The organism is Rheinheimera nanhaiensis E407-8, from assembly GCF_000296695.1.
GTDB classification, from domain to species: Bacteria; Pseudomonadota; Gammaproteobacteria; order Enterobacterales; family Alteromonadaceae; genus Alishewanella; species Alishewanella nanhaiensis.
The window spans coordinates 1-115,343 of the sequence record NZ_BAFK01000006.1 but is presented as its reverse complement, the minus strand read 5'-3'; the positions used below and the strand labels follow the sequence as shown (position 1 = coordinate 115,343).

Sequence of the window (115,343 nt, the reverse complement as noted above, 5' to 3'; positions counted from 1 at the left end):
GCCTGGCTTAGTAAGGGCGCCGTACAACTTTATGGTGCAGGAGAGCTGGCGCTTAAGCTTATGGATAACAGTGCATTCAGGCAGCACTTCAATGTGGTTAACTGGGTTGATCAAAACATCGCTTTGCACGGCAGGCAGGTACACAATATTCGTATCAATGCCGTCGCGTCGTTAAAACAAAACCCGGCACCAATACTGATATGCTCGGTTGCTTTTGCCGAAGAAATAGTCTGGCAGTTAAAGCAACAGTTGCAGTTACAGCATGAGATTTTTTTTCTTGAGTAAGTAGTACCGCAGCGTCTGGCATGATATATGCTTTTTTGTCAGATAGTTAAATATAAAGCCAATTTTTTGGCGGCATGATTTTGCTTGCAGGGCACAGTGCAGGGAAGGGGGGGCAATGACAAAAGCAGTTATTCTGGCCGGTGGCTTTGGTACTCGTATTAGTGAGGAGTCTCACCTGCGCCCCAAGCCTATGATTGAAATCGGTGGCAAGCCTATTCTTTGGCACATTATGAAAATATATTCGGCTCATGGTATCAATGACTTTGTCATTTGCCTAGGCTACAAGGGATACATCATTAAAGAATACTTTGCTAACTATTTTCTGCATATGTCAGATGTCACCTTTGATATGCGCTCGAATCAGATGGAAGTGCACGAAAAGCACGTTGAACCCTGGCGTGTCACTCTGGTCGATACCGGCGAAAATAGTATGACCGGAGGACGGTTACGGCGGGTAAAAGAATATGTTGGTAATGAAAGCTTTTGTTTTACTTACGGCGATGGTGTTGCGGACATTGATATCAGCGCAGCGATGAAGCGGCATAAGGCATCTGGTAAGACGGCGACAGTAACCGCTATTCAACCGCCCGGACGCTACGGTGCACTGGATATCAGTGGCGGTCTGGTGCAGCGTTTTCAGGAAAAGCCTGCCGGTGACGGTGCCTGGATTAACGGTGGGTTTTTTGTGCTTGAGCCAAGTGTGTTTGATTATCTGCAGCATGACAGTGACAGCTTTGAGGGGCAGCCGTTAATGAATCTGGCAAAACAGGGACAGTTAAACGCATACCAGCACATGGGGTTTTGGCAGGCCATGGATACATTGCGCGATAAAAACCAGTTGGAAGCGTTGTGGCAGTCAGGCGAGGCACCATGGAAGATCTGGTAAAACAGTGTTTCGGTGGCATTTTCGCTGGGAAAAAAGTTTTGCTTACCGGCCATACTGGCTTTAAAGGCGGCTGGTTAACGCTGTGGCTACAACAATTAGGTGCCAATGTCACCGGGGTAAGTTTGCCGCCTGACACTGAACCGTCGCATTGGCCATTGCTCAATCTGGCTGGTGAACATTATGAGCTTGATATTAATAAAGCTGCCGAGTTGGCGCAGGTTATTGCAAAAATAAAGCCTGATTTGGTGCTGCATTTGGCTGCGCAGGCGTTAGTGCGGGAGTCGTATCACTCGCCGGTTAGTAACTGGCAGACCAATGTGATGGGTACCGTAAATGTGCTGGAGGCGTGCAGGAAGACGCCGTCCGTAAAGGCAATTATTGCGGTAACCACGGACAAAGTATACGAAAATAATGAAACCGGAGCGGCATTCACTGAACAGGATGCGTTGGGTGGTCATGATCCATATAGTGCCTCTAAAGCAGCCTGCGAGCTTGCTATACAGAGTTACCGAAGCAGTTTCTTTACGACATCGGGGCCTTTGTTGGCAAGTGCCCGGGCGGGTAACGTGATCGGCGGCGGGGACTGGGCGACTGATCGCCTGGTGCCCGATCTGGTGCGCGCATGTGAAGCGGGGCAGGTGATGCGAATCCGTTCGCCTCAGGCAATCAGGCCCTGGCAGCATGTGCTGGACTCGTTGTCCGGCTACCTGCACCTTGGAGCTCAGTTGTTACAGGGGCACAGACACTTTGCGACCGCATGGAACTTTGGCCCGGTTGCAACAGATAGCAGAACAGTGGCAGACGTATTAGACATGATGCGACAGTTTTGGCCGCAGTTGCACTGGCAGGTAGAAAAAAGCGCCGCAGAATTTCATGAAGCTAAAGTACTCAGACTGAATATCGACAAAGCGCAGCTGCTGCTGCAATGGCAGCCGGTGTGGGACGTAACAAAGGCCGCGACCGTAACGGCCCAGTGGTATCATGCATTTTATCAGCAGCAACAGCTTATTAGTCTGACACAACTGCAGCAATACGTTGCTGATGCCAGAAGCAGTGGGGCGGTATGGGCAAACTAAGCTTGTACAGTACCCGGATATCTGGTGTTAGTTACGTCATATCCTGCCGTCACGCTGATAATCGTGGCAGTTTCAGTCGCTGGTTCTGTATGCAGGAACTGGCCGCTTTGCTACCAGATCAGAATATTGTTCAAATAAATCATTCATTTAGTGATAAGTCTGGCACGGTTCGCGGCCTTCATTTTCAACATCCCCCGTATGCGGAATATAAACTGGTTCGTTGCATCGCTGGCAGCGTGTTTGATGTTATTGTTGATCTTCGCTGTGACTCTCCGACCTTTTTACAACATGTGAGCTACGAACTAAGTGCTGAAAACAATGCGATGCTTATTATTCCGCCAGGGTGTGCACATGGCTTTCAAACATTAACGGATAACACGGCATTATTGTATTTACATACGGCGTACTATCAACCTGAAGCAGAGGACGGCATCCGCGCTGATGATGCCAGACTTAAGATCCGTTGGCCGCTGCCGATAAGTTGTATGTCTGAGCGTGATCAGAACTTTATGCCACTGGCGCTAAATTATCCGGGACTAAAATTATGAAATGCCGGCATTGCCAACATGAATTGCGTTTGCCTCTGATAGATCTTGGTGTCATGCCACCGTCAAATGCCTATTTGACCGCGGTATCTTTAGAGCATCCAGAGCCGGCATATCCGCTTAAAGTGTGGGTATGTCAGCACTGCTGGCTGGTTCAAACGGAAGATTTTACCAGGCCAGAGCAGCTGTTTACTGAGGATTATGCTTATTTTTCCTCTACCTCAGCCAGTTGGCTCGAACATGCCCGCCAGTTTGCGCTGAGTAGTATTCAAACGCTTGGTTTAACTCCGCACAGTTTTGTCGTTGAATTAGCCTCCAACGATGGTTATTTGTTGAAAAATTATCTGCAGGCAGGTATCCCCTGTCTTGGCGTTGAGCCTACCGCTGCTGCTGCAGCAGCCGCCCGTTTGCAGGGACTTGAGGTTGTAGAAGTATTTTTTGGAGCTAAGCAGGCAAAGCAGCTTAAACGATCACACGGTCAGGCCGATCTGATAGTTGCCAATAATGTATTGGCGCATGTGCCCGATATTAATGATTTTATCGCCGGGATAGCGATTATTTTGGCACCCGATGGTGTGGTGAGTATCGAGTTTCCGCATGTGCTGAATCTGCTTAATTTGTGTCAGTTCGATACCATTTATCATGAGCATTACTCCTATCTGTCATTGTTTACGGTGCAGCTTATGTTTGGTCAGGCGGGGTTAAGGGTGTTTAATGTCGAGTCATTACCCACACACGGGGGTAGTTTGCGGGTTTGGATATGTCATCAGCAAAGCGCTCGTCCAATCTTGGCATCGGTAAGTCGAGTTTTAACAGCAGAACAGGGGGCAGGTTTGCAACAAGATCGTGCTTACCTTGGCTTTCAGCAACGTGTTGATGACATCGTGACGCAACTGCAGGGCTTTCTCAATCAAGCTATGGCACAGGGTAAACGTATAATGGCGTATGGTGCGGCAGCGAAGGGTAATACGTTGTTAAATTATGCCGGTATTAAGGATACCGACATCACTGTGGTTGCCGATGCAGCAAAGTCAAAACAGGGAAAATTTCTGCCGGGCAGTCATATTCCGATCGTGTCGCCGGCAGACTTGATTGCATTACGACCCGATTATGTCCTGATACTGCCTTGGAATATCAAAACCGAGGTGATATCGCAGTTGCGGCCTCTGCTGCCCGATACGACAGTGTTTGTTACTGCAATTCCGGAGTTAGTGCTGCAATGAAAACGAAAATTGCTTATACCAAACCCTCCATCACTCAGCTGGAAATTGATTACGTGCTGGATGCGGTGACGCATGGGTGGGGCGAGCAGTGTTATAAGTATATCGAGCGCTTTGAAGCGGAGTTTTGCCGATACCTTGGTACTGAGTTTGCTATTGCAACATCCAGCTGTACCGGGGCTTTACATATGGGGTTAGCTGCGCTGGGTATCGGATCGGGTGATGAAGTGATCCTGGCAGACACTAACTGGATTGCAAGTGTTGCACCTGTGACCTATTTGGGCGCCACACCGGTGTTTGTCGATATATTACCGGATAGTTGGTGCATCAACCCGCAAGCGGTTGAACAGGCTGTTACGGCAAAAACCAAAGCGATTATAGCTGTGCATCTGTATGGCAACTTATGTGATATGCCAGCGCTGAAGGCTATCGCTGATAAACACGGCATTGCTTTGGTTGAAGATGCGGCAGAGGCGCTGGGTTCCGAATATCATGGTGAAAAAGCAGGCAGTATGGCCACCTTTGGCGTATTTTCATTTCATGGCACTAAAACCATGACAACGGGTGAGGGCGGTATTTTTGTTACCCGAGATGCAGATTTGTATGAAAAGGTCTTAACACTGAGTAACCACGGTCGCATGCGTGGGCAGACAAAGCAATTCTGGCCTGATGAGCTGGGTTTTAAATATAAAATGTCGAATGTACAGGCTGCCCTGGGGTGTGCCCAGCTAGAACGGATAGAAGAATTGGTGTCAGCGAAACGAGATGTGTTTGCCCGCTATTGTCATCTTCTGACGCAGTTTAGTGACATACAGCTCAATCCGGAACCTGCAGGTGTGATTAATTCAGCCTGGATGCCTACTGCCGTATTTAGCAAAGATACGGGTATTGGGCAGCAGCAGTTACTGGACGCTTTTCGTGAGCAGGACATTGATGCCAGAGTATTTTTCTGGCCACTGAGCAGCCTTAATATGTTTGCTGTCAGCCATAAGGGCAAACAACACACCCCAATTTCTTATGATATCTGCACCAGAGCAATCAATTTGCCGAGCTATGTTGGCATGACTGACGAAGAGATACAGCGAGTGTCAGATGTTGTCGTCAATCTGCTGCAGTGCCGGAGAGTTAGCCGTGGCTGAGCCAATATCTGATTTGATAAGACAGATGTGGTTAATACGCCATACCGAGGTGGCGTTGTTGGATTTATTTTCCCAAGGCAGAGTGCGCGGAACAGTGCATACCTGTCAGGGCCAGGAAGCTTGTGCTGTTGGCGTATTATCGGCCCTGAATAAAGATACGGATATTCTGTTTTCAAATCATCGTGGTCATGGTCATTATTTGGCATACAGTGCAGATGTTAAAGGTTTGGTTGCTGAGGTTTTGGGATTGCCATCTGGCGTTTGTCAGGGAATTGGTGGTAGCCAGCACCTGCAATATAAAAATTTTTATACCAACGGTATTCAGGGCGCAGGCGTTGCAATAACTGTTGGCATGGCGTTGGCAGAACAATACAAAGGCAATAACGTAGTGGCGGTGCCTTTTATTGGCGACGGCACCTTTGGCGAAGGTGCGATCTATGAAGCCTTTAATTTGGCTGCATTGTGGCGAGCACCGGTAATGTTTGTCGTGGAGTTCAACCACTACGCCCAATCGACGTCAAGTTATATGCAACATGCGGGTGACTTGCGTACCAGAGCAAGCAGTTTTGGCATTCCGGTGACGGTAATTGATGGTATGGATGTGTTACAGGTGCGGGCTGCAGCAACGGAGATCGCAGCATCCGTGCGTGCGGGGAAGGGCCCGGCCATGTTGTTTCTGGAAACTTACCGGTTAGGCCCACACAGCAAAGGTGATGATTTCCGTGATAAAGATGAGATTGAACATCATCGCAAGCGTGATCCATTGATTCTGAGCCAGCATCTTATTTCAGCGCAGGATTACGCTGACATCAAACAGCAAACGGCCAGTGAAGTGCAACAGATTATTACGGAATTGCTGGCATGAAAACGACTTACCTGGAATCGTTACAGCAAGCGTTGCATCAGGTCATGGCAGATGATCCCCGTGTGCTTGTGCTGGGCGAGGATATTCTCGACCCCTATGGCGGCGCCTTCAAAGTAACAAAAGGCCTGTCGACGCATTATCCTCAGCGGGTATTAGCGACGCCGATTAGCGAGAGCGCTATTGTCGGCCTGGCAACCGGAATGGCCTTGCGCGGCTTCAGACCAGTTGCCGAAATTATGTTTGGTGACTTTATGGCTTTAGTGGCAGATCAGTTGCTAAACAGTGCCAGTAAATTCGCATTAATGTACCAGGATAAGGTCTCAGTGCCGCTGGTTGTCAGGACACCGATGGGCGGCGGCCGTGGCTATGGCCCGACCCACAGTCAGTGTCTGGAAAAAATGTTTCTGGGCATTCCAGGGTTAAAAGTGGTTTGCCCATCGATATTGCATAACCCAGGGCAATTGTTACGGCAAAGCATTATTAATGACGACGGGCCCGTACTGTTTATCGAATATAAAAATTTGTATTCTCAACCTTTAAGCGTGCCAAAAACCGTAAGGGTCACGACCATAGGCGAACAATTCCCGCTGGTCGTTGCGCAAAACAGTGACGAAAAGCCGGACGTGATCATCCTGTCTTATGGTGGGCTATCTGAATCGCTGTTGCAGTTAATGCCGTATCTGGCAGATGAAGAAATATATGTGCGAGTGATCTTGCCATCTTTGCTAAGTACGACTTTAGACAGCGCAATAGTCACGGATTATATCGCCGGATGCCACAATATACTGGTAACAGATAACAATACACCGGGTTATGGTTGGGTTAGCGAAACGGTGTGCTCTCTTCGCCAGTACGCGTCGCTGCGTAATGCCAATATCTGTACGCTAACCGCGGCGGATACCGTCGTCCCTGCAGCGCAACGTTTGGAAGATGAAGCGTTGGTGACTGCAGCAAAACTAGAACAAACAATCTACAGGATGCTGTCGTGATTAAGCTGATTAAAGCGCCATTTCTGGGCGTTAATGATAAGTCTGCCCGATTGTTGCGTTGGCACATAGAAGCCGGGGCACGCGTCGAATCTGCTGAAGTGCTGTGTCAGCTGGAAACCACTAAGACCTTATTTGAGGTTGAAGCAGATAGCGCCGGTTATTTTTATACGGAAATCGCAGCTGATACCGATGTTGCGGTTGATCAGGTGTTGGCCATCGTTAGTGATACAGAATTAACTGATTATCATACGGCATGGCTGCAAGCTATTACTGAGCCGCAGACCGGGCTCAGCGCCGGTAACACAGCTCGTTATACAAAAAAGGCTGCAATGCTGGCTCAGCGGCATAATGTTGACATCGATGCGTTAGCTAACCGTTTAGGAAAAAAAGTACAGGAGCAGGATGTGTTATCTGTACTGGCCCACCAGACCAGCGAGCCACGCCGTATGGGCTTTTTACCACAGGAGCGCATAGGTATTATCGGTGGGGTGTCCGGTGGCGGGGCCATGATTATTATTGACGCCATTTTACGTCAGCCGCAACAGCAGGCGGTTGCTGTATTTGACCAGAACCCGGCTTTCATCGGGCAGAGCATTTTAGGCGTGCCGGTTGTTGGTGCTGCAGATGATTTACTGGAGCAGTATTTGCATGACGGGATTATAGATAAGGTTGTAATAGGGTTTAACCGCGATTTGGCGCAACGCGCAGAATTGTTTAACCAGTTGCAGGCAAAAGGCATACCTTTTGCCAACGTGATCGACCCCAGTGCCGAACTTCGAAATCACGTTATTTTAGGTGTAGGCAATATCATACTGGCTAATGTCTATATTGGTCCATGCACGGAAATTGGTAATAACAATTTTCTCACTGCAGGCATACACATAGAGCATGGTAATAAAGTTGGCAGTCATTGTGCTTTTGGCCCGGCAGTTGCTACATCTGGCAATGTAGTTGTTGGCAATGGCGTTCGTTTTGCCGCTGGTATTGTGGTTGAACCTGACGTATGTATAGGTGATAACTGTGTTATTTCCTCTGGTGCCGTCATCGTTGGAAATGTAGCCGCTGATAGCGTGGTGAAGATAAATTATTCACAGCAGATTAAAGCAAGATAATAAAAAAGCAGGATAGTGTATGACTGAGCAATTTTCGCTGGTAAACCAAAGTACACAAACGTCGAATGACACGTTGTATAAACAGCAAATGGAACAATTTTTTGCTCAGGCCAGTGGCACTGTTGTTGACAAATTGCAGAATTTTTCCCGTTTTACCTCCAGACAAAGTCTAAGTTTGTTTTTGGCAAAAAACGAGATTTTTCAGCATATATTGCCTATACATGGCAACATCGTTGAGTGTGGTGTTTTTATGGGGGGCGGTTTATTTACCTGGGCACAATTAAGCGCAATTTATGAACCGATAAACCATGGCCGTAAAGTGATTGGCTTCGATTCGTTTGATGGTTTTCCGGCGCTAGGGGAGCAAGATCAGAACACGGGTGCTGAAACAGAACATAAGGTACAGGGGTCTTACCGCTTTGAGCATATGGCTGAGCTGGAAAAAAACATCGGTCTGTTTGATTTAAACCGGCCGCTGGGCCATATCAGCAAGATGGAGTTGGTTAAGGGAGATGCGCTGCAGACCATTCCTCAATATATGGCAGACAATAAACATCTGGTAGTAGCCCTGCTATATCTGGATTTCGATTTGTACGAGCCTACTAAGGCAGCGTTAAAGCACTTTTTACCACGGATGCCCAAAGGGGCTGTTATAGCATTTGATGAATTAAATCAAAAGCAATGGCCCGGAGAGACGCTTGCTGTACTTGAAGAAGTTGGAATTAATAATATTCGTATCCAGCGCGTACCTTATACGCCATCTTTGTCGTATGCCATTTTGTGAGGTGAAGAATGAAAAATGATGCAAACCTGGCGTTCCAGCAAGAGGTTGCGGACAATATTAGTAAGCTGGGTGAAAACGCTCATCTTAAGCAATTGGCAAATCAATTTATCGTTGATTCCGCGCCCTGTAAATACAGCTACAACTTCAATTGGTTAGGCAGACCAATTATTCAGGTGCCGCAGGATATGATTGCACTGCAAGAGCTGGTTTGGCGGGTAAAACCGGATCTGATAATTGAAACCGGCATAGCGCATGGTGGTTCGCTTATCCTTAGTGCTTCTTTACTGGCGTTACTGGATTATGCTGATGCTGTGAGCAATGGCGAAGCCTTGGATCCGCTGCAGTCAAAACGAAAAGTTATCGGTATCGATATCGACATTCGCGTACACAATCGCCAGGCTATTGAAGCCCACCCGATGTCACACATGATTCAGATGTTTCAAGGCTCCAGTATTGATCCGGCTTTAGTAGATCAGGTTAAACAGGCGGCAGCCGGTTATCAGCGCGTGCTGGTGTGCCTTGACTCTAATCATACACATGAACATGTGCTTGCCGAACTGGCTGCATATAGTCCATTAGTCAGTAGTGGCAGCTACTGTATTGTGTACGATACCGTGGTGGAAGATATGCCGGCTGACATGTTTCCTGACCGTCCATGGGGGCCGGGTTATAATCCGAAAACGGCGGTGCATGCGTTTTTGAAACAGCATCCGGAATTTGTTATCGATAAAACTATTGAGTCGAAGCTGCTAATCACTGTTGCTCCCGATGGTTTTTTACGCCGGGTCTAGAAGGTACGTGCTGACAGGCAAATACTAGCTGTTACACCGTCAGCACGTTAACCAGGTTTTTATTCATCCGTCGCTTAAAGTGTCAGAAAGAAAACGCCATAACGTTGCCTGCCGCACTCGCTATAGTAAATTTTGTATTCAGGCACCCAAGCGTTGATTAACCGTACGGAATCACTATCCGGATAATCCAGCAAAATCAATTTTGGCTTGTACTCGATAATAGTTTGTCTTGCCCCTTTTATCACTTCGGTCGCAATGCCAATCCTGCCACTTTCAATTAAGGTTGGTATAAAACCCGTTTCTGCTACATAGTCATCAACAGCATAGGTGAAAATAGCCATATCGATATCGCCAGGTTTAACGGTTTTATCCGCCGTCAGCTCAAGCACATTACCTCCGCCGGTATGCCCCTCGCTGGCAAAGGCCACCATTCCGGTACTTGACCAGGCTCCGGCACAAACGGGGCGAACCTGCTTGTGCAGCCCCCAACTTACCAGGTTGCTGCACAATTCAGCGTAAGTGTAGGGGTTAGCCTCTAACGTATGTGCGGTAAAGTCGCCTGCGCTGGTTTTGGCAAAAAATTTAAACGGGTTTCCGAGATAAGGCCCGATACAAAGAATTTTTTCTCCAGGCATTGCATGAACTACCGGGTGGGTGTATTGCTCACCAGCTTCTACAGAAAAGCCGTCAAAATAAAAATTTTGTTGAAGCATATCAAACTGTTGCTGCATAACTCGTTTAGAGATATCGTCAGCAAGCAATGCGATGTTAGCGTGATCGGATCTGGCATCTTTTGCCTGGTACAAGGCAAGTTTTGCTCTAAAACGCGCTAAGGCTTCAATAAGTAACAGATTATGTGAACTTGCAAGTACCAATATATCAAGGTCGTGTATTGATATTCCGGCCAGCGTCGCTTCCAGTGCTAAAGTATCACTACTATTGTTATGCACTAGTGTCATTAACACATTTGCTTGCTGTTGCTCCAGCTCGCTAGTGCAGGCTACCACCAGTTCCGGCGTGCCAACAATGACAATGTTTAGTTTGTTACATTGCTCAAGGTTTACATAAGGAATGGGACTAATAGGGAGTTGCTGCAGCTTTGCGATAAATTGTTGTGATTCCATCAATGCCTCTGCACTTGCGCATGTTAAAGGGTCAGCAAAAATGCTGCGGCTTTTCGTCTGCCAGCCTCGTGGTAATAAACCTGGTATTCAGGTACCCATTGTTTCACCAGACCTAACCAATCGGCCCAGGGCGAGTCTACTAGCAATAGTTTTGGTTTAGTTGACTTTATCGTGTGCTCGGCACCACGAATAATGTGGCTGGCTATACCAGGCCGACCACATTCGATTAACGTTGGGTGGAATCGTTGCGTGGCAAGATAGTCATCTAACCGGTATGCTTGATGGACCGCACCAATCTCGTCGGCAGGACACTGCTGAACAGAAACTATCTGAGGTACATATACGATGCCACTATGGCCATCGTGTTTAGTAGTGTGAAGACCAGAGGCTGACCATGCAGCGGCACAAACCGGGGTGATGCCATCCTGGATACGCCATAAAGCAATGTTCCTGCAAAGGTTAGCAAATTGATGGTTGCGCTCTTCAAAAACATGAATTTGGCATGCACTGTTTGCCTGTTGTTTAAAGAATTTCAATGGACCACCCAGATGAGGGTTGATTGAGATAATCTGTTCGTCAGGGGCAATGTGCAGTTTAGGATGGCGATAGATGCTCTGTGTACCGCTTGCAAGCGAAAAGTAGTTTACATAACTTTTTGTCTGCAGCAGTTGGCAATGCATATCGTATTGGGATTGTGAATCACCGTCGGCAAATAATACCCGGTTGATGCGTTGCAGCGCGTCGTTATTATTGTTCTCCAACCCTGTTCTCCTTCGATGCGTGTACTGGTAGCTGCGCTTAATTCCGCTCTGCTCAAGCTCGTCTTTGCCGGTTATGGCTGCCTGAGGATCTGCCTAGCGTGCGAGCTATAGATAGTTAAGTCTGTAGTGGTATCGACCTCCAGCCAGCCGCCATTATGCAAAGCAGCGTTGACTTCTATGTCGCAGTTAATAAGATGCTGAATAAAATCAGTCATATACATTTTCCGCTGTTGTGATTCAGGTAATTGATCATACAAACTAAGGACCTGCTGATGGCTGGCGGCCCGGAATTTAATCAGGCCGATATACTGGGCCTGTACCTGGTTCAAATCGGTAATTTTTTGCCCCAGGTTAACGACTTTATGGCTTCCAGGTGCCATTTTAAAGGTTTCTGCGTCAGCCAGTACATCTTCCATTCTGAGTTGCCACAGCGATTGCCATTGCCTGTCGGCAGCGATGACCACCGGGCCGGTTTGTTGTAACACTGCTGACAATACCGCATCGTTGTAGGCAATATCGCCATAACAAACCAGCAAGTCTGTTTTACTATCAAACAGTTGTCTGGCTTTAAACAGGGACCACACCATATTGGTGTTAGCATAATCCGGGTTGTGTATGGTCGATAGACGGTAAGGTGCAAAACATGCTGCCAGATAGCCGGTTAACAGGCTGATATCGCGGATCCCTGCATGACGTAAAACCGATAATTGATAATCCAGCAGCGGCTTATTGTTTAGCGGTACCAGCGCTTTAGGCTTGTCGTTAGTGTGCGGGCGCAACCGGGTGCCCATACCGGCGGCGAGAATAAGCGCTCTCATTTTTGACTGAATCCTTTAATTAACTGTAGATCGCGCGGATCAAAAGCGGACATTCGCTCTGGATGCCACATAATACCAAATAGCGGAAGCGTGTCATGGCGACAGGCTTTAACCACGCCATCGGCAGCTTTTGCAGTGACGATAAGCGGAGCAGGACAGTTATAGCTGCCCCATTGATGATAACTGTTAACCTGGCGAATCTCAGAGCCGGCAGAGATGGTAATCTGTTGGCTGACATGGCCTGTCACCGGAATGAGTGTCTGGCCAAAATAGTGTTGTATAAACTGCATACCACGGCACACGCCAAGTACAGGCATGTGTTGTTTCATTGCCAACGTAAGTAAAGCTTGTTCTGTCTCGTCGCGTTCAGGAGCATCGCCGCCCAGACTGGTAAGTGTATTGCCACCACTGAATATCAGCCCCTGAACCGGTATCGCTTTTAACAATGACAGGGCGGCAGCGGCATTATTTGGCAAACGTAGCAGCTCAACATTTGCCGCATCCGCCAGCAACTGCCATCTTTGGTCCAGTGCATCGCGCCGTTCGTGATACACAGGATGAATATCGACTCGTTGCGTTATTCCAAGCCTGATCATTGGCCGGGCTCTACTTTTTTACTTGCGCAATCAATGGTTAACCACTTGGCCGTACGCCATTTATTATAAAGTAGTTCGCCTGCTCCTATGATTGCCGGAATGCCAAGCTCCTGCGCTCTGATCGCCATATGCGAATTGCAGCCGCCGTACTGCGTTACCAGGCCGGCAATGCCATGCGAAAACAACCAGTCGTAGCCGGGATCAGCGGCTTCAATAAAGACGATTTTGCCTGCCAGATTGCCGCTTTGGTTGGCGCTGGTGCAGGCTGCAGACACCCGTTTTGTGGTAATAAAATTGGGCTCATCAGCCAGCAAAGCAAAATACCGGGCTTGATGGGTGCTGCTGATCAGGGCCGGTAGCTTGATACTTTGACACAAGCGGTAGTAGTTTTGCCCAAGCGCAATTGAGCTTTGCAACGTTGCTGCGGCGCTATGTGTCGTCGAGTGCAGGCGCAAGATATCTTTGATATCGGCAAATGCCAGTTGCTCACGGCTAAAGCCAACTTGCTGGCCTAATTGCTCGATCAGAACCAGGGCATCACTTAAACTACGAGTAAATACAAACTTGCTATACTCACGCGCTTCGATGGCTTGCTTAATGAAGTTAAACAAGGCAACAGCATCGAGATCCATCTTAGCATCGGCCAGCACCTGATTAATCGCGTTCAGTTGTTGCAGCGACAAGCTAAAGCCCGCTGACGCTCCGCTATCAGCTTTACTATCGTCAGCGATGGCAAAATATTTCTCAGGTTGCTCATCATAGCGATATGACGTGATTTCGTAAGTGCCGGGTCGTAAATGGCCATATTGCGCGAAAAACTCCGACGCCGGCAGGTGCTGTTTGTCATGTACCAGCGACGAGCTAACGGTACGCACATCCCGTAAGAATGCCTGATAGTTATCGTCCGTTAACAGCCGCTTGTATTTCAGCGATGCTAAAAGTTGCATAGCAATAAAGCCTGCCCGGGCTAAGCCGGCAAATGGAAGGGTACCGTAGCGTTTGCAATCCTGAATTAGCCAGTAAATTTTATCCAGTTTATTCAAATCTGAGGCTATTAATTGCTTTTGCCGATGCTCAAGTTGGGTAATGCTGGCAATGTCCTTAGCAAAAACGCCTTGGTTGTCGGCAATGATATTTTTTGTCAGGTCGATTAGGGCTGAACGGATTTGTTGGCATTCCTTGTTACTGAAATTATGTGCGGCAAGTTCCGTAAGTTTGTCATCTAAGTCAAATGCGAAGCACGACGCAACGATAGCGAACTCAACCTTGTCGTGCAATTGTGGTGCTTGCTTTAATTTATTCAGATAGAAGTTAACCAGTTTTTCCGCTAAAGCGGTGTCAAGGCTGGCCGGAATAAACGAATTAAAACTTACCCGAATATCAATATAGGGTGTACCACCAAGCACAATTAATAAAGCATGGTCGCGAACATCCCGGTAGCCATAATTACAGCGTTGTGTGGCCCATATAGCATCAGTAATAAGCTCTTTATACAAGGACAGTGCTAAAGGCCTTGGCTTCATGCCAATGATTTCTGCAGGATTCCAATCCGGCATCACGCCAAAACAGGTTTGCTCGCCCAGCAGATAGGGATGGCGCTGAGTTAAACGATGCAACTTTTTGTCAATACAATGCAATTCTGTTTGGTACTGTGTCGCTTCAAAATCAAGTGTATTGTTGATAATCAGTGGGCGTAATTGCAGTAATATCAGCTGGTTGCTGCGAAAGACAAATTCCAGATCTAATGCTTGCGCCGGGTATAGCAATGCCAGTTCCTGCAGTAAGTCAACCAGCTGAGCCAGCCATAGTTGTTCAGGTTTGCTATCGTGGCGAATATACCAGGTTTGTGTTTGGGCATCGACGCCAGCGGTCACGGTTTGCGTATCGCCTGTTAAATCGGTGCTGATAACATAATAAGGTGCGCCGGTGCTGGCATCATGGCTAAAGGCAACGCCGGCATAGTCGGCGTCAGATATCATGGGCTGAATAAAAACCTGATCATCAGCTTGTGCGCCATCATAGGAGTTAAATACCTGTGCAATAGCTTGCTGTAACGCTATGGCTTCTGTTGCAACGTTTAGTACAGAGCTGTACTTACCGGCGTTACTTTGCGTGGTTGTATCTTCATTTTTCGCACTGGAACGTACCGCTACCGGCTGTTGGAACTGAGTTAAAATATCAGTAATCAGCTGTTCAGAATCATGCTGCCATTGTGTGAATGTAAACGTAATCTGCGGCAATATACTGGCATGCTTTAGCCGGCCGGCCAGGCTGGCCAGAGTGTCGGCTTTAGTTAAACTGACATAATTTGCCACGGTCATTCGGGGCGCTCCTGGTTTGCGGTGCCTGTAAAGCGTTGATGAAACTGTGTGTATATGGTCTGCGCAATCTGTGCTATGTCGCTCTTATCGCCATTGTTGTCGATAATTAAATCAGGGTTGTCAGGCTCTTCATATGTTAAATCCAGCCCGGCCATATTGTGGTTACTACCTGACTGATGTTGACGATATAACGCTTTCGGATCACGCTGCTGCCTTACATGCTGCGACACGCGTAAATACACTTCAAAATAGCCCGCAATATGCTGGCGGTTCCAGTGGCGGACTTCATGAAACATACTGATAGTAGGAACAATAACTAAATGGCCCTGGCCTGATAACATTGCAGCCAGCCTGGCATAAATGTATGAACCACGGCGTCGGCTGTCGGTATCAAATCCCCAGTTGGGGTCATTGATTGCTGCGCGCACGGCATCCCCATCCAGTAAGATTGGATTAATTGACGCCGCACGATAAAGCTTTACCAACTGCTGCGCTATAGTACTTTTACCGGCACCTGACAGACCTGTCAGCCAAATGACATGACCCGTTGGCGTGTTAGGCATAATGAAATACTCCTGTTTCATTACTGGCGTTATAGCTGGCAGCAACACGTTGTATCGCCATTGCTCTGAGAACCGGGTGCATTACATAGCAAGGCCGGTCCGACGGCGGTGTACTTAGCTTTGCTACCTTACTAACATCTGATATATCCGGCCAATGTTGCCACAATGGCTTGAGGGTTTCGGCACGAATATAGGGGTCGACGATATAATCAATAAAATCGGAAGACAGTAACGCAGGTGGTATATTGATGTGAAAATGCCGGCACAGTATGCTTGGGCCAGCATCGAGTTCTGCTTCGAGAAAAAATGCGCTTGCAGCAAGCGTTAAATCATGAAGCAAAGAGTAGTAAAAACAAGTACTTCCCCTTACTTCAGGCATTTGCCCAGGATGCACATGCAAAAACTTCAAACCCGTCGCTAATACTTTGGGCTGCACTATACCACCACCGCTGAATAACCAGTGGCGGCAGCCTTGCCTGAGCAGTAATTTGGTTAATTCTGCATCATTGATACTCTGCGCGCTGCTAACATATAGCGGAACATTATATTGCTGACAAAACGCTTCGATATCTGCATCAGGCTGATAAAACCGCTGCACTAGAGGATGTGAGGATGCTGCCTGAATGCCACGCTCTGCCAGCGGGTTTTGCATTAAGACAATACAGGCTGGCGGCATGGTTAGCTGTTGCATAATATCCAGATAAGCGCTGGCACGGCAGCCAGGAAAAAAGATAAAGCCCGGGCGTTCAAGCATGGTGTAAGTTACTCAGCAGCTGCAATTGCTGCTTTATTAGTCGATGAATACGTTGTGCTAATATTGCCGTTGGTGATACTGACGGTAATAAATAGCAAATCTTGTCAGTCATTTTGATCGTACTGTTAAGGGAGTTGAGGTCGCGCTGCTGCTCATATTCTTGTTGTAGTGCTATGGCAGCAATTGTCATAACGTTTAGTTGTTGTTCTAGTGCAAGGTTATGCAATTCTGGTAATGTTTTGGCGGCAATATCACCGGTAATAGCAAAGCGCTTTTCTATTTTTCTCAGTACGCTGGAAAAAGGCCTAATGTTTTGCAACACGGTTAACTGTTCCTGTTCCTGCTCCGCAACACCTAATTCTGCCGCAATGTCAGCTTGCAAGCCTGATAATGACATTTGTCGCTTGGTGATAAAATGTTGCCAGGTCGTTTCGGGATCAACCTGCGGGATCTGATGTTCATGTTTATTGCCACTACCATTTAATGCCGCGGATGTCATGTTTTTACCTCTATGCTTGCGGTTTAAGCAGTGCTACCGGCATCGACAGTTATCGTCGTTCCGGTAACTGCACTTGCTTGCTCGCTCAGTAAATACAGCACAGCGCCGGCGGCATCATCCGGCGTTGCCAGCCGGCCCAGCGGGCTGCGCCTTTTAATACTTTCCAGTTTTTCGCCTTGTAAACTATTGGTCATGTCAGTCTGCATATAACCCGGCGCCACGCAGTTTACCGTGATGCCGGCTTTACCCACTTCGCGCGCCAGGGATTTACTAAACCCCTCCAGCGCGGCTTTGCTGGCGGCGTATACGCTTAAGCCGTTAAAACCGGTGCGGGCGATAATCGACGAAATATTGACGATACGGCCACTTTGGTTCAGTAACATGGGCCTGAGCAAATATTTACAAAGCAAAATCGGTGCCTGAATGTTCAGGTTAAGCAGGGTATTAATTTCACTGTTGTGCATGGTGGCCAGCACACCATCATAACCGACGGCAGCATTGTTAATCAGCGCATAAGGTCGGCCGTGCTGTTTAACCAGCTCAGTGCAAAGCGGCGCGATAGCCTCAAGATCTGACAGATCCGCCGCGACAAAGCTAAGCGCGGTAGCATGCCGGGCCGCTAGCGCGCTAAGTTCCGGGCTCTGGGTTCTGGCCAGTGCCACTACTTGATATCCTGCGCTAAGTAGCTGCCGGCAAATGGCTAAGCCCAAACCGCGGCTGGCGCCGGTGACGACGACTAATTTAGTCATGCTGTATTTTATCCTTTAGCTGTCGGCTAAGTTTGCCACTGGCATTAGTCGCCATGTTGTCGACAAAGTTTAGCTGTGTTGGCACCTGATAGCGTGCTAAAGATGCCATACAATGCTGAATAAGCTGCAGTTTTAGTGTTTTATTATCGCAGCCTTGTGTTAATTGCACATCGGCTACCACCAGTTGGCCTAACAGGCTGCTGCTTTTGCCATAGACCCGCGCCTGCACAACACAAGGGTGTTGCAGCAATACCTGCTCAACCTGTTCCGGCACCACCTTATTGCCACCGACATTAATCAGCCCGCTGGCCCGGCCAAGAAAATACACCCGCTCTGCCGTGACGCCAACTAAGTCTTCGGTGTCGAGAAAGCCATTATTATCCAGCCTGGCGGCCAGTTTGCTGTCGGGCTGTTGCGGTGGTTTTAGCCACAAATGCTGTTGGCTATCTATTTTAAATGCCAGCTCACTATGACCTTGTGTTAACCAGCTGGCGGGAAAGCCGGCCTTTTTATCGGCGACCGCAAAGCCAACGCCTGCCTCAGTAGAGGCGTAAATATGTAGTAGCCTGGCATGTGGAAACAGCTTTGATAAGGTATCGAGAATTGACTGGTCCGCAATTTCACCGCCCAGGGTAATTTGCTTCAGCGCCAGACTTTGGATGTCCCCGGCCATTAATAACTGGCGCCACAATGACGGGGTGGCTGACACCGCATTAACCTTGGCCTGCTGTATTTTAGCCAGGCGCTCAGCCGCATCGCCATTGCTACAGTCTGCCAGTGCGGCACCGGACAGCAGGCTTTGCAGCACAACCTGTAGCCCGGCAAAGCGAGTGGGCTGGTAGCATAGCGCCCAGCGCAGGGTTTTGCTGTCAGCGTTGATTTTCACTGCCCGAGTTAAGCTATTAACACTATGGCTTATCCATTTGGGTGTGCCGGTGGTGCCAGATGTGGCCATAAACCACTGGGTATCGCTGTCTGCCGGGGTTGACGGGTGGTTTTCTGGCCGCGATGGTGGGGTAACAGCGGGGCCAGAAAACACCCAGGTATTGTCAGGCAGCAGTGCCGGGTCTGGTAATAAATACAGCTTCGCACACCAGCCATCAAATGCCAGGAGCTGAGCGCAAAAGCTTGATAAATCAGTATAAACCAGGGCGATTGCCTGATGTTGCAGTGCCGGATTCTTAAGACGAAGTTGCCGGGCATTGGCAACTAACTGGCTGAAGCTGCTTCCTGAGCCAGCTATTATCGCTGTGGTTTGATAATTAGCCTGCTCCAGGCGTTGCAGCAATGTCATACCGTCAGTTACCCCTTCAGGGCTTGCTGATAAATGCCGACAAACTCACCAAAGGTGCGTGGATACACGGCAATTTGCATCTGACTGAACGGATCTATGCCCAGATCTTCCTCCAGTTGGGCAACCAGCATGGCAAAACCCAAAGAGTCCAGCCCGCTTTGTAACAACACGGTATCGTTATTGATATCGGCAATCAGCTGACAATTGGCGAGCAAAGCGACTTGGCTAAGGCTGTCTTTAATCTGTTGTTCTATGTTCATGGTTAAACCCGGTGTTAGTAAAAATGGATCTGTTGCGCCGCGGCGGCAATTTGCTTGGGTAACTGAGCCAAAATGGCTGTGCGGTTGTGCCGCCACTGCTCAAGCGCATAAGAAAATACTTTAACATTATAATGTTGACCATCACGCAGGCTGCCGGTCTTATCTGGTAGTGGCTGATAACCAAACAACTGATGCATTTTAACCACGCTGTGGTTAAAGGATAACACTTCGGCGTGCAGGGCAGGGCAGTCAGTGTGACTGGCGGCGTAATCCAGGGCAGCAATTTCCAGTAATAAGCCAGAGCCGGGCCAAACGTTGGTTTCACCCAAATAACAGCCCCATTCCAGCTTGCCGTCGGTATGCCAGGTGAAGTTCAGTACGCCGATAGGGCGTTGATCCTGCAAAAACACAAAAACTTTGCGTTGTTTATCGTTCTGTAGCGCTGCAAACCAGGCCTGGTGTTGCTGCCAGCTAATCGGGCTATCATTGTGCATATTACGCCGAATGTCTGGCAGGTTGCGCCACTGCCACACCAGCGCCAGCCAGTCGGCTGTGAGCGGCTTAAATTCAGACAGTGGATAGCGTTTCGCTGCTGACATAGGGTTAAATAAAGTCCCAGCTCATTGGCGTGCCTTTGTTAGCCGCCTTTTTAATCGGTTTACCGAGCAACATTGGCAGATATTTAGGCTCCAGGCCAAAACCGGGGCGCACCGAGCGCAGATTGTCCACAGTAAACACCTCTCCGGCGTGCATGTCTTGCGCAATATACAGTGAGCGGCGGTACTTACGTGATGCCTGTTCTTTTTCGGTGCCGCCATAGGTCACTTTGCCAAGCGCAACCGCTGCGCGCTTGCACTCGGTAATCAGGGCTGAAAACTCAGCCGGCTCTAGTGAAAACTCGGCGTCAACACCGCCTTCGCTTCTGTCCAGCACAAAGTGCTTTTCAATCACTGTAGCGCCCAGCACAACACTGGCCACCGCGACACCTATGCCGGCAGTATGGTCAGATAACCCCACCTGACAGCCAAACAGTGCCGCAAGGTGGGGTATGGTCGCCAGGTTGGCGTCTATCGGATCGGCAGGATAATGCGAAGTGCATTTGAGTAAAATAAGCTTGGTGCAGCCATGTTGTCGCAGCACTTCAACCGACTCTGCCAGTTCGCTCTGTGTTGCCATGCCGGTTGACATGATGACCGGCTTGCCGGTTTTAGCCACCGCAGCCAGTAAGCCATGGTCGCTATTTTCAAATGAGGCAATTTTATAGCAGGGCACCTGTAAGCTTTCCAGAAAATCGACCGCCGCCTGATCAAAGGGCGTGCTAAACGCCAGCATGCCATGTGCTGCAGCGCGGTCGAATATTGCCTGGTGCCAACCCCAGGGCGTCATGGCTTTTTGATATAACTGATACAGCGACTGGCCTTGCCAGAGATTACCGGCGTCCTGAATAACAAAATCGCCGCTATTGATATCCAGCGTCATGCTATCTGCAGTGTAGGTTTGTATTTTGATGGCATCAGCGCCACAAGCGGCAGCAGCATCGACCATCGCCAAGGCTTTCTCCAGCGATTGGTCATGGTTGCCTGATAGCTCAGCGATGATAAAAGGCTGTTCGCCTGGGCCTACTGCCCGTTTGCCCAATTTCATGGTTAGCATGTACCCTCTGCAAGTGCCATTATTTGCTCTATCACTAAAGGCGTACCGGCATTAGCCGGTACCAGGTTTTTCGCCAGCTGGCCAATTTCGTCCAGCAGTGCTGGCTGGGACAGGTAATAGCATAGTTGCTCTGCAAAGAACTCTGCTGACATTTCAGCAGCCTGACCCAACCAGACACAGGCACCAAGCTCGTCCAGATACGCCGTTGTCGCCTGCTGATTTTCGGCAACGGTCACTACTAAGCCCGGCAGACCACAAATACACCTCTCCCAATGGGTGGCACCGCCTGCACCAAGCATGAGTCTGGCTTGGTACATCAGGCTGGCCATGTAATTACATTGCACATGTAATTGCACATTAGGCAGGCGCGCCACTTGCTGCTGTAGCATAGCGCGCCACGGGTTATTTGCGCCTATCACTATATCGGCCGTAACCTGCTCTGGCTTTAGCTGTGCAATGGCATTAACGGCCAGTGTGGTTAAATTTTGCTCATCACTACCGCCAAAGCTAACCAAAATATGCTTTGGCTGGCCATTGCTATTGCTTGGGCGCTGGTAAAATTCATCGCGCAGCAGCGCATAACGCGGGCCTAATAGTTGTATGCAGTGCGCCGGCACTAAGTGCTGATAGCGTTCGTTACCATTTGGCAGCAGGTTTTGATCCAGTAAGATGTCACAGTCATGCTGTCGGTTGGCTAAATCGTCTATCACCAATATGTTATCGCAGCGTTCGCGCATCCGTTGGCAATAGGCTTGCCCCAACTGATAATGATCCAGCACTAACAACTGATAAGACGTGGTGAGATTGTTCAGGCACTGGCGGGCGTCATCAACTTCGTTGTCGATAGGAGCGGGCAGCACAATCACATTAACGCCTTGGCTACTGAGCCAGGCGATTAAATGGCCTTGATGTGGCCGGCAGATAAAATCACAAACTGCCCCCTGCTGCTTAAGTGCTTTGGCCAGTGTCAGACAGCGCATTATATGGCCGCTACCCACAGACACCGAGGCATCGGCACGTAGCAGCACCTTCATGTCAGGCATTTTCCTGTTGCAGCATGTTGTATAGCAGTTCTGCCCGCTGCCAGTCTCCGGGGGTGTCAATATCCTGTACCAGGTGATCAGGCAGTACCAGCATGCGCGAGTTGGCGCCAAAAATGCTTTTGCTGTTATCCAGCCAACTGTTGGCTTTAGCCCAATACAGTTGACCGGCATCATGATAGGCTGGCGTTAAATCCTGCGAGCGTTTACCTATGCTGGCCGGATCAAACGGCGCCACGCCGCCGCTGTCTGTCATTACCAGGGCGCGCTGAATCGGAAAGGAAAAGCGCGCCGCGGTAAACACATAATCTGCACCACTTTGCTCAAGTTGCTGCAGGCTGTCGCGGATCACGTTGGCGGTTAATAAGGGCGTGGTGGCGTACAGACAGGCGCAGTAATTAAGCGGCCAGCCAAGCGCTTGCAGCTGTGTAATGGCATCGCGAACAACGGCGCTGGTGCCGGTGTAATCATCGGCCAGTGTGCTGCTGCGGATAAAAGGCACTTCCGCACCGTATTGACGGGCGATAGCGGCAATTTCATCATCGTCCGTCGACACCACCACTTTGTCTATCACGCCGCTGTTAAGGGCTGCATCTATCGGGTAGGCCAGCATGGGCTTGCCGCAAAAATCTTTGATGTTTTTACGTGGAATACGTTTACTGCCGCCGCGGGCCGGGATAATAGCAATGTTCATTGCAGCAGCTCTGCCAGGGTATCGGCAACATATTGCTGCTGCTCGCCGGTCAGCTCAGGGTACATCGGCAGGCTGATAATGCGCTCGTAAAAATCTTCTGCCACCGGCAAGTCGCCCCAGTCAAAGCCCAGCTGCTGGTAATACGGCTGGGTATGAATAGGAATATAATGCACATTCACGCCGATACCAGCGTCGCGCAGGCCGTTAAATACGGCCTGGCGTTTACTTTTGTCATCAAGCCGGACAATAAACAAATGCCAGGCGCTGATATTAATGTCATCCAGTTGTGGCAGGCTTAGCGGTAAGTCGGCCAGCAGGCGGTGATAATTGGCCGCCAGCAGCTGGCGTTTTTGGATAATGGGCAGTAAACGCCGGCTTTGGCTTAGGCCGAGCGCCGCCTGCAGGTCGGTCATCCGGTAATTAAAGCCCAGCAGTAACTGCTGATAATACCAGGCACCGTGGCTGGGCTCGGTCATCTGGCTCTCATCCCGGCTGATGCCGTGGCTGCGCAGCAGACGCATTTTATCGGCCAACCCGGCGTTATTGGTCAGTGCCATACCGCCTTCGGCGGTGGTGATAATTTTTACCGGGTGAAAGCTAAAAACGGTGATATCGCTATAACGGCAGCTGCCGACCGGCTCATCCTGATAACTGGCGCCCACCGCATGTGAGGCATCTTCAATAATGGCAAAACCAAACTCTTTCGCCAAATAATGAATTTGCTGCATATCGCAGCTGCTACCGGCCAAATGTACCGGTATCACCAGTTGCGGCAGGCTGTCGCTGCTGCGCGCCGCTTCCAGCTTTTGCCTAAGCTTATCCACCGCCATATTGCCGCTGTCTGGCTCAACGTCGACAAAGTCGACATCGGCACCACAATAACGGGCACAGTTGGCCGAGGCGACAAAGCTGATAGGCGAGGTCCAGACCCGGCTGCCGGGGCCAATGCCCAGCGCTAAACAGGCAATATGCAGCGCTGAAGTGGCACTATTTACCGCCACAGCATGTTTGGCTGAGGTAAGCTCGGCCAGGCGCTGTTCAAAGGCCGGCACTGCCGGGCCCTGGGTTAAAAAGTCGCTTTGCAGCACTTCGGTTACTGCATCTATATCGGCTTGGGTAATATGTTGGCGGCCGTAGGGGATCACAGCATGGCTTCCTGATTAAACTGTTGCATTTGTGCCACGGTTAAAAAATCCGGGTTAGTGTCAGACACATATTCAAAACCCGGCGCCACCAGCTTACCGCGCTCGTTCAGTGCATTGGTCGAAAAGTCGTTGCTGCGGTTAAAAAACTTAATTGCCGGCGCGATAACAAAATGGTCATTGAACTCGTAGGTGTGATAAGACATATCGCCCGGGCACATCATCTCATGCAGCTTTTCGCCGGGGCGGATGCCGATAATTTTTTGCGGTAAATGTGGCGCCATCGCGGTCGCTAAATCAACGATGCGGATAGACGGGATTTTCGGCACAAAAATTTCACCGCCCAACATCCGCTCAAAGTTCTTCAAGACAAAATCGACGCCTTGCTGCAAGCTAATCCAAAACCGGGTCATATCGGCGTGGGTAATAGGAATATGGTCGCTGCCGCTGTCGATTAATTGCTGAAAGAATGGCACCACTGAGCCGCGTGAACCCACCACATTACCATAGCGCACCACGGAAAAACGCGGCCGGCTGCCGCCTACCATATTGTTGGCGGCAATAAACAACTTGTCTGATGCCAGCTTAGTGGCGCCGTACAGGTTTACCGGGTTAGCGGCTTTATCAGTCGATAAGGCAATCACCTTTTCGACACCGGTTTCAATGGCAGCAGTGATCACATTTTCAGCGCCATTAATGTTGGTGCGGATACATTCGGTAGGGTTATATTCCGCCGCCGGCACCTGTTTCAGAGCAGCGGCATGGATCACATAATCGACACCATGCATGGCGCGAATTAAGCGGTGCTCGTCACGCACATCGCCAATAAAGTAGCGCATGCAGCTTTGATGGTATTTCTGCTGCATTTCGTACTGTTTTAGCTCATCGCGCGAATAAATAATAATTTTCTTCGGCTTATAACGCGCCAGTAATGTTTGGGTGTATTTATGGCCAAAAGAGCCGGTGCCGCCGGTAATTAAAATCGTTTTGCCATCAAACATAAGTTGCCCTCAACAAGCACTTAATCTGCGAAATAAGGTTTGCCTGACCTTAGCATAAAGCATGCCGAAACAGCTAACACATTCAGTTTAAACACTTTAATACTAAACCAGTTTAGCTGTAATGGCGCAATTTTATTTGCTGGCTGCCAGCGGCGTTATTGGCTAAACTATAACCAGTTTTTGCAGCGAAGTGGTGGTGTTATGAAACTAAATGCTCCGGGTAGTCTGAACGGTTTAAATCAGGCGCAGTTACAGCAAGAGAATTTACTGAAAAAGCTGGCAACCGCCCGCCGGATCAATAACGCCGCTGACGATGCCGCCGGTTTGCAAATTGCCAATCAGCTGTCTAGCAGTATCAACGGCAAAGCGCAGGGTGAGCGTAACGTTTATGACGGTATATCACTGGCGCGGGTGTACGAGCAAAGCTTGCAGGGCATTAACGATAATTTAGGCGAGTTAAGCCGTTTAGCCGTGGCGGCCGGTAATGGCATTTACGGTACACAAGAACGTGCTGCGTTGCAGGCAGAAGCCGATTCATACCTGGCGAATACTCAGCAAATTATTGATAACTCAGAGTTTGCCGGTAAAAAACTGTTTGGTGCCGATGCCTCCGTGGCTTTTGGCACCGGCTCAGGCAGTGTGAACCTGACCACAACCGACGTTGCTGCTGGCTTACAAAGCACTAATGCACTGAATATTGATTTAACCAGCAGCGCCGGTGCCGCGGCCGCGCTGGATAGCCTGGCACAGGCGCGGGATTATATCGGTGAATTACAAACTCAGGCCGGCGCTGAAGCCAACCGCTTTGCCAGTACTGCCAGCAATTTAAACAACCAGCAAATTGCCGAATCGGCGGCACGCAGCCGGATTGAAGATCTGGATTTTGCCCGTGCGACCAGCGATAAAGCTGCCGCTGATGTGCTGGCGAACAGTTCGGTTAGTGTGGCGCTGCAGGCCAGATTGTCGCAGCAACAGGCACTGAACCTGCTAAGTTAATGCCTGGCTGAGTTACTCCGCTAATTCGTATGTCAGATTAAAACGCTATTTTTTTGACACAGTGTCAAAAAAATAGCGTATCAGCTTGCAAGCTGACCGATGCGCAGTACAATGCAGCTAAAGCCTGATAAAAGCAAAAGCAGCGGCATGTCAAATACCCCTTCAATCTATATTGTGGATGAACAAAGCGGACGTAGTAGCCGGTTAAGTACGGTGCTCAGCTTTCTTAACGAGCCTCATCAACAACTTAGCCTGCAAGAGCTACAGCAGCGTTTAACGGCAGAGCCCTCTGCTGTGGTGTTGTTAGGGGCCTTATCTGAGCCGGTACAGGCCGGTTTACTGAAGCGTTACCCGGCTACGGCCTTTCTGTTGTTAGGCGAAACTCAGCAGCCGTTACTGCAATATGCCAATGCAGTGGGTTTACTGACCGAACCTTTTGCCTACGCCAGCCTGACCCAGCTGCTGCGCGATGCCCAGCAATATCATCGTTTATTACCACTGCAGCGCGAGCAAAACAGCACGCTAAAGTTCGATGGCATGGTGGGCAACTCTGCGCCAATGCAACAGGTCAGGTTTTTAATCTCCCAAGTGGCCAAAACCGATGCCAACGTGTTAGTACTGGGCCCCTCTGGTACCGGTAAAGAAGTGGTGGCGCGCAACATTCATTTATTGTCTAACCGCTCTGCTGGCCCCTTTGTGCCGATTAACTGCGGCGCTATCCCGGCCGAGCTTTTGGAAAGCGAGCTGTTTGGTCATGAAAAGGGCGCCTTTACCGGTGCCATATCAACCCGCAAAGGCCGCTTTGAGCTGGCGCAGGGTGGCACGCTGTTTTTAGATGAAATTGGCGATATGCCGCTGAATATGCAGGTGAAGTTACTGCGGGTACTGCAGGAGCGTACTTATGAGCGGGTTGGCGGTACCACGGCCATTAAAGCCGATGTGCGTATTGTCGCGGCAACACACCGTGATTTAGAGCAGATGATCAGCGACAACAGTTTTCGCGAAGATTTGTATTACCGCTTAAATGTGTTTCCGATTGAAACGCCGGCGCTGAGTGAGCGTAGCGAAGATCTGCCGCTATTGATAAGCGAGCTGTTAAAACGCCAGGCCAAACAAAGCCAGGCTATGGTCAAATTTACCGAGCATGCGATGCAAAGCTTACAGCTACACAGCTGGCCGGGTAACGTGCGCGAGTTGGCTAATCTGCTGGAGCGGATGGTGATTATGTACCCGGATCAGGTGGTCGATGTGGCAGAGCTGCCGCAAAAGTACCGCCATCTGGACATCGACAGCTATGTGCCGCAATATCCGGAGAGCCTGCAAGAGCGTGATTTGCTAAATGAGTTGTTTCAGGCTACTGATAACGACAGTAGTGATGACGACAGCAGCCTGGACGACAACGCTGACAATCTGTTTAGCAGCAATGCCGCTGGGGCGATACAGGACTTGCCAGAGCATGGCCTGGATTTAAAAGAATACCTGGCTGAGCTTGAGATCCGCTTTATTTCGCAGGCCCTGGAGCGCCACGAATTTGTTGTGGCCCGAGCGGCTGAGGTGCTGGGGCTGCGCCGCACCACACTGGTGGAAAAAATGCGCAAATACAACCTGGGTAAAGAAGAGTAAATACCGCCTAATTAGCATGGCGTCAGTGCTTTGACGCTATGCTATCTAATATAAAGCGCTGATTTTACGTATAAAATCTGCTGGCATAATGCCTGCATAGTCACCTGCTGATAACTGATGTGCAGGGGGAATGATGTCAGCAGAGCGTGCAACAAGCCTGGTAAACCAGCCAGCGCCAGCAGAAACGACACCACTAAGCTATAACCTGGCGGCGATGCGCCCGTCGTTACAGCTATTGCCTGCCACTGCGCCAGATCCACTATTGCAAGCTCTGCCGGCCGCGGTGATCCTGCTTGATCAGCGCGGCCTGGTGTATCAGGCCAACCCGGCTGCTATCGCACTGTTAGGTGAGCCCTTACTCGGCCAAGCCTGGTTTAACGTAATAAGCCGTTGTTTTCGCCCGCGCAGTGATGATGGCCTGGAAGTGTCGTTAAAAGATGGCCGCCGGGTGAAGCTGCAAATCAGTACCTTGCCCGGCGAGGCGGGGCATCGTGCCGGCCAGCTGATCATGCTAACCGATTTAACCGAAACCCGGCAGCTGCAAAGCCGGCTGGCGCATCTGCAGCGGCTGTCGTCACTGGGTAAAATGATGGCCAGTCTGGCACATCAAATCCGCACGCCATTATCAGCGGCACTGTTATATGCACAAAACCTGGCCAACCCGCGCGCCACCTTACAGATGCAGCAACAATTTCAGCAAAAGCTGTTGTCGCGGTTAAATGATTTAGCTCAGCAAGTAGAAGACATGCTGCTATTTGCCCGCAGTGGCAGTGCCGAGCAAGTTGCGCCTGTTAGCCTGAACGCCCTGTTAAGCCAACTGCATAGCAGTGTTGAGCTGCTGTTACAGCAACAGCAGGCGACACTGCAGGTAAGTTGCGCAGATGACAGGGTAAATGTGCTGGGTAACCAGCACGCGCTGTGCGGTGCACTGCAAAACCTGATACAGAACAGTGTGCAGGCCAAAGGCTGTGGCGCCCGTATTGCGCTTAAGCTTGGGCCCGATCCGGCCAACAGCAACATGCTGCTAATACAGCTGACGGACAATGGCCCCGGGGTAGCCCCCGCACTACAGCACAGCTTGTTTGAACCCTTTGTTACCGGTCGTGCTAATGGCACTGGCCTTGGCCTGGCGGTAGTCAAAGCGGTCGTTAGCTCCCATCAGGGCTCAGTGTGTTATGTACCAGGGTACAGCGGTGCTTGTTTTCAGCTCAGGCTGCCAGTTCACCCGCTAACGTCAGAGGAGTAACCGATGAGCCAACGCATTTTACTGGTAGAGGATGACAGTGGCCTGCGCGAAGCGCTGCAGGATACGCTGCAACTGGCTGATTATCAGGTGATAGCGGCAGACAGCGCCGAGCAGGCGCTGTTACTGTTAAAACAGCACCGTGTTGAGCTGGTAATAAGCGACGTGCAAATGCAGGGGGTGTCCGGCTTAACGCTGCTAAAAACCCTGCGTGAACAGTACCCGCAAACCCCGGTGCTGATGATGACCGCCTACGCCACGGTGCAGGCTGCCGTAGAGGCAATTCAGCTGGGCGCAGTGGATTATCTGGCCAAACCTTTTGCACCGCAGGTGCTGGTGAATACGGTAAGCCGCTATGTCAGCCCGGCACCGGTGAGCCTGAGTGAGCCAGTGGTGGCGGCACAGAGCTCGAAACAACTGCTGCTGCTATGTGCCAAAGTGGCACGCACGGACGCCAGTGTGATGATCACCGGCCCCAGCGGCTCGGGTAAGGAAGTGCTGGCACGCTATATTCATCAGTTGTCTGAGCGCAGCCAGGGGCCTTTTGTGGCGATAAATTGCGCGGCCATTCCAGAAAATATGCTGGAGTCGACCTTATTTGGCTATGAGAAAGGCGCCTTTACCGGCGCGATTAACGCGTGTCCGGGCAAGTTTGAACAGGCGCAGCAGGGCACCATTTTACTGGATGAAATTACCGAGATGGATTTAAATCTGCAGGCGAAGTTACTGCGGGTATTGCAAGAGCGTGAGGTTGAACGCTTAGGTGGCCGTAAAACCATTAAGCTGGATGTGCGGGTGCTGGCCACCAGCAACCGCGACTTAAAACAGGCCGTGGCCGAGGGGCGTTTTCGCGAAGACTTGTATTACCGCTTAAATGTGTTTCCGCTTTGTTGGCCGGCGCTGTGCCAGCGTCCGGACGACATAGTCCCTTTGGCGGAGCATTTATTGCAGCGCCACTGCCGCCTGGCCGGCCGCCCGTTGGCCACATTAAGCCCACAGGCGGCAGCGTATTTGAAAAGTTACCACTGGCCGGGCAATGTGCGCGAGCTGGATAACGTGATACAGCGGGCACTGATCATTAGCAGTGATGCACTGATAAAGGTAGAGGATATTTTGCTGGAGCAGGTGAACAGTAATCCCGTAACGGTGATAAATCAGATGTCGCCGGTGACAGACAGCAGCAGTAGTCGCGATGATCACGCAGCCGGTGATTTTAAAAGCAGTGTGCACGAGCAGGAGCACCGTATTATTCTGGCGACGATGAAAGCCTGTGCCAACCGGCGCAAGGAAGTCGCCGAGCGTCTGGGCATTAGTGATCGCACCTTGCGGTATAAATTGGCCAGAATGAAGCAACAAGGTATTGCCGGTCCCGCCTGAAATCGCTGCGCAGGCTACAGCGGTAAAACAACAAAACCCTCAAAAGTGAGGGTTTTTTTGCTATAAATCAATAGTTTAAAACTGGCACAACTCCTGCTTTAGTTAGCCTAACTACCCAGGCAGCAATTATTTGACAGGTGATGCCATGAATATTAAAGGTCAGGCCCTTTACGCCGAAATGCAATCGCTGGCCAGCCAGGCCAGAGGCGTTGGCACTGAGCTACGACTGCCCAAAGTCGAGCAGGTTAACGCCAGCCAAAGCGATTTTAGCAGCATGCTGACAAATGCCTTAAATCATGTAAATAACCTGGCACAAGAAACCAGCAAGCTGCGCACTGCTGTGGAGCTGGGCGATCCTAATGTGTCACTGGCCCAGGTGATGATTGCCAGCCAAAAGTCGTCGCTGGCGTTTGAAGCGACAGTACAGGTACGCAATAAACTGGTTGAAGCCTACAAAGACATTATGTCGATGCCGGTGTAACGGAGGAATAAGTTGTGGCTGAAAATCAATCCACCGAGCTGGCGCTGACAGGTAACGATTACAACAGCGGTGAGCAGCAAGAGCAAAAAGCCGGCTTTATCGGTTCGCTGGGCGGCATGGATCTGGTGCGCCAGATCACCCTAATTGTGGCCTTAACCATTTGTCTGGCGATTGCCATTCTGATTATCCTCTGGGCCCGCCAGCCGGAAATGCGGCCGCTGGGCAACTTCCCTACCCAGGAGCTGATTCAAACCCTGGATCATTTGGATGCACAGAAGCTTGATTACAAGCTCGAGGGTAATGTGATCTATGTGCCGGAAGATAAGTTCCAGAGCATTAAGCTGTCGCTATCCCGCGCCGGGCTGGCCAAAGAGCCTGACACCGGCACCGAGTTTTTACTGCAAGACAGTGGCTTTGGCGTCAGCCAGCGTTTAGAAATGGAGCGGTTAAAACACAGCCGCGAGCAGCAGCTGGCCCGCACTATTGAAGAGCTGCAAAGCGTCGCCCGCGCCCGTGTGCTGTTGGCTATTCCAAAAGAAAACGTCTTTGCCCGGGTAGAAAAACTGCCCTCAGCGACTGTGCTGGTTACCGCCCGTGGCGGCACCGTGATCCGCGACAGCGAAGTAGATGCCATAGTTGATATCGTCGCCTCTGCCGTACAGGGCTTATCGCCTTCGCGCGTAACAGTAACCGATCAGAACGGTCGCCTGCTAAACAGTGGCTCGCAGGATGCCAGCTCCAGCCGCACGCGCAAAGAGTACGAGCTACAGCGTACCCGTGAGGAAGAATACCGTCAGAAAGTTGACTCAATCCTAATGCCGGTACTGGGCTTTGGTAACTACACCGCGCAAGTGGATTTGTTGATGGACTTTACCGCCACCGAGCAAACGCAAAAGCGCTTTAACCCCGACCTGCCGGCCATTCGCAGCGAAATGACCATTGAGGAAAACAGTGTGGGCGGCGTTAGCGGCGGTATACCGGGCGCTTTGTCAAACCAGCCGCCACTGAACTCGAATATTCCCGAACAAGCTACCGGTGGGGATGCCAAACCCATAGTACCTGGCCGTAACAGTAAAGAAGCCACCCGTAACTATGAGCTGGATACCACCATCAGCCATATATCGCAGCAAAGTGGTGTTATTCGCCGGCTCAGTGTGTCGGTGGCCATTGACTATAAGGCCGGCGAGAACGGCGAGCCACAGCCACGTACCCAGGCGGAGCTGAGCAATATTCGCCGTTTATTACAAGGTGGCATCGGCTTTGATGCCCAGCGCGGCGACATGATAGAAGTGATCTCCGTCCCCTTTATGAAAGATGAAATTGTTGAAGCGCCGGCGCCGCAATTCTATGAAGAAGAGTGGTTCTTGCGGGTGGTACGTCTGATCATGGGCGGCCTGATTATTATCGTGCTGATAGTGGCGATAGTGCGGCCAATGCTGAAAAAACTGATTTACCCTGAAGATACCAAAGATGCCTATGATGAGAATGCGCTGTCATCTGGCCTGGACTTAGGGGACGACACCATCGACATGCTAAACTCAACCTTTGATGAGAATGCAGTCGGCTTTGCACCGGATGGCACCTTAATGCTGCCAGACTTGCATGGTGATGATGACTTATTACGCGCGGTTCGGGCCCTGGTGGCCAACGAGCCGGAACTATCCTCGTTAGTTGTGAAGAACTGGTTGGCCGAAGATGAGTAGCATAGAAGCGACAAAGCCTGCGTTTGATGTAGGCAAACTGGACGGTGTTGAAAAAGCCGCCATCTTACTGCTGAGCTTGTCAGAGGAGGATGCTGCGCAAATTCTAAAACACTTAGAGCCCAAGCAGGTACAGAAAGTCGGTCTGGCGATGGCGCAGATGACGGATCTGAATCAGGCGAAAATTTCCGCCGTGCACCGCTTGTTTATCGAGCAAATTCAGAATTTCAGTACCATCGGTTTCCAAAGCGAAGAGTTTATTAAGCGCGCGTTAACCGCGGCGCTGGGTGAAGAAAAAGCCGCCAACCTGATTGACCAGATTGTACTGGGCGGCGGTGCTAAGGGCCTGGACTCACTGAAGTGGATGGACTCGAAGCAGGTCGCCAATATTATTCGCAACGAACACCCGCAAATTCAGACCATTGTATTGTCGTACCTGGAGCCGGAGCAGTCGGCAGAGATTTTATCGCAGTTCCCGGAAAAAGTGCGGCTGGATTTAACCATGCGGATCGCCAACTTAGAAGAAGTGCAGCCGGCCGCTCTGCAAGAGCTGAACGAAATTATGGAGAAACAGTTCGCTGGTCAGGCAGGCACGCAAACCGCGAAAATGGGCGGCTTAAAAGCAGCCGCCGATATCCTCAACTATATGGATACCAACATTGAAGGTCAGCTGATGGATTCAATCCGCGAGCATGACGAAGAGATGGCGCAGCAAATTCAGGACTTAATGTTCGTGTTTGAAAACCTGATTGACGTAGATGACCGTGGTATCCAGACGCTGCTGCGTGAAGTGCAGCAAGACGTGCTGATGAAGGCATTAAAAGGCACCGACGAGAACTTAAAAGAGAAAATCTTTAAAAATATGTCTAAACGCGCAGCCGAGCTGCTGCAGGATGACTTGGAAGCCATGGGGCCGGTGCGGGTTAGCGATGTCGAAGCGGCACAAAAAGAAATTCTGTCCACCGCAAGGCGTCTGTCAGATGCCGGTGAAATTATGCTGGGCAGTGGTGGTGGTGATGACTTCCTGTAAGCCTGACTTGTTAAAGCCAAGCGGAAACCTGCTATGAATACCGATGCGTTTAAGTACAAAAGGCCGTTCTCGCCGGATGCCGAAACCGATGAGCTGTTACAGCAATGGCAGGTGCCGGATTTAACCGCCGAGCAGCGGGTACATAGCCGCACCAATGCGCTGAATAAAACCCAGCCGGTAGCCAAAGCAGCGCCAGCAGTGGCAGATGAAGATCTACTGGTAAAACCGCTGACGGCAGAGGATATCGAGCAAATTCGTCAGGCTGCTTATGACGAGGGCTTTGCTGAAGGTAAAGACGACGGTTTTAGTAAAGGTTATGCCGAGGGGCGCGAACAAGGCCAGAGTGATGGCCTGGCGCAAGGGCTGGCAGAGGGCAAAAAGCAGGGCTTAGCCGCCGGAGAAGAAGAACTACAGCAGCGGTTAAGTGAGCTAAGCGCTTTGCTTAACCAACTGCAGCAACCGCTGGCCGCGGTGGATGAGCAGGTAAAACAACAACTCTTGCAACTAAGCCTGGCGATGGCGCAAGCCGTAATTGGTGTTGAGGTTAGTACCAATGCCAATGTTATTTTAAAGGCGCTGAACGAAGCCGTATCGGCATTGCCGCTTAATGCCGGCGCCTTGATGATTAAATTACACCCGGCCGATATGGCCATTATCGAGCAACACTACAGTGCCGAGCAATTGGCGCAGCGGCAATGGCAATTGCAGGCCGAGCCAGCCGTGGCACGAGGCGGCTGTCTGGTCGAAACCGCCAAATCCAGTGTTGATCGCTCGCTGGCGCAGCGCTTACAGGGCAGCCTGGAGCACTTTTTACAGCTACAGCAGTTAGCTGATAGCAGCAGCGCCACCGATGCGGACAACACAGCTGCTCACATAGCAGACAGCACAGCAGATACAAACAGCAGCGCTGATAATACCGCTGCGGAGCCCGGGCATGACGGCCAGTAAACCGCTAGTACAGTTTTTACATCAGCAACAGGGCTTTATTCACAGCTCTCGCCCGGCGGTGGCGGGCCATTTGGTGCGTGTGGTGGGGCTAACACTGGAAGCGACCGGCTGCAGCGCAGCGATTGGCCAACCCTGCAGCGTGGAAACGGCACGTGGCAATATTATGGCCGAAGTGGTTGGCTTTGCTAATGAGCGTATTTTTTTAATGCCCAAAGACGATGTGTCCGGCGTAGTGCCCGGTGCCAAAGTCACACCGCTGCTGAACTACAAAGGTGTGCCGCTTAGCATGAATTTGCTGGGCCGGGTTATTGATGGCGTGGGCACACCACTGGACGGTAAAGGCCCTATTGCCGCCAGCCAATTTGGCGGCACTAAAGCGCGGCCAATTAACCCTTTGCACCGTCGGCCCATTAAGCAGCCGCTCGATGTTGGCGTGCGCGCCATTAATAGTATTCTTACGGTCGGTAAAGGCCAGCGTATGGGGTTGTTTGCCGGCTCGGGCGTGGGTAAAAGTGTGTTGCTGGGCATGATGACCCGCGGCACCGCTGCTGATGTCGTGGTGGTGGGGCTGGTGGGCGAGCGTGGCCGCGAGGTAAAAGAGTTTATTGATGAAATTTTAGGGGAAGAGGGTAAAGCGCGCTCGGTGGTAATCGCAGCGCCGGCCGATGTGTCACCGCTGATGCGGTTAAAAGGCTGTGAAACCGCAGTACAGGTCGCCGAGTATTTTCGCGACCAGGGCCTGGATGTGCTGCTGCTGATTGATTCTATAACCCGTTATGCCCAGGCGCAGCGCGAAATTGCGCTGGCAGTGGGGGAACCGCCGGCGACCAAAGGCTATCCGCCCTCGGTATTCGCCAAATTACCGGCACTGGTCGAACGTGCCGGCAATGGCAGCGGCAATCAGGGCTCTATTACCGCGTTTTATACCGTGTTGTCTGAAGGTGACGACTTGCAAGACCCTATTGCTGATGCCTCTCGCGCCATTCTCGATGGCCACATCGTCTTGTCGCGGGCGCTGTCCGACGCCGGCCATTTTCCGGCGGTCGATGTGGAAAAATCCATTAGCCGGGTTATGCCGGCGGTTACCAGCATCGAGCATCAGCAAATGGCCCGCAGTGTCAAACAGCTGTATGCCAGCTACCAGCAAAGCAAAGACTTAATCGCCATCGGTGCCTACGTGCGCGGCAGCGACCCGCAATTGGATAAAGCCATCGGTATGATGCCTAATATCAACCGCTTTTTGCAGCAGGGCATGCACGATGTCATCACCTACGATGACAGCCTGCAGGCCCTGAGTAACTTGGTGCCACCAGCCAGGAGTAACGGCGCATGATGTCACAGCGTTTTAGCATGCTGATTAAAATTCAGCAGGAGCGGGAAGAAAAGCTGCAGGCACTGTTTATCAAAGCCCAGCAGTTTTATGCCCAGGCCGAGCAAAAATATCAGGGCCTGGCCAACTACCGTACCGACTATATTCAGCAAAGCCAGCAGCAAGGCAGCGCCGGTTTACAAAGCCGTCAGTATAATCAGTTCGTTAACTTTATTGCCAAGCTGGATCAGGCGATATCGCTGCAGGCCAAGGCTGTACAGCAAGCCAAGGCCGCCGCCGAGCAGCGCAAGCAAAGCTGGCTGACGATGCAGAAAAAACGTAAAGCCCTGGAACTGCTGGTGCAGCGTAACGATATGGCAGAGCTGCAAAAACAACTGAAACAAGAGCAGAAAAATGCCGATGAATACGCCAGCCAACAGCTTATGCGGCAGCGGGCTTTGGCTGAGTTGTGACGGCTGAGCGGTAAATATTGGGCTTTAACAAACTGGCCTGAAATTTGAATAACAAGAATAACAGCCATAGCTAAGCATCGCGTTTGGATGGCCGCGCGGTACAGGAGAACAGCATGACACAAGGCTTACAGCTTTCGATCCTTATGACAGGCGCAGACACTGCGCTGTTATCTGATGCCGCAGCGTCAGAGGCAGCTGGCCCGTCGGCCGAAGGCGGCCTGGCATTTGGCGATATGTTGGGGCAGCTGGTGGCACCGGCAAAAACCGGCCAGGATAGCAAAGGGCGGCAATTGCCTGCCGATATCAGCTTGTTATCTGCCGTCAGTCAGGCCGTTGCTGCAGCCACCGATGCCAGTGCCACCGAGGTTATGGCTACTGACGACGCTGTCGGGGCAGACAGTGCCCTTACCGCCAGTATCCTGGCACAACTTGGTTTTACGGCGGTTAACGCAGATGACAAAGTGGATGGCAAAGCGGATGGCAAACAAGCTGCGGCGAACAGCGATGGCGAATTAACCAGCAGTACTGCGGAACTGGCTAAATCTGTTGCTAAAGCTGCAGTAGCTGCCGAAGCCGCAGAAGCCCAAAATGCTGCTGAGGCTAAAACAAAACCTGCTATGCCGGATCTGACGCTGTCAAACGGTAAACCAGAGGCTGGTATGCTGTTGTCGGCGGCGCAAGGCAAGGCAGAAGCGGATGCCGATGCCGAATTATCCGCAGCGGCCAGTGCCAAAAAGCAGGCAGCAGAGGCTGACCAGCAGCTATCCGGCCAGCAGAGCAAGCTTACACAAGCCAAAGGAGCAACTCAGGCAGCTGCGTCAGTTGGCGATAGCACAGCAATGACACAAACAGAGCAGGCGCTAACAGACGCGGCGGAGCAGGCCGTCAATAAACAGACGACAGCAGAGCAGGCCTCACTGCCTGGCGCCGGGCAGGATGGCGATGGCAAGCCGAATACGCCAGCCATCCCCTTACACGGCAAAACAGCACAGCAGACAGCCAAAGCAGTGAGTAGCGAGCCGCCAGGTAATAGTGCGCAGCAAAGCCTGCAGGCAGCGGATGTTACCAACCCGCAACTGCGTGCTGCTGCACCATCTGAGGTGGCCGTTACTACTGATAGCCAAAGCAGCAAAGCGACGGTTCTGGCCAATCAGGCCGCTGGACATGCAGCTGGACAGGCCGGTGACAAAGTTGCCAGCAGCACAACAAAAACGGGCACAGAAGATAACCCGCAATCATCACAGCAGCAGCGGCAACAGAGCGCAGCAGCTTTGCAGGATATGTTGCAACAACACGGCGCAGCCAACAGCAAAGCTGCTGAGCCAGCTGCTTTGGTGCGCAGCGAAAACGCCTTTAGCGCGGCTATTGCACAGGCTGAGCAGCGCCAGAGTGGTGCGCCACGGCCAGTGGCAAAGCCGGCCGCATCGGTTGCTGAGCAGTTAAAGCAAAGCCTGAATCTGCTGCAACAGGACGCGGCAGGGCAGCTGCGCGAGCGGGTAAACCTGATGGTGCGGCAGAATATTCAGGTGGCTGAAATCCGGCTGGACCCGGCCGGCCTGGGCCAGATGCAAATTAAAATAGATATGCAGCAGGATCAGGCCTCAGTGCAGTTTGTCGTGCAACAACCGCAGGCCAAAGAGCTGTTAGAGCAGCAGCTACCGCGTCTGCGTGAGCTGTTACAGCAGCAGGGTATTTTACTAAGTGACGGCCAGGTGCAGCAGCAATCGCAGCAGCAGCGCCACAGTGCGCAGCATAGTAGCAACGGTAATAATGCCGGCCAGGGCAGTGGCGAAGCCGGTGATGAACTGCCTGCTACGCAGGTGCAGGTTAGTGCCAGTGTGAGTGAGCGTTTGGTCGATTATTACGCCTAGACACAACGGCACCGCATAACAGCACTGGCGGCATTGCGCTTTGGCAGCCAAACGGGCGAATTTAGCGGCCAATGATTTACATTAACGCCGGCAGATGAGCATAATACTGCCAGCTTAACCAAGAGATAAAACGCAGATGGCAGCAGAGAAAGATTTGGTAATTGCAGAAGGCGGTGGCAAAAAGAAGCTGTTTATTATTGCTGGCGCCGCTGCGGCCGTGGTGCTGCTGGCACTGGTGGGCTTTTTGATGTTCAGTGGTGGTGACAGTTCGACGGCGAGAAGTGCTGCTGATCCTGCCGGTGCTCAGGGTGGCGCAGGCAGCGGTACCGAGCAAAAAGGCACGGCGCTGTATGTCGCTCTGCCACGGCCTTTTGTGTTTAATGTACCCGGCGCCTCACGCGATCGTATGGTGCAAATTAAAGTGCAACTGTTGGTGCGGGGCAGTAACAATGAAACCCTGGCCATGCGGCACATTCCCCTCATTGAGGGCAGTTTGTTAGAAACCTTCAGCTCGGCCAATGCTGACGAGCTGGTAACGGTAGCAGGGCGCGATGCGCTGAAAAACAAAGCGCTAAGCGATTTACAACAGGCAATGATTGAAGTGGTGGGCTCGGTAGTGGTAGACGAAGTCCTGTTCACCGGTTTTGTCATGCAATAAGAGTGAGCAGCCGTGACCGACTTATTGTCACAAGACGAAATTGATGCGCTGTTACATGGCGTTGATGACGTTGAAGAAGAAGAAATAGACGAATCCGGCGATGGCCGGGGCCGCTCTGCTATGGAATACGATTTCTCGTCGCAGGATCGTATTGTCCGTGGCCGTATGCCTACGCTGGAGATGGTGAACGAGCGCTTTGCCCGTCATATGCGTATCAGTTTATTCAATATGATGCGCCGCACGGCTGAAGTGTCGATTAACGGCGTGCAGATGATTAAGTTTGGTGAGTATGTGCACACCTTGTTTGTGCCCACCAGTTTAAATATGGTGCGCTTCAGGCCGTTAAAAGGCACCGGCCTGATTACCATGGAAGCCCGGCTGGTGTTTATTCTGGTAGATAACTTTTTTGGTGGTGACGGCCGTTACCACGCCAAAATCGAAGGCCGGGAATTTACCCCCACCGAGCGGCGTATTATTCAGATGCTGCTGAAGCTGATTTTTGAAGATTACAAAGAAGCCTGGGCACCGGTAATGGATGTGTCGTTTGAATACCTCGACTCAGAAGTGAACCCGGCGATGGCCAATATCGTCAGCCCAACCGAAGTGGTGGTAATCAGCTCGTTTCATATTGAGCTGGACGGCGGTGGTGGCGATTTTCACGTGGCACTGCCTTATTCGATGTTGGAGCCTATTCGTGAGCTGTTGGATGCCGGCGTACAAAGTGACAAAGAAGATACCGATTTGCGCTGGAGTAAGGCGCTGCGTGATGAAATTATGGATGTGAAGGTAGATTTAAGCACCAAGATGCTCGATGTCGATTTGACGTTGCGCGAGATTATGGAGCTGAAAGCCGGCGATATCATCCCGGTCGAAATACCAGAGCATATTACGGTGCTGATTGAAGATTTACCGACTTACCGCGCTAAACTTGGCCGCTCTCGCGAGAATGTGGCGCTGAAAATTACCGAGAAAATTAAGCGGCCAGAGTTGGTTAAATCTGAAATGCATGTCTTTACCAAGGGTGGGCGTCGGCTTGACAGCGATGCCGATATTTCCGAGTTAGAAGCCGATCTGAACCTGTCAGATCGCGAAAGAAGGTAAGCATAATGGCTGATGATAAAGACACCATGGACGAATGGGCTGCCGCCATGGCAGAGGCTGAAGGCGCAGGTGACGGTGCCGAGCCGGTTGAACTGGAAGAGCTGCGTGATGAAAAAGCCGATATCACGGTCGATGAAAAGCGCAAGCTCGACACTATTTTAGATATACCGGTGACCATTTCGATGGAGGTAGGCCGGGCCAAGATCAGTATCCGCAACCTGCTGCAGTTAAACCAGGGCTCGGTGGTCGAGTTAGAGCGGGTGGCCGGTGAGCCGCTTGACGTACTGGTAAACGGCACTTTGATTGCACATGGTGAAGTGGTGGTAGTAAACGACAAATTTGGTATCCGCTTAACCGACGTGATAAGCCAGATTGAACGGATTAAGAAGCTACGTTAATGCGTTTACTAAGCTTAAGTGTGCTATTGCTGCTTTGTGCCCCGCTGTATGGCTGGGCACAGCAGGATACCGCTGTGCCTGAAGCCGCAGAGCAGGCACAGCCACCGGCCCATAGCCAGACACCGCCGCCGGCCGCAGCTCTGCAGCCAGAAGCTCAGCAGTCAGATGCAGAAGCAAACCCCGCAGTTGCGAAGACGCCAGAGACTGAGCAACAGCCTGCCGTAAAAACGGCTGCCAGCGAGATGGCAAAGCCCGGCGCACTGCAAAGCACTGAGCGGCCCACGGCCGGTATCGGCCTGGGGAAAATGGCGCTGTCGTTGCTGCTGGTGGTGGCGATAGTGATTGCCCTTGGCTGGACATTCAAAAAATTGACACTACGGCTGCCAGGCAGTAAGCATATAAAAATAATTTCCAGCATGCCGCTTGGGCCCAAAGAGCGCTTGTTAGTTATTGAAATGCAAGGAAAACAGCGGGTGTTGGGCGTAACCGCCCACAGTATTAATTTGCTGTTTGAACTGGAAAACTCCCTACCTGAAGAAAAGTTGGCATCAGACTTTCATACACAGTTGCAATCGTTCCTGAAAAAATAGCGTGAACTATGCTGCGACTGTTGTGTCTGGTGCTGGCCATACTGCTAAGCCCCGCTGTATTTGCCGATAACGGCGCTTTATCTGCTGTGACAGTAACCACGGCTGCCGATGGCAGCCAGCAATACAGTGTGACGCTGCAAGTGCTGGCGCTGATGACGGCGCTAAGTTTTATTCCCGCCATGGTCATTATGATGACCAGCTTTACCCGCATTATTGTGGTGCTGGCAATCCTGCGCCAGGCCATAGGGTTGCAGCAATCGCCGTCGAATCAGGTACTGATTGGCATTACCTTGTTTTTAACCTTTTTTATAATGGCACCGGTGTTTAAAAACATTAATGACACTGCCATTCAGCCCTATCTGGCGGAAGAAATTTCGCCGGTGCAGGCGTTAGATGCCGCCATAGTGCCGATTAAAGCCTTTATGCTGCACCAAACCCGCACCAAAGATTTAGACACCTTTGCCCAAATTGCCGGCTTAGAGGTGGCAGCGCAGCCACAGGATTATCCGATCACAGTGGTAATACCGGCTTTTATTACCAGCGAGCTGAAAACCGCTTTTCAGATTGGCTTTATGCTGTTTATTCCGTTTTTGATTATCGATTTAGTGGTGGCCAGTGTACTGATGGCGATGGGTATGATGATGTTATCGCCAATGATTATCTCACTGCCATTTAAGCTGATGATGTTTGTACTGGTTGACGGCTGGATTTTAGTGATGGGCACGCTGGCCACCAGTTATGGAGTTGGCACATGAGCCCGGAGATTTTTGTTGATGTACTGCGTGATGCGCTGTTTCTGGTGATTTTACTGGTCAGTGCCATTATTTTGCCGTCGCTGTTTGTTGGCCTTATTGTGGCGGTGTTTCAGGCGGCCACTTCTATTAACGAGCAAACCTTGAGCTTTCTGCCGCGTTTGATTGTCACCTTGCTGGCGCTTATTTTTGGTGGCCATTGGTTTACCCGGGTTATTATGGAATACACCAATGAGCTGTTTTTAAGCATTCCGACGGTGGTGGGGTAGTACAGGTGGAATTTCCACTGAGTGTACTGATGCAGGCGCTGGCTGATTATCTGCTGCCGCTGTGCCGCGTTACCGGGATGTTTTTAATTATGGCCGGTATAGGGGTGCGCAATATTCCGATGCGCATTAAAACCGGCCTGGTGGTGTTTATTTCGCTTATCATTATGCCCACCTTGCCGCCGGTAACAAATCCGGACTTAATGTCCGGTCAGATGTTTCTTCAGGTGCTGCTGCAGCTGCTGATAGGCTTTGCGCTGGGCTTTATTTCGCTGATGTTTATTACCACCTTTGTGCTGGCCGGCCAGCTATTAGCCACCCAGACTGGCCTTGGCTTTGCGTCTATGGTTGACCCGGCCAGCGGCGTTAACGTGGCCGCTATCGGTCAGTTTTATCTTATTTTGGCTACCTTGCTGTTTTGGGTGTTTGACGGTCATCTGATCATGATCCAGATGCTGGTGTTCAGTTTTGATACCCTGCCGATTAAGGGCCAGTGGTGGGAAGTAACCAGTTACTGGACAGTAATAGAGTTTGGCGGCTGGATGTTTGCCACTGCCCTGGCCATCGCGCTGGCGCCTATAGTCTCTATGCTGGTGGTCAATTTATCCTTTGGCATTATGACGCGCGCAGCGCCACAGCTGAATATCTTCTCAATTGGTTTTCCTATTACCATGCTCGCCGGCTTACTCATTTTATGGCTAACGCTGGATACCTTTTTATTTCACTACGACAAACAGTGGCAGCACGCGATTGATTACAGCTGCCGGCTGATTGGTTGTTAAGCACAGGGCACTGCAATGGCAGATGAAAGCGCCGAAAAGACCGAACAGCCCACGCCCAAGAAGCTGCAAGACGCAGCCGAAAAGGGCCAGATAGCCCGCTCAAAAGATATGGGCACCGCCTTTGTGCTGATTGGCAGCGCAGCGGCGCTCCTGGTGTTTGGTAAAATGCTGGCAATGGCGATGCTGGATATTTGCCAGCGTATGTTGCGGTTGGATCATAAAGATATTTTCGAAACCAATTCGATGTTTACCGCCTGGGGCACCGCCGGTGAGCGCTTGGTCGCGCCGCTCTCTGGTATTTTTCTGATAATTCTGATTGCTGCCTTTGTCGGTAACTGCCTGCTGGGGGGCTTTAATTTTAGCTGGCAGGCAGCCGGCCCTAAAGCCAGCAAAATGAACCCGCTGAACGGCTTTAAACGCATGTTTGGCTTGCAGGCACTGGTCGAGCTGTTAAAAAGTATCCTTAAAGTCATCGTAGTAGTGGGTATTGCTTATCTGCTGTTAAAGCTGTTTTTCTTTGACATTATGGCGCTGTCGCTGATGAGTGAACCGAACAATATCGAGTCGGCCATGTACTTTCTGGCCTGGCTGTTTTTGGGCCTGTGCGCCAGTGTGTCGGTGATTGCCATTGTCGATGCGCCTTATCAGAAGTGGCACCACATCAAGCAGCTGAAAATGTCGCTGCAGGAAATTAAAGACGAATACAAAAACGCTGAGGGCGACCCGCAGATTAAAGCGCGCATTCGCCGCACCCAAATGCAGATGTCAATGAAACGCATGATGCAGGAAGTGCCCAAAGCCGATGTGATAGTGACCAACCCGACGCACTACGCGGTGGCGCTGAAGTACGATCAGGGTAAATTCCGCGCGCCGGTGGTAGTGGCCAAAGGCGTTGATGAAGTGGCGCTGCATATCCGTAAAATTGCCAAAGAGCATAAGGTGCCGGTTATCGAATCGCCAGCGCTGGCGCGTTCCATTTTCCACACCACTGAGCTTGACCACCCGATCCCGGAACAGCTGTTTGCCGCCGTAGCCCAGGTGCTGGCTTATGTGTATCAGCTGAATATGTACAAAAAAGGTAAAGGCAGCCGGCCGAAAACCCTGGCCAAAGAGCTGCCGATACCGGAAGATTTACGGCATTAGTTGTAATGTTTTTGTCAAGAAAAATATTTATCATTAATATGATTTGGTTCTATATTACAATTTATTTTTTTATGTATACTTTCTACCGCTTTTCAAGGAGGAAATGTGATAGAAAAAATAAAAAAACTTTTTCTGATAGATCCCAAGTACACAGGCGCTGTACTTTTTGGCTCGCAACTGAATAGCCCCAAACCGGACAGTGATACCGATATAGTATTGTTTACTACAGAATCGGTATTTACTCATAAGATTCACAAGATTGAAGATGCCGTGTTTGATATTTTTGAAATGTCGCTGGAACAGGCGTTTGAGATGTTGCGAGCGCGGGAGCCTTTATGGCTTAGCGCCTTTTCAACAGGTCAAAATGTTACTGACGCTGAACCGATAACATTGTTACTGAAAACGGCAAAACAAATCAAACAAATTTATAGACCTATGTTAGCTCCTGATCAGTTAACAAGGTTAACTTACACTTTGGAAAGTTGCTACCAAAAACTTAGCTGTAATCAGCAAGATCGCTATTTTTACCTAATTTACAGTAATGATTTCATTAATATCGTTAAAAAATGTCTATTTTATATTGCTGGGGTTCCGCCCTGCGCAATTAAACAACAGATGAATATTCTTACGACAGATTTTGGCGAAACCTCAATAGCAATAAAAGCGTTCTTACTCCAAACAGATATCGGCAAAAAGCAGCAGTTGATCAACAGTATTTATAAGAATGTCCGGACGTTGTTACCAGACATAACATACCCAATTATTATCCAATCTTAATTTAAGAGAATATCAATGCAAAAGAAATATTATGCACTTGCGGCTTTGGCGTTAGCAGGGCTATCACCTGCTGAAGCAGAAGCACATTGCAAAACCGTTTACACTAATAGTGGTAATGGCAGTGTTCCGCAGGAAGCGTGTTGGGCTAGTGGTGGTGGCTGGGGATGGTCCGGAGGCTGGAGTTGGGCGTACGATCATAGTGGTTCTTATGAACAGCCATCAGAATTCACTTCCTCTGATGTCAGTCAAAATGAGTCTCCAGCAGAAGACGAAAAGTGTGGCAACCCTGTCGTTGTATCGAGTGGGAAAAAGGTCGAGTACGACATCGACTTTATTGGTAAAGAGCAGTATCCGTTAGCTATAGTAAGAAGTTACTCCAGTAAGAATGATTTTGACGGGGCTATGGGCAAAGGCTGGGGCACTTTAGTTGATAAGAGGCTGGATTTAACCAGCGTAGCTTCCTCTGGCCCGAAAGTCATCGATGAAAATGGCTTGGAAGTTAGTTTTCAAGCAGAATACTTTAATGTGCCTTACGTTGGCTGGTTAAATGCTTATAAAACGGCATCTGGTAAAAATTATATTTATAAGGATACAGTTGGTAACTGGATTTTCAGGAAAGAAAATAATACCTACGAAACATACAATGCCCAAGGTAAGCTAATCAAAATAACCTACTCAAAACAACCAAATGGACCGGGCGTCACCCATACATACACTTATACCAATGGGAAAGTAACCAGTATCAGTCACTCTAACGGGCGAAAGCTAACAGTTGCTTGGTCCGGTAACAGGATCAGCAATATTAAAGATAACGCCGGTAATCAGTATAGTTATAGCTATACCAACGGTGTTCTGGCAAAAGTGAGTTTTCCGGATGCTAGCAGCAAGACTTATCACTACGAAGATAGTCGCTTTCCTTTTGCTTTAACCGGAGTGACGTTAGGCTCCTCCCGTTATTCCTGGTTTACTTATGATAGTTCAGGGCGTGCAATAGAAACCAGACACAGCCAGAATATTGATAAATATAGTTTCGTCTACAATGGCATTACTACAGTGGTAACCAACCCTTTAGGACATAAAACAACCTATGTATATACAAGCACATCAAAGAGCCGGCTAAGTCGTGTTGATAAAGACGGTAGCGCATACTGTGAGGCTGCCAGCCAGCAAACCATTTATGATAGTGCTGGTAATAAGACCTTCGAAATGGACTGGAAAGGTAACCGCACCGCCTATACATATGCAGATGGAAAGCTAGCTACGAAAAAAGTAGCAGATGGAACTACAGCTAGCATTACTTATGGCTACAGTTGGGATACGGTACTTAATTTGCCCACTGAAGTTACAGAAACCGGTGGTATGACACGCCGTTATAGCTACGATGATCGTATGAATATAACGAGCCAACAGGCAATAGCTGATAGTCGTGACTTAACGACATCTTATAATTATCAATACTACAGCAATAACGGCATTCAGAAATTAACTATTACTGCCCCTGATGGCGCAACTTCAACAATAGATTACGATACATCAGGAAATCTCATTCGGTATACCGACCCGATGCTGCATACAACTACTTATAGTAATTACGATACTTTGGGTAATGTTGGAAGGATAACCTACCCTGATGGAACTCAGGAAGCTTTTACCTACGATAAGCGTAGTAAGGTAATAAAGCATGACAAAGTTGCAGCAGACGGAAATGTTTCAAGCATCCAGTATACCTATAATCAGTTCGATAAAGTTTCGTCAGAAGTTCATAGTTCTGGTTTCTCTATGGCATACAAGTATGATCCTGCTGGCAGATTATTGTCTAAAGAGCAGGTTCGCGCAGGTAAGGTCTATTCACATAATTTTTCTTATAATCTTCTTGGAAATGTGTCCTTTGAAAGTATCATAGATCCTGACAATGTATACTCTCAGTGCTATTACGACCCTCCTTATGTAGATGAATGCTATGATTATGTTAGCCCAATTTACTCCAAAACTTATGTTTATGATGTTCAAGGGTTGCTAGGTAGAGAAAATCAAAGGAATTTCTTATATGACAAAAACGGAAATGTCATTTCTGAAAAAAATACCAAAGGATATACGATAAGCTATATTTATGATGCGTTGGATAGAATTACCGGACAAACTGATGCGAACGGTAAAACAACCCGCTTTGCTCATGATGTAAGAGGGTTAAAAAGCGTTACTGATGCACGCAGTAAAGTGACAAGTTATAGCAGGAATGCCCTTACCGATATAGAGCAGCAAATCAGCCCGGATACCGGCACAAGTGTGTTGAACTATGACAATGCAGGAAGGTTGGAGACTAAACGCGATGCCCGCAACAGAACTTCAAGCTATATCTATGACGATTTAGGACGTGTCACGCGTAAAACAACCAATACTACGCATAATTGGTATTATGACAATGGTATCTATGCTCAAGGTAAGTTAACTGGGTTTAGCGATGATAGCGGTTCTACTTCATACGAGTATGGTAGTTGGGGCTCTTTAACCAGACAAACCAGCGTTATCCAAGGAACCAGTTATCAAACTAACTGGAGTTACGATACTCTAGGGCGCGTTAGCACTTTGACATATCCCGGCGGCAATAAGGTAACCTATGGTTATGATGTATATGGCGTTCCGGCGACGATCACTGTTAGTATTAACGGTGTAAACCGTAGTTTGATTTCCGGAATTAAAAAGCTACCTTTTGCACCCATAAAAGAATGGACCTTTGGTAATGGTTTAAAACGTAATATTTATTACAACACCGATTTCAGAGTTAGTGGTGTCATAACCGATACTATACAAAGGTTAAACTTTGCCTATGATGGTGATGGCAATATAACCAAAATTACCAATGGCATTAATACTGCATATACGCAGACCTTTACTTATGACAAGCTAAACCGGTTAACAAACATTAGTAGCACCGGTCTTGGTAATCACAACTTTAGCTATGACGACTTGGGTAACCGTACTGCGCGCAGCGGGGCTATTTCGGAGAGCTATGCCATTAACACCGCCTCCAACCGGCTTAATCAGGTAACCCGTGGTAGCCAAACCAGGGTATTTACCTACGATGCCAACGGGAATGTGACTAATGAAAAGCGTTTTGACGGCAGTAACTTCGCTTACACTTATAACAATGATAATCGCATGGTAAAAGCCGGTTCTACTGATTACGCATACAACGCAATAGGTCAGCGGGTGTATAAAAAGGTAGGCAGCAACATTACCCGCTTTATCTACAGCCCAGAAGGCCAGCTGTTGGCTGAAGGCACGGCAAAGCAATATATTTACTTTCAAGGCCAACTGGTAGGGTATATCAACAACAACCAGTTGTATTATGTGCATAACGACCACTTAGGCCGGCCGGAGGTGATTACCAACGCCAGCAAAGCCATTGTCTGGCGGGCGAAGCTGGAAGCGTTTGACCGTTCAGTGTTAACCAGTAGCATAGGCGAGTTTAATATCGGCTTCCCTGGCCAATACTGGGATGCTGAAAAGCAAAGCTGGTATAACTACTTCCGCGACTATGATGCGACTTTAGGGCGGTATTTGCAGAGTGATCCTATTGGTCTGGCGGGTGGGTTAAATACTTATGGGTATGTTGGTGCCAATCCCATTGTATTAATTGATCCCTCAGGTTTAAGTGAAGTCAATCTTGGTAGTGGTTTCACTGGACGGGTTGACTCTTTTAACTATGGAGGGAGAGCCTTATTTGAATTGCATGTTTATGATGCAAAGGGAGTTGAACGAGGTGTAATGGGGCCAGACGGTAATTGGATTAACAAGCACGGGCATTCAGGTACTCCGGCAGGTGTACCTGAAAATGTCTGTAATTCGGCTAGAGGCCAGGTCGCCGAGCAAGCCAGAGCTCGTGGGCTAATTCCTCCAAAAGGAACTGCAAATATAAAAGGACCAAACTTTGGCGGGCATTATCCCCGTACAATAATGGTGAGAGGAATGGGACCACTAATGATCTTAGATATTGCCGTACAAAGCTATATTGCAGCGAACGAGTGTGAGTTGTGTATTTAAAAATTCAAATTGTAGGGTAATTCAAATGACTTTTAAACTAAGCCAACAGCTTGATAACGTTAAAAATCCTGGCTTGTTTTTTGATATATATAATGTTTACGTGAAAGACAATTGCTCTAGGTTTCCCCGCAGTGTTCTTGAACTGCTTGAAAATGAAAACTGGTACGGTGGAAGCGCTTCAAATGCACCATACTATGCAGATCTTGAGTCGTTTATCATGAGCGAGCCCGGAACAGAGAATGCGAGTGTGAAGCTAAAGTTAGTTAAGCGTGCATATGTGGCGCAACCGTTTGAAATTGAGATCGTATATAAAGGCGTTTTTAAGTTAGATATTCCTAATGAAGATTTTATTTCGGTACGTTCTTTAACTTGGCGCTATGAGCAATTTCTATTTTATGATGCTTACAAGTCGCATAAAATTGACTGCCAGATGTTTATGCATCAGATTGAGTGGGTTGCCGGAAAGGTTTGGTCTATTTGTGCCAGAGATATCGAAGTGTCATGGAAGGCTTTAGGTAGCTGAGATTAATTTTGTTCAAGCTGTAATAATTCTGACTGTTCATAAAGGCTGCGTTTGCAGCCTTTTTTGGAACACTTCTTGCTGAACAGCTGCATAGCGCCAATTTACTGTCAGGGTTGTCATGCAGTTAGCCAGTTACTTTACCAAGTTCGACCGCTCAAAGTTCGCCTTTGCTAAGGGCCTGGGCACACCGTTGTTTATTCTGGCGGCGCTGGCCATGGTGGTGCTGCCACTGCCACCTATGCTGCTCGATATCCTGTTCTCGTTTAATATCGCCCTGGCGCTGGTGGTGTTGCTGGTCACCATTTACACCCTGCGGCCACTGGATTTTGCGATTTTCCCCGCCATTTTGCTGGTGGCCACCATAATGCGGCTGGCGCTGAATGTCGCCAGTACCCGGGTGGTATTACTGGAGGGCCATAACGGCCCCGATGCTGCCGGTAAAGTGATAGAAGCCTTCGGCTCAGTAGTGATCGGCGGCAACTATGCCGTCGGTATCGTCGTGTTCTTAATTCTGATCATTATTAACTTTGTGGTGGTCACCAAAGGTGCCGGCCGTATTGCCGAGGTAACTGCCCGTTTTACCTTAGATGCGATGCCGGGCAAGCAAATGGCAATAGATGCCGATTTAAACTCGGGGTTAATTACGCAGGAAGATGCACGTAAAAGACGCGAAGAAGTGACCAGTGAAGCCGACTTTTATGGCTCGATGGACGGTGCCAGTAAATTTGTTAAAGGTGACGCGATCGCCGGTATTGTCATTTTGGTGATTAACCTGGTCGGTGGCTTGTTTATCGGCATGATGCAGCACGACCTGTCGTTTGGCGAGGCGATGGAAATTTATACCCTGCTGACCATCGGTGATGGCCTGGTTGCACAAATTCCCGGCCTGCTGTTGTCCATTGGTACTGCCATTATCGTTACCCGGCAGAACAAGTCGGAAAACATGGGCGAGCAAATGAGTGCCCAGCTGGGCAATGTGCAGGTGTTGTATGTCGCGACCGGTGTGTTAACCCTGATGGGCATAGTGCCTGGCATGCCGCACTTTGCCTTTTTATCGCTGGCCGCTGTGGTGGGCGCCAGTGCCTACTTTATTCATAAACGGCAAAAAGAAGTGAGCGCTGAGCTACTTAGCCGCAATAATAACCCGGTGGCACCGGTAGAATCCAATGTGGTAAAAGAAATCGGCTGGGACGACGTGCAGGGCGTAGACACTATCGGCCTGGAGGTGGGGTACCGCTTAATTCCGCTGGTTGACAAATCCCAGGGTGGTGAGCTGTTAAGCCGCATTAAAGGGGTGCGCAAAAAACTGTCACAAGAGCTGGGCTTTCTTATTCCCGCCGTGCATATCCGCGACAACCTGGATTTAGAGCCCAACAGCTATCGCATGACATTAATGGGTGTGACCAGCGGCGAGGGCGAGCTGCGCCATGATAACGAGCTGGCCATTAACCCCGGCCAGGTGTTTGGCACAGTAAAAGGCATTGCCACTAAAGATCCGGCTTTTGGCCTGGATGCAGTATGGATAGCCAAAGATCAGCGCGAGCATGCACAAACCCTGGGCTACACCGTGGTGGACGCAGCCACGGTGGTGGCAACCCATTTAAGCCAGATTTTAACTAACCATGCCGCCAGTTTACTCGGCCATGAAGAAGTACAAAACCTGCTGGATATGCTGGCTAAACACTCGCCGAAGTTGGTTGAAGGGCTGGTGCCGGATACGCTGCCGCTGACAGCGGTAGTAAAAGTGCTACAAAACCTGCTCAATGAAGGCGTGCCGATCCGTGATATGCGCACCATAGTGCAAACGCTGGTGGAATACGGTGCCAAGAGTCAGGACGTAGAAGTATTAACTGCGGCTTGTCGTATCGCGCTGCGCCGCTTAATCGTGCAGGAAGTGGGTGGTAGCCGCAAAGAAATTCCGGTGATTACCTTTGCGCCCGAATTAGAGCAGATGCTGCATCAGTCGATGCAGGCCGCCGGTAACGATGGCGCCGGCATAGAGCCTGGCCTTGCCGATCGCATACAGCAATCATTGCAGCAAGCGCATCAGGAGCAGGAGTTAAACGGCGACAGCGCAGTGTTACTGACGTCAGGAATTTTACGCTCGGTAATGGCACGATTCGTGAAATACACCATTCCAGGGCTTCGGGTATTGTCCTATCAGGAAATACCGGACGATAAACAAATTCGCATTGTCAGCGTTATTGGCCAGGCAAGCTAGGAGTTAACAGATGAAAATTAAACGCTTTGTAGCAAAAGATATGCGCACCGCCTTGCAGGAAGTAAAAGACTTTCTCGGGCCGGACGCCATTATTCTGTCCAATAAAAAAGTCGCTGAAGGTGTTGAAATTGTTGCCGCTATTGACCAGGAAGCGCAGGCCAGTGTAAAGGCACCGGTAGCAGCGGCCAAGCCCGCGCAGCCGCGTTTTGTTGCCACTGTAGCTGATGATACCGATATGGCCGAGCCGGCCGGCGCGCCTGCCGACTCGTTAAAAGCGTTGCTGGCACGGCAAATGATTAAACAGCAGGTTAGTCAGGGCGCGGCAGTTAAGCCTGCAGCGGCGCAGCCTGCCCGGGCCGCTGCCTTTGAGCGTCAAACTTCTGGCACTGCATCAGTGCAGGCCATTAACCCGCTGCAACTGACCGAGCTGACCAAACAGCAGGAGCAGCAAGCGAAGCTGGTGCAACAGCAAATGGACGCGATGCGCAATGAAATGCTGTCAATGCGCCAGCTGCTGCAACATCAGGTCTCCGGTTTAATGTGGCAGGATTTGGCACGGCGGGAGCCGGTGCGTGCGCTGGTAATTGAACATCTGCAGCAGCTGGGCTTATCTGAACAAGTGGCTGATCAACTGGCGTGCTTTATGCCTGAAGATCTTAACACTACCGATGCCTGGCAAGCGGCACTGGAGCTGTTAAGCGGCCAGTTAAGTACCACTAACGATGACATTTTGCGCCGTGGTGGCGTAGTGGCGCTGGTTGGCCCGACCGGTGTAGGCAAAACCACCACTGTAGCGAAACTGGCGGCCGAATTTGCCAAGCGGCACGGCGCTGATCAGGTGGCGCTTATCACCACCGACAGTTACCGGATCGGCGCTTTTGAGCAACTGGCCACCTTTGGCCGTATTATCGGCTGTCCGGTAAAGCAGGCGAAAGACAGCGATGAGCTGGCACTGTTAATTAATCAGTTACAACAGCGTAAACTTATTCTTATCGACACCGCCGGCATGAGCCAGCGCGATGTCCGTTTGGCGGAGAAACTTGCCACGCTGGTGCATAATAGTCGTGTCAAAATAAAAAGTTATCTGGTATTGTCTGCCACAGCGCAATCAAGGGTAATGCAGGAAAGCGTCATGCATTTTAAACGCATTCCCCTCTCTGGTTGTATTTTCACCAAACTTGATGAATGCTTAAGTTTGGGTGAAGTGATCAATGTCGCTATAGCCAATGCACTGCCGGTCAGTTACTTGACCAACGGGCAACGTGTACCGGAAGATATAGCGGTTGCCGATGCCCATACCCTGGTGCAGCAGGCAGAGAAATTACGAATCGCACATAGCAGTACGGCACATCAGTGGTACAACGACGGGATGAGCCGCGCGGACGGAACCTATGCATAGTCATGTAAATATTGATGATCAAGCCAGTGGCCTGAGAAAAATGAATAAGCAGATGGTAAAGGTAATATCAGTAACCGGTGGTAAAGGCGGCGTGGGTAAAACCAACGTTACGCTAAATCTTGCCATGTCGCTGGCGCAACTGGGCAAACGGGTACTGGTACTGGATGCCGATCTGGGCCTGGCCAACTGTGATGTAATGCTGGGCCTTAGGGTAGAAAAAAACCTCTCGCACGTGTTAGCCGGTGAAGCTGAGCTGGATGACATCATTATTGACGGCCCCTTTGGTATTAAAATTATCCCGGCCACTTCCGGCTCGCAAAATATGACCGAGCTGGCGCCGGCCGAACATGCCGGCCTTATTCGCGCCTTCAGTGAACTTAAAACACCGGTTGACGTGCTGTTGGTTGATACTGCCGCCGGCATTTCTGATATGGTACTGAGTTTCTCCCGCGCCTCGCAGGATGTGATGGTCGTGGTATGTGATGAACCTTCATCCATAACCGACGCTTATGCCTTGATGAAAATTTTAAGCCGCGATCATGGGGTAGAAAAATTTAAAATTGTCGCCAATATGGTGCGCAGTTTAAAAGAAGGGCAGGAGCTGTTTGCTAAGCTCACCCGGGTCACAGATCGCTTTTTAGACGTGAATCTGGAGCTGGTGGCCACCATTCCCTATGATGAAAATGTGCGTAAAGCCGCGCGTAAACAAAAAGCCTTTGTTGATGCTTTTCCAAAAACGGCAGCCAGTATGGCAATTAAAAGCCTGGCATTAAAAGCCGCCAAATGGCCGTTGCCGGCTACAGCTTCCGGTCATCTGGAATTTTTTCTTGAACAACTGGTTCAACCACAGGCAGACAGGGGGCTGGCGTGAACAGCAAAATTGCAGCCTATGGCGGAGTCGACCATATGCAGCAACTGGTCGAGCGCCACGCACCTTTAGTCAAACGTATTGCTTACCATTTAATGGCGCGTTTACCGGCCAGCGTGCTGGTAGATGATTTAATTCAGTCTGGCATGATTGGCCTGATTGAAGCGGCAAAAAATTTCGATGGCAGCAAAGGTGCCAGTTTTGAAACCTTTGCCGGTATCCGTATTCGGGGCGCTATGCTGGATGAAATGCGCCGCGGCGACTGGACGCCCCGCTCAGTGCATCGCAACGCCCGCCTGATCGCCGAAACCATTGCCGAGCTGGAAGCGTTACACGGCCGTGATGTAAAAGACATTGAAGTTGCTGAAAAACTTGATATATCTTTGGATGAATACCATCATATGTTAAGTGATATCAGCAGTGGTCGTATTATCGGGATTGAAGATCTGGGGGTGTCAGAGGATGTGCTGGTCACCTCAGGCGACTCAGATTGCGACCACTTATATGAAACACAGGCAAATGATAGCTTCCATCAGGATTTAGCAAAAACAATCAGCAGTTTACCTGAGCGTGAAGCATTAGTGCTTTCGCTGTATTATAATGACGAGCTAAACTTAAAAGAGATTGGGGCTGTGCTGAATGTCAGTGAGTCCCGGATCAGTCAAATACATAGTCAGGCATTGGTCAGATTAAAAGCCAGAATGCAGGATTGGTTGTAACCTATTCTGAGATAACAGTAATATCTCGCCGGAGGGGATTTTGGATAAAAACATGAAAATTCTGGTGGTAGACGATTTCTCTACCATGAGACGCATAATAAAAAACCTGTTGCGTGACCTTGGCTTTACTAATGTATCTGAAGCGGACGATGGCAGCACTGCCTTGCCCATGCTGCAAAACGGCGACTTCGACTTTGTGGTAACCGACTGGAATATGCCGGGTATGCAAGGCATCGACTTGCTGCGCGCCATCCGGGCCGACGCTAAGTTAAAACATATCCCGGTGCTGATGGTAACGGCCGAGGCGAAGAAAGAGCAGATCATTGCTGCGGCGCAGGCCGGGGTAAATGGCTATATTGTAAAACCTTTTACCGCAGCCACGCTGCAAGAGAAGTTAGCTAAAGTGTTTGAACGGATAGGCTAACCGTAACTGACAAAGGAGCGTTGCCATGTCCGCAAGTACGGCGCCTATAATTTCACTAGAGCAGGCCAGGGAGCTGGTACAGCTACTGGAAATGGGGGAGCACGACAGCGCTAATCAGCTGGTACAGCAGCTTGCTGTACCAGGTTCATCGGAGCTCTTTGCTGAAGTAGGTAAGTTAACCCGCCAGCTGCATGACTCACTGAAAAACTTCCAGATAGATCCCTCGCTTAACAACCTGTTGGAAGAAGATATCCCTGATGCGAAAAAGCGGCTTAACCATGTTATTGACATGACCGAGCAGGCAGCCAACCGCACCATGGATGCAGTGGAGTCCTGTTTACCTATTGCCGATCAAATTTCACAGCAGCTGGCTAAAATTCAACCCCAGTGGCAAAAGCTGATGCAGCGACAGTTGCAGCTGGGTGAGTTTAAAGCGCTGTGTCATCAGCTGGATGGTTTTTTTCAGCAAGCCAATGGCGACTCTAACACCCTCAATGCGCTGTTAACCGATGTATTGATGGCGCAGGATTATCAGGATCTCACCGGCCAAATTCTGCGTCGGGTCATAGAATTAGTGCGTGAAGTTGAAGAGAGCCTGATTGGTTTGTTAACCGCTTTTGGCCAGTCGAGCATGATGGTGAGCGCTGAGGCTAAACCTGCCAAAGCCAAGCCGAAAGCCCATGAAGCTGAAGGCCCGATTATTGATGCGGCTGAGCGTGACGATGTGGTAAGCGGTCAGGATGATGTTGACGATTTATTGTCCAGTTTAGGTTTTTAACAGAGGTGTCGTTGCATGAGCTTTGATATGGATGAAGATATACTGCAGGACTTCCTGGTTGAAGCCGGCGAAATCCTCGAGTTATTGCAGGAGCAGCTGGTAGAACTGGAGAATAATCCTGACGATGCCAATCTGCTTAATGCAATTTTCCGTGGTTTTCATACGGTAAAAGGCGGAGCCGGCTTTTTGTCACTGACTGAACTGGTAGATGCCTGTCACGGCGCCGAAAACGTGTTTGATATACTGCGCACCGGCAAACGGCGCGTAACGCCTGAGCTGATGGACGTAATTTTGCAATCGCTTGACAGCATCAATGCCATGTTCGTTGAAGTGCAAAACCGTCAGCCGCTGACACCGGCTTCGCAGGCCATTCTGGATGCGCTGCATTATTACAGTGAGCCAGAGTCCAGCTCAGCTGCGCCGGCACCGGCTGTTACTAAAGCAGCCGTCGAACCTGCACCCGCTGCCGTGGCTAAACCTGCTGCAGAGCAAGCCGCTGCAGGCGATATTGATGAGATAACCGAAGAAGAATTTGACCGCCTGATGGATGAGCTGCACGGCAAAAAAGCAGCTCCTGGCCCGGCCCCTGCTGCAGTGGCCGCCCCCGTCAGCGCCACCACTGGTGACAAGAGCGCCGCAGGGGACGACATTACCGACGACGAGTTTGAAGCCATCCTCGATCAACTGCACGGTAAAGGCTCTTTTATTCCAGACTCGGTCGCTAAAGCTGAAGACAAAGCAGCGCCGGCAGAAAAAGCAAGCAGCCCGGCCAGCAGTGGCAAAGCCGATGATGAAATTGACGATGCCGAGTTTGAGGCCTTACTTGATCAGTTACACGGCAAAGGCAAAGCGCCTGTCGCTGTAGCGTCTAATGCTGCAACGCCGCCTAAGCCCGAGCCTGCTGCTGTGCCAAAAGCTGCTGCGGCGGCGCCCACAGCCAGTACTGCACCGGCAGCGCCCGTGGCAGCTGATAAAGCCGCTGCTGCGCAGCAAGCAGCGCAGGCTGAAACGACAGTGCGGGTAGATACCAAGCGGCTGGACCAAATTATGAATATGGTCGGAGAGCTGGTGTTAGTACGTAACCGTCTGGTCAGTTTGTCCGGCACTGTGCAAAACGAAGAGATGAGCAAGGCCATCTCAAACCTGGATGTGGTTACTGCTGATATTCAGGGCGCGGTGATGAAAACCCGCATGCAGCCGATTAAGAAGGTATTTGGCCGCTTCCCCCGTGTGGTACGTGATTTAGCCCGCTCACTGCAAAAAGACATTGAACTGGTGCTGGAAGGCGAAGAAACCGATTTAGACAAAAACCTGGTCGAGGCGCTGGCCGACCCGCTGGTGCACCTGGTACGCAACTCTGTCGACCACGGTATCGAAATGCCGGAAGTGCGGCAAAAAGCCGGTAAAAAGCGCACCGGTACGGTCAAGCTTGCCGCCGCGCAGGCCGGAGATCATATACTGCTGACCATTCACGATGATGGTGCCGGTATGGATCCGGAAAAGCTAAAAGGTATTGCTATTAAGCGGGGCATTTTAGATACCGATGCCGCAGCGCGCATGTCGGACACTGAAGCCTTTAACCTGATTTTTGCGCCAGGTTTTTCCACCAAAGAGCAAATCTCCGATATCTCCGGCCGCGGTGTCGGCATGGATGTGGTAAAAACCAAAATTACCCAGCTTAACGGTACTGTGCATATTCACTCGAAAATGGGTGAGGGCACTTTGCTGGAGATTAAGGTGCCGCTGACGCTGGCGATCCTGCCAACCTTAATGGTGATAGTGGGTAAACAAACCTTTGCGCTGCCGCTGGCGGGTGTCAGTGAAATATTCCATCTGGATCTGAATAAAACCAATGTGGTGGATGGCCAGTTAACGGTCGTGGTGCGCAACAAAGCCATACCGCTATTTTTCCTCGAGCACTGGCTGGTCAAAGGCTCAGATAAAAAACGCCGTCGTGAGCAGGGCCATGTGGTGATTGTGCAGATTGGCACCCAGCAAGTTGGCTTTGTCGTCGACTCGCTGATTGGCCAGGAAGAGGTGGTAATTAAACCGTTGGACGCCCTGCTGCAAGGCACGCCGGGTATGGCGGGCGCCACTATTACCTCCGATGGTGGTATAGCGCTTATTCTGGACGTGCCTAACTTGCTGAAGCATTATGCGAAGAAATCAAAAATTAAGTTTGATCGCTTCAATAAAATGCACGCCTAAAGAGAGAGCATTATGGCGATTAGGGTGTTAGTGGTTGATGATTCGAGTTTTTTTCGCCGCCGGTTAACGGAAATACTGGCCAAAGACGGCGATATCAGCATTATCGACACAGCGGTAAATGGCCGTGAGGCGGTTGATAAAGCGCTGGCGTTAAAACCCGACGTCATCACCATGGACGTAGAGATGCCAGTGTTAGATGGTATCTCTGCGGTGCGCGAGATCATGGCGCAGCAGCGTATTCCTATTCTGATGTTTTCCTCGCTGACGCATGAAGGTGCCAAGGCGACGCTGGACGCCTTGGAAGCCGGCGCGGTCGATTTTCTGCCGAAAAAATTTGAAGACATCGCCCGCGACAAAGACGAAGCCGGCACGCTATTACGCGAACGGGTGCGGGCGGTTGCACGTAAACGGCAACTGGGCCGGCCTACCTTTAGTAGCACCTACAGCAACAGTACCTTACCCCGCACTGACAGCAGCCCGGGCAGCAAAGCTGCCGAGCGCCCGGCGCTTAGTCGCAGCAGCCTGGAGCGGCCACGTCTGACTGAGCGCGTGGCACCGGTCAGCAGTGGGCGCTACACCGCCAGCGGCAAAAGTTACAAACTGGTGGCTATCGGTACCTCAACCGGTGGCCCGGTGGCGCTGCAGCGCATTATTACCAGCTTACCGGCTGATTTTCCGCTGCCGATAGTGCTTATTCAGCACATGCCGGCGGCCTTTACCGGCGCCTTTGCCCAGCGGCTCAATGCGCTGGCCAAAATTGAAGTGCGTGAAGCACAGGATAACGATGTGCTGCGCCCGGGGGTGGCCTATCTGGCGCCTGGTGGCAAACAAATGCTGATTGAAGGCAATGAGCGCGATGCCCGTCTGCGTATTAAAGAAGATGACTCGCCACGCATTACCTTTAAACCCAGCGTCGATATTACCTTTGCTACTGCCGCTAAAGCCTTTGCTGACAAAGTGCTGGCAATAGTGCTCACCGGTATGGGAGCGGATGGCCGTGAAGGTGCACGTTTATTAAAACAGGCCGGTGCAAGAATTTGGGCACAGGATGAAGCCAGTTGTGTGGTGTATGGCATGCCGCAAGCCATAGCGGCCGCCGGCTTAATGGATATGGAAGTGGCGCTGAATGATGTGGCGACCCGGCTGATAACGGAAGTGACCCATGGATAAATTGGCGATAAGTGGCTTTGTGTTGGCGCTGCTGGCAGTTGCAGGTGGCTTTGTCATCGAAGGGGGCAGCTTAAGCACCTTAATCCACTTTCCGGCCTTTTTAATAGTGTTTGGCGGCACCTTAGGGGCGGTGATGCTGCAAACGCCACTGAATCAGTTTGTGCTGGGGCTGAAAATGCTGCCCTGGGTGTTTCGCCCATCGGTTTTACCGCTACACCATACCGCCGAGCGTATAGTGCACTGGGGCAGTGCTGCCCGCGGCAGTGGTTTTCTGGCGCTGGAAAATGATGCACTGGCCGAGCAGGACCCGTTTTTACACCGGGGGCTGAATTTACTGGTCGATGGTATAGAGCCACGGGTGTTGCAAGATACCCTGGATGCAGAGCTGACGCTGGAGCGCGAGCGTCTGCTGCGCGGGGCGCGTATTTTTGATGCGATGGGCGGCTATAGCCCCACCATCGGCATCGTAGGCGCAGTGTTGGGTTTAATACAAGCCATGGCCAATATTTCTGAGCCGCAGCTGTTGGGCATGGGCATTGCTACCGCCTTTGTCGCCACCATTTACGGTGTCGGCTTTGCTAACCTGATTTTTATTCCGGTGGGCAACAAGCTAAAAAGCCTGGTGCAGCAACGAACCTTATACCATGAGCTGATTGTCGAAGGCCTGGTGTCTATTGCTCATGGCGAAAATCCACGCAATATAGAGCGTAAGCTGGCCGCTTACCATCCGGGTTAAACTATGTACCGGCACAAAAAGCAGCATCAACAGATAGAACAAGAGCAGCTGGATCGCTGGCTGGTGTCCTACGCTGATTATATGACCCTGATGTTTGCACTGTTTGTTGTGTTGTACGCCATGTCGATTATCAAAGAAGAAGAATACAGCGTGCTGGCCGACAGCCTGACCAAGCTGTTTGAAAAACCCGCACAGTCAGGTACCGGCGTGCCGGGTAAGTCGGTACTTACGGTGCCGGCGCCACAAAGCGAGTTAGAGCTGCATGGCAGTTCACTGGACAGTGCCAAAGGCCCGACCTTGCTGGCCGACGCCACCCGCTTGTCTGAGGTATCTGAGCGGCAGCTGGGTAGCCCGCTGCAGTCGGTTGAACAACAGCTTACCCGTGCTTTGGCGAATTTACTGGAGCAGGGGCTGGCCAAGCTGCAGCAAGATGATAACTGGCTTAGTATTGAACTGAGCAGCGGTTTGCTGTTTGCCAGTGGCAGTGCCAGTACCACGTCGTCGGCGCAAACACTGCTGGCAGAAATTACCCGCATTATAAATCCGATTAATAACTATATCCGCATTCGTGGTTACACCGATGACCAACCGATAAACAACGAGTTGTTTGCCTCGAACTGGGAGCTGTCGGTAAGCCGTGCCACCTCGGTCTTGCGTTTACTGGAACGGCTGGGCACCGCGCCCGAGCGCATGGCCATTGAAGGTTATGGCCAGTATTATCCGTTTACGTCCAACGACAGTGCTCAGGGCCGGGCGGCTAACCGTAAGGTAGTGATTGCTATTTCGCGTTACGGCTACCTGGCGCCAGATACAGCGTCGGTAAGCCAGGACGATGCCGCCGCCAGTGCTGCCTTGCAACAGCAATTAGAGCAAGTGTCGCAGCAAGATGGTAGTATCCGGGTTATTGCGCTGCCAGGCGGGGGTATTCGTATTACCACCCGTGAAGACAACCCGGACGCTCAGCCAGAAAAACAACAGGAACCCTGACGTGGTTATTTGGACCGTTGCTAATCAAAAAGGTGGAGTAGGTAAAACGACTACCACAGTAACTCTTGGTGGCCTGCTGGCGCAGCGGGGCTATAAAGTGCTGCTGGTAGACACCGATCCGCATGCCTCACTGACCTATTATTTCGGCATAGACGCTGAAGAGCTTGAAGTGAGCGTGTACGATATTTTTATTCGTGGTAAAGATATTCGCAGCGAAGAAATTTTACAGGCGTTGTGTCCAAGCGGTATGGCAAACTTAGATATATTGCCATCCTCGATGTCACTGGCAACCTTAGACCGCACCCTGGGCAATAAAGGTGGTATGGGGCTGATGCTGAAAAAAGCGCTGCAAAAAATCAGCAAAGAATATGACTATGTCCTGATCGACTGCCCGCCGGTAATGGGCGTACTGATGGTCAATGCCATAGCCGCCTGCGACCGTATTCTGATCCCGGTACAAACGGAATTTCTGGCACTAAAAGGCCTGGAGCGCATGATAGCCACCATGGCACTGATGCGAACCTCGCAGCAAAAAGATTATGCCTACACTATTATTCCAACCATGTACGACAAACGCACTAAAGCCTCATTAGAGGCCTACAAAGAATTAAAAGCCAAGTATCAGGACAAGGTGTGGTCGGCCGTGATCCCGGTTGATACCAAGTTTCGTGATGCCAGCCTGGCGCAAACACCACCGAGTGAGTTTGCCAATTCATCGCGCGGGGTCTTTGCTTACAATACCTTGTTAACCTATTTACTGCAGTTGTCGGCGGAGTAGGCATGAGTAATTTAATCGCCAGTCAAAAAGTGATGCAGCATTATTTGTCGGCGTTGTTAACCGAAGAAGATACCCTGGACGCTGCGCCGCTGGCTGACGAGAAAAAGCAGCAACTAAACCAGTTACTGGCACAGGCGGTGGTGGCAGCGCCGCCGGCTGACACTGACGTAACTAAGGTTGTACTGCCGGTGAAACAGGCGGTAACAGATAACACGGCGGCAGCGCTTGACACGCTAAAAGCAAAATTTGCCGCCGCAGAGCAGTCGCAGCAACTACAACAGCGTCAGGTACCGGTCGCCCAGCGGCTGGCTACTGCCGCGCCGGTTACCCCCGTTGCACCAAAGCCCGCAGAAAAAGCGTACCGTCAGGGCCGCTTTCAGGCGTTGTTTTTTGATGTAGCCGGTTTAAAAGTGGCAGTGCCACTGAAAGAGTTAGGCGGTATCCATCAGTTATCCACCATTAACAGTCTGATCGGTAAACCACAGTGGTTTAAAGGCGTTATGCTGTACCGTGAGCAAAAAATTAATGTGGTTGATACCGCGCGCTGGGTTATGCCAGAAAAATATGACCAAACTATGCAGCAAACGCTAAACTATCAATATGTTATTATGCTGGGCAACAGTAATTGGGGTCTGTGCTGCGAAAATCTGGTTAATACCTATATGCTGGAGCAAGATGATGTGAAATGGCGTGAAGCCGAGGGTAAAAGGCCCTGGATGGCTGGCGTAATTAAAAAGCATATGTGTGTGTTGATCGACATAGACGCGATGATCGAATTGTTAAACCGGGGCCAGGATATCAGTGCCTAAACGGTCAGGAATTAAGACAGGAGCTGTGCATGAGTGAATTAACCAAGCAATCGGTAAAAAAAACCGAGGCCACCGATGTAGTGTTACAGTGGGTCACCTTTAAGCTACAGGAAGAAACCTACGGCATTAACGTAATGCAGGTACAGGAAGTGCTGCGCTATACCGAGATTGCGCCGGTGCCGGGCTCACCCGATTATGTGCTGGGCATTATCAACTTACGTGGCAATGTGGTGACCGTTATTGATACCCGCTCCCGTTTCGGGCTGGAGCCGGCCGATGTCACCGACAACAGCCGCATCGTCATCATTGAAGCGGACAAGCAGGTGATCGGTATACTGGTGGATAGCGTGGCCGAAGTGGTTTACCTCAAAGCGTCAGAAATTGACACTGCACCCAATGTTGGTACCGAAGAAAGCGCCCGCTTTATCCAGGGCGTATCAAACCGCGAAGGCGAATTGCTGATCCTTGTCGATTTAAACAAACTGCTCAGCGAAGAAGAGTGGGATGAAATCAGCTCAATTTAAGGCAAGTTATGTGGCTTAGTCTGGCAATCCAAACCGCGCTGCTGCTGTTAATTGCTGTGGCCATTATCTGGTGGCTTAAAGCGCAGCAGCGGCAGTGGCTGCAGCAACAGGCACAACTGGAGCAGCGGCTGGAGTACAGTGCACAACAATTAGCGCAAAGCCAGTTGGAGGTGCAGGAGCTGCGCTCCGGTCTGATTGGCGTCGGGCAGCGGGTACTGCAGCTGGATGCCTCGCTGGGCCAGCTTGGTGACAACCTGAGCCAGAGCCTTAAACAACTGGAAGAAAAACAGCAGGCGATGGAGCTGACTGACCCCGAGTCAAAAATATACAGCCGGGCGATGAAAATGGTGCAGCTGGGCGCTGATCTTGACGAGATCATGCGTGAATGTGAGCTGCCACGGGCTGAAGCGGAACTGCTGTTTAATTTGCATCAGGCTAAAAGCTAACTGTTGCTGCTCAAAACTGCTGATTAGCCAGGCTGTTGCTGATCACGGCAGCTGGTATCAGGTTTTAAAATCGATACGCTGGTGTATATTGTGCCAGTTTTCCGGAAACTTCCCCTGCAACACGTACGAAAACGCAATTAGCTCAGCAATCACCACATAAAGCGCTTGCGGGATCTGCTCGCCCAGTTCCAGTTGGCTGAGTAATTTGTTCAGCTCTTCGTCCTGGTGCACCAAAATGCCATGTTGCTGCGCCAGAGCAATCATCTCTTCTGCCAACTGGCCATGGCCGCGCGCCGTGACGGTGGGCGCCGCTTTGCCCTGATATTGCAGCGCGGTAGCGCTTTTCTCTTTATTGTCGTCGGTCATGTTGTCAGGCTCATACTTTTATTGTCAGTAAACTGTTGGCACGCGGTAGCAGCGACTCGGGAATTTTACCCAGCACACACTCGGCCTGTTTTACTTCCAGCCCCTGCATGGTGCAGCGATCTTTTAAGATAGGTAAAAACTGCTCGGTCAGCGCCAGGGCTTGTGGTTGCTCGGTGTAAAATTGCAGCTGTAATTGCTGCTGTTGCAAGCGGGCAATTACCAGCATCGCGCCCAGTTGCTGCATATCAAAGCGCATGGTCAGCTGCCACAACGTCTGTTTGCTGCCGTCCTGCTTGCAGTCGGCTTCGCGCTGCTCTATCTGGAGCTGGCTAAACACGCTGTGGTTGCCCTGTTGCAGCGGCAGTTGCAGGATCAGCTGCTGCTGCGCCTGAGTGCTGCTATCCAGGGTGGCTAACTGGCTTTGCTGCAGCGTACTGCTGTGGCTGGCCAGTTGACGCAATAAATTACTGGCTTGCTGTGGTTCCAGCGCGCTAACAAGCTGCGACAGGCGCTGATTAGCGGCGGTCTGTGCGGCGGGTACCGGCTTTTGCAGCAGGTGGCCAAGCAATAGCTGAATTGCAACCGCCAGCGTACCGCCGCTGGTTTGCAGACTGGCCTGGCTTTGTAGTGGCTGAAACTGCAGCAGGCTAAGCAGCTGCGGTAGCAGTTGCTGTGCCGGTACAACTTTCGCGCCATCAAGTTGGCTGTGGCGCACTGTCTGTAACAGTTGTTGTACCGGCTCGGGTAGCTCAGGCACACTGGCCAGCGGATCGGCGCTTAGCGGTAATACCGGCAACAAGTGGCGCCAGGCCTGGGTAATAGTACTGCTGGTTAGCTGAGCCGGTGCTACCTCTTTATTGTTGGCTGCGGGGGCAGGCCCAACCAATTGCAGTGGCCGGTTAAACTGGCTGGCATCTACCGTTAAGCCGGTTTTGACACTGGCGGGCTGCAGCACTAACTGCCAGTTTGTGCCCTGCTGCTGCAGTTGCAACTGCTGAGCCGCGCCGGGGGGCAGTTTTAATGTACTAAGCAAGGGCAGTGGGCTTAGCGTGCTTGGCCGCTGTTGGTTAAACAGCTGTACCAACTGCTGTAATAACTGTTGTTGCTGCGGTTTGTCCAGTAAGGTTTGCTGCGCGCCGCTGGCGTTGCCGGGCAGCAGTAAGCGGGCGCTTAACTCGCCGTTGCTGCTGCTCAGTTGCAGCAGCACCGTCAACTGGTTGGAGTGGCTGGGTTGTAACAGGCTGCTCAGCTGCTGCTGCGCTGCTTTGGCGATGGTAAGTGGCGCCATCATGGGTAGCTGAATACTGCCGGCTTTAACCGGAGCCACTGCTGAGGTAGCCGCGGATGATGAGGCAGCAACAAGCAGCCGGGCACTGACCAAGGCTGCACTTTGCTGCGGCGTTTCAGCCTGGTTATTGTCAGTGCTGGGCGTTTGTACCGGCGTGGCGCCGCTGGCGCCTAAGAAAAACTGCAGCAGCAGTTGGCGCACCTGCGCGGTCGGCAATGCCAGTGTCTGCGTAACCGGGCTGTTTTGCAGGTTAAGCTGGATCTGGTTATCGGCGCTTAAGGCAAATTGCACCTGTACCGGCACCTGCAGCCCAGTTGCACTGGCGTGCTGTCGTGGTTGGCCCGGCACCGCACCGGGCTGTAACAGCCCCTGTAAGCGGGCGGCTTCCGCAGCGCTGAGAGTCAGTTGCAGCGGCATCTGGCCTGCGCCCAGTTGTAACCGGGCGCCGCCATCGGGCAGCTGCTGCAGCTGCGCCTGATACACCTGCGCCAGCACCAGCTTTACGGCGCCACTGTCGGCTTTACCACCGGCAGACAGCCTGAGCAGTTTGTCCAGATTGATCTGGTTCATAGTTTTACCCGTTTTCGCCTGGTCTGACGCCCTGTTACATTCGTATTATGCCGGCATTATGGTAATATGCGCGCAATTTTTACCGTCGTCGATAGCTCGTGCAGTGAATATACCACAACCATTTTCCGTATCGTCCGGCCAGATCCTGCTTGAAGCGAAAGGCTTAAGCTGTATCCGCCAGGACCGAGTGTTGTTTGAGCAGCTAAGCCTTACGGTGCATGGCGGTGAGCTGTTGCAAATTGCCGGTAAAAACGGTGCCGGTAAAAGCTCGTTACTGCGCTTATTAGCTGGCCTGGCACATCCCGACGAGGGCGACATTTATTACCGTCAGCAACCATTGGCCCAACAAGCTGCCGACTACGCCGCCGACTTATGTTATATCGGCCACCAAAGCGGTATTCATGAACAATTAACCGCGCTGGAGAACCTGCGTTTCTGGCGCGCCGCTGTACAGGCGCCGGCGGGTGACGATTATGCTTTGCTTGGCCGGCTGGGGCTGGCCGGGCTGGAAGATATCCCTTGTCGTATGTTGTCGGCGGGTCAGCAGCGGCGGGTGTCACTGGCGCGTTTATGGTTTAGCCAAGGCCAGCTTTGGATTTTAGATGAACCTTTTACCGCACTGGATCAAACTGCTATCGCCTTATTGCAGCAACATTTTTTGCAGCATTTGCAGCGCGGAGGCAGTATTGTGCTGACCACACATCAGAGCCTGAGTCTGCAGTATGCTCAGCTGTGTAAACTGGAGCTGGCTTACCGATGGTAAAACTGGGTGTGTTTATTCAGCGCGAGCTGCGCTTGCTGGCCAGACAAAAGGCCGACTGGTTAAATCCGGTACTGTTTTTCATTATCGTGCTGTGTTTATTTCCGTTGGGTGTGGGGCCAGAGCCAAACTTGCTACGGCTAATGGCGCCGGGTATCGTTTGGATAGCGGCACTGTTAAGTGTCTTGCTCGCTGCTGAGCGGCTGTTTAAAGATGATTACCGCAACGGCGTAATTGAACAGCTGGTGGCCGCGCGCCAGCCACTGCTGAGCTTTGTGCTGGCGAAGCTGGTCACTAACTGGCTTAGCACTGGCTTACCGCTGGTGCTGTTATCGCCGCTGGTGGCGTTGCTGTTAAATTTAGAAACGCCAGCCTTTGTCGCACTGCTGCTTACCCTGTTGTTGGGCACGCCGCTGTTAAGCCTGCTTAGCGTGCTGGGCGCAGCGCTGACGGTGTCGGCCGATAAAGGCGGTATTTTGCTGGCACTGCTGATTTTGCCGCTGTATATTCCGCTGCTGATTTTTGCCAGCGCAGCAATGGAAGCGGCCACGATGGCGCTGCCTTATCACGGTCAGCTGGCCATTATGCTGGCCATGTTGTTATTTGCATTGGCACTGGTGCCGCTGGCGGTGCTCAGTGCCCTTAAATTAAATGTGAGCTGATATGTTTAAATGGTTACATCCTTTAGCGAAGCCTGAAACCGTTTATCACCTGTGTGGCCGCCTGTACCCCTGGTTAATGCTGCTGGCTGTTACGCTGTTGCTGCTTGGCAATATCTGGGGCCTGGCCTTTACCCCGCCCGATTATCAGCAGGGCGACAGCTACCGCATTATTCATATTCATGTGCCATCGGCCATTATGTCGATGGGCACCTATTCCGCTATGGCCATCGCGGCGTTTATTGCCCTGGTGTGGCAGGTAAAAGTGGCGCAGTGGTCGGTACTGGCCATAGCACCCATAGGTGCGGTATATACCGCTATTGCGCTGATCACCGGTATGGCCTGGGGCAAGCCGATGTGGGGCACCTGGTGGGTATGGGACGCGCGCTTAACGTCAGAGCTTATCCTGTTATTTTTATATTTAGGTGTTATTGCCCTCAGTGGCGCTTTTTCCGACCGGCAAACCGGAGCTAAAGCGTCATCACTGCTGGCGGTAGTGGGGGTGATTAACCTGCCGATTATTCATTTTTCGGTCGAGTGGTGGAACACTTTGCATCAGGGCGCGTCTATAACCAAGTTTGCCAAACCGTCGATAGATCCCAGCATGTTATGGCCGCTGCTGATCAGCATACTGGCGTTCAAGGTGTTAATGTTGGCACTGTTATGCCTGCGCCTGCGTACTGCCATATTGCAGCATGAGCAGCACAGGCCCTGGGTTAAAGCACTGGCCGGAGCAGTATAATGATGCATTTTCAATCTTTCAGCGAGTTTTTGGCCATGGGCGGCTATGGTTTTTTTGTCTGGTTGTCCTTTGGCGCTACCTATACGCTGTTACTGGCACTGGTGGTGTACAGCCATTTTCAGCAGCGCCAGTGTTTAAAGCAGCTGGCAGACAAGCTGGCCCGCGAGCAACGTATTAAGCAGTATCAGGAGTCCTCATCATAATGCAAACCCGACGTCAGAAACGCCTGTGGGCGGTGCTATTGGTCATCGGCCTGCTGGCGGGTGCAGTAGGCGCCATGCTGTATGCGTTGCAGCAAAATATCGACTTGTTTTATACCCCCTCGCAGCTGGTAGAAGGGCTGGGTAAAGATAAGGTAAAACCGGTAGTGGGCCAGCGTCTGCGCATTGGGGGCATGGTGGTGGAAGGCTCGGTAAAACGTGATCCAGAGTCGCTGAAAGTCAGCTTCGACTTAGTAGACACCGGCCCCATCGTCACCGTGACTTATGAAGGCATACTGCCGGATTTGTTCCGCGAAGGGCAGGGCATAGTGGCGCAGGGGGTTTTAGTGGATGCAACCACGATCGCCGCCACTGAAGTACTGGCCAAGCACGATGAAGAGTACATGCCACCGGAAGTGGCAGAGGCGTTAAAAGGCATCCGCCATGTGCCACCGTCAAAACAAAACCTGCCGGCTGCTTCAGACCGCGAAGCGAATAGCAGCAGTTCAGAAGGGCGCTACTGATGATTGCTGAAGCCGGTCAGCTGGCGCTGACATTTGCTTTTGCGCTGGCGTTGTTGCTGGCGCTGGTGCCTTTGTACGGCAGTTTTGTCGCCAATCAGCGTATGCTGCTGCTGGCTAAACCGCTGGCATTTGGCCAGTTTATCTTTTGTTTGCTGGCGATGGCAGCGCTGATTTACGCCTTTCGCACCAACGATTTTACCGTCATTAACGTGGCGCAAAACTCCAGCTCTACCTTGCCCTGGTATTATCAAATTACGGCCAGCTTTGGCTCGCATGAAGGCTCTATGCTGCTGTGGGTGCTGATGCTGGCCGGCTGGACGGCACTGGTGGCGCAATACTCCAAAGCCTTACCGCTGCTGCTGCAGGGCCGTATTCTGGGTATTTTGGGCATTATTTGCGTTGGCTTTGTCGCCTTTTCGCTGTTTATGTCTAATCCCTTTGAGCGCAGCCTGCCGTTTTTCCCGGTTGAAGGGCGCGACTTAAACCCCTTGCTGCAAGACTTTGGCATGATTATGCACCCGCCCACGCTGTATATGGGCTATGTGGGTTTTGCCGTGGCCTTTGCCTTTGCACTGGCGGCGCTGATCAGCGGCCGCTTTGACAGTGTCTGGGCGCGCTGGGTCAGGCCCTGGGCGCTGTCAGCCTGGTTGTTTTTAACCCTGGGTATCATGCTTGGCAGCTGGTGGGCTTATAAAGAATTAGGCTGGGGTGGCTGGTGGTTCTGGGACCCGGTTGAAAACGCTTCTTTTATGCCCTGGCTGGCCGGTACCGCGCTGATTCACAGCCTGGCGGTGACGGAAAAACGCGGCACCTTTAAAAGCTGGACAGTACTTCTGGCGCTGGCGGCGTTTGCACTGAGTTTAGTCGGTGCCTTTTTAGTGCGCTCCGGCGTGCTGGTGTCGGTACACTCTTTTGCAACCGATCCGGGCCGCGGTATGTATTTGCTGGTGTTTTTACTGCTGGTGGTAGGCGGCTCCTTGCTGTTGTACGGCAGCCGGATGAACTCAGTGCGCTCGCAGGCACGTTATCAGCTGTTCTCGCGTGAAATGATGCTGTGGGGCAACAATGTATTTTTGCTGACGGCCTGTTTAATCGTATTTTTAGGCACCTTGTTTCCGTTGTTCCACAAAGAGCTGGGCCTGGGTTCTATCTCGATTGGCGAGCCGTTTTTTAACCAGATGTTTTACTACCTGACCATACCGTTTGCGCTGATGCTGGGCTTAGGCCCCTGGGTGCGCTGGAAGCAGCAACAGCTGGTGCCGCTGATTAAGCCATTTGGTCTGGTGTTAATTGCGACACTGATGCTGGCGCTGGGTACCCTGGCGCTGATGCAAAGCGTGCAAGCCAATTTAGCCCTGCTGGGCTTGTTGCTGGGTGCCTGGGTGGGCGTATCGGCCCTTGCTGAAGTCATGCTGCGCTTAAAGCAGTTTGGCTCGGTAACGGCCGGTGTTAGTAAACTTAACGCCAGCCATTATGGTATGACACTGGCGCATATTGGCTTTGCTGTGCTGGTGATAGGCGTTGCCATGACCAAAACCTACACCGTCGAGCGTGATGTGCGGATGCAGGAGGGCGATACGGTAACGGTGTCAGGCTATGATTTCACCCTGCAGGAAGTGTATGCACTGAATGGCCCCAACTATGGCGGCGAGGCAGCAGAGCTGGATGTACACAAAAATGGCCGCTTTGTTACCCATTTACACGCCGAAAAGCGTTTCTATCGTATTCAAAGCACTATTATGACCGAAGCGGCTATTCATGCCCGTTTAAGCCGTGATCTTTTTGTCTCGCTGGGCGAGGCATTACCGGGCAATGCCTGGGCGCTGCGTATTCATGTAAAACCCTTTGTACGCTGGATTTGGCTCGGTGGCCTGTTAATGTCACTGGGCGCGCTGGTGGCATTATGTGATAAAAAGTACCGCCGTAAACTGACCGGTAACGGAGAAGCCCATGCGTAAGGTGTTATTTTATGCGCCGTTGGCCGCTTTTTTAGCGCTGGCGCTGTTTTTACTCAGCGGCTTGTTTTCCGACCCGCGTGAGCGCGCCTCCGCTATTGTCGATAAACCGCTGCCAGAATTTGCGCTGGCCGACTTAATGCAGCCAGACAAAATCTGGACCGCTGAAGCCTTAAAAGGCGAAACCTATTTATTGAACGTTTGGGGCGTCTGGTGCCCCACCTGTAATGCTGAGCTGGGCTATTTAACTGAGCTGCGCGAACAGGGCGTGAAAATTGTTGGTCTGTATTACGAGCTGCCACGCGATCCGGCGTTTGATGCGCCTTTTGATTTGAGCGTGTTGCAGCGCGACGTCAGCGAAAAGCTAACGCAAAACGGTAACCCTTATCAGTTTAATATCCTCGATTTAGATCGCAGCCTGTCGCTGGATTTAGGCGTCAGCGGGGCACCGGAAACCTTTATTATTGATGCCAGCGGCATAGTGCGGGCCCATCACATTGGTGATATTAACCCGCAGGTGTGGCGCGCTAAGCTGGCACCTTTATACCAGCAGTGGAGCCAGCCATGAGACTTGTCCTTGTTGCGCTGTTTGCCAGTTTTAGCCTGCTGGCGCAGGATATACGCCCCTTTGACAACGAGCAGCAGCGGCAATTATTTAACCAGCTAACCGCTGAGCTGCGCTGCCCACAGTGTCAAAACCAGAATATCGCCGACTCTAATGCCATAGTCGCCGTAGATATGCGTGAGAAAACGTACCAATTGGTGCGCGAAGGCAAAGACCGCGCTCAGGTATTGGACTATATGATTGGCCGCTATGGCGACTTTGTGCACTATCAGCCGCCGGTTAACCGTTTCACGCTGTGGTTGTGGCTGGCGCCACTGTTAATGCTGGTGCTGTTGTTGGCGGTAGGAGCTTATCGCCGTGCCAGCAAAAACAACGACGACGAACTGGCAGCCAATACACCGTCAGCCTCAGAGTTAGATACCTTGATTGATCGTTACCGGAGTAAAAAACCATGATGGCGCCGTTGTTGTTCACTGCATTGGCTATGTTGTTTGTCACGGCGCTGTGTTTATTCTGGCCAAGGCGTGCTTACCAGCAGTACACCCAAACGCCGGCGCAATTATTTGAAGAGCGCCTGCAACTGCTGGCGCTGGCGCGCGATAGCGGCGAGCTTGCCGAGCAGGATTTTGATGCCGCAGCACAAGAGCTGAAAACCCAGTTTTTATCGCAGCAGCAACAGGCCCAGCTGAGCCAACCAGGCAGCGGCTGGCGTTTACCCCTGGTATTACTGCTGTTGGTAACGTTGTTAGTTGGCGGTATCTATGCCGTTACCGGTCATTACCGGCAACTGGACGACTGGCAGCAGGCGCAGCAGCAGTTACAGCAGTTTGGCGAGCGCGCCTTACTGGGGCAGGGCGAGCCCCTGTCCGAGCAGGAAATGGAGCTGTTTGCGCTTGGGCTGCGTACCCGATTGGCCAATGAAGGCGATGACGCTGTCGCCTGGATGCTGCTGGGCCGTATTCGTTTGTCGCAAGGCGCGGCCGAGCAAGCGGTGGCGGCCTTTGAGCGCGCGCTGAAACTGTCACCCGAGCGGGTGCCGCTGTTGCTGAGTTATGCCCAGGCACTGATTTTACTGGGTGATGATAATAGCCTGGCCCGCGCTGGTCGCGCCGTAGCTAAGGTATTAACGCGCGAGGCCAGCAATACTGATGCGCTGTCTTTAATGGCACTGATTGCCTACGAGAAAGGCGATATGGCTGAGGCGACCAGTGCCTGGCAGTTGTTGTTAGAACAGCTACCGAAAGAGGACCCACGTTACGCGGCGGTGCAACAGCGGTTAACCGAGCTTGGCGTTGATATTAAAGTGCCGGGAAGGCAGATCACGGTAAACCTGTTTGTCGACCCCAGATTAAAACAGGCCAACCCGGACGCCAGCCTGTTTTTATTTGCCCGTGCCGCAGAAGGCCCGGGCCTGCCGCTGGCAGTGCAACGTGTTCCGCTACCAGAAGGGCAGCTGCAGTTAGTATTAACCGAACAAATGGCGATGCAGAGCGAGTGGACCCTGGCCAGTGCCGACAAAGTGCAGGTGGTGGCGCGGTTGTCACAAAGCGGCACCGTTGAGCTGCGCCCCGGTGATATTCAGGCAGAATCCGGTGTGCTGGACCTGACTGCTAACACCCTGACTATTTCTTTAACTCTGGAGCCCTGATATGGCTGACTCTGCATTGTTTCGTTGTCTGCTGCTAAGCGCCGCCTTGTTGCTGTCAGCCTGCGCCTCACAGCAGGCAGTGGATAACCAAGCAAAAAACCAGACACAGGGCCAAACCGGCGCTGTGTACACCGATAGCCGCGATCCGCTGGAAACCATTAACCGGCCTTTGTGGGACTTTAACTACGATATTCTGGATAAATACCTGCTACGCCCGGCCACCGTGGGTTATATGACCGTAGTGCCTAAACCGGCCCGCAAAGGTTTGGTGAATGTCGCCAATAACCTCAACGAACCGGCCAGCTTTGTCAACGGCGCTTTGCAAGCCAAGCCAGACCGGGCTGCCATTAGCGCCGGCCGTTTTCTGGTTAACAGCACGCTAGGGCTATTTGGCTTGTTTGATGTGGCAACAGCGATAGGCCTGCAAGAACAAAACGAAGACTTTAACCAGACGATGGCAGTATGGGGCGTCGGCGATGGTGCTTACCTGATGTTACCGGCGCTTGGGCCTACTACAGTGCGTGGTACAGCGGGGGGCGTGGTCGATAACCTGTATTTTCCGCTTGGCCTGCTAAATACACCGTTGTCGATTACCCGCGCTATGATAGGGGCGCTGGATAGCCGCGAACAGTTAATGTCAATGGAAAACCTGCTGGAAGAGTCGCTAGACCCTTATGCCTTTATCAAAGAGTCTTATTTTCAGCGACAGGACTTCAGAATATACGATGGCAACCCACCCCAACCAGAAGAGCCAGAGGTGGATGAAAGCGTATTTGACGATCTGCTGGACGATCTGGAATAACGCCTAGCGTTTAAAACCAATGCGAAAGCCACCCCAGTGCCGACCGTCAACATAGATCGGCACTGACAAGTCATGCAAAATTTCGCCGGTATCACGTTTATAGGTTTGCAGCAGCATACTCTGGGTATGGCTGCCGCAGCGGCTACCGGTGCGGTCACTGAAAATACGTTTACTGCGGTTTTGCAGTAAATCCTTATCATAATTGCCGGTTAATGGCTGGCTGAATTTGCTGTTGTGTGTGGGGGCATAGCCTTTGCGATCAACGGTAATGGCGTACTGCACCTGTTTGTGCCGCGCCAGAATAGGCTCCTGAATGGCCGGTAAATGCTGATCGGTAAAGCGGTCATAGGCGGTGTGGTATTTCACCGGGTTAGTGCCGCTAATTTGCTCGTAACGCTCAGCGAACAGCGCGTCTTTATTCAGCTTGCCCTGCGCAATAGCATCGCTGAAAAGCTGGCCTATTGTAGCTGCGGCTTGTTCGGCTTCGGCCAAAATGGCACTGTAAAAACTGTGCCCGCTCAGGCTATTCAGCTCGCGGTAAATACTTTCCGTTTCTTCTGATAAGGCAATAGCCTGGCCAGCCACCGAGCTGCCTTTTTGGCTAATGTTGGCCAGTGTCTGGCTAATGCTGTCGACCGACTGCGCCAGCGCTATACTGGTCTGGTTAAGCTCACTGCTGGCTTGCTCTATCTGGGCAAAGGTGCCGGACGCTTCGGCAATTTGCTGGTTTATGGCGGCAAAACCGGCAGCAACCTGGCTTAACTCTTGTTGCACCAGGCTGCCACTTTGCTCCAGCTGTTGCATCTGCTCTGCGGTGCGCTGGCTTTGCTGGCGAATATCGCCCAGCATGCTGGCGATGTCTTTTGTCGCGCCGGCAGTTTTACCGGCCAGTGCGCGCACTTCTTCTGCTACCACGGCAAAGCCACGGCCTTGTTCACCGGCGCGCGCTGCCTCAATGGCTGCGTTCAGAGCCAGCAGGTTGGTTTGCTCAGCTACGGTGTTAATCACCTCGGTAATACGCTGAATATTATCGCTGCTGGCGCGCAGGTGTTGTAAGTCCGCCGTCGCCTGGCTTACCGCCTGCACCAGGCTGTTAATATTCTCCACCGCCGCCTGCAACCGCACATCGGCGTCATCCGATGCACCGGCTGTCTGTTGCAAGGTCGCGCCGATAGACTGCAAAGAATGGCTCAGCTCAGTGCTGGTACTGGCCAGCGCGTTACTGACATCGGCTATTTTGCCGCTGTCTTCACTGCTGTGGCTGATATCCTTCATCAGGCTGTCGATATAAAACGACACTTCTGCTGCCCCTATGGCCATCTTTGATGTCGCACCGGTAATGTTATCGGCGGTGTCAGCCAACTGCTGCTCCAGAGCGGTATCGCTGGCAACCGGCTCTGGTTTGGGCCAGTACAGATAACCGAGTAATAACAGGGCGCCTGCCAGCAGTGGCCAGATCATGCCGCCAACAGCGAACAGCACCGCCTGCAGCGCAATGAATACAGCAACCAGCGCCGCTGGCCGGATAGCGTGGTTTAGCATAAATCCCTCTTATAGCAACGACATACAAAACTGATAACACTATAGCTAAGTTTGCAGTCTTTGCAGTTGGCTGCGTTAAGTCAATCAGTTCATGCTGAAATAAGACCAAAGTCTCAGCTGAGTAATAGAGCGGCAAAAAAGCATTGCACCTTTTGCCTTTGGCTGGCGTACTATTAACCAAAGCAAATAGCAGCTGTGGAGCTTTGTTATGCTAAAACCGGTAATAGTATCCTTATGTGCGCTTGTGGCAACAGCTGCAACAGCAGCAGAGCGCGACTTAGCAGGCGCACCCAACCGGCTTATTTTAACGCTGGAGCAGGGCGTATCCGCACAGGCAATACAGCCCGACTTGCACAAGCTATCCGCAGTGAGTGCCGCTGGTCATAGCGCTGCGGCCAATACTACGGCCTTACGCGACGTGCAGCAGTTTAGCCATTTGCCGCAACTGGCATTAGTAAAGCTGGCAGCCGGCACCGATATTGCTGCAATTATTGCCCAATATAAAACGCTGCCCGGGGTAAAAGCAGCCGAGCCAGATTACCGCCTGCGCACTACCCAAAGCAGTAATGATCCCTTGTTTAACCAGCAGTGGCATTTGCAAACCAGCCCGGGTATTAATGCGCAAGCGGCCTGGGATAGCAGCACCGGCGATGCCCAGGTGATCGTGGCGGTAATAGATACCGGTGTCGATTATAGCCACCCGGATCTGCAGGCCAATATCTGGCAGAACCCGGAGGAAATTGCCGGCGACGGTATTGATAACGACGGCAATGGCTACGTTGATGATATTTACGGTATTAACCCGGCAGATGATAACGTTGATCCGATGGACGAAGACGGCCACGGCACCCAGGTGGCCGGCATTATTGGCGCCGTGGGCAACAATAGCACCGGTGTTGCCGGGGTAAACTGGTCAGTTACCCTGCTGCCTTGCCGCTTTATGGACGTTAACGGCGAAGGCTTTGTCAGTGATGCCATCGCTTGTCTTAATTATGTGCTGGCGCTGAAACAGCGCGGCGAAAATATCGTTGCCACCAACAACTCCTGGGGTGGGCCAGTGTTTTCGCAGGCACTTTACAATGCGGTACAAGCGCATTATGACGCCGGCATTTTATTTGTTGCCAGTGCCGGCAATGACAACACCCAGGCGCCGTTTTATCCGGCCGCATTCGATTTACCTAACGTCATCAGTGTCAGTGCGCATGGTCAAAGCGGCAGTAAAGCAGATTTTGCTAACTACGGCCGCAATTGGGTCGACTTATCCGCGCCGGGCGTGGCCATTTACACCACAGATCTGGATAATCAGTACAGTCTGGCATCAGGTACCTCAATGGCCGCTCCCGTGGTAACCGGGGTTGCTGCCTTGCTAAGTGCCGCCGAGCCCGGCCTTAATGCTAACCAGCTAAGGGCGCGGCTATTGATCTCAGGCGTGACAGCGACAGACTCTGTATTAAGTAGCCAAACTGCCACCGGGCATTTGCTGCTGGCCAGCGGTGACGGCCAGGACGGGGCGTTAGAGTGCATGAATAAACAGCTTACCCGCCGGCTGTTGCCGCTTACTGACACGGTTTTTCTAAGTGCCGGTGCTACCTTACCGATCGAAGTGTTAAGCCTGGACTGCGCCGGCAATAGCATCAACACCACAGTCAGCATAGCTCAGGGTGGTGCAGTCGCACTGAATGATGACGCTCAGCAGCAGGACAAGTTTGCCGGCGATGGCATTTACAGTGGCAGCTGGACCTTTGATGGCAATGACGCTGAACTGCAATTTGCCGATGGCCCGGTGCAGGTGCTGCTGCGTAATGACAACTTTTGTGCAGCGAACAATGTCAGCGAAATTCCATTGGCCGAATGCGAAACATTGGTCCAGCTGTATTACGACACCGGTGGCCAAAGCTGGCTTAATAGCACTAACTGGCTGCAAAACAACACGCCGTGCAGCTGGTTTGGCGTGGCGTGCAGCAGTGGCCGGGTTGCCAGTTTAAACCTGTCAGATAACGGCCTGGTGGGCCAGCTGCCAGCTAATTTTAATCAGTTATCTGCGCTGACCGAGCTGGACCTCAGTTTTAACGCGCTGCAGGGCAACTTCCCTGCGGCCCTCTTGCAGCTGACCCAACTTAGCCGGTTACAATTGTGGAATAATGCGTTTGAAGGCAGTATTCCTGCTGGCCTTGCCAACTTAACCGCGCTGACCGAGCTGGATCTGTCGTTTAACCGTTTTAGTGGCAGTTTACCTGCTGGCCTTGGCAATTTGCCGCTGTTGCGTGAACTGTTTGTTGAAAATAATTACTTAAGCGGCACTGTGCCCTCGGCGTTGGGCCAGCTTAGTCAGCTACAAATTCTATGGCTGGAAAACAACGATTTTAGCGGTACCTTGCCCTCTACGCTGACTAACTTAAACCAGCTGCGCGCCTTTAGCTTTGCCGGTACTGAGCTGTGTGCCCCGGCAACGGCTGACTTTGGCAACTGGCTGGCACAAATAGAGCAGCTGTTTATTAACACCGACTGTGCCAACAGCGCGCCACAGGTGTCGGCCGGCAGTGCGCAAACGGTTAGCAGTGGCAGTGTGGTAACGCTGACGGGCACTGCCAGCGACAGCGATTTTAATGTGCTTAGCTATCAATGGCAGCAGCTAGCCGGGCCGTCGGTTAGCCTAAGCCAGGCCGATACACTCACTGCCAGCTTTACTGCCCCGGTGGTAAGCAGCACTACCAGCTTACGCTTTCGGCTCACAGTGGATGATGGCATTGCGCAAAGCAGTGCTGAAGTGACCATCACGGTGCAACCAACTGGCGGCAGTGGCGGTAATGCCGGTGGCGGGTCTGGTGGTGGCAGCTTAGGCATTATCAGTCTGCTGCTACTGGGGTTATTGCTGTTAACAAGGCTTGGCAAGAGCGGCCTAACTGCCTACAATGCCAGGCCGGTTGCAGCTGTAGCAACGTCAGAACACGGATAACATCACAGCGTGAAACAGTTTCTTTATGCCGTAGCAGGCTGTTTATTTCTAAGTAAAACCGTGCTGGCCAGCAGCGAGCTAACCCCGCAATTGTTGGCGCCACTGGTGGCTGATTTTGACCAGTATTACGCTGCTAAACTGGCCGAACATGATATTCCCGGCGCTGCCTATGCCATAGTGCACGGCAATAAAATTATTGCCACTGCCGGTTTTGGTGTGCGTCAACGCGGCGGCACTGAGCCGGTCGATCCTTATACCGTGTTTCGTATTGCCTCAGTTTCAAAAACCTTTGCCGGTGGCTTAAGCAGTATGCTGGAAGCCGAAGGCCACTTCAGCTGGGATGATAAGCTGGTGCAGTATCTGCCGGGCTTTTCGTTTAAAAGCAAAAAATACAACCAACAGCTAAAGCTTAAGCATTTGTTATCACAAAGCACCGGCGTAATGGCCAATGCTTACGATAACCTGATTGAAGCCAATGTGCCGCTGGAGCGGATACTGGCACAATTTGATAAAATTGACCCGCTGTGTCCGCCTGGCCAGTGCTACGGTTATCAAAATGTGCTGTTTAGTTTAATTGAACCGGTGATGCAGCAGGCCACCGGCAAAAGTTATGCCCAGCTGTTGCAAGAGCGTATTTTTACGCCGTTGCAGTTACCCACCGCCTCCGTAGGGCTGGATGGCTTTTTCGCTACCGCCAACCGCGCTATGCCGCATGTACGGGCCCGTGGTAAATGGCATGAGACCAAAGTGGCTGAAAGCTATTACCGTTTTGCCCCGGCGGCCGGTGTTAATGCCAGCGCGATAGATTTAGGCTATTGGCTGATTGCACATCTGGGACACAACCCGCAAGTGCTGCCGGATAACCTGCTGGCAACCATCAGCAGCAAGCAGATAAAAACACGGCGTGACTTGCGCCGGCGCGAGTGGCGGCGCTATCTGACCGATGCGCACTATGCGCTGGGCTGGCGCGTATATCAGTTTGGCCAGGACAGCCTGATGTACCACGGTGGCTGGGTGCAGGGCTACCGCGCCGAAATTGCCTACTCGCGCGAGCATCAGTTAGGGCTGGTTATGCTGATGAATGCCGAGTCGAACATCATCAATGAAATGGGCACCTACTTTTGGTCCGGCATGCTCACTGCCATCCATCAACAGCGGCAGGACAACAAAACGCAGGCAGATTGAATACGTATTCAACTTGTCTGATCCCCTTTTAGCCGCTATTACTCTTAATCGATAAAGATTAAAAGTACAACAACGGCAAAGGGGATAACAATGAATATGACGTCAACTAAAAAACAATATTTACGACAGCTGGCTCTGCTGGCAGTGGGGTTAAGTTTACTGGCCGCTTGTGGCCAGGCCACAAATAATAACGTCACCACGCAAACCACAGCGGGCAGCGCAGTAGCAGACCCATACCAGCCGCAGCCTTACGTCAAAGTGAAGCACCCCGAGTGGAGCAAAAACGCGGTTATCTACCAGATTAATACCCGCCAGTTCACCCCTGAAGGCACCTTTGCCGCGGCCCAGCAACAGCTACCACGGCTAAAAGCCCTGGGCGTTGATGTTCTCTGGCTAATGCCCATTCAGCCTATTGGTGAGTTAAACCGCAAGGGTAGCCTGGGCAGCCCTTATTCAGTGAAAGACTACTACGGCGTCAACCCTGAGTTTGGCACACTGGAAGATATTAAAGCCTTTATCCGCGCGGCGCATGCGCAGGGCATGTACGTTATTCTGGATTGGGTGGCAAACCACAGCGCCTGGGATAACAATCTGGTGACAGAGCAGCCAGACTGGTATATCCGTGACTGGAAAGGCGATTTTCGCCCCACTCCCTGGTGGGACTGGAGCGATATTATCGAGCTGGATTATGACCAACCCGGCCTGCGCAAATACATGACAGAGGCGATGAAATACTGGGTGAAAGAAGTGGGGTTTGACGGTTTTCGCGCCGACGTCGCCGGCTTTGTACCGCTGGACTTCTGGCAACAGGTACGCAAAGAGCTCGATGAAATAAAGCCGGTGTTTATGCTGGCTGAATTCGAGGGGCGTGATTTTCATGCCCAGGCCTTTGACATGACTTATGCCTGGACCTGGCATCAGGCGGTGCATGCCATTGCCAGTGGCCATGCCGATGTCAATAAACTGTATGTGTATTACTCCTGGAACGAAAAATACTACCCGCAAAACATTATGCGCATGCTGGGTGTGAGTAACCATGATCAAAACGCCTGGGAAGGCACTGAGTTTGAAATGTTTGGCGATGCTTTGCCGGCGGTGATCGCACTGTCAGTGGTCAGTGAGGGCATGCCGATGATCTATAACGGCCAGGAGGTGGGTAACCCGCGCCGGTTAGCGTTTTTTGAGCGAGACCCCATCAGCTGGCATGATGAAAATGGCGACTTTATTCAGCACGATAATGGCAAACTGTATCAGCAACTGTTCGCGCTGAAAAAAGCCAATACAGCACTGTGGAATGCCGATTGGGGCGCCCGGATGATCCCGGTGCATAACAGCCAGGCGGCACAGGTGCTGAGTTTTGTCCGGCAAAACGACAAGGATAAAGTCTTTGCCGTATTTAACTTTAGCGACAGCGAGCAAACAGTTAACTTTAAAGCGCATTTACATCATGGCCGGTATGTCGAGTACTTAAGCGGTGACACGGCCGAATTTAGCGCCGACAGCAGCCTGACATTAGCTGCCTGGGGCTACCGGATCTACGTGAAACAGTAAACACTTTGCATGCAGGGCGCAATAATGCGCCCCTACTATCACAACTCAACACTAATTCAGCGGCGCTGATACAGATCCAGCAGAAAATCCACGCTGATGGCCGGCAGGCTGTCAGCGAACTGTTGCTTTTGTTCGGCGGTAAACTTCCACGCCAGTGGTACCATTTGCACTAACGCCAGCACATCTTCACTGCGGCTAAAGTTAAGCTCAAACTTAAGTTGCTGCCGCTTTAAATGCACAAAGCCATCCAGGCTTACCATGGCATCGTCATGCAGCCGTACCTGTTCATACACCGCCTGCTTAATTTGCACTAAATGCTGCGGGCCCGGCGTGACGGTAAGCAAATGGCCACCGGTGCTTAACACCCGTTTTAGCTCTTGTGCTTTAGACGGGGCATAAATACGCACTATGGCATCAAAGCTGTTAGCGGCAAACGGCAGCTGATAAGCGCTGGCCACGTTAAAGGCAATATTGGGTTGCGCTTTAGCGGCAAATTTTATCGCGCTTTTGGAAATATCCAGGCCCCATACGGCGGTGTCAGCAAGTTGCTGCTTAATAATGCCGGTGTAATACCCCTCGCCACAGCCTAAATCCAGTAAGCGTTGCGGTGCAACTTCGCTTAGCGTTGTCGCCACAGCCTGCGCCAGTGGCGCATACCAGCCAGCGTGTAAGAATTGCCGGCGGGCCTGCATCATCTCTTTGTTGTCGCCCGGATCTTTGGAGTTTTTTTGCTGCACCGGTAGCAGGTTAACATAGCCCTCGCGCGCAATATCGAAGCTGTGGCGGTTGGAGCATTGGTACTGTTTAGCATTTTGGCTGAGCGGTTGCTGGCAAAGCGGGCACAGGTACATAGCGGTTTCTATCTGAAAAATTGGCGCTTAGTGTAGCAGCACAGCAGTGTTTTGGCCAAAGCCTTGCTATACTGGCGGGCAAAAGTAAACCGGAGCAGCAATGCAAGATTTAGAATTATGGACGCTGGACGAGTTATGCGACCACGCCTTTGACATTTTTGAAGAGCTGGCCAGCGAAAACCTGTCAGCAGAAGACTATGCACAGTACCAACAGCATTATGAAAGCCGTGGCTATGTTGATCTGGCTATTCCCGGCGAAGACTGGGTAGAGATTATGATGCAGGACCTGGAGCCCGAGCTGCACTATGAAGCGCAAATTGGCCTGACCGGCGAAAACGGCGAGCCGGATAAAGTGCTGGCGCGTATTTTACTCAGCCGCGAAAAACATGAATCACTGTGTCATGCCCAGTGGCGCAGCCACTAAGTGACGTAAAAAGTGGCGCAGCCACTGAGTGAAGTAATAAGAGGCGCAGCCACTAAGTGACGTAAAAAGAGGCGCAGCCACTAGATGAAATAAAAAAAGGGTCTGCAAGCAGACCCTTTTTCGTTAGTGCACGCCGTGCATCCGCTTTCTTAGCCAGGGGCTAATCAGCAGCATAAACACGCCAATGCCCACGCCCACATACAGTAAGAAGCTGAATAACTCAGTGTAGCCAGCCAGGGCTGTCGCTACTTCAACCGTTTCACCCGCCGGGGTGTCTATTGCCGCCAGCTTCGCTAACTGCGTGGCCAGCAGTTCTGAGTATGCAGTGGCCAAAAACCAGGCACCCATCATCACGCCGACTACTTTATGTACCGCTAACTTGGTTACCGCCGATAAGCCAACTGGTGACAAACACAGCTCGCCCATAGTGTGCAGCATATAAGCCAGTACCATCCAGCCCGCACCAACCAGGCCGGCTTCGTTTGGAAACTGCGCGCCTAATACCAATGCGCCAAAGCCTAAACCTGCCTGCATAATACCCAGGGCAAATTTTACCGGTGTGCTCGGCTCTAAGCCTTTTCTGGCCAGATAAATCCATAACCAGGCAAAAAACGGTGCCAGGGTAATAATAAATAACGGGTTTAATGCACCGTACTGACCAGCGGTGGTCTCAAAACCAAATACTGTACGGTCCATTACCCGGTCCGCATATAAAGTCATCGATGAAGCCGACTGTTCAAACAGCGCCCAAAACACCACGGTAGACACCGTCAGTACAATAAGTACCAGCATACGGTCGCGTTCTTCTTTCGTGCACTGGGTTACCATAAACCAGATCACACCAGCCAGTACCAGTAACGACAAGCCTAACAAGGTGTCATGTACCACCGGGTTGTATTGCACCAGCTGCCATACCATACAGAGTGCTGGTATGGTTAACAGGTAAATCAGCCATTCGCGGTTAATGCCAGCAAATACGCTCTCCCGCAGCAGGGCAGGGTTGGCAGGCTCGGCGTAGCCATACAGATATTTTTGCCCGGCTAAGAATACAATTAAACCCAGCACCATACCAATACCGGCCAGGCCAAAGCCGTAACCCCAGCCATAGGTTTCACCTATGTAAGTCACCAGCAAAGTGGCAATAAACGAGCCCAGGTTAATACCCATATAAAAGATGGTAAAGCCAGAGTCACGCCGCGCGTCTTCTTTACCGTATAACTGACCCACTATGGTAGAGATATTCGGCTTTAAAAAGCCCACACCCATAATGATCAGCGCCAGTGAAAAGTAAAACACCTGAATGGCGCCGGTATCCTGTATCACCACACCGTTCTCTACATAGGCCTGAAAGCCCTCATAGGCCAAACCTAAGTGGCCTAAACAGAGCAAAATAGCACCAAAGGTAACAGCCTTGCGCATACCCAGGTAACGGTCGGCCAGCATGCCGCCAATGACCGGCATGGCATACACTAAACCGGCATAACTGCCCAGCACGTCTAAACCACCGGCATCGCTGAATAAGTGATACTTGGTTAAGTACAACAACAGCAGGTATTTCATGCCGTAAAAAGAAAAGCGCTCCCACATCTCGGTAAGAAAGCAGACATAAAGCCCGACCGGATGGCCGAGAAATTGCGGCTGATTGGCCAGCGCCTGCTCAGCAGTAGTAGAATCTGTCATCGTAACCCCAGAGTTAATAGACTTCGTTATTAGAATTATTTGCTTCATGACAACGCTGAAGCTGTCACGGATTATGCAGATGTCGGCCGGTGTTGTCATCACCGGCGCTGGTGGGATCAGATAAAAAGCGCCAATTTACCGGTGCAATCCCCGCTGCTGGCGGCAAACAACACTAAGATGGGAACAGTTGCGCCCTAAGCCTGGCCATATCTTTACGGCACAGTGCAAAGGTAATAGGCCGGGTAACCAGCGGGTAAGCCACCACCAGCAGCAGGGCATAACCGGCAATGGCCCAGCCGTCGGCGCGTGCAATCAGCATAAACAGCGGAAACAGCACCAATAATTTAATGATATTAAGCGTAATTTTTGTCGGTACCGGTAAGCTGTCAGACGCTTTGCGGATCACCGCCATGCGCTGGGCAAAATTCAGCCCGCTAAGTTCAGGGATACTTTGGCTATTAAAATACAGCATGGTCAATTCCTCTTGGTCAGGCGCTAGTTTAGCGGCTTGAGCTATCGCTTTAAAAGGGCTTTTGGTAAGCTTTACGCCATCAGCTGAATAAGGATCTGTGATGATTAAAGTTCTTAGCGTGTTTGGTACCCGGCCAGAGGCGATAAAAATGGCGCCACTGGTAAATTTGCTCAAGCAGCAAAGCGATATCGACAGCCGGGTCTGTGTTACCGGGCAGCACAGAGAAATGCTCGATCAGGTACTGCAGCTATTTGCTATTAAGCCCGAGTACGACCTGGCTATTATGAAAGCCGGGCAGGACTTGTATGATGTGACCACCAGTATTTTGTTAAATATTAAGCCGGTACTGCGCGACTTTAAACCCGACGTGGTGCTGGTACACGGTGATACCAGTACTACCTTTGCCGCGGCGCTGGCTTGCTATTATGAAAAAATTGCTGTCGGCCATGTAGAGGCTGGCCTTAGAACAGGTAACATTTACAGCCCCTGGCCAGAAGAAGCCAACCGCAAACTGACCGGTGCCTTAACCCGTTACCACTTTGCCCCGACTGAAACGTCCCGGCAAAACCTGTTAAACGAGCAGGTAAACCCGGCCCACATCGTGGTAACCGGCAATACGGTGATCGATGCGCTGCTGCAGGTGGTGGCGAAAATTGACAACGACCCGGCACTTAATCAGACGTTTGCGGAAAAATTCCCCTATGGCCAACATGGCCGTAAGCTTATTTTGGTTACCGGCCATCGGCGCGAAAGCTTTGGTGCCGGTTTTGACAACATTTGCGCGGCGCTTAAGCAGCTGGCTACCGACTTCCCCAAGTGCGACATTGTCTATCCGGTGCATTTAAACCCCAATGTGCGTGAGCCGGTATACCGCTTGTTGTCTGATGCGGCCAATGTGCATTTAATTGAACCGCAGGATTATTTACCCTTTGTCTATTTAATGAGCCGCGCCACGTTAGTGTTGACCGACTCGGGCGGTATTCAGGAAGAGGCGCCATCTTTGGGTAAACCGGTACTGGTAATGCGCGACACCACCGAGCGGCCAGAAGCGGTTGCCGCCGGTACCGTAAAGCTGGTCGGCACCGATAAAGCGAAAATTGTTGCCGAGGCCAGTCGTCTGCTGACCGACAAGGCGTATTACGACAGCATGAGCTTTGCCCACAACCCCTATGGCGACGGCAAGGCCTGTCAGCGTATAATCGATGCCATTAAAGCAGGTGGTTAATGCAGCGCTTTGCACGCGCGAAAACGGCTTACACAAGGTTTACACAAGGAGACTATAAATATGGATATTAACGCCGCGCTGGCGAAGGCCTCGCACACCTGGCTGGTCACTGGCTGCGCCGGTTTTATCGGCTCTAATCTGGTCGAGGTGCTGCTAAAAGCTAACCAAAAAGTAGTGGGGCTGGACAATTTTGCTACCGGCCATCAGCGCAATCTGGATGAAGTAAAAAGCCTGGTAAGCGCAGCGCAGTGGGCCAATTTTCGTTTTATCAAGGCCGACATCCGTCAGCTTACCGATTGCCAGCAAGCCTGTCAGGGCGTCGATTATGTGCTACATCAGGCCGCGCTTGGCTCAGTGCCGCGCTCGATTAACGACCCCATTACCACTAACGATACCAATATCAGCGGTTTTTTAAACATGCTGGTTGCATCGCGTGACGCCAGCGTAAAACGCTTTGTGTATGCTGCGTCAAGCTCGACCTATGGTGACCATCCGGCGCTGCCCAAGGTAGAAGAGGTTATCGGCAAGCCGTTATCGCCTTATGCCATTACCAAGTATGTCAACGAGTTATATGCTGACGTGTTCTCCCGTACTTATGGCTTTCACAGTGTCGGCCTGCGCTATTTTAATGTGTTTGGCCCCCGGCAAGACCCTAACGGCGCCTATGCGGCGGTGATCCCCAAATGGACAGCGGCGATGATCGCAGGCGATGATGTGGTCATTAACGGCGACGGTGAAACCAGCCGCGATTTTTGCTTTGTTGCCAACGCCGTGCAGGCCAATATCCGCGCGGCGCTGGCCACTATCAGCCAAAGCGAAGTGGTTAACGTGGCACTGGGGGACAGAACCACACTCAATGAGCTGTTCGCCGCCATCCGCCAAAGTCTGGCCGACAATGGTATTGTTTATCGCAAAGCGGCGAAATACGGCGAGTTTCGCCCCGGCGATGTGCGTCACTCGCAGGCTGATATCAGCAAAGCCAAAGCGCTGCTGGGTTATGCGCCAGAGTATCGCATTCTGGATGGCATAAAACGGGCGATGCCATGGTATATTCAGCAACAATAAGCAACAAAATACATTACAGCTAAATGGACTTACACAGGAACACAGCATGAGAACACTTGCAGACAGCCAGATTGCTATTATTGGCCTGGGCTATGTCGGCCTGCCGTTAGCGGTCGAGTTTGGTAAACACTACCATACCCTGGGGTTTGATATTAACCAGGCACGTATCAGCGAGTTACAGCGTGGCGAAGACCACACATTAGAAGTCAGCCCGGATGAACTGTCACAAGCCACTAAGCTTAGCTACAGCGCTGATTTAGCCGATTTACGCCGTGCCAACGTGTTTATTGTGACTGTGCCCACACCCATAGACGAGCACCGCCAGCCGGATTTAACGCCACTGGTTAAAGCCTCAGAAACCTTAGGCAAAGTAATTAAAGCCGGTGATGTGGTAATTTACGAGTCTACCGTGTACCCAGGCGCCACCGAAGAAGACTGCATCCCGGTGATTGAGCGAGTGTCGGGGCTAAAATACAACGTCGATTTTTTTGCCGGCTACAGCCCGGAGCGGATAAACCCGGGCGACAAAGAGCACCGGGTTACCACCATCAAAAAGGTCACCTCTGGCTCCACCCCAGAAGTAGCGGAATTCGTCGACAGTTTATATCGCAGCATTATTACCGCCGGCACTTATAAAGCCAGCTCCATCCGGGTGGCCGAGGCGGCTAAAGTGATTGAAAACACCCAGCGCGATTTAAATATCGCCTTAATTAACGAGCTGGCGGTCATTTTCAATAAACTCGGCATCGATACCGAAGAAGTGCTGTTAGCCGCTGGCACCAAGTGGAACTTTTTACCATTTCGCCCAGGCTTAGTCGGTGGCCACTGTATAGGGGTAGACCCATACTACTTAACCCACAAAGCGCAGGCGATAGGTTACCACCCTGAGGTGATATTGGCCGGGCGGCGCATTAACGACAGTATGGGCCGCTATGTGGTGGGGCAGCTGGTCAAAGCTATGATTGTGCGTCATATGCATGTACAAGGTGCAAAAGTACTAATAATGGGCCTGACATTTAAAGAAAACTGCCCGGATATCCGCAACACCAAAGTAGTGGATATTTTAGCCGAGTTAAAAGAATACGGTGTACAGGCCGACGTGTTCGACCCCTGGGTAGACATAGAACAGGCGCAGCACGAATACGGTATTACGCCGCTTACCAAGCCAGAGCAGGGCGCTTACGATGCGGTGATACTGGCGGTGGGGCATAAAGAGTTTCGTACCCTGGGCGCGGCGGGCATTCGCACACTGATGAAAGCCGACAGCATTTTGTACGACTTAAAATATGTGCTCGATAGCCGTGATAGTGATTTACGGCTGTAACCTTGTAATTGATAGCCAGACTCGCGGGTTAGTGCTTACTTACCCGTTATTGTCACAACGGCATGACAGATGAACATTATCAATACGCCTCTGGCCGGTTGTGTGCTGCTTGAGCCTAAGCGCTTTAGCGACAAGCGCGGTTTTTTTCAGGAAATGTTCCGCGCCGCTGATTACAGCGCTGCCGGTATTAACACGCCTTTGGTGCAGGATAACTGGTCGCGTTCGGTTAAAGGCGTGCTGCGTGGCATGCACTTTCAGCGCAATCATGCGCAGGGTAAGTTAATTAGTGTGCTGCGCGGTGAAATTTTTGATGTCGCAGTGGATATCCGCCCCGGCTCAGCTACTTTTGGCCAGTGGCATGGCGAATATTTATCTGAACATCAACCAAGACAGCTGTGGTTGCCACCGGGTTTTGCGCATGGCTTTTTAGTGCTGTCAGATGTGGCTGACGTGCTGTACAAAACCAGCCAGTATTACCAGGCCAGTGATGAGGGCAGCTTTATCTGGAATGATGCCGATCTGGCAATAGCCTGGCCTGTGATGCCTAAGCTGTTATCCGACAAAGATGCCGCAGCGCCGGGTTTTAAACAGGCGCTTAGATGAAGCTATCCCCATGAAGCTAGTGTCATGAAGCTATTGCTATTAGGCGCGGGCGGTCAGTTAGGCCAGGCGTTTTGCCAAAGCCCCTTTTGGCCGGGCAATAACAGCCTGGCGCTAAATCATGCCCAGCTTGATATCACCGACAGCAAAGCACTTCAGCAGCTTATCACCGCGTATCAGCCCGATGTGGTGATTAACTGTGCCGCCTACACCAAGGTTGCGCTGGCGCAGCAGCAAGCTGAACTGTGCCTGCAAATTAATACCAATGCAGTTGTGCACTTAGCGCAGCTTTGCGCCAAAGCACAGTGTTTGCTGGTGCAGTTTTCTACCGACTATGTGTTTAACGGCGAAAAAGGCAGTGCTTATATTGAAACCGACAGCACAGCGCCGCTTAATGTTTATGGCCAAAGTAAGCTGTTGGCCGAGCAGGCAATACAGCAGCACTGCCAGCGGTACCTGATATTTCGCACTAGCTGGCTGTTTAGCCAATACGGCCACAACTTTTACCGCACTATGTTAACGCTGGCAGAAAAAGGTACTGCTATTAGCGTGGTAGATGACGAAACAGGTTGCCCTACCTATGCCGGCGATGTTGCCGATGCGGTGCTTAAGGTGCTTGCGCAGTATAATCAAAGCGACAAAGCGCAATTTTCTTATGGCATCTATCATTTAGCCTCAACACCGGCTGTTAGCTGGTATCAGTTTGCCAGCGCTATATTTGCGGCACACCAGCTTACACCAGTGTTAACAGCTGTTAGCAGTAAACACTGGGCCGGCGGCGTAAAACGGCCAGCTTATTCAGCACTTAACAGTCGGGCATTTAGCACAACCTTTGGTATCAGCTTGCCGTCCTGGCAGCAGGCGTTAACCCGTTTATCCCGTCACAGAGATAAGGGCGATTGATCAGCATTGACAGCAGATCTGCTGCGCCTTAAGCTTGCCGGCATAAGTGAAACAGCCGGTATCGTTTCAGCCAAGGGATTGCCCGTGTCAAGCCAAACAACAAGCCAATGGTATTTGCTTTATTGCAAGCCGCGGCAGGAACTGCGTGCCCAGCAGCATTTAGCCAATCAGGGTTTTCACTCCTTTGTGCCACAAATTACGCTGCAAAAGCTGCGTGCTAACCGCTGGTGCCAAGTCACCGAGCCATTATTCCCGCGTTATTTATTTTTACATCTGCCAGCCGGGCAAGAGCTAAACATGCGCGCTATTCGCGCCACTCGTGGCATTACCGACTTTGTCCGCTTTGGTCTTCAGCTTGCCACTGTGCCACAGCAGTTAGTTGCACAGCTAACTGCGCAGCAAATTACCCTTAAGCAGCAGCTGCCCGAAGCTGGGTTTAAACCGGGCGAGGCAGTTAATATTTTAACCGGGCCTTTTGCCGGATTGCAGGCAGTATTTAATACCACTGATGGCGACAAACGCAGCGTTATTTTGGTTAGCCTACTGGGGCAATGGGTTGCATCCAGTTTCGATAATGGCCAGCTGGCGCCGAAAAAACCTACAAGTGATGCTTAAGCAGTAACAAAGCGGTAATAACATTCGATTAAACGCAAAAAAAACGGTAATATTCCGACGTTTTTTGCTAAGGCGCCAGGCAGTTTTTTATTGCCAATGCCCTACAGTTGCGGTGCGTTAAGCGCAGCTTCATCAATCAGGCGTGTACCATCAGGCATTAGGGTGCTGTAACCTAGTGGCGGTAGCGTGCCTGAAACAGACTAAATAGTCAGAATAACCAAATAACACTGGAGTTTTCGGGTGCTTAAATACGTTAAATATGCTTGCCTGGCACTGCTGCTGGGCTCACCTCTGGTTGCAGCGCAGGCAGTAACGCCATCGCCGGCCATGATAGAGCAGTTTAAAAAGTTGCCTCGGGCGCAGCAGGAGCAGCTGGCGCGCCAATACGGTGTTGATCTTAACCAGTTCTCTGCTGTCAGCCAAACGGCAGAGTCACAACGCGACCAGGTTGAACCGCTGACGCCGCGTGAGCCATCCCGGCAAACGGAACAAGACGTTAGCATGCAACAACAAGTTGAGCAAAAAGCACAGCGCTTTGGCCTGGCTTTGTTTAATGCTGACATCAGTACCTTTGCGCCGGTTGATAATGCCCCTGTACCAGAAGGCTACGTGCTGGGCGCCGGCGATACCTTACTAGTGCAGTTATTTGGTAAGCAAAGTAGTGACTTATCTTTAAGCGTCGACCGTGAAGGCAAAATAACCATTCCCGATTTAGCCCCCATGGTAGTAGGCGGCTTAACCTTTGCAACTGCCCGCGAACTTATTGCCGAGCGTGTCAGTGCTGCCATGATAGGCACCCAGGCGGCTGTGAGCATGGGCACCACGCGTAGTATCAATGTGTTTTTGGCAGGTGAAGCGAAAAACCCCGGTATGTATGCGGTGTCTGCCCTTACCAGTGTTACTCAGGCTTTATTTGTCGCCGGTGGCGTGTCTGATGTTGGCAGCTTGCGGGCAATTGAGGTTAAACGCCGTGGCGAAACCGTCGCCAGTTTTGACTTGTACAATTTATTGTTACGTGGCGATAACCGCGGTGATATTAACCTTAAGCACGGCGACGTAGTATTTGTGCCACCCTATAAAGCCTTGGCAGAGGTAACCGGTGAAGTGGTTCGTCCCGGTTTATACGAGCTTACAGCCAACGAACAGCTCAGCGACCTGGTGTCGATGGCCGGTGGCTTAAAGGCGACTGCTCACGCTGCGTCTGCGCGGTTAGAACGCATTAGTGCAAACAACCTGCGTGATATTAAAAACGTCGACCTGTCCAATAACAACAGCGGCAACGTCAGTGTTAAAAATGGCGACGTACTGCGGGTAGATCAAGTATCCAATCGGGTACAAAATCAGGTTACCTTAGCTGGCGCGGTTGCCCGCCCGGGAATGTACGCCTGGCGTCAGGGTATGCAGGTAAAAGATCTTATTCCATCACTGTGGTCCGACTTGCTCTGGTCGGCAGACTTAGACTACGCCCTTATCGTACGTCAGCAAAACCTGCGTGGCGATATTAGCGTACTGCAGTTTAATCTGGCCAATGCCCTAAACAGCCCTCAGCCCACAACGCAGCTGCAGGCCAACGATACCGTGCTGGTGTTTCACCATGCCGACAATGGTTATAAGCGCGATACGCTAAATGGCTATTTGCGTGAGCAACTGGCTCCTAAGCTTACCGCGTTATCACTAAATGCCACACTAGCAGGAGACGTAGCAGGGCGTACCTTTGAACAACTGAAAGTAGAGGATGCGCTACGCACCTCCGAAGTTCAGGCCAGTAATGATGAGGTTGCTGTCAGTGCCGAATCTTTGCTTAAAGCCCAGCTGCAGCAGCTGCTACAAAATGTGCTTACCGATAGTAGCCTAATAGCATATTCAGCCCATTTAACCCGTACCGAATTACTCTATCCGGTGCTGCAACGTTTAAAGCAGCAAAGTAATGTGCAACATAGCGTGCAGCTGGTGTCGGTATCTGGTGAAGTAAAAGTACCGGGTGAATACCCGCTGACGCAGGGCGCCGGCGTTACCGATTTACTCGCCGCAGCTGGCGGTGTTAACCCGGCAGCGTTTTTACAGCGCGCCGAGCTTAGCCGTTATAAGTTAACTAACGGCGAGCAAAACGCAGTAACGGTAAGCCATATGCCGGTTAATCTGGCGGCTATAGTTGAGGGGCAGGCAGCACAACTGCCGCTGCAAAGCCGCGACCGGCTTAATATTTTTGCTACGCCAGACTGGTCATTAGCGCGTAAAATCACCATTCAGGGTGAAGTACGCTTCCCTGGTGTCTACAGTATTCAAAAGGGTGAAACGCTATCCGACGTGCTTGCCCGTGCTGGCGGTGTTACCGACGATGCCTTCTTATACGGCGCTGTATTTACCCGGCGCAATATTCAGCAGCGCGAGCAGGTGCAGCATAAACGCTTGTTGGAACAGTTAAAGTCAGACATTGCTACCAAAGCACTTACGGCGAGTAGCTCAATGACAACCCCTGCTGATGCGATGGGCATGATAGCGCAGCTGGAAAATATGACCCCCGTTGGCCGGCTGGTAATAAATGCCGAGCAAATACTGGCAGCAAACCCACAGCATAACCTGGTAGTAGAAGATGGCGATCAGCTGCTTATTCCAAGGCGCAACAGCGCAGTGTCGGTATTAGGTGAGGTGCAGTTACCGGGCACGCACCGTTACGACACCAGTGTGAATGTCGAGCAGTATATCCGCCTGGCCGGTGGTATGCGTAAACGCGCCGACGAAGACCGTATTTACGTTATCCGCGCAGACGGCTCTGTGTATGTGCCCAACCGCAGCTGGTATAGCGTAAAATCAGACGTGTTAAAACCGGGCGACACCATCATAGTGCCGCTAGACACCGACTACAAAGATGGCTTAAGTCTGTGGGCCCAGGTAACGCAAATTTTCTATCAAACTGCAGTAGCAATAGCAGCGCTTAATTCATTCTAAATCCTGAGTGTAAGGGCGCATTATTGCGCCCAGCTGTTAATTGTTAAGTGAGCGAATTTTCAAGGAACTCTATGTCTGAACAACAAAACGCCACGCTTTCGCGTGTGGCCGACGACGAAATAGACCTGCGCGAGCTATTCGCTGCTATCTGGCAGGGTAAGTGGCTTATTATCGCGGTCACGGCGATTTTTGCCGTTGCATCGGTGTTTTATGCGCTAAGCTTGCCGAATATTTATAAATCTGAGGCGTTGTTAGCGCCGGCCGCCGAGCAAAAAGGGGCTGGGTTATCGGGCCAATTAGGTGGCCTAGCCGCGCTTGCTGGTGTTAGCTTGGGCAGTGGCGCCGGGGTGGATAAAACTGCCTTGGCTATTGAGGTAGTAAAATCGCGCGATTTTCTCAGCCGCTTTATTCAGCAGCGTATTCAGCTGCAAGACTTAATGGCGGTTAAAAGCTGGGACCTTACTACTAACTCTCTAAAATACGACTTAGATGTTTATAACCCGGAAAGTCAACAGTGGCTGCGCGAAGTTAAACCACCAAAGCAAGCTCAGCCCTCTTTGCAGGAAGCTTATAAAGCGCTGTCTGAAATCCTCAGTGTAAGCCAGGACAAAACTACCGGCATGGTAAAGCTGAGTATCGAGCATCAATCGCCCTATATCGCGCAAAGCTGGGTGCAAATGCTGATTGCCGATTTAAACCTGGAAATGAAAACCCGCGATATTGAAGAAGCCGAAAAAAGTATTGCCTATCTGCAGCAGCAAATTAGCCAAACCAATATCGCAGATTTACGCACCGCGCTGTATTCACTCATTGAGGAGCAAACTAAAACTTTAATGCTGGCGAATGTACGTGATGAATATGCGTTAAAAGTTATAGATAGCGCGATAGTGCCGGAAGAAAAGGCCCGGCCAGCTAGGGCTGTTCTTGTTATCGTTTGTACGTTTTTAGGTGGTTTTATTGCGATATTCGCAGTTATTTTACGGCATTATTTTAGACAGAGCAGGGCGTCGGTTTGAGAGATCTAGATAAAGTACATATTGCCATTGTAGGCCTGGGCTACGTTGGCCTGCCATTGGCGGTCGAGTTTGGTAAACACTACGCTACCTTGGGTTTTGACATTAACCAGGCGCGCATCCGTGAGTTACAGCGTGGCGAAGACCATACGTTGGAAGTGAGCTCAGAAGAGCTGTCAGAGGCCACTAAGCTTAGCTACAGTGCAGATATCAACGACTTACGTCGCGCCAATGTGTTTATTGTTACCGTGCCCACCCCGATAGACGAGCACCGCCAGCCCGATTTAACCCCGCTGATAAAGGCGTCAGAAACCTTAGGTAAAGTGATTAAAGCCGGTGACGTCGTCATTTACGAGTCTACCGTGTACCCGGGCGCCACCGAAGAAGATTGTATTCCGGTGATTGAGCGCGTATCTGGCCTTAAATACAACGTCGACTTTTTTGCCGGCTACAGCCCTGAGCGGATAAACCCGGGCGATAAAGAGCATCGGGTCACGACGATTAAAAAAGTCACTTCGGGCTCCACGCCAGAAGTTGCTGAATTTGTCGATGGCTTATACCGCAGCATTATTACCGCCGGCACCTACAAAGCCAGCTCAATCCGGGTGGCAGAAGCAGCCAAAGTTATCGAAAACACCCAGCGCGATTTAAATATTGCCCTGATAAACGAACTGGCGGTGATTTTTAACAAGCTGGGTATCGACACCGAAGAAGTGCTGCTGGCAGCAGGCACCAAATGGAATTTCCTGCCGTTCCGGCCGGGTTTAGTCGGCGGCCACTGTATCGGGGTAGACCCTTACTATTTAACGCATAAGGCACAGTCTGTAGGTTATCACCCCGAGGTTATCCTCGCTGGGCGGCGTATTAATGACAGTATGGGACAATACGTTGTTAGTGAGCTGGTAAAGGCAATGCTAAAAAAACGTATTCACGTAGAAGGAGCCCGGGTACTTGTTATGGGGTTAACTTTTAAAGAGAACTGCCCTGATATTCGTAACACTAAAGTGGTCGATATTATTACCGAGTTAAAAGAATATGGTGTAATGCCCGATGTGTTTGATCCCTGGGTTAATGCCGAAGAAGCACTACACGAATATGGCATAACGCCGATTGCTGCGCCTGTACAGGGCAACTACGATGCCGTTATATTAGCCGTAGGTCACAGCGAATTTAAAGCGATGGGCGCTAAAGGCGTCAGAAAGTTTTGTCGGCCAGACAGTGTTATTTATGACTTAAAATATGTACTTGATAAAAATCTGGTAGATATTCGTTTTTAAAATTCAGAGAAATTAAATATGAAAAATTTTGCGTTAATTGGTGCAGCAGGTTACATAGCACCACGTCATATGAAAGCAATCAAAGAAACAGGTAATAATCTGGTTGCTGCATTAGATAAAAACGATTCTGTGGGTATTATCGATAGCCATTTCCCAGATGCGGATTTTTTTACGGAATTTGAACGCTTTGATCGCCATATAGACAAGTTACGTCGCGAAAACAATGGCAAGCAAGTGGATTATGTTGGCATTTGCTCGCCAAATTATCTGCATGACTCGCATATGCGTTTTGCCTTACGTGCCGGTGCTGATGCCATTTGTGAAAAGCCGTTAGTGCTCAACCCATGGAATATCGATGGTTTGCAGGAAATTGAGCGTGAAACTGGTCGTAAAGTGAATACTATTTTGCAGTTGCGCTTACATCCGGCCATTATTGAACTCAAAGCAAAAGTCGCCGCCAGCCCGGCGGATAAAAAGTTTGATGTTGATCTAACTTATATTACGTCTCGCGGCCACTGGTATCTGCAATCCTGGAAAGGCGATGATAAAAAATCCGGCGGTATTTCCACTAATATCGGTGTGCATTTTTACGACATGCTGCATTTTGTGTTTGGCAAGCTACAAGACAATAAAGTGCACTTTAACTCGCCAACCAAAGCCGCCGGTTACTTAGAGTATGAAAAAGCCCGGGTGCGCTGGTTCTTATCGGTAGATGTTAATGATATACCGGCAGAGGTGCGTGCGGCTGGCCAGCGCACATATCGTGCTATTACCGCTGATGGCGAGTCTATCGAGTTTTCTGATGGCTTTACCGATTTACACACCGTAAGTTATCGCGAAATTCTCGCTGGCCGCGGCTTTGGTTTAGAGGAAAATAGGGTAGCCATTGAAACAGTAGCCAATATTCGTAACGCCCCTATCAGCCCGTTAACCGGCGATTATCATCCTTTTGTAACCAAACTGACGAGATAGCCATGGCTGATTATCAAGCGCATCCAAGCGCTATTGTCGACGATGGCGCCTTTATTGGCGAAGGCTCACGCGTTTGGCATTTTGTTCACGTTTGTGGCGGCGCTAAAATTGGCAAAGGCGTTTCACTTGGTCAAAACGTCTTTGTCGGCAATAAAGTTACCATTGGTGACAAATGCAAAATCCAGAACAACGTATCAGTGTACGACAATGTGCACTTAGAAGAAGGCGTCTTTTGCGGTCCTAGTATGGTGTTTACCAATGTATATAACCCGCGCTCGCTAATTGAGCGTAAGAACGAATACCGCGACACTCTGGTAAAAAAGGGCGCTACGTTAGGCGCTAATTGCACTATTGTCTGTGGCGTCACTATAGGTGAATTTGCTTTTGTCGGTGCCGGCGCTGTTATTAATAAAGATGTGCCTGCATATGCCCTAATGGTCGGCGTACCTGCTAAACAAGTCGGCTGGATGAGCGAGTTTGGCGAGCGGTTAAACCTGCCTGTGACAGGTGAGGGCGAGGCGCTATGTCAACACACTGGCGACCGTTACATTCTTAAAAACAATTTGTTAAGCAAGGTTAGCTAACATGCAGTTTATTGATTTAGCCGCGCAGTATAAGCATTTAAAACAGCGTATTGACCAACGTATTCAAACAGTTCTTGACCATGGCAACTACATAATGGGGCCAGAGGTTGAGGAACTCGAAATTAAGTTGGCAGAGTACGTAGGTGTAAAGCATTGTATCAGCTGTGCTAACGGAACTGATGCACTGCAACTTGCCATGATGGTACTGGATATTAAACCTGGTGATGCGGTGTTTTGCCCCACCTTTACCTTTTTCGCCACGGCCGAAGTAGTCGCTTACGCCGGTGCTACGCCAGTGTTTGTCGACTCAGACGAGCGCACTTTTAATATTTGCCCTAAAGATTTAGAGCGGCGCATTCAACAGGTGATAGCAGAGGGTAAGTTAACACCGCGCGCGATTATTGCTGTTGACCTGTTTGGTTTACCAGCCAATTATCTTGAGCTCGAAAAAATAGCTGCTAAATACAATTTAAAGCTAATTGAAGATGCGGCGCAGGGCTTCGGCGGCGAAATAAATGGCAAACGTGCCGGCAGTTTTGGCGATATGGCCACCACCAGCTTTTTCCCGGCTAAACCATTGGGCTGTTATGGTGACGGCGGTGCTGTTTTTACTAACAGCGATGAGTATGCGGCTTTATTCCGTTCATATCGGGTGCATGGCAAGGGCAAAGACAAATACGACAATGTACGCATTGGTGTTAACAGTCGGTTAGATACGTTGCAAGCAGCTATCTTGCTGGAGAAACTTGCTGAATTTCCGCAGGAGCTTGTTAATAGAAACCGTTTAGCGGCACTGTATAGTACTCAATTAACAGGAAATTACCTTAAGCCTCATATACCTCAGGGGTATACAAGCTCTTGGGCACAATACACCCTTGTCAGCGATAACAGGGATGCAATAATGGCCAGCTGCAAAGAGCAAGGTGTGCCAACGATGATCTACTACGGCACCTGCATGCACCAACAAACCGCCTTTAGCGCGCTGGGTTACACTGATGCAGACTTCCCAACAGCATCTAAGCTGGCAAAACAGGTCTTTAGCATACCTATGCACCCCTACATGGCTGAGGCTAGTTTTGTTTCTGTACTGGAGGCTTTGGCTAAATCTGGTGTGGAGATCCAATGAAGCTATTAATTACTGGTGGTGCGGGTTTTATCGGTTCTGCTGTAGTCCGCCATATCTGTACTAACACTAATAACGAAGTCGTTAACCTCGACAAATTAACTTATGCCGGTAATTTAAACTCATTAGCTGATGTGTCCGATAATACTCGTTACACATTCGTCCAGGCAGATATTTGTGATGCAACGGCAATGGCTGCAGTATTCGAAAAGCATCAACCTGATGCCGTTATGCATTTGGCTGCTGAAAGCCATGTCGACCGCTCTATAGATGGCCCGGCAGCTTTTATTGAAACCAATATTGTTGGTACTTACTCCTTGCTGGAGGCTGCGCGTAATTATTGGAAAGCTTTACCGGAAGAGCGTAAACAGGCATTTCGTTTTCACCATATCTCTACCGATGAAGTGTACGGTGATTTGCATGGCACTGATGATTTGTTTACTGAAACTACACCTTATGCGCCAAGCAGCCCATATTCGGCCAGTAAAGCCAGTTCAGATCATTTAGTGCGGGCCTGGCAGCGTACTTACGGCTTGCCGGTTATTGTAACTAATTGCTCTAACAACTATGGCCCTTACCATTTCCCGGAAAAGCTGATACCGCTGATTATTTTAAATGCCTTAGCTGGCAAGCCGCTGCCGGTGTACGGCAAGGGCAACCAGGTGCGCGACTGGCTTTACGTAGAAGATCACGCCCGTGCTTTGTACAAGGTAGTAACCGGGGGCGTAGTTGGTGAAACCTATAACATCGGCGGCCACAACGAAAAACAAAATATCGAAGTGGTGCATGCCATCTGTGAGCTGATGGACGAACTGGCACCAATGCATGAGCGCGGTTACCCACTCAACACTAAACACGCATCACTCATCACTCACGTAACCGATCGCCCTGGTCACGACTTACGCTACGCTATTGACGCCAGCAAAATAGAACGTGAACTTGGCTGGAAGCCCGAAGAAACTTTCGAAACCGGCTTACGCAAAACCGTGCAGTGGTACTTAAACAATAAAAACTGGTGGCAGGCAGTACTGGACGGCAGCTACAAGCTGGAGCGTTTAGGGCAAGGAGCTTAGCAAATGAAAGGTATAGTATTAGCCGGTGGTTCGGGTACACGCTTGTATCCTATAACCCGTGGTGTATCTAAGCAGTTGTTGCCAGTTTATGACAAACCGATGATTTACTATCCATTGTCGGTGCTGATGCTGGCTGGTATACGAGATATTCTGATCATTACCACACCGGAAGACCAAGCAGCATTCCAGCGTTTACTGGGCGATGGTAGTGACTTTGGTATTCATCTTAGCTATGCAGCACAGCCAAACCCGGACGGTTTGGCCCAAGCCTTTATTATTGGTGAAGAATTTATCGGTAATGATAATGTATGCCTGGTGCTGGGCGATAACATTTTCTACGGCCAGAGTTTTAGCCCCAAGTTAAAACAAGCAGCTGCCAGAAAAACAGGGGCGACGGTATTCGGTTATCAGGTGCGCGATCCCGAGCGTTTTGGCGTGGTGGAGTTTGACGAAAACAAAAAAGCTATTTCTATAGAAGAAAAACCGGCCAAACCAAAGTCTAACTATGCGGTAACCGGGCTTTATTTTTACGATAATGATGTTATCGACATAGCCAAACGAATCGAGCCGTCAGCACGGGGTGAGTTGGAAATTACTTGTGTTAACCGCGAATATCTAAAGCGCGGAAATTTGCAGGTTGAAATGCTGGGCCGTGGTTTTGCTTGGCTGGATACCGGCACCTACGACAGCCTGCTTGAGGCATCATCGTTTGTGCAAACGATTGAACACCGGCAGGGATTTAAAGTCGCAGTGCTTGAAGAGATTGCTTTTATTAATGGTTGGTTATCAGCAGCGGATATTAGCCGGATTGCCGATACTATGACGAAGAACAGCTACGGCCAGTATTTAGCTGAGTTGGTGAAAGCAAAATGATTCCAGTTAATAAACCTTATTTACCTGCATTTGAAAAATACACCAAGTACCTTGAACGCGTTTATGACAAAGCCTGGTTAACAAACAACGGCCCTTTAGTTCAGGAACTAAAAGTACGGCTGGAAGAATATCTGGGCGTAAAAAACTTATTGCCAGTGGCTAATGGCACTCTCGCTATGCAACTTGCCTATAAAGTGTTTAATTTAAAAGGCAATGCGGTAACTACGCCTTTTACATTTATCGCCACCAGCAGTAGTTTGGCATGGGAAGGTATAACCCCCAAGTTTGCTGACATTGACCCGCTAAGTTATAACTTATGCCCGAATAAAGCTCGCCAGGCCATAGATACCGACACCACAGCGATAGTGCCAGTGCATGTATACGGTAACCCTTGTGATGTTGAAGCGTTTGAGCAAATAGGCAAAGAGCACAAAGTTAAAGTGATTTACGATGCCGCCCACGCTTTTGGGGTTAAGGTAAATGGTAATAGCGTACTGAATTATGGCGATGCATCTACCCTAAGCTTCCATGCTACCAAGGTGTTTCACAGTGTTGAAGGCGGAGCTGTTATATTTAAAAATAGTGACGACTACGAGCGCGCCGTCTTAATGACCAATTTTGGCATTGATACATCTACAGGCAATATCGTTGACGCCGGTATTAATACAAAAATGAGCGAAGTACATGCCGCTATGGGGCTTGCCGTATTGGATGATATTGACCAGATCCTGTCACATCGTATTGCACTTTATGAACAGTATTGTGATGGTTTACAAAGCTTAGGTTATCAACCAATCTGGAGAAGTCACGCGACAAAAAATGGGGCCTATCTTCCGATCACATTTAAAGACGATATCCAATGTACTCAGGTACTTAACTCCCTGGCAAGAAATGGCATAACCGCAAGACGCTATTTTTCACCATCATTAAACCTGGTCGAGAATTTTAAAGATCAGTACGCCGCGCAATGTCCTGTATCTGAATCGCTATCAAATAGGACGCTGTGTTTGCCGCTCTATTATGCCCTGTCATCAGAAGACGTTTCACTAATCATTTCTGAAGTTGGGAAAGCAATATATGCCAACGCTTAATGATAAGCAGATACAGTCTCTGGGCTTTAAATCGCTTGGTAAAAATGTTCGTATTTCTGATAAAGCAAGCATTTACAATGCGTCGAACATTAGCTTGGGTGATAACGTCCGTATAGATGATTTTGCAGTTTTGTCTGCTGGTGACGGAGGTATAAGAATAGGTAGTCATATACATATTGCCGTTTACAGCAGTTTGATCGGCGCAGGTAGCATACTTATTCAAGACTTTTCCAACCTGTCATCCAGAGTGTCGGTGTATAGTTCTAGTGACGACTACTCCGGAGCATCCATGACTAATCCATGCATTTCGGGAAAATATAAGAAAGTAACTCATAGCCCCGTTGTAATAGAAAAACATGTGATTATTGGCTGCGGCACCGTTATTCTGCCAGGTGCTCATCTGTATGAGGGTGTTGCCTTAGGCGCATTGAGTCTTGCAAAAGGTGAATATCCCGAGTGGAGCATCTATGCGGGTAACCCCGCAAAATTTATTAAAGAACGAAAGAAAACAGCCCTCCAGCTGGAAGTGGATTTTCTGGCAGAATATAACGCTAACTGACTAAAATAATAATGGTTAAAATACTACATATCAGTTCAAAAAATGTATTTTTGAATGAAGCAGTGTCATCGTTTGAGCGGGTTTTCCCTCAGCAAAACTCTGTTTGGTTGCATTCTTGTAATGTATCTTCAGGAACAGACGTACACCGTTTTGAAAGGTCTTTCTCAATGTCTGATTTTTTCAGGTTTTCTTTCTACAGAGAGTTGAGAAATTTTGACCTTATTGTATTTCATTCTTTATCAATTTTTTTGTATCCCATAATTTTGTTTTCGTCAAAAAAAACTAAGTTGGCATGGCTTGGTTGGGGTTTTGATTACTATGATTATATTTCCGATAATAAGAAAAATTTTATTTTGCCAGCGACGCTAAAAATAAAAGATCTTATTCATCAATCTTTACAATCTGAAAAAGCAGATTATTCTCCATTTAAGAAAATAATTAAGGCTGTGTATTTAATGTTTTTTGAGAAAAAAGCAATTTCAAAATTCAACAGCTTTTCACCTGTTTTGCATAGTGAGTATCAACTTATAGAGCAATTAAAACTGATGCATCATGTTCCGGATTTTTGTCAATGGAATTATGGTTCTCTAGAAGACTTCCATGCGAAAAATATCCTAGGAAAAACTGTAACTGGTAATGCTATTTTAATTGGCAATAGTGCTACATATACTAACAATCATATAGAAGCATTCGAAACTATATCGACTTCTTTAAGTAGGATTAATGCCGTACGGGATGTATATGTACCGTTGAGCTATGGCGATGAATCATACAAAGATTACGTAGTTGATTACGGTAGAGATTTTTTTAAACATGCATTTAAACCAGTATTAGAGTTTATGCCTCTGGATGAATATTCAACTCTGTTAATGAATTGTGGTTTTGTAGTTATGAACCACATAAGGCAGCAAGCTTTAGGTAATATTATTATGATGGTATATCTCGGTGCCAGAGTTTTTTTAAGGGAAGATAATCCACTTTATGATTACTTTGTAGGTATTGGTGCTGTCGTAAATAAAATATCGGATTTAGAAAGTCATCCAGAGTTGTTGTCGACGCCATTAACCGAAGCGGACATAAAAGCTAATAAAAAAGCGCTTTATACACACTGGTCTAGAGCAGTCATAGATTCAAACACAGAAAAATTAGTGCGCTATCACGTTGGGCCTCGGGCAGATTAATTATTTATTTATGTTTTCTGCTGTCTTAAAAACTTAGAGTATATTACTTGAATTTAAGAAACGTTACTTTATTTGCGTTAGGGCCGATCGGTGCAGCAGCTTTGGGACTTATTACCGTTCCGGTATTGGCCTGGGCGTTCAGTATGGAAGATATTGGCCGCTTAAATGTATTAAATGTGACGGTATCGCTGGCTCTACTGATTTGTATGCTGGGGCTGGATCAGGCCTATGTCAGACATTATCACGAGACGAAAGATAAACCTGCTCTGCTAAAGGCTTGTCTTTGGCCGGGGTTGATATTGTTGTCGATACTGGCGATATGCTGTGGTGTATTTGCAAAGGACATATCTCTGCTAATGTATGGTGAGGAGGCGGGCAGGTATTTCTGGATAACTCTGTACTGTGTAATAACGGCTTTTATTTCCAGGTTTCTCTCACTTATCTTACGAATGCAAGAACGTGGCTTGGCGTATTCAATGAGCCAAATTATTCCTAAGTTAGTTATGCTGGTAGCAGTGGGCATTATTATATTTTCAGGTATTGCCAGAGAGTTCCTTACTTTACAGTTAGCATTCCTTGCGTCTACGTCAACGGTATTGATCGTTTACGCCTGGAACACACGCAACGAATGGCAAAGTGCCTTTCGAAGTAGGCCGGACTCTGAGAGCGGGAAACAGCTGCTGAACTTTGGCGTGCCGCTTGTATTTTCCGGAGTTATATACTGGGGCCTAATGGCGACCAGTACCGTCACGCTGAGAATGTATGCACCTTTATCCGAGTTAGGCCTTTATTCAGTCACTGCCAGCTTTGCCGCTGCTGCCAGTATTTTCCAGTCTGTGTTTTCAGTTATATGGGCGCCAACGGTATATAGATGGCATGCAGAGAGTGCTGATATGGGAAAAGTTCATGCAATAAGCAAGCAGGTGCTGATGGCAATTTGTGTGATTTGTGCCTTGTGTGGCATTTTTTCCTGGATAACAGACTATCTGCTGCCACAAGGCTACGCATCTGTAAAATACTTATTGCTGTGCGCACTGATAGCGCCATTAATGTACACCTTGTCAGAAGTGACTTGCGTAGGTATTGGCATTACTAAACGTACCGGTCTTACTATTTGGATAACACTGGCTGCTTTTGTAGTAAACGTATTGCTGAGTATTAAGTTGGTGCCCCTATTTGGCGCTGCAGGTGCTGTAGTAAGCAATGCAATCGCTTATGTAGTGTTCTTTATTATGAGAACAGAGGTTTCATCTTTTATCTGGCGATCCTTCCCCAGAGCAAAAATATATTTTTTTGTAGTACTTTTACTTTTCTTGACTGTAGTAACATTGCTGAGTCCAGAATATGGCACTTATACATATGTCGTTATTTGGCTTTGTTTTATACCTTTGGTAGGTGTATTCTTCAGAAAAGAAGCGTATGAGTTACTGCATACGATTAAATTAACAAGGAGTTAGATATCTATTGTTTATCGCTAACCGATAGTGTTGTTGAAACATAATTTTTTTGGGGGGGTTAATACAATATTAATAAATGGAAAATGATATTGACTAGACTTGGTTTTTTTTGTCAGCGTTTTCTTCTAAAGATATTTATGGTCAAGTGACTTCTTACTGTGGTTTTTATTTTTGAATAAGCAACATTGCTTGGCTGCTTACAATGGGTATCGATTCAGTATTATTCTGATAATGTAGAGCGTTTCATGAAAAAGATATTAATTGTCGGGTTGCCTTTTTTTGCTGAAAAATATACCTATATGATGGACTCTTATAGTTCGATTGGTGTTCACCCGAGGGTCTTAATCAACTCTGATTATGTTGGTTATGGTAGCGATTTTGACATGCATTTCGCTGGAAAGGGTACGTTTTCGCGTATGTACAATTATGCTAAAACCATAAGGACCTATAATCCAGATTTCATTGATTGTTATGATTATTCCATATTGTCTTTATACTATGTTTTTGTAGCAAAGGTTCTTGGTGTTAAAGTAAGGTTCTGGCTGATAGGTGGGGAGTTAAAGGGCGACAAAACCCACTTCAATCGCAAGTCTTTCTTCTTGAGTCTATTCGTTAATGTGAAGAAGGTGCTTACAAGACAGAGTTTGAGGCTTTCTGATAAGATCTTTGCTAAAGAAGTTCATCATTTGGACTCAATTAAATCTATTGGAGAGGATTTACTTGCTAAAGTAGTAAGCATCTATAATTGTGTGCCAGTTGAAGATAATTATCATTCGCGCTCAAAGATAAGTAAAGATTTTATATATGCTAATGCTGTTATCGAAAGTCGCAACGTCAAGTCTTTGGTTGAGGCATTTTCATCTCTTAAGAAAAATAATTTTGTGTTTTCTGCTTCTATCTTTGGATTTAACTCTATTTCCAATGTTGTATACGGTGTGAGAGGAGAATCCTATTCCAATGATGTTTTGGAACTTTATGAAGAACTTGATATTGGTGATGTTGTTTCAGTAGATGGTTTCATAAAAGATATCGGCGTTGAGTTAGTAAAACACAAATTTTTCTTGTTCCCTGCAGAAGTGATTTTAGCTAACTACGCGTTACTGGAGGCGATGTCTCATGGTTTAGTGCCTATAATTTTTCCAGGTGACGGGTATGAGAAAATTATAACGGATGGAGTTAACGGCATAGTAGCATTTGACTTTGACATTTACTCTGCTTTGGAAAGAGCATTAAAACTATCAGAAGATGATTATGCGAAAATGTCTGAGGCAGCATATCGAAAAATTAAGACTGAATTTTCTCTATCGCATTGGTCTTCTAAGCTGTTAGATACTCTTTAAACAGTGAAATAATACTTGTCTAAATGATGGTTACTCTATGCTGCCATACTTATTGATATTTTTTAGTTTGTATTCTTCAATTATTTACGATAGGACAAAGTTTGAAAAACTAGTTTTTGTATCTTTATCCTTTGTTTTATTTATTTTTTCTGCTTTTCGTGTCGGAGGAACTGGTCCTGCTGATTATGATGCATATCTACGACTATATTCAAAGGTAGCAAGCTGGGAAAATGTTGTTGATCCAACTATACATGCAGAGGCTGGTTTCAGAATTCTATCGTATGTAGGTAATGCCGCAGGCTTTGATGGTCAATTTATAATTTTCTCCATGGCGTTGTTATCTGCGTTTCCAATAGTGTGGGTGATTCATAAGTATTCGTGTTATCGAATTATTTCGTTGCTGGTCTGGATGCCATATTTTTTAACAATGAATATGCATGCTTCAAGAGTGTCAGTGGCCGCAGCTTTTGGGTTGCTTTTTATCATTAATTATTACTACTCGAAAAAAATTATCTCTTTGCTGTTTCTGTTGTTGGCAATTTCATTTCACAGCTCTGCAATTTGTTTGCTTCTGGTCTTTCTAACGAAATTGACTTACCGACAACTGATGTCGGTTTTTTGTATTTCGATATTTTTTGGCTTTGCGATGAATCCGTTAATTCTAATAGCAGACGCTTTTAAGCTTGTTGGGTTGGATATTATTTCGTGGATGATAGTGTCTTATATGTCCTCTGATGATTACGGATATCCTATGAAGTTTTACGATCCCAGGATAATCCTTGGTGTTGTTACTATATTATTGATATATAACATTAGAAGGTCTTTAGTTGATGCATTTGATAATTATGTGTTTAAGTTGTTTTTTATTGGTGTGATATTAATTGTTTTGTTTTCAAGTGTTACTATAATTGCTTGGCGTTTGAGTTACTTTTATCTTATTTCATGTGTTTTGGTTATTCCTCTCATATGTAAGTATTATAATTACAGGTTTTCTGTGTCGCTTGGCTATATAAGAGTAATGTCAAACTTTTACTCGCTAATTTATGTTCTTTATGTTTTTCCAATTGTCTATAACGCACAGTCTTATGGTTTTTACTTAGGTTAGAAAATATTTAATGAAAAAATTGCTTATGATTGACACTACTTGGCCTATTAATAGCCGAACCGAAAGATTTAGAGTGTCACTGTCGAAAAAGTACTTAGTGCATGTCTCGGCTTGGAATCGAGGGGCTTCTAAGAATGACTCTGTGCAATGTCATGATATATTAGATAGCAATATCAAGTATGGGAATAGGTTTGGAAAGCTTTTTTTACTACCAAAATTTATTAGACACAATGTTCGTGTAGTAGAAAATAATTCGCCGGATATTATTTTTGCTAGCCATTGGGATTCCTTAATTTGCGCTGTTATTGCAAAAAAAATAACAGGAAGTACAGCTAAAATTGTTTACGACTGTTTGGATTTGCCTAGTTCCAGTAACAGGCTGCTACTGAAACTGCTAAAGACGGTAGAAGGTTTTAGTTTAAGCTATACTGATTTTGTGATTTTTGCCTCTAGATATTATCCAGATTTATATAATTTAAATCAGAGTTACCTTGTTTACGAAAATTACCCTTCGAGATATTCTGCTCCAGTTCTGGATAGTTCGCCTTCGTGGTATGACTTAGCAAAAGAATTGAAAATTGAAAGCAGTGCTTCGATATCTTGGATTGGAGTCGTACGATACCCAGAAGTTTTATGTAATTTAATCCTATCGATTAGAGCCTTAGATGTTAAGTTATTTGTTTTCGGTGATGGACCCAGCCTGGATTATTTGAAAAGTTATGTAATATCAGAGGGGCTTGAAGGGAGGGTTCATTTTTTCGGAAGGTATAAATATAACGAACTCCCTTTTATATATGAAGTTACAGATTTTGTTTGGGCTGCTTACCCGACTTTGGATTTTAATTCTGTCTACGCTATATCAAATAAGTATTTCGAAAGTTCTTTATTTTGCCGTGTACCTATATTTTCTAATAACACTAAAATGGCAGAAAGTTTAAGAGGAAGAAATCCTAGCGTATTGCTTGTTGATGAGTATGATGTTGATAGTATATCTGTTACGTTGAGTAGTGCTATTGGCGAAGATATTATTAATTTACCTTTTTGTAAATATGAAGAAGACGTGTTCTGGGATGACGTGGAAGATAAACTTTTCGACGCTCTTAGCGGCATTTAGCTTGATATTTGAATAATTGAAGTGTGTATATGAAAAAAATACTGATTGTTGCCCCTTACTGCTCATTGCCTTCGGAGCCTTATTTTAATCGGTTTTTATATTTGGCTCAGCAGATGGCTGGCTTATATGAGGTTACACTGGTTACCAGTAAGTTCAGGCATTTTGACAAGGCTCATAGGGGGGATGTCGGTTTTTCGACATTTAGAATTTGTCTTATTGATGAGCCGGGCTATAAAAGTAATGTTTCTTTTAACAGATTGATAAGTCACAGGGTTTTTATCAATGGTTTTAAATCATGGCTAAATGAAAACTTTGATTTTGATCTCGTTTATTCTGCTTACCCGCTGATTGAGACTAATGTTATTTTGGGGAAGTTGAAGAAAGAAAAGAATTTTAAGTTGGTAGTCGACGTGCAAGATATATGGCCTGAGTCTATTTCTTCAGCGATACCGTTGGTCGATTATATCTCACCTCAGTACCTGCCTTTCTCAAGCAAAGCGAATAAAGCTTATGCCTCTGCCGACGGTCTGGTGGCTGTTTCAAAAACGTATATGGATAGAGCGAGGGTGGCGAATAAGCATGCTTTATCTGAAGTGGTATATATTGGTAGCGATTTTGAGCTTATCCGTAACGCAGTTCCTAAAGTTAAGGATAAAGCAAAGTTTTTATTAGTTTACATTGGTACCTTAAGTTACAGTTATGATGTTGAGACTATAATAAGGGCTGTTAATGCATTGGTTGCTAATGGCTATCCTATAGAATTTCATATTTTTGGCGGCGGGGGATTCGAAGCGAACCTCAAGAAGGTTGCAAAAGATGGAGTCGTCTTTCACGGTTTTATGAATATACGGGAAGTTTATTCGTTCATGAAAGGTTGTGATGTTGCAGTCAATTGTCTTTCATCTGCTGCGAAGCAGTCCGTGACAAATAAGCTTTCTGATTTTATGAGTGTTGGCATTCCAATTCTTAACAGTCAACGTAATGAAGAAGTTCTGGAGTTGTTACAAGGTAAGGATCACGAGAATTACATTTCAGGCGACTTTAAAGATGCAACGGATAAAATTTTATCGATGTACAATCGCAGATTAGAGTTAAATTTCAAACCTGATATTCGATTTGACCGGGAAGTTGAGTATAAGAAAATTTTTAACTTAGTCGAAGAGATGTTGAGGATGTAATGGTACGATTTTTTAGTTTTATAGTGTCTCTGGTTGCTTTGCTTGCTTTGTCGCCATTAATTGTTCTGGTAGCTTTATTTATAAGAATTAAACTCGGTTCACCCGTGCTGTTTAAGCAAGTCCGTCCTGGTTTATACGGTAAGCCATTTAATATGCTGAAGTTTCGCTCCATGCTGGATGCGACTGATAAAGAGGGTAACCCGCTACCCGACGAAATGCGCTTAACCCGCTTTGGCCGCATTTTACGCTCTACCAGCTTAGACGAACTGCCTGGGCTAATTAACGTGTTAAAAGGTGATATGAGCCTGGTGGGGCCAAGACCATTATTAATGGAATATTTGCCTTTGTATTCTGCCGAGCAGGCCAGACGACATGAGGTGCGGCCTGGTATTACCGGTTGGGCACAGGTTAATGGCCGTAATGCGATTAGCTGGGAAGATAAATTTAAGTTAGATGTCTGGTATGTAGATAACCGCAGCATTTGGCTGGATATAAAAATTTTATTTTTAACGGTTAAAAAAGTGTTTGTGCGCGAAGGTATCTCTGCTGCAGGTGAGGCTACCATGTCGAAATTTACTGGCAGTAGTAACAGATGAAAACCCTCGCAATAGTTGGTGCTAGCGGCCACGGTAAGGTGGTTGCCGATGCGGCATTGAGTACGGGCTTGTGGCACGAGGTGGTTTTTTACGACGATGCCTGGCCAGCTAAAACAAAAAACGGCAGTTCAGATGTAATCGGCAACACTCAAAGCCTGTTTGGTTTGCATGAGAAGCCTGAGGTTATTGTTGCTATAGGTAATAATAAAATTCGGCTGGCAAAACAGCGCGAGCTATTAAGTGCTGGCTTTAATCTTGCCACTGTCGTGCATTTATCGGCCATAGTGTCGCGTTCAGCCATTATTAAAGCGGGTACTGTGGTTATGGCCGGTGCTGTTATTAACGCTGATGTTGTTGTTGGTGCTGCCTGCATTGTCAACTCAAATGCGGTGGTTGAGCATGACTGTATTTTGGGGGATGCCGTGCACATTAGCCCCGGCGCTGGTTTGGCGGGCGGTGTTGTGGTTGGTGAAAGCAGTTGGGTTGGAATAGGCGCATCTGTTATTCAATTAAAGCGTATTGGTAAGAATGTGATGGTTGGTGCAGGTGCTGCGGTAGTTAACGATCTACCTGATGGTGTAACTGTGGTGGGTGTGCCTGCAAAAATTATTAAGTCGTGATGGAGCGCTATGTTAAACACTAAATTTTCTCCCTGGCCAAGCTTTACTGAAGAAGAGGCCAATGCTGTTCGTGATGTGGTGTTGTCTAATAAGGTTAATTACTGGACAGGCCAGGAATGTCGTGAGTTTGAAAAGGAGTTTGCTGCCTGGGCGGACGCTAAATACGCTGTCGCGCTGAGCAATGGCACTTTAGCGCTGGATGTGGCTTTAAAAGCTTTGGGCGTTTGTGTAGGTGATGATGTTATTGTTACGCCACGCACTTTTTTGGCTTCAGCGTCGTCTGTAGTAACTGCCGGTGCTAACCCGGTGTTTGCTGATGTGGATCTAAATAGCCAAAATATTACTGCCGAGACGATCGAAAAGGTGCTAACGCCGAATACTAAAGCCGTGATAGTGGTGCATTTGGCAGGCATGCCAGCTGATATGGACCCCATTATGGCGCTTGCAGCTAAGCATGGTTTTGCGGTGATAGAAGATTGCGCGCAGGCACATGGTGCTAAGTATAAAGGCCGGTCTGTCGGCTCAATTGGCCATATTGGCGCCTGGAGTTTCTGTCAGGACAAAATTATGACTACCGGCGGTGAAGGTGGCATGGTAACTACCAACGATAAAACGCTTTGGTCACGCATGTGGTCGTACAAAGATCACGGTAAGAGCTTTGAAGCGGTGTACGAGCGCGAGCACCCGCCAGGATTTCGCTGGGTGCACGAGAGTTTCGGTACCAATTGGCGGATGTTAGAAGTGCAAGCGGTTATTGGCCGTATTCAGTTGCGCCGTATGGCTGAATGGACCAAATTGCGCCAGCAAAATGCCGCCAAGCTGGATGCTATAGCATCTAAATATCCGGTTTTACGCTTGGTGGCTGTGCCGTTAGATTATGAGCATGCTGAATACAAGCACTATTTCTTTGTTAATCCTGAGCAATTAGCTGATGGCTGGACCCGGGATCGCATAGTTGATGAAGTTGTCTCTCGCGGTGTGCCTTGTTATCAGGGTAGCTGCTCCGAAGTGTATTTAGAGAAAGCCTTTGATAACACGCCATGGCGGCCAAAAGAACGCTTGACTAATGCCCAACTGCTTGGTGAAACCAGCATTATGATGTTAGTGCATCCAACCCTAACGGCAGAAGAGATTGATAAGAGTTGTCGTGTGCTCGGTGAGGTGTTGGCACAAGCAAACCGTGAGTAGTCATTAGCCTAATGAGAGCGGCAATTATTGCCGCTCTGAGAAGTCATAAAAAAGGATTTTCTATGACGTTATACCCCACACCCAAATTCATCCACCACGGCGCTGTAGATGGCGTTACCGGCTCTTGCCACGAATACCGCTTAAGTGACGATTACGGCCTGCTGATTGACTGCGGTTTGTTTCAGGGCGCTGAAGTGTCTAACAGCGGCTCGGCGGGCAAGCCACAGATTGATTTTGCCATCGGGCATATTCGCGCCCTTATTGTTACCCATGTGCATATTGACCATGTGGGGCGTATTCCGTATTTATTAGCCGCTGGCTTTAGCGGGCCAATTTATTGCACCCAGGCTTCGGCAGTGTTGTTGCCACTGGTGCTGGAAGACGCGGTAAAGATGGGTATTAGCCGCGACCCTACACTGATAAACGGCGTGTTGGCGCGGCTGCGCCGCCAGTTAGTGCCTTGTGATTTTAACCGCTGGCTGGCCTTGCCTGAACTTGCCGGCGCGGCACCTATGCTGCGCTTTCAGCACGCCGGCCATATTTTAGGCTCGGCTTATGTAGAGCTTAAGCACAATACGCCACTTAAAAAAGGCTATAAAACCGTGTTTTCTGGCGACTTAGGTGCGCCTTACGCGCCGCTGTTGCCGGCACCCAAAGCGCCTTATGCGGCTGATGAAGTGGTTATCGAAAGCACCTATGGTGACAGGTTGCATGATGACAGGCGCAGCCGTATAAAGCGTTTAGAGCAGGTGCTGCTGCATTCGCTAAAAGATAATGGCACCGTATTGTTCCCGGCTTTTAGTATTGGCCGCACCCAGGAGCTGTTGTACGAGCTGGAAGCCATTATTCACCGCTTGCGTGGCCAGAAAATACACCAGCACCTTAAGTGGGATGAGCTGCAAATAATTGTCGACTCGCCGCTCGCGGCGCGTTTTAACCAGGCTTACAGTGAGTTAAAGCCTTACTGGGATAACGAGGCGAAAAGCCGGCTGAAGCAAGGCCGACATCCGCTTAGCTTTGAACAGCTTCATACTATAGATGACCACGCCCAGCACCAGGCCTTGGTGCAGTTTTTAGCCCAAAGCCGCCAGCCAGCAATAGTGATTGCTGCCAGTGGCATGTGCGAAGGCGGCCGGGTAGTGAATTACTTAAAAGCCTTATTGTCAGATAGCGCCCATCAGGTGGTGTTTGTTGGTTATCAGGCGCGCGGTACGCTTGGCGCAGCGATACAGCAATATGGCCCCAAAGGTGGTTATGTTGATATTGACGGCGAGCGCATAGCCATAGCGGCGGAAATTATTACGTTAAGTGGCTATTCAGCCCACGCTGATAAAACAGGTTTAGTGAATTTTGTTAGCCGGATGCATAAAGTGCCTGACAGAGTGCGCATAGTGCATGGTGATAACGGCGCCAAACAAGCACTGCAGCAGGCGCTGGCGGTTTATGTTAAAGACGTAGTTATTAGTGTTTAGTAGTGAATGTTGAGTGATGAGTTGTGAGTGCTTAGGGCTTGGTTTTAAGGTAAACTCCGCCTCCATAACTAAACACTCATAACTCATCAGTGTGCTGAGGAATTTCAATGAAGGTCACGGTTTTTGGTATCGGTTACGTTGGGCTGGTGCAGGCGGCGGTATTAGCCGAAGTTGGCCATCATGTGGTGTGTGTTGATATTGATGAGCATAAGGTAGCCCAGCTGCGGCAAGGCGTTATCCCGATTTATGAGCCGGGTTTAGCACCGCTGGTAGAGGACAATATTAAAGCAGGCCGTTTGGAGTTTACTACCGATGCCGCTGTCGGTGTGGAACACGGCGAGGTGCAGTTTATTGCCGTAGGAACACCGCCGGATGAAGATGGCTCGGCAGATTTAAAATATGTGTTAGCCGTGGCAAAAACTATTGCGCAGTATTTAAACCATTCGACAGTCGTGATTGATAAATCGACAGTGCCGGTGGGTACGGCTGACAAAGTCAGGTTGATGATTAAGGCTGAGCTTGACCGTCGTGGCGTGGATATCGCCTTTGACGTAGTATCAAACCCTGAGTTTTTAAAAGAAGGTGCAGCGGTTGCCGATTGTATGCGTCCCGATCGGATTATTGTTGGTACCTATGACGACAAGCCAAAAGACGTGATACGTGAGTTGTACGAGCCTTTTAACCGCAACCATGAAAAATTAATTTTTATGGATGTGCGCTCGGCCGAGCTGACTAAGTACGCGGCTAACTGTATGTTGGCGACCAAAATTTCTTTTATGAACGAAATGGCTAATCTGGCAGAGCTGTTAGGTGCAGATATTGAAGCGGTGCGCAAAGGTATTGGCTCAGATCCGCGTATTGGCTATCACTTTATTTACCCAGGTTGTGGCTATGGTGGTTCTTGCTTTCCTAAAGATGTGCAGGCACTTATTCGCACCGCGGAGCAAAATGGTTACCAGCCGAATATTTTGCATGCGGTAGAGAACGTTAATAACAAGCAGAAACAACGTTTACCCCAGTTGGTGCACCAACATTTTGGTAGTGATTTAACTGGTAGAACCTTCGCGCTGTGGGGCCTGAGCTTTAAACCCAAAACCAATGATGTGCGTGAAGCCAGCAGCAGGGTACTAATGGAGCAGTTGTGGCAGGCAGGTGCATCGGTGCAGGCGTTTGACCCTGAAGCGATGGAAGAGATCCAACGTATTTATGGCGTAAGAGATAATCTGACTTTAGTGGGTACCAAAGAGGCGGCACTGAAAAATGCCGATGCACTGATCATTTGCACCGAGTGGCAACAATTTAAAGCGCCTGATTTTGATATGATTAAACAGCAACTAAAGCAGGCAGTGATATTTGATGGTCGCAATTTGTATGAGCCGGAGCGGATGGCAAGAAAAGGTTTTAGTTATTACGCTATAGGCCGTGGCGAGAGTGTAAGGAAGATTAATGAAAGTTACTAAAGCCGTTATCCCTGTTGCCGGGCTGGGTACCCGTATGTTGCCAGCCACTAAGGCAATACCCAAAGAAATGCTACCGGTGGTGGACAAGCCGCTTATTCAGTATGTAGTGCAGGAATGTATTGCTGCTGGCATGAAGGAAATTGTGCTGGTTACCCATTCGTCAAAAAACAGCATTGAAAACCACTTTGATAAAAGCTTTGAACTGGAATCGATGCTGGAAAAACGGGTAAAACGCCAGTTACTGGACGAAGTGCAAGCCATTTGCCCGAAAGACGTGACTATTATGCATGTGCGGCAGGGGGAGGCAAAAGGCCTGGGCCATGCTGTGCTGTGTGCCCTGCCATTAGTGGGCGATGCGCCTTTCGCCGTGGTGCTGCCAGACGTGCTGATCGACAGCTACGACAGCGATTTAAGTCACGATAACCTGGCTGCTATGGTAAAACTTTACCAGCAAACTGGTACCAGCCAGGTAATGGTAGAGCCGGTGCCGCAGCAGTTGGTAAGCAGCTACGGTGTAGCCGATGTAGAAGGGCATAAGTTGCAGCCTGGTGAGTCGGTAAATATGACGGCGATAGTTGAAAAACCGGCCGTGGAAGAGGCACCGTCTAACCTGGCAGTAGTGGGCCGTTATGTATTTAGCCCGCATATTTGGCAGTGTTTGCGCCGCACGCCGGTGGGTGCCGGTGATGAAATTCAGTTAACCGACGCTATTGCCTTGTTAATGGAAACCGAAGCGGTTAATGCTTACCATTTAACCGGACGTAGCCATGATTGCGGCAATAAGCTGGGCTATATACAGGCTTTTGTCGAATATGGCCTGCGCGATAAACACTTGGGCCCTGGTTTTAAAATATGGCTTAATACCTTGCTGGGCAAAAAACCAGGTTAAAGTGTTGCCTTAGCAAGTGCTATACTTGCGCACACTTGTAAGACGTAATACATCGCTATTGGCGATATAAGGTTGGAGTAACAGATGCTGGCATGGTTGCTGGGCTTGCCCAGGGCAGTAAAACGGCTAATTTCAGTTTCCGCTGATATGTTTTTTTTGGTTAGCTCGCTGTTTGCCGCGTATTTTTTAACGCAGCAAGAACAGCGCTCTGACGTGCCGCAGATTGCGCTGGCATTTGCCATAACGCTGCCAATTACGCTGTTTATCTTTACCAAACTGGGGTTATATCGCGCGGTTATCCGCTATATTGGCCAGCATGCATTGGGCGCGGTGTTAAGTGGTATTGTTAGTAGTGCCTTTATTTTGGCGCTGTTATTTGGCGTATTACAGGTGCATGAAAAAGGCAACCTGATCTTTGTTTATGCCATTTTGGCGCTGGTGAGCTCGGGTGGTTTACGCTTGCTGGCGCGCATGTTTTTAGTGCAGCGTAATAATGGCCACAAAGAGCGGGTGCTTATTTATGGCGCCGGCTCGTCTGGCCGTCAGTTAGCCCAGGCACTGATTAACGGTGAGCAATACCACCCGGTGGGGTTTGTTGACGATGATACTACCTTGCATCGCTCTACCATTTTAGGTGTGCCGGG

The 115,343-nt window shown here is 49.7% G+C and carries 113 protein-coding genes (1 of these 113 running past the window's edge); 90 read left to right on the top strand and 23 right to left on the bottom strand.

The features are described from left to right. The 11 genes from RNAN_RS06785 to RNAN_RS06735 all read left to right on the top strand — a co-directional run. Nucleotides 1-285: the 3' portion of a hypothetical protein gene (locus RNAN_RS06785; RefSeq protein ID WP_040551829.1), read on the top strand. It extends 1,500 nt beyond the left edge of the window; 285 of the gene's 1,785 nt are visible here — the last part of the coding sequence; the start codon falls outside the window, past its left edge; the stop codon is at nt 283-285. Between the two features lie 115 nt (nt 286-400). Beyond that, nucleotides 401-1,171: a glucose-1-phosphate cytidylyltransferase gene (gene rfbF / locus RNAN_RS06780; RefSeq protein ID WP_008220128.1), complete on the top strand. Its 771-nt coding sequence runs from the start codon at nt 401-403 to the stop codon at nt 1,169-1,171. Beyond that, nucleotides 1,156-2,247, top strand: coding sequence for a CDP-glucose 4,6-dehydratase (rfbG, locus tag RNAN_RS06775; RefSeq protein ID WP_008220127.1), 1,092 nt, complete (start codon nt 1,156-1,158; stop codon nt 2,245-2,247). Before rfbF ends, rfbG begins: the two co-directional genes overlap by 16 nt. Beyond that, nucleotides 2,235-2,795 (top strand): dTDP-4-dehydrorhamnose 3,5-epimerase family protein, encoded by a 561-nt coding sequence (locus tag RNAN_RS06770; RefSeq protein WP_052027263.1) that lies wholly within the window; start codon nt 2,235-2,237, stop codon nt 2,793-2,795. The genes rfbG and RNAN_RS06770 overlap by 13 nt, the downstream gene beginning before the upstream one ends. Then, on the top strand, nt 2,792-4,015 hold the full coding sequence (locus RNAN_RS06765) for a class I SAM-dependent methyltransferase (RefSeq protein ID WP_040551828.1): 1,224 nt from the start codon (nt 2,792-2,794) through the stop codon (nt 4,013-4,015). The genes RNAN_RS06770 and RNAN_RS06765 overlap by 4 nt, the downstream gene beginning before the upstream one ends. Beyond that, nucleotides 4,012-5,151 (top strand): DegT/DnrJ/EryC1/StrS family aminotransferase, encoded by a 1,140-nt coding sequence (locus RNAN_RS06760; RefSeq protein WP_008220120.1) that lies wholly within the window; start codon nt 4,012-4,014, stop codon nt 5,149-5,151. Before RNAN_RS06765 ends, RNAN_RS06760 begins: the two co-directional genes overlap by 4 nt. Continuing rightward, nucleotides 5,144-6,016, top strand: coding sequence for a thiamine pyrophosphate-dependent dehydrogenase E1 component subunit alpha (locus tag RNAN_RS06755; RefSeq protein WP_008220118.1), 873 nt, complete (start codon nt 5,144-5,146; stop codon nt 6,014-6,016). The genes RNAN_RS06760 and RNAN_RS06755 overlap by 8 nt, the downstream gene beginning before the upstream one ends. Continuing rightward, nucleotides 6,013-7,005 (top strand): alpha-ketoacid dehydrogenase subunit beta, encoded by a 993-nt coding sequence (locus RNAN_RS06750; protein WP_008220117.1) that lies wholly within the window; start codon nt 6,013-6,015, stop codon nt 7,003-7,005. The genes RNAN_RS06755 and RNAN_RS06750 overlap by 4 nt, the downstream gene beginning before the upstream one ends. Next, nucleotides 7,002-8,117: a biotin/lipoyl-containing protein gene (locus RNAN_RS06745; protein WP_008220114.1), complete on the top strand. Its 1,116-nt coding sequence runs from the start codon at nt 7,002-7,004 to the stop codon at nt 8,115-8,117. Before RNAN_RS06750 ends, RNAN_RS06745 begins: the two co-directional genes overlap by 4 nt. A gap of 19 nt (nt 8,118-8,136) precedes the next feature. Continuing rightward, nucleotides 8,137-8,901: a TylF/MycF/NovP-related O-methyltransferase gene (locus tag RNAN_RS06740; protein ID WP_008220112.1), complete on the top strand. Its 765-nt coding sequence runs from the start codon at nt 8,137-8,139 to the stop codon at nt 8,899-8,901. 8 nt (nt 8,902-8,909) lie between these two features. Next, nucleotides 8,910-9,692: a cephalosporin hydroxylase family protein gene (locus RNAN_RS06735; RefSeq protein ID WP_008220109.1), complete on the top strand. Its 783-nt coding sequence runs from the start codon at nt 8,910-8,912 to the stop codon at nt 9,690-9,692. A 74-nt stretch (nt 9,693-9,766) separates the two neighbouring features. Here the strand turns inward: RNAN_RS06735 and RNAN_RS06730 are convergent, their stop codons facing one another. From RNAN_RS06730 to pseB, 17 genes are all read right to left on the bottom strand, one after another. Next, the gene (locus tag RNAN_RS06730) at nt 9,767-10,816 is read right to left on the bottom strand and encodes a hypothetical protein (RefSeq protein ID WP_008220108.1); all 1,050 of its coding nucleotides are present in this window, start codon (nt 10,814-10,816) and stop codon (nt 9,767-9,769) included. 23 nt (nt 10,817-10,839) lie between these two features. Then, nucleotides 10,840-11,577: a hypothetical protein gene (locus RNAN_RS06725; RefSeq protein ID WP_008220106.1), complete on the bottom strand. Its 738-nt coding sequence runs from the start codon at nt 11,575-11,577 to the stop codon at nt 10,840-10,842. 71 nt (nt 11,578-11,648) lie between these two features. Next, nucleotides 11,649-12,395: a phosphocholine cytidylyltransferase family protein gene (locus RNAN_RS06720; protein ID WP_008220105.1), complete on the bottom strand. Its 747-nt coding sequence runs from the start codon at nt 12,393-12,395 to the stop codon at nt 11,649-11,651. Then, nucleotides 12,392-12,991 carry a gamma-glutamyl-gamma-aminobutyrate hydrolase family protein gene (locus RNAN_RS06715; protein WP_040551827.1) on the bottom strand — a complete coding sequence of 200 codons (600 nt, stop codon included), beginning with the start codon at nt 12,989-12,991 and terminating at the stop codon, nt 12,392-12,394. The genes RNAN_RS06720 and RNAN_RS06715 overlap by 4 nt, the downstream gene beginning before the upstream one ends. Next, nucleotides 12,988-15,312, bottom strand: a complete 2,325-nt coding sequence (locus tag RNAN_RS06710; RefSeq protein WP_008220101.1) for a PEP/pyruvate-binding domain-containing protein — start codon at nt 15,310-15,312, stop codon at nt 12,988-12,990. Before RNAN_RS06710 ends, RNAN_RS06715 begins: the two co-directional genes overlap by 4 nt. Beyond that, nucleotides 15,309-15,875: an adenylyl-sulfate kinase gene (locus RNAN_RS06705; RefSeq protein WP_008220099.1), complete on the bottom strand. Its 567-nt coding sequence runs from the start codon at nt 15,873-15,875 to the stop codon at nt 15,309-15,311. The genes RNAN_RS06710 and RNAN_RS06705 overlap by 4 nt, the downstream gene beginning before the upstream one ends. Further along, nucleotides 15,868-16,527 (bottom strand): formyl transferase, encoded by a 660-nt coding sequence (locus RNAN_RS18650; RefSeq protein ID WP_148275670.1) that lies wholly within the window; start codon nt 16,525-16,527, stop codon nt 15,868-15,870. The genes RNAN_RS06705 and RNAN_RS18650 overlap by 8 nt, the downstream gene beginning before the upstream one ends. Before the next feature lie 94 nt (nt 16,528-16,621). Beyond that, nucleotides 16,622-17,026: a hypothetical protein gene (locus RNAN_RS06695; protein WP_148275669.1), complete on the bottom strand. Its 405-nt coding sequence runs from the start codon at nt 17,024-17,026 to the stop codon at nt 16,622-16,624. A 125-nt stretch (nt 17,027-17,151) separates the two neighbouring features. Beyond that, nucleotides 17,152-17,877 carry an SDR family NAD(P)-dependent oxidoreductase gene (locus tag RNAN_RS06690; protein WP_008220094.1) on the bottom strand — a complete coding sequence of 242 codons (726 nt, stop codon included), beginning with the start codon at nt 17,875-17,877 and terminating at the stop codon, nt 17,152-17,154. Beyond that, the gene (locus RNAN_RS06685) at nt 17,870-19,171 is read right to left on the bottom strand and encodes an AMP-binding protein (RefSeq protein WP_008220092.1); all 1,302 of its coding nucleotides are present in this window, start codon (nt 19,169-19,171) and stop codon (nt 17,870-17,872) included. Before RNAN_RS06685 ends, RNAN_RS06690 begins: the two co-directional genes overlap by 8 nt. Before the next feature lie 8 nt (nt 19,172-19,179). Then, complete coding sequence (locus RNAN_RS06680) at nt 19,180-19,431, bottom strand: acyl carrier protein (RefSeq protein ID WP_008220091.1); 252 nt, start codon at nt 19,429-19,431, stop codon at nt 19,180-19,182. Between the two features lie 14 nt (nt 19,432-19,445). After that, the gene (gene pseH / locus RNAN_RS06675; protein WP_008220089.1) at nt 19,446-20,030 is read right to left on the bottom strand and encodes a UDP-4-amino-4,6-dideoxy-N-acetyl-beta-L-altrosamine N-acetyltransferase; all 585 of its coding nucleotides are present in this window, start codon (nt 20,028-20,030) and stop codon (nt 19,446-19,448) included. Between the two features lie 4 nt (nt 20,031-20,034). Further along, entirely contained in the window at nt 20,035-21,084 is a 1,050-nt protein-coding gene (pseI, locus tag RNAN_RS06670) for a pseudaminic acid synthase (protein ID WP_040551826.1), read from the bottom strand. After that, nucleotides 21,078-22,118: a UDP-2,4-diacetamido-2,4,6-trideoxy-beta-L-altropyranose hydrolase gene (gene pseG, locus RNAN_RS06665; protein WP_008220085.1), complete on the bottom strand. Its 1,041-nt coding sequence runs from the start codon at nt 22,116-22,118 to the stop codon at nt 21,078-21,080. Before pseG ends, pseI begins: the two co-directional genes overlap by 7 nt. Nucleotide 22,119: 1 nt before the next feature. Further along, the gene (pseF, locus tag RNAN_RS06660; RefSeq protein ID WP_008220078.1) at nt 22,120-22,818 is read right to left on the bottom strand and encodes a pseudaminic acid cytidylyltransferase; all 699 of its coding nucleotides are present in this window, start codon (nt 22,816-22,818) and stop codon (nt 22,120-22,122) included. After that, nucleotides 22,815-23,963 carry a UDP-4-amino-4,6-dideoxy-N-acetyl-beta-L-altrosamine transaminase gene (gene pseC / locus RNAN_RS06655; protein WP_008220077.1) on the bottom strand — a complete coding sequence of 383 codons (1,149 nt, stop codon included), beginning with the start codon at nt 23,961-23,963 and terminating at the stop codon, nt 22,815-22,817. The genes pseF and pseC overlap by 4 nt, the downstream gene beginning before the upstream one ends. Then, nucleotides 23,960-24,961 (bottom strand): UDP-N-acetylglucosamine 4,6-dehydratase (inverting), encoded by a 1,002-nt coding sequence (gene pseB, locus RNAN_RS06650; RefSeq protein WP_008220076.1) that lies wholly within the window; start codon nt 24,959-24,961, stop codon nt 23,960-23,962. The genes pseC and pseB overlap by 4 nt, the downstream gene beginning before the upstream one ends. Before the next feature lie 201 nt (nt 24,962-25,162). Here pseB and RNAN_RS06645 point away from each other — a divergent pair, with 201 nt between their 5' ends. The 36 genes from RNAN_RS06645 to RNAN_RS06470 all read left to right on the top strand — a co-directional run bounded on the left by RNAN_RS06645 (nt 25,163) and on the right by RNAN_RS06470 (nt 63,113). Continuing rightward, the gene (locus tag RNAN_RS06645; RefSeq protein WP_040551839.1) at nt 25,163-25,957 is read left to right on the top strand and encodes a flagellin; all 795 of its coding nucleotides are present in this window, start codon (nt 25,163-25,165) and stop codon (nt 25,955-25,957) included. Between the two features lie 147 nt (nt 25,958-26,104). Continuing rightward, the gene (locus tag RNAN_RS06640) at nt 26,105-27,580 is read left to right on the top strand and encodes a sigma-54 dependent transcriptional regulator (protein ID WP_040551838.1); all 1,476 of its coding nucleotides are present in this window, start codon (nt 26,105-26,107) and stop codon (nt 27,578-27,580) included. Between the two features lie 133 nt (nt 27,581-27,713). Further along, the gene (locus tag RNAN_RS06635; protein WP_148275668.1) at nt 27,714-28,826 is read left to right on the top strand and encodes a sensor histidine kinase; all 1,113 of its coding nucleotides are present in this window, start codon (nt 27,714-27,716) and stop codon (nt 28,824-28,826) included. 3 nt (nt 28,827-28,829) lie between these two features. Next, on the top strand, nt 28,830-30,200 hold the full coding sequence (locus RNAN_RS06630) for a sigma-54-dependent transcriptional regulator (protein WP_008220071.1): 1,371 nt from the start codon (nt 28,830-28,832) through the stop codon (nt 30,198-30,200). A 145-nt stretch (nt 30,201-30,345) separates the two neighbouring features. Further along, complete coding sequence (gene fliE, locus RNAN_RS06625; protein ID WP_008220070.1) at nt 30,346-30,681, top strand: flagellar hook-basal body complex protein FliE; 336 nt, start codon at nt 30,346-30,348, stop codon at nt 30,679-30,681. A gap of 14 nt (nt 30,682-30,695) precedes the next feature. Next, nucleotides 30,696-32,384, top strand: a complete 1,689-nt coding sequence (gene fliF / locus RNAN_RS06620; protein ID WP_008220068.1) for a flagellar basal-body MS-ring/collar protein FliF — start codon at nt 30,696-30,698, stop codon at nt 32,382-32,384. Next, nucleotides 32,377-33,411, top strand: a complete 1,035-nt coding sequence (gene fliG, locus RNAN_RS06615) for a flagellar motor switch protein FliG (protein ID WP_008220066.1) — start codon at nt 32,377-32,379, stop codon at nt 33,409-33,411. Before fliF ends, fliG begins: the two co-directional genes overlap by 8 nt. Before the next feature lie 33 nt (nt 33,412-33,444). After that, nucleotides 33,445-34,359, top strand: a complete 915-nt coding sequence (gene fliH / locus RNAN_RS06610; protein WP_008220065.1) for a flagellar assembly protein FliH — start codon at nt 33,445-33,447, stop codon at nt 34,357-34,359. Further along, entirely contained in the window at nt 34,346-35,692 is a 1,347-nt protein-coding gene (fliI, locus tag RNAN_RS06605) for a flagellar protein export ATPase FliI (protein ID WP_008220064.1), read from the top strand. Before fliH ends, fliI begins: the two co-directional genes overlap by 14 nt. Next, complete coding sequence (gene fliJ, locus RNAN_RS06600; protein ID WP_008220063.1) at nt 35,689-36,141, top strand: flagellar export protein FliJ; 453 nt, start codon at nt 35,689-35,691, stop codon at nt 36,139-36,141. Before fliI ends, fliJ begins: the two co-directional genes overlap by 4 nt. A gap of 113 nt (nt 36,142-36,254) precedes the next feature. Beyond that, nucleotides 36,255-38,012, top strand: coding sequence for a flagellar hook-length control protein FliK (locus RNAN_RS06595; RefSeq protein ID WP_040551825.1), 1,758 nt, complete (start codon nt 36,255-36,257; stop codon nt 38,010-38,012). A gap of 136 nt (nt 38,013-38,148) precedes the next feature. Continuing rightward, a complete protein-coding gene (gene fliL, locus RNAN_RS06590; protein WP_008220052.1) occupies nt 38,149-38,670 on the top strand; it encodes a flagellar basal body-associated protein FliL in 522 nt (173 codons plus the stop codon). 12 nt (nt 38,671-38,682) lie between these two features. Next, nucleotides 38,683-39,771, top strand: a complete 1,089-nt coding sequence (gene fliM / locus RNAN_RS06585) for a flagellar motor switch protein FliM (protein WP_008220050.1) — start codon at nt 38,683-38,685, stop codon at nt 39,769-39,771. 5 nt (nt 39,772-39,776) lie between these two features. Further along, entirely contained in the window at nt 39,777-40,169 is a 393-nt protein-coding gene (gene fliN / locus RNAN_RS06580) for a flagellar motor switch protein FliN (protein WP_008220049.1), read from the top strand. Beyond that, on the top strand, nt 40,169-40,759 hold the full coding sequence (gene fliO, locus RNAN_RS06575) for a flagellar biosynthetic protein FliO (RefSeq protein ID WP_008220048.1): 591 nt from the start codon (nt 40,169-40,171) through the stop codon (nt 40,757-40,759). The genes fliN and fliO overlap by 1 nt, the downstream gene beginning before the upstream one ends. An 8-nt stretch (nt 40,760-40,767) precedes the next feature. Then, a complete protein-coding gene (fliP, locus tag RNAN_RS06570) occupies nt 40,768-41,514 on the top strand; it encodes a flagellar type III secretion system pore protein FliP (RefSeq protein ID WP_008220047.1) in 747 nt (248 codons plus the stop codon). After that, nucleotides 41,511-41,780, top strand: coding sequence for a flagellar biosynthesis protein FliQ (gene fliQ, locus RNAN_RS06565; protein WP_008220046.1), 270 nt, complete (start codon nt 41,511-41,513; stop codon nt 41,778-41,780). The genes fliP and fliQ overlap by 4 nt, the downstream gene beginning before the upstream one ends. Before the next feature lie 5 nt (nt 41,781-41,785). Next, a complete protein-coding gene (fliR, locus tag RNAN_RS06560; RefSeq protein ID WP_008220045.1) occupies nt 41,786-42,559 on the top strand; it encodes a flagellar biosynthetic protein FliR in 774 nt (257 codons plus the stop codon). 15 nt (nt 42,560-42,574) lie between these two features. Further along, nucleotides 42,575-43,702, top strand: coding sequence for a flagellar biosynthesis protein FlhB (gene flhB / locus RNAN_RS06555; protein ID WP_008220043.1), 1,128 nt, complete (start codon nt 42,575-42,577; stop codon nt 43,700-43,702). A gap of 105 nt (nt 43,703-43,807) precedes the next feature. Then, complete coding sequence (locus tag RNAN_RS06550; protein ID WP_008220042.1) at nt 43,808-44,479, top strand: hypothetical protein; 672 nt, start codon at nt 43,808-43,810, stop codon at nt 44,477-44,479. Nucleotides 44,480-44,494: 15 nt separating this feature from the next. Further along, a complete protein-coding gene (locus RNAN_RS06545) occupies nt 44,495-48,523 on the top strand; it encodes an RHS repeat-associated core domain-containing protein (RefSeq protein ID WP_008220041.1) in 4,029 nt (1,342 codons plus the stop codon). 25 nt (nt 48,524-48,548) lie between these two features. Continuing rightward, a complete protein-coding gene (locus RNAN_RS06540; protein ID WP_040551824.1) occupies nt 48,549-49,046 on the top strand; it encodes a hypothetical protein in 498 nt (165 codons plus the stop codon). Nucleotides 49,047-49,164: 118 nt separating this feature from the next. After that, the gene (gene flhA, locus RNAN_RS06535) at nt 49,165-51,267 is read left to right on the top strand and encodes a flagellar biosynthesis protein FlhA (RefSeq protein ID WP_008220038.1); all 2,103 of its coding nucleotides are present in this window, start codon (nt 49,165-49,167) and stop codon (nt 51,265-51,267) included. Between the two features lie 10 nt (nt 51,268-51,277). Beyond that, the gene (gene flhF, locus RNAN_RS06530; RefSeq protein ID WP_008220037.1) at nt 51,278-52,666 is read left to right on the top strand and encodes a flagellar biosynthesis GTPase FlhF; all 1,389 of its coding nucleotides are present in this window, start codon (nt 51,278-51,280) and stop codon (nt 52,664-52,666) included. Continuing rightward, on the top strand, nt 52,659-53,537 hold the full coding sequence (locus tag RNAN_RS06525) for a MinD/ParA family protein (protein WP_008220036.1): 879 nt from the start codon (nt 52,659-52,661) through the stop codon (nt 53,535-53,537). Before flhF ends, RNAN_RS06525 begins: the two co-directional genes overlap by 8 nt. Then, nucleotides 53,534-54,253 carry an RNA polymerase sigma factor FliA gene (locus RNAN_RS06520; RefSeq protein WP_008220032.1) on the top strand — a complete coding sequence of 240 codons (720 nt, stop codon included), beginning with the start codon at nt 53,534-53,536 and terminating at the stop codon, nt 54,251-54,253. The genes RNAN_RS06525 and RNAN_RS06520 overlap by 4 nt, the downstream gene beginning before the upstream one ends. Before the next feature lie 52 nt (nt 54,254-54,305). Beyond that, on the top strand, nt 54,306-54,677 hold the full coding sequence (cheY, locus tag RNAN_RS06515) for a chemotaxis response regulator CheY (RefSeq protein ID WP_206109480.1): 372 nt from the start codon (nt 54,306-54,308) through the stop codon (nt 54,675-54,677). Between the two features lie 25 nt (nt 54,678-54,702). After that, nucleotides 54,703-55,455 carry a protein phosphatase CheZ gene (locus tag RNAN_RS06510; RefSeq protein ID WP_008220030.1) on the top strand — a complete coding sequence of 251 codons (753 nt, stop codon included), beginning with the start codon at nt 54,703-54,705 and terminating at the stop codon, nt 55,453-55,455. A 15-nt stretch (nt 55,456-55,470) separates the two neighbouring features. Continuing rightward, nucleotides 55,471-57,663, top strand: coding sequence for a chemotaxis protein CheA (locus RNAN_RS06505; RefSeq protein ID WP_008220029.1), 2,193 nt, complete (start codon nt 55,471-55,473; stop codon nt 57,661-57,663). A gap of 12 nt (nt 57,664-57,675) precedes the next feature. Further along, nucleotides 57,676-58,833, top strand: a complete 1,158-nt coding sequence (locus RNAN_RS06500) for a protein-glutamate methylesterase/protein-glutamine glutaminase (RefSeq protein WP_008220028.1) — start codon at nt 57,676-57,678, stop codon at nt 58,831-58,833. Beyond that, nucleotides 58,826-59,569 carry a flagellar motor protein gene (locus RNAN_RS06495; RefSeq protein WP_008220027.1) on the top strand — a complete coding sequence of 248 codons (744 nt, stop codon included), beginning with the start codon at nt 58,826-58,828 and terminating at the stop codon, nt 59,567-59,569. The genes RNAN_RS06500 and RNAN_RS06495 overlap by 8 nt, the downstream gene beginning before the upstream one ends. A gap of 3 nt (nt 59,570-59,572) precedes the next feature. Then, nucleotides 59,573-60,556 carry a flagellar motor protein MotB gene (locus tag RNAN_RS06490; RefSeq protein ID WP_008220026.1) on the top strand — a complete coding sequence of 328 codons (984 nt, stop codon included), beginning with the start codon at nt 59,573-59,575 and terminating at the stop codon, nt 60,554-60,556. Nucleotide 60,557: 1 nt separating this feature from the next. Further along, entirely contained in the window at nt 60,558-61,334 is a 777-nt protein-coding gene (locus tag RNAN_RS06485; protein WP_008220025.1) for a ParA family protein, read from the top strand. A 2-nt stretch (nt 61,335-61,336) separates the two neighbouring features. Continuing rightward, nucleotides 61,337-62,143 (top strand): chemotaxis protein CheW, encoded by an 807-nt coding sequence (locus tag RNAN_RS06480; RefSeq protein ID WP_008220024.1) that lies wholly within the window; start codon nt 61,337-61,339, stop codon nt 62,141-62,143. Nucleotides 62,144-62,172: 29 nt separating this feature from the next. Next, nucleotides 62,173-62,667 (top strand): chemotaxis protein CheW, encoded by a 495-nt coding sequence (locus RNAN_RS06475; RefSeq protein WP_008220022.1) that lies wholly within the window; start codon nt 62,173-62,175, stop codon nt 62,665-62,667. An 8-nt stretch (nt 62,668-62,675) separates the two neighbouring features. Next, nucleotides 62,676-63,113, top strand: coding sequence for a DUF2802 domain-containing protein (locus RNAN_RS06470; RefSeq protein WP_008220021.1), 438 nt, complete (start codon nt 62,676-62,678; stop codon nt 63,111-63,113). Nucleotides 63,114-63,170: 57 nt separating this feature from the next. Here RNAN_RS06470 and RNAN_RS06465 read toward each other — a convergent pair whose 3' ends face one another. Continuing rightward, nucleotides 63,171-63,479, bottom strand: coding sequence for an EscU/YscU/HrcU family type III secretion system export apparatus switch protein (locus RNAN_RS06465; RefSeq protein WP_008220020.1), 309 nt, complete (start codon nt 63,477-63,479; stop codon nt 63,171-63,173). 10 nt (nt 63,480-63,489) lie between these two features. Next, nucleotides 63,490-65,337, bottom strand: coding sequence for a flagellar hook-length control protein FliK (locus tag RNAN_RS06460; protein WP_008220018.1), 1,848 nt, complete (start codon nt 65,335-65,337; stop codon nt 63,490-63,492). A gap of 103 nt (nt 65,338-65,440) precedes the next feature. On the opposite strand from RNAN_RS06460, the gene ccmA reads away from it, so the two are divergent. Genes ccmA through RNAN_RS06410 form a run of 10 tightly spaced genes read left to right on the top strand, consistent with a single transcriptional unit; the run spans nt 65,441 to nt 73,192 of the window. After that, a complete protein-coding gene (gene ccmA / locus RNAN_RS06455; protein WP_008220016.1) occupies nt 65,441-66,100 on the top strand; it encodes a cytochrome c biogenesis heme-transporting ATPase CcmA in 660 nt (219 codons plus the stop codon). Continuing rightward, nucleotides 66,094-66,759, top strand: a complete 666-nt coding sequence (gene ccmB / locus RNAN_RS06450) for a heme exporter protein CcmB (protein ID WP_008220014.1) — start codon at nt 66,094-66,096, stop codon at nt 66,757-66,759. The genes ccmA and ccmB overlap by 7 nt, the downstream gene beginning before the upstream one ends. 1 nt (nt 66,760) lies before the next feature. Beyond that, on the top strand, nt 66,761-67,498 hold the full coding sequence (locus RNAN_RS06445; protein ID WP_008220012.1) for a heme ABC transporter permease: 738 nt from the start codon (nt 66,761-66,763) through the stop codon (nt 67,496-67,498). Continuing rightward, complete coding sequence (ccmD, locus tag RNAN_RS06440; RefSeq protein ID WP_237739898.1) at nt 67,498-67,701, top strand: heme exporter protein CcmD; 204 nt, start codon at nt 67,498-67,500, stop codon at nt 67,699-67,701. Before RNAN_RS06445 ends, ccmD begins: the two co-directional genes overlap by 1 nt. After that, on the top strand, nt 67,701-68,222 hold the full coding sequence (ccmE, locus tag RNAN_RS06435) for a cytochrome c maturation protein CcmE (RefSeq protein ID WP_008220004.1): 522 nt from the start codon (nt 67,701-67,703) through the stop codon (nt 68,220-68,222). The genes ccmD and ccmE overlap by 1 nt, the downstream gene beginning before the upstream one ends. Continuing rightward, nucleotides 68,222-70,180 (top strand): heme lyase CcmF/NrfE family subunit, encoded by a 1,959-nt coding sequence (locus RNAN_RS06430; RefSeq protein ID WP_008220002.1) that lies wholly within the window; start codon nt 68,222-68,224, stop codon nt 70,178-70,180. The genes ccmE and RNAN_RS06430 overlap by 1 nt, the downstream gene beginning before the upstream one ends. Further along, nucleotides 70,173-70,745 (top strand): DsbE family thiol:disulfide interchange protein, encoded by a 573-nt coding sequence (locus RNAN_RS06425; protein ID WP_008220000.1) that lies wholly within the window; start codon nt 70,173-70,175, stop codon nt 70,743-70,745. The genes RNAN_RS06430 and RNAN_RS06425 overlap by 8 nt, the downstream gene beginning before the upstream one ends. Next, nucleotides 70,742-71,197 (top strand): cytochrome c-type biogenesis protein, encoded by a 456-nt coding sequence (locus RNAN_RS06420; RefSeq protein ID WP_008219999.1) that lies wholly within the window; start codon nt 70,742-70,744, stop codon nt 71,195-71,197. Before RNAN_RS06425 ends, RNAN_RS06420 begins: the two co-directional genes overlap by 4 nt. Further along, a complete protein-coding gene (gene ccmI / locus RNAN_RS06415) occupies nt 71,194-72,390 on the top strand; it encodes a c-type cytochrome biogenesis protein CcmI (protein WP_008219995.1) in 1,197 nt (398 codons plus the stop codon). The genes RNAN_RS06420 and ccmI overlap by 4 nt, the downstream gene beginning before the upstream one ends. Nucleotide 72,391: 1 nt before the next feature. Next, entirely contained in the window at nt 72,392-73,192 is an 801-nt protein-coding gene (locus RNAN_RS06410; RefSeq protein WP_008219992.1) for an MlaA family lipoprotein, read from the top strand. Between the two features lie 3 nt (nt 73,193-73,195). Here RNAN_RS06410 and RNAN_RS06405 read toward each other — a convergent pair whose 3' ends face one another. Continuing rightward, nucleotides 73,196-74,734, bottom strand: a complete 1,539-nt coding sequence (locus RNAN_RS06405; RefSeq protein ID WP_008219991.1) for a methyl-accepting chemotaxis protein — start codon at nt 74,732-74,734, stop codon at nt 73,196-73,198. Between the two features lie 244 nt (nt 74,735-74,978). Here RNAN_RS06405 and RNAN_RS18645 point away from each other — a divergent pair, with 244 nt between their 5' ends. The 3 genes from RNAN_RS18645 to RNAN_RS06390 all read left to right on the top strand — a co-directional run bounded on the left by RNAN_RS18645 (nt 74,979) and on the right by RNAN_RS06390 (nt 80,426). Then, entirely contained in the window at nt 74,979-77,690 is a 2,712-nt protein-coding gene (locus RNAN_RS18645; protein WP_237739897.1) for a S8 family serine peptidase, read from the top strand. A gap of 9 nt (nt 77,691-77,699) precedes the next feature. Further along, a complete protein-coding gene (locus tag RNAN_RS06395) occupies nt 77,700-78,875 on the top strand; it encodes a serine hydrolase domain-containing protein (RefSeq protein ID WP_008219985.1) in 1,176 nt (391 codons plus the stop codon). Nucleotides 78,876-78,965: 90 nt separating this feature from the next. Next, nucleotides 78,966-80,426 (top strand): alpha-amylase family glycosyl hydrolase, encoded by a 1,461-nt coding sequence (locus RNAN_RS06390; protein WP_008219983.1) that lies wholly within the window; start codon nt 78,966-78,968, stop codon nt 80,424-80,426. Nucleotides 80,427-80,482: 56 nt separating this feature from the next. Here the strand turns inward: RNAN_RS06390 and rlmA are convergent, their stop codons facing one another. After that, nucleotides 80,483-81,277 carry a 23S rRNA (guanine(745)-N(1))-methyltransferase gene (gene rlmA / locus RNAN_RS06385; protein ID WP_008219982.1) on the bottom strand — a complete coding sequence of 265 codons (795 nt, stop codon included), beginning with the start codon at nt 81,275-81,277 and terminating at the stop codon, nt 80,483-80,485. Between the two features lie 100 nt (nt 81,278-81,377). Here rlmA and RNAN_RS06380 point away from each other — a divergent pair, with 100 nt between their 5' ends. After that, entirely contained in the window at nt 81,378-81,701 is a 324-nt protein-coding gene (locus tag RNAN_RS06380; protein ID WP_008219979.1) for a DUF440 family protein, read from the top strand. A gap of 123 nt (nt 81,702-81,824) precedes the next feature. Here RNAN_RS06380 and RNAN_RS06375 read toward each other — a convergent pair whose 3' ends face one another. Both RNAN_RS06375 and RNAN_RS06370 read right to left on the bottom strand, forming a co-directional pair. Next, on the bottom strand, nt 81,825-83,381 hold the full coding sequence (locus tag RNAN_RS06375) for a peptide MFS transporter (RefSeq protein WP_008219977.1): 1,557 nt from the start codon (nt 83,379-83,381) through the stop codon (nt 81,825-81,827). A gap of 172 nt (nt 83,382-83,553) precedes the next feature. Further along, nucleotides 83,554-83,853, bottom strand: a complete 300-nt coding sequence (locus RNAN_RS06370) for a DUF6170 family protein (RefSeq protein WP_008219973.1) — start codon at nt 83,851-83,853, stop codon at nt 83,554-83,556. A 100-nt stretch (nt 83,854-83,953) separates the two neighbouring features. On the opposite strand from RNAN_RS06370, the gene wecB reads away from it, so the two are divergent. The 29 genes from wecB to RNAN_RS06225 form a co-directional block, all read left to right on the top strand. Further along, nucleotides 83,954-85,078 (top strand): non-hydrolyzing UDP-N-acetylglucosamine 2-epimerase, encoded by a 1,125-nt coding sequence (gene wecB, locus RNAN_RS06365; RefSeq protein ID WP_008219972.1) that lies wholly within the window; start codon nt 83,954-83,956, stop codon nt 85,076-85,078. Nucleotides 85,079-85,138: 60 nt separating this feature from the next. Beyond that, a complete protein-coding gene (locus RNAN_RS06360; RefSeq protein WP_008219970.1) occupies nt 85,139-86,143 on the top strand; it encodes an SDR family oxidoreductase in 1,005 nt (334 codons plus the stop codon). A 46-nt stretch (nt 86,144-86,189) separates the two neighbouring features. Next, the gene (gene tviB / locus RNAN_RS06355) at nt 86,190-87,467 is read left to right on the top strand and encodes a Vi polysaccharide biosynthesis UDP-N-acetylglucosamine C-6 dehydrogenase TviB (RefSeq protein ID WP_008219968.1); all 1,278 of its coding nucleotides are present in this window, start codon (nt 86,190-86,192) and stop codon (nt 87,465-87,467) included. Nucleotides 87,468-87,536: 69 nt separating this feature from the next. Then, nucleotides 87,537-88,070, top strand: coding sequence for a dTDP-4-dehydrorhamnose 3,5-epimerase (gene rfbC / locus RNAN_RS06350; protein ID WP_008219967.1), 534 nt, complete (start codon nt 87,537-87,539; stop codon nt 88,068-88,070). A 24-nt stretch (nt 88,071-88,094) separates the two neighbouring features. Continuing rightward, on the top strand, nt 88,095-88,970 hold the full coding sequence (gene rfbD / locus RNAN_RS06345; protein WP_008219966.1) for a dTDP-4-dehydrorhamnose reductase: 876 nt from the start codon (nt 88,095-88,097) through the stop codon (nt 88,968-88,970). Nucleotides 88,971-89,054: 84 nt separating this feature from the next. Next, nucleotides 89,055-89,585 carry a transcription/translation regulatory transformer protein RfaH gene (gene rfaH / locus RNAN_RS06340; protein WP_008219964.1) on the top strand — a complete coding sequence of 177 codons (531 nt, stop codon included), beginning with the start codon at nt 89,055-89,057 and terminating at the stop codon, nt 89,583-89,585. Nucleotides 89,586-89,825: 240 nt separating this feature from the next. Next, nucleotides 89,826-92,534, top strand: a complete 2,709-nt coding sequence (locus tag RNAN_RS06335) for an SLBB domain-containing protein (protein WP_008219962.1) — start codon at nt 89,826-89,828, stop codon at nt 92,532-92,534. A 71-nt stretch (nt 92,535-92,605) separates the two neighbouring features. Next, nucleotides 92,606-93,550: a Wzz/FepE/Etk N-terminal domain-containing protein gene (locus tag RNAN_RS06330; RefSeq protein ID WP_008219961.1), complete on the top strand. Its 945-nt coding sequence runs from the start codon at nt 92,606-92,608 to the stop codon at nt 93,548-93,550. After that, nucleotides 93,547-94,824, top strand: coding sequence for a Vi polysaccharide biosynthesis UDP-N-acetylglucosamine C-6 dehydrogenase TviB (gene tviB, locus RNAN_RS06325; protein ID WP_008219960.1), 1,278 nt, complete (start codon nt 93,547-93,549; stop codon nt 94,822-94,824). The genes RNAN_RS06330 and tviB (RNAN_RS06325) overlap by 4 nt, the downstream gene beginning before the upstream one ends. Before the next feature lie 18 nt (nt 94,825-94,842). Continuing rightward, entirely contained in the window at nt 94,843-95,796 is a 954-nt protein-coding gene (locus RNAN_RS06320; protein WP_008219958.1) for a Gfo/Idh/MocA family oxidoreductase, read from the top strand. 2 nt (nt 95,797-95,798) lie between these two features. Beyond that, nucleotides 95,799-96,380: a UDP-2-acetamido-3-amino-2,3-dideoxy-D-glucuronate N-acetyltransferase gene (wbpD, locus tag RNAN_RS06315; RefSeq protein WP_008219956.1), complete on the top strand. Its 582-nt coding sequence runs from the start codon at nt 95,799-95,801 to the stop codon at nt 96,378-96,380. 1 nt (nt 96,381) lies between these two features. Continuing rightward, complete coding sequence (locus tag RNAN_RS06310) at nt 96,382-97,506, top strand: DegT/DnrJ/EryC1/StrS family aminotransferase (protein WP_008219954.1); 1,125 nt, start codon at nt 96,382-96,384, stop codon at nt 97,504-97,506. Further along, on the top strand, nt 97,503-98,576 hold the full coding sequence (gene rfbB, locus RNAN_RS06305) for a dTDP-glucose 4,6-dehydratase (RefSeq protein ID WP_008219952.1): 1,074 nt from the start codon (nt 97,503-97,505) through the stop codon (nt 98,574-98,576). The genes RNAN_RS06310 and rfbB overlap by 4 nt, the downstream gene beginning before the upstream one ends. Before the next feature lie 3 nt (nt 98,577-98,579). Then, on the top strand, nt 98,580-99,449 hold the full coding sequence (rfbA, locus tag RNAN_RS06300) for a glucose-1-phosphate thymidylyltransferase RfbA (RefSeq protein ID WP_008219951.1): 870 nt from the start codon (nt 98,580-98,582) through the stop codon (nt 99,447-99,449). Then, on the top strand, nt 99,446-100,540 hold the full coding sequence (locus RNAN_RS06295) for a DegT/DnrJ/EryC1/StrS family aminotransferase (RefSeq protein ID WP_008219950.1): 1,095 nt from the start codon (nt 99,446-99,448) through the stop codon (nt 100,538-100,540). Before rfbA ends, RNAN_RS06295 begins: the two co-directional genes overlap by 4 nt. Further along, complete coding sequence (locus RNAN_RS06290; protein WP_040551823.1) at nt 100,527-101,099, top strand: acyltransferase; 573 nt, start codon at nt 100,527-100,529, stop codon at nt 101,097-101,099. Before RNAN_RS06295 ends, RNAN_RS06290 begins: the two co-directional genes overlap by 14 nt. 167 nt (nt 101,100-101,266) lie before the next feature. Continuing rightward, on the top strand, nt 101,267-102,280 hold the full coding sequence (locus RNAN_RS06285) for a TDP-N-acetylfucosamine:lipid II N-acetylfucosaminyltransferase family protein (RefSeq protein WP_040551822.1): 1,014 nt from the start codon (nt 101,267-101,269) through the stop codon (nt 102,278-102,280). A gap of 47 nt (nt 102,281-102,327) precedes the next feature. Further along, complete coding sequence (locus RNAN_RS06280) at nt 102,328-103,737, top strand: lipopolysaccharide biosynthesis protein (RefSeq protein WP_040551821.1); 1,410 nt, start codon at nt 102,328-102,330, stop codon at nt 103,735-103,737. A gap of 245 nt (nt 103,738-103,982) precedes the next feature. Further along, on the top strand, nt 103,983-105,077 hold the full coding sequence (locus RNAN_RS06275) for a glycosyltransferase (protein ID WP_040551830.1): 1,095 nt from the start codon (nt 103,983-103,985) through the stop codon (nt 105,075-105,077). A gap of 37 nt (nt 105,078-105,114) precedes the next feature. Then, nucleotides 105,115-106,182 carry an EpsG family protein gene (locus RNAN_RS06270; protein ID WP_008219945.1) on the top strand — a complete coding sequence of 356 codons (1,068 nt, stop codon included), beginning with the start codon at nt 105,115-105,117 and terminating at the stop codon, nt 106,180-106,182. Between the two features lie 10 nt (nt 106,183-106,192). Then, nucleotides 106,193-107,296 carry a glycosyltransferase family protein gene (locus RNAN_RS06265; RefSeq protein WP_008219944.1) on the top strand — a complete coding sequence of 368 codons (1,104 nt, stop codon included), beginning with the start codon at nt 106,193-106,195 and terminating at the stop codon, nt 107,294-107,296. Nucleotides 107,297-107,325: 29 nt separating this feature from the next. Further along, nucleotides 107,326-108,474, top strand: coding sequence for a glycosyltransferase (locus tag RNAN_RS06260; protein WP_008219943.1), 1,149 nt, complete (start codon nt 107,326-107,328; stop codon nt 108,472-108,474). Further along, nucleotides 108,474-109,070: a sugar transferase gene (locus RNAN_RS06255; protein WP_008219942.1), complete on the top strand. Its 597-nt coding sequence runs from the start codon at nt 108,474-108,476 to the stop codon at nt 109,068-109,070. Before RNAN_RS06260 ends, RNAN_RS06255 begins: the two co-directional genes overlap by 1 nt. Continuing rightward, nucleotides 109,067-109,690, top strand: coding sequence for an acetyltransferase (locus tag RNAN_RS06250; RefSeq protein WP_008219940.1), 624 nt, complete (start codon nt 109,067-109,069; stop codon nt 109,688-109,690). The genes RNAN_RS06255 and RNAN_RS06250 overlap by 4 nt, the downstream gene beginning before the upstream one ends. Before the next feature lie 9 nt (nt 109,691-109,699). Then, nucleotides 109,700-110,878 (top strand): DegT/DnrJ/EryC1/StrS family aminotransferase, encoded by a 1,179-nt coding sequence (locus RNAN_RS06245; RefSeq protein WP_008219939.1) that lies wholly within the window; start codon nt 109,700-109,702, stop codon nt 110,876-110,878. A gap of 62 nt (nt 110,879-110,940) precedes the next feature. Continuing rightward, on the top strand, nt 110,941-112,350 hold the full coding sequence (locus tag RNAN_RS06240; protein WP_008219937.1) for an MBL fold metallo-hydrolase RNA specificity domain-containing protein: 1,410 nt from the start codon (nt 110,941-110,943) through the stop codon (nt 112,348-112,350). Between the two features lie 107 nt (nt 112,351-112,457). Next, nucleotides 112,458-113,810 carry a UDP-glucose dehydrogenase family protein gene (locus RNAN_RS06235; protein ID WP_008219933.1) on the top strand — a complete coding sequence of 451 codons (1,353 nt, stop codon included), beginning with the start codon at nt 112,458-112,460 and terminating at the stop codon, nt 113,808-113,810. After that, nucleotides 113,797-114,699, top strand: a complete 903-nt coding sequence (gene galU / locus RNAN_RS06230) for a UTP--glucose-1-phosphate uridylyltransferase GalU (protein ID WP_008219932.1) — start codon at nt 113,797-113,799, stop codon at nt 114,697-114,699. The genes RNAN_RS06235 and galU overlap by 14 nt, the downstream gene beginning before the upstream one ends. 84 nt (nt 114,700-114,783) lie before the next feature. Continuing rightward, nucleotides 114,784-115,343: nucleoside-diphosphate sugar epimerase/dehydratase (locus RNAN_RS06225; protein ID WP_040551820.1), on the top strand; the 560-nt coding region annotated here is incomplete at its 3' end.

Bases quoted from the DNA above. Each gene is read 5' to 3' on its own strand.
- rfbF (WP_008220128.1), top strand. From the start codon at position 401: ATGACAAAAGCAGTTATTCTGGCCGGTGGCTTTGGTACTCGTATTAGT.
- rfbG (WP_008220127.1), top strand. From the start codon at position 1,156: ATGGAAGATCTGGTAAAACAGTGTTTCGGTGGCATTTTCGCTGGGAAA.
- RNAN_RS06770 (WP_052027263.1), top strand. From the start codon at position 2,235: ATGGGCAAACTAAGCTTGTACAGTACCCGGATATCTGGTGTTAGTTAC.
- RNAN_RS06765 (WP_040551828.1), top strand. From the start codon at position 2,792: ATGAAATGCCGGCATTGCCAACATGAATTGCGTTTGCCTCTGATAGAT.
- RNAN_RS06760 (WP_008220120.1), top strand. From the start codon at position 4,012: ATGAAAACGAAAATTGCTTATACCAAACCCTCCATCACTCAGCTGGAA.
- RNAN_RS06750 (WP_008220117.1), top strand. From the start codon at position 6,013: ATGAAAACGACTTACCTGGAATCGTTACAGCAAGCGTTGCATCAGGTC.
- RNAN_RS06740 (WP_008220112.1), top strand. From the start codon at position 8,137: ATGACTGAGCAATTTTCGCTGGTAAACCAAAGTACACAAACGTCGAAT.
- RNAN_RS06735 (WP_008220109.1), top strand. From the start codon at position 8,910: ATGAAAAATGATGCAAACCTGGCGTTCCAGCAAGAGGTTGCGGACAAT.
- RNAN_RS06730 (WP_008220108.1), bottom strand. From the start codon at position 10,816: ATGGAATCACAACAATTTATCGCAAAGCTGCAGCAACTCCCTATTAGT.
- RNAN_RS06720 (WP_008220105.1), bottom strand. From the start codon at position 12,395: ATGAGAGCGCTTATTCTCGCCGCCGGTATGGGCACCCGGTTGCGCCCG.
- RNAN_RS06715 (WP_040551827.1), bottom strand. From the start codon at position 12,991: ATGATCAGGCTTGGAATAACGCAACGAGTCGATATTCATCCTGTGTAT.
- RNAN_RS06710 (WP_008220101.1), bottom strand. From the start codon at position 15,312: ATGACCGTGGCAAATTATGTCAGTTTAACTAAAGCCGACACTCTGGCC.
- RNAN_RS06705 (WP_008220099.1), bottom strand. From the start codon at position 15,875: ATGCCTAACACGCCAACGGGTCATGTCATTTGGCTGACAGGTCTGTCA.
- RNAN_RS18650 (WP_148275670.1), bottom strand. From the start codon at position 16,527: ATGCAAAACCCGCTGGCAGAGCGTGGCATTCAGGCAGCATCCTCACAT.
- RNAN_RS06695 (WP_148275669.1), bottom strand. From the start codon at position 17,026: ATGTCATTATCAGGCTTGCAAGCTGACATTGCGGCAGAATTAGGTGTT.
- RNAN_RS06690 (WP_008220094.1), bottom strand. From the start codon at position 17,877: ATGACTAAATTAGTCGTCGTCACCGGCGCCAGCCGCGGTTTGGGCTTA.
- RNAN_RS06685 (WP_008220092.1), bottom strand. From the start codon at position 19,171: ATGACATTGCTGCAACGCCTGGAGCAGGCTAATTATCAAACCACAGCG.
- RNAN_RS06680 (WP_008220091.1), bottom strand. From the start codon at position 19,431: ATGAACATAGAACAACAGATTAAAGACAGCCTTAGCCAAGTCGCTTTG.
- pseH (WP_008220089.1), bottom strand. From the start codon at position 20,030: ATGTCAGCAGCGAAACGCTATCCACTGTCTGAATTTAAGCCGCTCACA.
- pseI (WP_040551826.1), bottom strand. From the start codon at position 21,084: ATGCTAACCATGAAATTGGGCAAACGGGCAGTAGGCCCAGGCGAACAG.
- pseG (WP_008220085.1), bottom strand. From the start codon at position 22,118: ATGAAGGTGCTGCTACGTGCCGATGCCTCGGTGTCTGTGGGTAGCGGC.
- pseF (WP_008220078.1), bottom strand. From the start codon at position 22,818: ATGAACATTGCTATTATCCCGGCCCGCGGCGGCAGTAAACGTATTCCA.
- pseB (WP_008220076.1), bottom strand. From the start codon at position 24,961: ATGTTTGATGGCAAAACGATTTTAATTACCGGCGGCACCGGCTCTTTT.
- RNAN_RS06645 (WP_040551839.1), top strand. From the start codon at position 25,163: ATGAAACTAAATGCTCCGGGTAGTCTGAACGGTTTAAATCAGGCGCAG.
- RNAN_RS06640 (WP_040551838.1), top strand. From the start codon at position 26,105: ATGTCAAATACCCCTTCAATCTATATTGTGGATGAACAAAGCGGACGT.
- RNAN_RS06635 (WP_148275668.1), top strand. From the start codon at position 27,714: ATGTCAGCAGAGCGTGCAACAAGCCTGGTAAACCAGCCAGCGCCAGCA.
- RNAN_RS06630 (WP_008220071.1), top strand. From the start codon at position 28,830: ATGAGCCAACGCATTTTACTGGTAGAGGATGACAGTGGCCTGCGCGAA.
- fliE (WP_008220070.1), top strand. From the start codon at position 30,346: ATGAATATTAAAGGTCAGGCCCTTTACGCCGAAATGCAATCGCTGGCC.
- fliG (WP_008220066.1), top strand. From the start codon at position 32,377: ATGAGTAGCATAGAAGCGACAAAGCCTGCGTTTGATGTAGGCAAACTG.
- fliH (WP_008220065.1), top strand. From the start codon at position 33,445: ATGAATACCGATGCGTTTAAGTACAAAAGGCCGTTCTCGCCGGATGCC.
- fliI (WP_008220064.1), top strand. From the start codon at position 34,346: ATGACGGCCAGTAAACCGCTAGTACAGTTTTTACATCAGCAACAGGGC.
- fliJ (WP_008220063.1), top strand. From the start codon at position 35,689: ATGATGTCACAGCGTTTTAGCATGCTGATTAAAATTCAGCAGGAGCGG.
- RNAN_RS06595 (WP_040551825.1), top strand. From the start codon at position 36,255: ATGACACAAGGCTTACAGCTTTCGATCCTTATGACAGGCGCAGACACT.
- fliL (WP_008220052.1), top strand. From the start codon at position 38,149: ATGGCAGCAGAGAAAGATTTGGTAATTGCAGAAGGCGGTGGCAAAAAG.
- fliN (WP_008220049.1), top strand. From the start codon at position 39,777: ATGGCTGATGATAAAGACACCATGGACGAATGGGCTGCCGCCATGGCA.
- fliO (WP_008220048.1), top strand. From the start codon at position 40,169: ATGCGTTTACTAAGCTTAAGTGTGCTATTGCTGCTTTGTGCCCCGCTG.
- fliP (WP_008220047.1), top strand. From the start codon at position 40,768: ATGCTGCGACTGTTGTGTCTGGTGCTGGCCATACTGCTAAGCCCCGCT.
- fliQ (WP_008220046.1), top strand. From the start codon at position 41,511: ATGAGCCCGGAGATTTTTGTTGATGTACTGCGTGATGCGCTGTTTCTG.
- flhB (WP_008220043.1), top strand. From the start codon at position 42,575: ATGGCAGATGAAAGCGCCGAAAAGACCGAACAGCCCACGCCCAAGAAG.
- RNAN_RS06545 (WP_008220041.1), top strand. From the start codon at position 44,495: ATGCAAAAGAAATATTATGCACTTGCGGCTTTGGCGTTAGCAGGGCTA.
- RNAN_RS06540 (WP_040551824.1), top strand. From the start codon at position 48,549: ATGACTTTTAAACTAAGCCAACAGCTTGATAACGTTAAAAATCCTGGC.
- flhA (WP_008220038.1), top strand. From the start codon at position 49,165: ATGCAGTTAGCCAGTTACTTTACCAAGTTCGACCGCTCAAAGTTCGCC.
- flhF (WP_008220037.1), top strand. From the start codon at position 51,278: ATGAAAATTAAACGCTTTGTAGCAAAAGATATGCGCACCGCCTTGCAG.
- RNAN_RS06525 (WP_008220036.1), top strand. From the start codon at position 52,659: ATGCATAGTCATGTAAATATTGATGATCAAGCCAGTGGCCTGAGAAAA.
- cheY (WP_206109480.1), top strand. From the start codon at position 54,306: ATGAAAATTCTGGTGGTAGACGATTTCTCTACCATGAGACGCATAATA.
- RNAN_RS06510 (WP_008220030.1), top strand. From the start codon at position 54,703: ATGTCCGCAAGTACGGCGCCTATAATTTCACTAGAGCAGGCCAGGGAG.
- RNAN_RS06505 (WP_008220029.1), top strand. From the start codon at position 55,471: ATGAGCTTTGATATGGATGAAGATATACTGCAGGACTTCCTGGTTGAA.
- RNAN_RS06500 (WP_008220028.1), top strand. From the start codon at position 57,676: ATGGCGATTAGGGTGTTAGTGGTTGATGATTCGAGTTTTTTTCGCCGC.
- RNAN_RS06495 (WP_008220027.1), top strand. From the start codon at position 58,826: ATGGATAAATTGGCGATAAGTGGCTTTGTGTTGGCGCTGCTGGCAGTT.
- RNAN_RS06490 (WP_008220026.1), top strand. From the start codon at position 59,573: ATGTACCGGCACAAAAAGCAGCATCAACAGATAGAACAAGAGCAGCTG.
- RNAN_RS06480 (WP_008220024.1), top strand. From the start codon at position 61,337: ATGAGTAATTTAATCGCCAGTCAAAAAGTGATGCAGCATTATTTGTCG.
- RNAN_RS06475 (WP_008220022.1), top strand. From the start codon at position 62,173: ATGAGTGAATTAACCAAGCAATCGGTAAAAAAAACCGAGGCCACCGAT.
- RNAN_RS06470 (WP_008220021.1), top strand. From the start codon at position 62,676: ATGTGGCTTAGTCTGGCAATCCAAACCGCGCTGCTGCTGTTAATTGCT.
- RNAN_RS06465 (WP_008220020.1), bottom strand. From the start codon at position 63,479: ATGACCGACGACAATAAAGAGAAAAGCGCTACCGCGCTGCAATATCAG.
- RNAN_RS06460 (WP_008220018.1), bottom strand. From the start codon at position 65,337: ATGAACCAGATCAATCTGGACAAACTGCTCAGGCTGTCTGCCGGTGGT.
- ccmB (WP_008220014.1), top strand. From the start codon at position 66,094: ATGGTAAAACTGGGTGTGTTTATTCAGCGCGAGCTGCGCTTGCTGGCC.
- RNAN_RS06445 (WP_008220012.1), top strand. From the start codon at position 66,761: ATGTTTAAATGGTTACATCCTTTAGCGAAGCCTGAAACCGTTTATCAC.
- ccmD (WP_237739898.1), top strand. From the start codon at position 67,498: ATGATGCATTTTCAATCTTTCAGCGAGTTTTTGGCCATGGGCGGCTAT.
- ccmE (WP_008220004.1), top strand. From the start codon at position 67,701: ATGCAAACCCGACGTCAGAAACGCCTGTGGGCGGTGCTATTGGTCATC.
- RNAN_RS06430 (WP_008220002.1), top strand. From the start codon at position 68,222: ATGATTGCTGAAGCCGGTCAGCTGGCGCTGACATTTGCTTTTGCGCTG.
- RNAN_RS06425 (WP_008220000.1), top strand. From the start codon at position 70,173: ATGCGTAAGGTGTTATTTTATGCGCCGTTGGCCGCTTTTTTAGCGCTG.
- RNAN_RS06420 (WP_008219999.1), top strand. From the start codon at position 70,742: ATGAGACTTGTCCTTGTTGCGCTGTTTGCCAGTTTTAGCCTGCTGGCG.
- ccmI (WP_008219995.1), top strand. From the start codon at position 71,194: ATGATGGCGCCGTTGTTGTTCACTGCATTGGCTATGTTGTTTGTCACG.
- RNAN_RS06410 (WP_008219992.1), top strand. From the start codon at position 72,392: ATGGCTGACTCTGCATTGTTTCGTTGTCTGCTGCTAAGCGCCGCCTTG.
- RNAN_RS06405 (WP_008219991.1), bottom strand. From the start codon at position 74,734: ATGCTAAACCACGCTATCCGGCCAGCGGCGCTGGTTGCTGTATTCATT.
- RNAN_RS06390 (WP_008219983.1), top strand. From the start codon at position 78,966: ATGAATATGACGTCAACTAAAAAACAATATTTACGACAGCTGGCTCTG.
- rlmA (WP_008219982.1), bottom strand. From the start codon at position 81,277: ATGTACCTGTGCCCGCTTTGCCAGCAACCGCTCAGCCAAAATGCTAAA.
- RNAN_RS06380 (WP_008219979.1), top strand. From the start codon at position 81,378: ATGCAAGATTTAGAATTATGGACGCTGGACGAGTTATGCGACCACGCC.
- RNAN_RS06375 (WP_008219977.1), bottom strand. From the start codon at position 83,381: ATGACAGATTCTACTACTGCTGAGCAGGCGCTGGCCAATCAGCCGCAA.
- RNAN_RS06370 (WP_008219973.1), bottom strand. From the start codon at position 83,853: ATGCTGTATTTTAATAGCCAAAGTATCCCTGAACTTAGCGGGCTGAAT.
- wecB (WP_008219972.1), top strand. From the start codon at position 83,954: ATGATTAAAGTTCTTAGCGTGTTTGGTACCCGGCCAGAGGCGATAAAA.
- RNAN_RS06360 (WP_008219970.1), top strand. From the start codon at position 85,139: ATGGATATTAACGCCGCGCTGGCGAAGGCCTCGCACACCTGGCTGGTC.
- tviB (WP_008219968.1), top strand. From the start codon at position 86,190: ATGAGAACACTTGCAGACAGCCAGATTGCTATTATTGGCCTGGGCTAT.
- rfbC (WP_008219967.1), top strand. From the start codon at position 87,537: ATGAACATTATCAATACGCCTCTGGCCGGTTGTGTGCTGCTTGAGCCT.
- rfbD (WP_008219966.1), top strand. From the start codon at position 88,095: ATGAAGCTATTGCTATTAGGCGCGGGCGGTCAGTTAGGCCAGGCGTTT.
- RNAN_RS06330 (WP_008219961.1), top strand. From the start codon at position 92,606: ATGTCTGAACAACAAAACGCCACGCTTTCGCGTGTGGCCGACGACGAA.
- RNAN_RS06320 (WP_008219958.1), top strand. From the start codon at position 94,843: ATGAAAAATTTTGCGTTAATTGGTGCAGCAGGTTACATAGCACCACGT.
- wbpD (WP_008219956.1), top strand. From the start codon at position 95,799: ATGGCTGATTATCAAGCGCATCCAAGCGCTATTGTCGACGATGGCGCC.
- RNAN_RS06310 (WP_008219954.1), top strand. From the start codon at position 96,382: ATGCAGTTTATTGATTTAGCCGCGCAGTATAAGCATTTAAAACAGCGT.
- rfbB (WP_008219952.1), top strand. From the start codon at position 97,503: ATGAAGCTATTAATTACTGGTGGTGCGGGTTTTATCGGTTCTGCTGTA.
- rfbA (WP_008219951.1), top strand. From the start codon at position 98,580: ATGAAAGGTATAGTATTAGCCGGTGGTTCGGGTACACGCTTGTATCCT.
- RNAN_RS06295 (WP_008219950.1), top strand. From the start codon at position 99,446: ATGATTCCAGTTAATAAACCTTATTTACCTGCATTTGAAAAATACACC.
- RNAN_RS06290 (WP_040551823.1), top strand. From the start codon at position 100,527: ATGCCAACGCTTAATGATAAGCAGATACAGTCTCTGGGCTTTAAATCG.
- RNAN_RS06285 (WP_040551822.1), top strand. From the start codon at position 101,267: ATGTCTGATTTTTTCAGGTTTTCTTTCTACAGAGAGTTGAGAAATTTT.
- RNAN_RS06275 (WP_040551830.1), top strand. From the start codon at position 103,983: ATGAAAAAGATATTAATTGTCGGGTTGCCTTTTTTTGCTGAAAAATAT.
- RNAN_RS06270 (WP_008219945.1), top strand. From the start codon at position 105,115: ATGCTGCCATACTTATTGATATTTTTTAGTTTGTATTCTTCAATTATT.
- RNAN_RS06265 (WP_008219944.1), top strand. From the start codon at position 106,193: ATGAAAAAATTGCTTATGATTGACACTACTTGGCCTATTAATAGCCGA.
- RNAN_RS06260 (WP_008219943.1), top strand. From the start codon at position 107,326: ATGAAAAAAATACTGATTGTTGCCCCTTACTGCTCATTGCCTTCGGAG.
- RNAN_RS06255 (WP_008219942.1), top strand. From the start codon at position 108,474: ATGGTACGATTTTTTAGTTTTATAGTGTCTCTGGTTGCTTTGCTTGCT.
- RNAN_RS06250 (WP_008219940.1), top strand. From the start codon at position 109,067: ATGAAAACCCTCGCAATAGTTGGTGCTAGCGGCCACGGTAAGGTGGTT.
- RNAN_RS06245 (WP_008219939.1), top strand. From the start codon at position 109,700: ATGTTAAACACTAAATTTTCTCCCTGGCCAAGCTTTACTGAAGAAGAG.
- RNAN_RS06240 (WP_008219937.1), top strand. From the start codon at position 110,941: ATGACGTTATACCCCACACCCAAATTCATCCACCACGGCGCTGTAGAT.
- RNAN_RS06235 (WP_008219933.1), top strand. From the start codon at position 112,458: ATGAAGGTCACGGTTTTTGGTATCGGTTACGTTGGGCTGGTGCAGGCG.
- galU (WP_008219932.1), top strand. From the start codon at position 113,797: ATGAAAGTTACTAAAGCCGTTATCCCTGTTGCCGGGCTGGGTACCCGT.